The following is a 115,343-nucleotide window of genomic DNA, read 5'->3' as shown; positions in this document are numbered from 1 at the left end:
GCACCTTGCTGTTTCGATTGGCTGAGCACGCCGAGGCGCCGGCGCTGTACCGAAAGCTTGGGCAGGCAGGAATTCTGGTGCGGCGGTTCCCCGAACGCCCGTCATGGCTGCGCTTCGGCCTGCCGGGGCATGCCATGGCTTGGACGCGCTTGGCGGAAGCGCTAGGGATGACGGCCCGCAGGGCAGGGGTCTAGGGTGGCGGCGACAGGCATGGTGGGTGGCGGCAAGGAACTGGATCGGATGGTGGGCTTGGGCATGCCGGCCCACCTTTCGGGAGCCCGCTGAATGGCGTGGAAGGACATGCTGCCATCCGCGGCCGGGCTGGAATGGCCGGAATTTCTGCCCGGCTGGGTCTGGCTGGCCGGCGCCGGGCCGGGCGATCCGGGCCTGGTGACGCTGCACACGCTGTCCGCGCTGCAGCAGGCCGATGTCGTCGTGCATGACGCCCTGGTCGACCCGCGCATTCTGAACTGGGCGCGCGGCGATGCCGCGATCGAGTTCGCCGGCAAGCGGGCGGGCCAGCCGTCGCTCAAGCAGGCGGAGGTCTCAGCGCTGCTGGTCGAGCGGGCCCGGCATGGCCGTCGCGTGTTGCGCCTCAAGGGCGGCGATCCTTTCGTGTTCGGCCGCGGCGGCGAGGAAGCGCAGGATCTGCTCGCCGCCGGCATTCCGTTCCGCATCATTCCGGGCATCACCGCGGGTATCGGCGGGCTCGCCTATGCTGGCATTCCGGTCACGCATCGCGATACCAACCACGCCGTCACGTTCCTGACCGGCCATGACCGGTCCGGCGGCATCCCGTCGGGCATCGACTGGCCGGCGATTGCGCGCAGCTCGCCGGTCATCGTGCTCTACATGGCGAGCAAGCACCTGCGGGAGATCGCCGGGCATCTGCTGGCGGCCGGGCGGAGCAGCGACGAACCCGTCGCCATCGTCTGCCGAGCCACCTTGCCCGATCAGCAGATCGTCGAAACGACTTTGAGCCGCATTGCCGCCGGCGACGCCTTGGAGGCCGCCGCCATGGCGCCGGCCATCATCTGCATCGGCAATGTCGTGCGGTTGCCGGCCATGGCCGGCTGGATTGCGCAAGGCGCTGCCATTTGTGAGATCGATGGGAAGAGGCGAACCGGCTGATGATGAAGATCACCAAGGCGGCGGAGCTGCGCGACCTGCTCGCGGATCTGCCGGCGAAGCACGCGGCGATCGAGGCGGCGGCGCGGCAGCGCCAGGGCAGGCTGGTCAAGCCGCCGGGCTCGCTCGGGCGGCTGGAAGACATCGCCGTCCATCTGGCGGCATGGCAGGGCAATGTCACCCCGCGCGCCGACGCGGTGCGCATCATCGTGTTCGCCGGCAGCCACGGCGTGACCCGGTACGGCGTCTCGCCCTATCCCGATGCGGTCAACGCGCAGATGCTGGCAGGCTTTCGCGCCGGCATCGCGGCGATCAATCAGCTTGCGCGCGCCTTCGACGCCAGCCTCACGGCGATCGACTGCGGCGTCGATCGCCCGACCGGCGACATGACGGCGACGGCGGCGCTCGACGAGGAAGAATTCGTCGCGGCCGTCAATACCGGGCTAGGCGCCGTCAGCGGCGCGGAAGAGCTGCTGATCCTGGGCGATATGGGGATCGGCAACACCACGGCGGCAGCGGCGCTGGCCGCCGCCCTGTTCGGGGGCGGCGGCGTCGACTGGGCCGGGCCGGGGGCCGGGCTTGACTCACAGGGGGTGCGCAACAAGGCGGCGATCGTCGACCGCGCGCTCCGGCACCACGGCGCGGCGCTGAAGGACCCGATCGAGGCCGCGCGCCGCGTCGGCGGGCGCGAACTGGCGGCGATCATGGGCGCCGCGCTGGCGGCGAGGCTGCACCGGGTGCCGCTGCTGCTCGACGGCTTCATCGTGACATCGGCGGTGGCGCCGCTGCTGCGTCTTGCCCCCGGCGCGCTGGACCATGCCATCGCCGCGCATGAATCGGGCGAGCCCGCGCATCGCCGCTGCCTGCACGCGATGGGCCTCGTCCCGCTGCTCTCGCTCGGCATGCGGCTTGGCGAGGCGAGCGGCGCGGCGGCGGCGATCGGCCTCGTGCGCGCCGCGGTCGCCTGTCACAACGGCATGGCCACCTTCGAAGAGGCGCAGGTTTCAGGGCCTTCGGCGTGACGGCCTGGGCTCAACTGCTCGGCCACGGTGCCATACCGCCGCGCCTTACCCTCCTGCTCGGCGGCGCCCGTTCCGGCAAGAGCCGCTTCGGCGAGGAGCTGGTCCTCGAGGCCGCGCGAGGCTCCGGCGCCACCTACCTTGCGACGGCGGAAGCGCTGGACGAAGAGATGCGCCTACGCATCGCGATGCACGCGGCGCGGCGTGGCAGTGCCTGGCGCACCATCGAGGCGCCGCGCGAGCTGGCGAGCATTCTGAGCGCCTGCGGCGGACAGCCGGTCCTGGTCGATTGCCTGACGCTCTGGCTCAGCAACCTGATGCTCGCGGATCAGGACATCGACGGCAGCATCGCGGCGCTTCTCGCGGTGCTGCAGGCGCGCGCCGCGCCGACCGTCCTGGTCAGCAACGAGGTCGGCGCCGGCATCGTGCCGGAAACCACCCTCGGCCGACGCTTTCGTGACGAACAGGGCCGCCTCAATCAGCGCATCGCCGCGGCGGCGGATTGCGTCGTTTTGATGGTCGCCGGGCTGCCGCTGCGCCTGAAGCCGCAAGGCTGAAGCATGGACCGGCTGCGGCGTGCCTACGACGAATGGATCGTGGCGATCCATTGGCTGACCCGCATCCCTTGGCCCTATACCGCGCAGCAGCCGGCGCCGAAGCTGGCCGAGACCTTGTGGGCCTTCCCGCTGGTCGGCGCGCTGGTCGGCACTGCCGGTGGGCTTGCCTGGGCGCTGCTGCAGGCGCTGGGCGCGACGCCGCTTCTCGCCGCCGTGGCCGCCGTGATCGTCCCTGTCCTGCTGACCGGCCTGCTGCACGAGGACGGCTTCGCCGATTTCTGCGACGGCATGGGTTGCCGGGGCACCGCCGCCGACCGTCTGGCCGCCATGCGCGACAGCCGTCTCGGCGTATTCGGCGCGGCGGGCCTTGCGCTGCTGCTGCTGGTGCGGGTGGCGGCGCTGGCGAGCTTCGCGTCTGCCTCGGCGGCGGCCGTGTCGCTGGCGCTGTCGCATGCCGCCGGCCGGTTTGCGATCGCGCCGGTGATGCTCCTGTTGCCTTTGGCACGCACGGATGGCGCCGCGGTCGCCGCCGACCGGCCGCAGGCAGTGCAAGTGATCGCGGCAGCGCTCGCGCTCGCGCTCGTATGGCTTGTCGGCTCGATCCTGCTTGGAGATTGGTCCGGGCCCTTCTTGGCGGTACTCGTGGCCCTGGCCCTCGCGATTCCGATTGCCGCCAAGGCCAATCGGCGGCTGGATGGCTATACGGGCGACGTGCTCGGCGCCATCGTTGCCGTCGCCGAGGCTGGGGCAATCACGGCGCTTGCTCTGGCGGGTTAGTCGGTTTTGCGTCGCCGCATCAGATAGCAATCCATGATCCAGCCGTTCGCACGGCGTGCCGCCGCTCGCTTCCGTTCGATTTCGGGCGCCACATCGCGGATCTTCCCGGCGACCAGAATCTCGTCCGGCGTGCCGAGATAGGCGCCCCACACGATGTCGACATCCTGCTCCGCGAAGCGCTTGTAGCTGTCGCCGGCATCCAGCATCACCACGACGCTGTCGGAATCGGCCGGCCAGCCCTCGGCAAGTCGGCGGCCGGTCGTCACCGCGACCGATTGGCCGATGCGGTTGAGCGTCGTCCGGTGCCGGGCCGCCAGCATCTGGATGCTGCTGATGCCGGGAATCACTTCGTATTCGAATCGGTGACCCTTCCGCGCCACCGCTTCGACATTGCGGATCGTGCTGTCGTAGAGCGACGGATCGCCCCAGGTCAGGAAGGCGCCGCAGCCGCCCTCGGGGATCTCCTCGACGATCAGCCGTTCGAACACGTCCTGCTTGCGCCGGTTCAGATCACCGACCGCGGCATCGTAATCCGTCGCGGCAACGTCGCGCTCCGGGCTCTCCGCCTCGACGACACGAAAGCGGTCGTGCCGGATATAGCGCCGGCAGATTTCCTTCCGGTAGGCGGCGAGCTTCGCCTTGGCAGGACCCTTGTCCATCACGAACAACACATCGGCGCGGTTCAGCGCATTCACTGCCTGGACGGTGATCTGCTCGGGATCGCCCGCACCGATGCCGATGATCAGAACCTGCTTCATGTCTCGCCCGATGACCGCCGATCAATTCAAATCTAGTATACGCGCAAAGCGGCACAGGACCGGGGATGGATGGCGATAGACCCCGGTCGCAGCACCAAGGGGGGCGCATGCTCGAACAATTTTTCAGGATCCGCGAGCGCGGGTCCACCGTGCCGACCGAACTGCTGGCCGGGCTGACCACGTTCCTCACCATGGCCTATATCGCCGCGGTCAATCCGTCGATCATGGAGATCGCGGGCATGGACCGGAACGCCGCCTTCGTCGCAACCTGCCTGGCCGCGGCCTATGGCAGCATCGCCATGGGCCTGCTCAGCAATTATCCGATCGCGCTCGCCCCGGGCATGGGCCTCAACGCCTACTTCACCTTCTTCGTGGTGAAGACCATGGGCTATACGTGGCAGGTCGCGCTCGGCGCGGTCTTCCTCTCCGGCCTGATCTTCATCCTGCTCAGCGTGCTGCCGGTGCGCGAGAAGATCATCAATGCCATCCCGCGCTCGCTCAAGATGGCGATCGGCGCCGGCATCGGCATGTTCCTCGGCATCATTGCGCTGAAGGGCGCCGGGGTCGTCGTGGCGCACCCGGCGACCTTCGTGACCATCGGCGATCTGACCAAGTGGGCACCGATCCTCTGCGGCATCGGCTTCGTCGTGATCGTTGCGCTCGACCGGCTGGAGGTCACGGGATCGATCATCATCGGCATCCTGGCCGTCACCGTGCTCGCCATGCTGGTCGGCCAAGCGCAGTACGGCGGCATCGTCTCGCTGCCGCCGAGCCCGGCACCGGTGCTGTTCCAGCTCGATATCGGCGGTGCGCTGAAGATCGGCCTGATCAGCATCGTCTTCGCCTTTCTGTTCGTCGACCTGTTCGATACGGCGGGCACGCTGGTCGGCGTGCTGCATCGTGCCGGCCTGCTCGACCCGGACGGCAAGATGCCGGCGGCGGGGTTGCGCAACGCGCTGCTGGCCGATTCCACGGCGACGGTGGTGGGCGCTATGGTCGGCACCTCCACCACGACCAGCTACATCGAGAGCGCCGCCGGCATCAAGGCGGGCGGCCGCACCGGGCTCACCGCTGTCGTGGTCGGCCTGCTGTTCCTGTTGACGCTGTTCTTCGCGCCGCTCGCCGCCTCGATCCCGGCGCATGCCACCGCGCCGGCGCTGCTCTTCGTCGCCTGCATGATGGCGCGCAGCATGGTCGAGATCGACTGGGAGGATGTGACGGAGTACGCGCCCGCGGTCGTCACCGCGCTGGCCATGCCCTTCACCTTCTCGATCGCCCACGGCATCGCGCTTGGCTTCATCACCTATGCGGCGATCAAGGTCGCCTCCGGCCGCGCCCGCGAGGTGCATCCGGTGGTGGGCATCCTCGCGGTGCTGTTCGTGATCAAGTTCGCCTGGATCTGAGCGGCGGCCGCAGGTTTGCACAGTCGGAGGGGAGGGCCCAGTGAACGAGAAGGTTGACGTGCTGATCATCGGTTCGGGCGCCTCCGGCGCCGCCGTGGCGTGGAGCCTGGCCGAAACCAAAATGCGCATCCTCTGCCTGGAGCAGGGCGATTGGGTGAAGCCGACCGATTACCCGAGCAATGGCCGCGACTGGGAGGCGCGCCTCTTCTCCGATTTCGCCGTCAACCCGAACCGGCGGGCGCGGCCGACCGACTATCCGATCAACGACGCGAACTCGCCGATCAAGGTGGTGAATTTCAACGGCGTCGGCGGCAGCACCATCATGTACACGGCGCATTATCCGCGCCTGCATCCCTCCGATTTCAAGGTCCGGACTCTCGACGGCGTCGCCGATGACTGGCCGGTCGACTACGCGACCTTGGAGCCGTTCTTTGCCGAGAACGATCGCATGATGGGCGTCTCCGGCCTGGCCGGCGATCCCGCCTATCCGCCGAAGCAGCCGCCGATGCCGCCGCTGCCGCTCGGCAAATCGGGCCAGCGCTTCGGCCGTGCGATGAACAAGCTCGGCTGGCACTGGTGGCCTTCCGACACCACCATCGCGACGGTCGATTACGACGGTCGCGGGCGCTGTCTCAACCTCGGCCATTGCACGCCGGGCTGTGCGCAGGGCGCCAAGGCGAGCACCGACATCACCTACTGGCCGCATGCGATCCGCGCCGGCGTGGAGCTGAGGACCCGCGCCCGGGTGCGCGAGATTGCGCTCGACGAGCGTGGCATGGCCTCCGGCGTCGTCTATTACGATGCCGAGGGCCGCGAGCAGTTCCAGCCGGCCGAGATGGTGATCGTCGCCTGCAACGGCGTCGGCACCCCGCGGCTGATGCTGAATTCGGTTTCCGGCCGCTTTCCCGACGGCATCGCGAATTCGAGCGGCCTGGTGGGTAAGAACCTGATGTTCCACCCCTATGCGCTGACCTACGGTTATGTCGACGAGCCGCTCGACGGTAATCACGGCCCGCCGCTCTGCCTGTGGAGCCACGAGTTCTATGAGACCGACCACCGGCGCGATTTCGTGCGCGGCTATGCCTTTCAGTTCGGCCGCGGCTTCGGCTCGATCGTCGAGGCAATCGTCAGCACGGCCGCGGGTCGTTTGCCCTGGGGCGAGGAGCATCACCGCATCTATCGGGAGCAATTGCTCAACCGCCGCATCGGGCTATCGGCGATCTGCGAGGACCTGCCCGAGGAGCACAACCGCGTCACGCTGGATCCGGTCCTCAAGGATTCGCACGGCATCCCGGCGCCGCGCATCGACTACACGATCAGCGAGAACAGTCACCGCATGATGGATCACGGCATCGCGCGGGCGACGGAAATCCTGGAGGCCGCCGGCGCCCGCAACATCGCGGTGGAGCGGCCGATCCTGAACGGCGGCTGGCACCTGCTCGGCACGGCGCGGATGGGCACCGATCCGGCGCGCTCGGTGGTCAACGAATGGGGCCGCTGCCACGACGTGAAGAACATGTTCATCGTCGACGGCAGCATCTGGGTCACGGCCGGCGGCGTGAACCCGACCTCGACCATCCAGGCGCTGGCGCTCTATATCGCCGACAGCATCAAGCGGCGCCTCGCCGACGCCACGCTGTTCGATTGAGGCCATGCAATGGACCGCGACAATCCCCTGACCGAAGCCGAGACGCGCGACTTGCGCGCGCTGGCGGCGCTGATGATTCCGGCGAGCGACGTCTACGGTGTGCCCGGTGCTGACGACGACCTGATCTTCGCCGACATCCTGCGCAGTCTGGAGCGAGACACGGCAGATGCGCGGGCCGCGCTGGCATTGCTGGCACGCATGGCCGGCGGCAGCTTCGCCGATCTTCCGGCGGGACGCCGTGCCGAAATCGCCGCGGCCTTCAAGCGGGAAGGCGGTGCGCCGCTCTTCGCGCTAAATCGCGTGGTGCTGCTCTGCTACTATCGCGACGATCGGGTGATGCGCTCGCTCGGGCAGGAGCCGCGCCCGCCTTTCCCCCGCGGGCACGAGGTCGAGCAGGGTGACTGGTCGCTGCTCGACCCGGTGCGCGGGCGCGCCCCGTTCTATCGCCGGGCACCCTGATCATGGCGGCAGCAAAGAGGCGCTGGATGTGACGACGTCCTTCGACGCGATCGTGATCGGCGCCGGTGTCGCCGGCCTGACCGCCGCAGCAATCGTGGCACGCGGCGGCCTGCGCTGCCTCTGCATCGACCGGATGGGCCCCGGCGGCCTCCTGATCAATCTGGGGGCTTTGGTCGATTGCCCGGACTTGCCCGCGGGCACCAGCGGCCCGGACCATGTGGCCAGCCTGACCGATGACGCGATGGGTGCCGGTGCCGAACTCGCCATCGGCGAAGTTCAGTCACTGCGGCCGGGCGATGTCTGGACGGTACAGACGGAGTCGGAAAGCTTCACCGCCCGCGCCGTCATCGTCGCGACGGGGCTTGGCAACGGCCGGCTCGGCATCGACGACGAAGCCCGCTTCGAAGGTCAGGGCCTGTCGCATTGTGCCGCCTGCGACGGGCCGCTCTATGCCGGCGCCGATGTCATGGTGGCCGGCGCCGATCGCTGGGCCCTTCAGGAAGCGATCGAACTGGCGGAAACGGCGGGCCGAACCACTGTTGTCACCGGCACGGCCACCTTGGACACTGCCGACCCGCGCATCCGGCACCTTACGTCTTTGCCAAATGTCGCGGTCCTGCCGGGCCGCATTCTTGGCTTGCAGGGAGAGGACGGACTGCAATCGGTCGTGCTGGACCAGGGCGGCCGCCAAGCGGCCGTGCCGGTGCGCGGCCTGTTCGTCTACACGGACCGTCGGCCCGCAACCGATTTCGCCGGCGATCTGGTCACGCGCGACGAAGGCCTGCGAATTCGGGTGGACGAGAACCAGCGGGCCGGCGCATCATTGCTCTATGCTGCTGGCGACGTGCGTGCCGGTGCCGTCCAGTCCGTAGCCGAAGCGGCGGCGGACGGGCGTCGAGCCGGTCAGGCCGTATTGGGCGCGCTGGCAGGTTGAGGGGCGGAAACGTCCCGGCGAAGGGAGGAAAGCATTATGCGGATCATCAATCCGTCCTTCGGTGTCATGCCGGCCGGTTCCGAAGTGCTGGCCAGCGGCGCCGTCGACTGGCTGAAGGACCCGATCGTCCTGTTCTCGAATTCCAAGCCGAATGCGCGCGAGCTGCTGGACGGGCTCAAGGCCAAGCTCGCGACCATCCGCGGGATCGACAATATCGGCTATGCGCAGAAGAACAGCGCGAGCCAGGCGGCCCCGGCCGAGACCTTGGCCGAGGTCGCGCAGAGCTATCGCATCGCGCTGCTTGCGCTCGCCGATTGAGGCTCCTGTTCGTCGTGGAGTTTCCACGACTCGGTAGAGCTGGAGAAGCGGGGCGTGGCCGGCGTGGTGATCGCGACCGAGACGTTCCGACCGCTGGTGCTCGCCCAGGCCAAGGCGCGGAAGATCGAGCCCAAGCTGGTCGTGGTCAAGCACCCGGTGGGCGGCCTCAACGCGACGGAGCTGGCGGAGCGCATCGACCGCGCCTTCGAGGGCATCCGCGAGCTGATCGCGAAATAGCGTTCGGGAAGAGGGGATGAACGACTTCAGCTCGAGCGAGGTCATCGACCTCGACATCCCGGACAGCGAGGCCTGGAACGACTTCGCCCTGGCGCAAGGCTGGAGCGACGGCATGCCGCTGGTCATGCCGACCGAGGCGGCGGTGGCGCGCTTCACCGCCGCCGCCCGCGGCGACAACCAGACCTTCGCGCCGATCTCGCCGCGCCAGGTGGTGCCGACCTTGGCGAGCCTCGCCGCCAACGCGGTGATGGCGGGCTGCAAGCCGGAATATTTCCCGGTCGTGCTGGCGGCGCTGCGCGGCGTGCTGTCGCCGGAATACAACCTGCACGGCACGCTGGCCACGACGCATCCCTGCGCGCCGATGATCATGGTGAGCGGGCCGCTGCGCCAGGCGCTGGACATCAATTGCGGCAGCAACTGCTTCGGCCAGGGCTGGCGCGCCAATGCGACGATCGGCCGGGCATTGGAACTCATCCTGCTGAATGTCGGCGGCGCCAGGCCCGGCGTGATGGACCGCTCGACGCAGGGCTCGCCGGCCAAGTTCTCGTTCTGCTTCGGCGAGAACGAGGAGGTGAGTCCCTGGGCGCCCTATCACGTCCGCCGCGGCTTCGCCGCCACCGACAGCGTGGTCACGGTGATGTCCGGCGAGGCGCCGCACAACATCAACGACCATGGCAGCACCACGGCCGAAGGCGTGCTGACCACGATCTGCGAATCGATCGCTCAGCCGGGCTCCAATCTCATCTACGGCAAGGGGCCTTACGTGCTGGTGCTGGGGCCCGAGCATGCCGAGACGCTGCACCGCGACGGCTGGACCATCGAGGCCCTGCGCGAGGAGGTCTTCCGCCGCGCCCGCGTGCACATCTCCCGCGTCTCCAAGGAGAACCGCGAGAGCTATGCTTCGACCGGCCGCCATCCGGATGGCGATTGGTATCCGATGTCGCCGACGGTCGAGGACATTCACATCGTCGTCGCCGGCGGTCCGGGCAAGCATTCGGCCTATATCCCGTCCTTCGGCGGCACCGCCGTCTGCTCGGTGCGGGTGGCGCTGCCGGCCTGATATGTCCGGCATCGGCAGCGAAGAGCTTCCCCTTTTCGGCGACAATGTCAGCTTCGAGGAAGCGCAGGCCGCGCTCGATGCGCTGCAGCTCGGCGACGGCCTGCCGCTGGTGCCGCCGACGCGGTCGCGCCTCGCTCGCATGCTGCAGGGCGTCGCCGAACCGAGCCGGTCCTTCGGCCAGGTGCCGCCGCTGTTCGGCGAGCTGACGGTATCGGCCGTCGCCTATCAATGCGTGCTGGCTGGCTGCGTTCCGGCCGAGCTGCCGGTGGTGCTGGCCGCGGTGACCGCCTGCCTGGAGCCAGATTTCAACCTGCTCGGCATCCAGACGACGACAGGAACGCCGACTGTCGCCGCAATCGTGCATGGACCGATCGCCGCGCGCCTCGGCATGAACGCCAGCGCCAATTGTCTCGGACCCGGCAACCGCGCCAATGCCTGCATCGGCCGTGCCATCCGACTGGCGCTCACCAATATCGGCGGCGCGCATCCGGGCGTCGGCGACATGGCGACCATGGGCCAGCCCGGCAAGTACACCTTTGCCTTCGCGGAAGTCGACGATCCCTGGGCGCCGCCACTGCATGTTCGCCGCGGCTTCACGCGCGAGGCCGACGCTGTGACCGTGCTCGGCGTCTCGGGCACCATGGAAGTGCTGCCGGTCGATGGCGGCAGCAGCCCGCAGGCGGTGCTGCGCCCCATGCTTGACGCCATGCGCGGGGCGCGGCTGGCGGCCTCGGCGGGACGGGAGCGCCCCGGCGGCGAGCAGTTCTTCCTGTTGCCGCCCGAGATGGCGCGCATGATCGAGCGCGGCGGGTGGGATCTCGCCGCCGCGCAGGATTACCTGTTCAACCAAAGCGAATCTGCCGCGCGTATCGCCGCATCGCCGCGGGACATCCATCCGATCGTCACCGGCGGGGCCGGCCTGAAGATGACCTATCCGCCGCTCTGGATGGGCGGCACGCGATCGGTTACCCGTGCGATCGAATCTCTCGGGAGGAAAGAATGACGCAAGCGCCGCACCATCCGCTCGCCACTGCTTCGGCACCGGCTTGCACGGGCCCGTTGCCGCAGATGCAGCGGCCCTCCTGGCCGGTGCCGCCCGGCGCCTGCGACACGCATGCGCATGTGATCGGCGACGGCGTCGCCTATCCCTTCGTCGCCGACCGCAGCTACACGCCGCCGGCGGCGAGCGAGGCGGAATATTTCCGCATGCTCGACGGGCTCGGCATCGATCGCGGCGTGCTGGTGCAGGTCAGCGTGCACGGCACCGACAACCGCCTGATGCTGGAAGTGATGCGCCGCCATCCCAAGCGGCTGCGCGGTGTCGTGGTGGTGCCGCCGGACGTGCCGGAAGCGGATCTCCGCTCGATGCACGAGATCGGCGTGCGCGGCGTCAGGCTCAATGTCTCGATCGGCGGCGGCATCGGCTTCGACGCGCTGGAGACCTTGGCTCAGCGGATCGCGCCGCTCGGCTGGCATGTGCAGCTGCTCACCACGCCGCAGCGCCTGGTCGATGTCGCGCCGCGCCTGCCCAAGCTATCCGTGCCGGTGGTGATCGATCATATGGCCGGCGTGCACCTGCCGGAGGGCACCGGCCATCCCGCCTTCCGCACCATGCTGGATCTGCTGAAGACCGGCCGCACCTGGGTGAAGATCTCCGGCGCCTACCGCGCCAGCCAGAAGAACCACGACTTCGAGGATGTCGATCCGATGGCGCAGGCACTGATCGCCGCCGCGCCCAACCGGATGGTCTGGGGCAGCGACTGGCCGCATGTGCGCTTCTCGAAGCCGATGATGCCGACGGTGGAGACGCTCGAGTTGCTCGGCCGCTGGTTGCCCGATCCGGCCGCGCGCAAGCGCGTCCTGGTCGACAACCCGGCCGTGCTCTACGGGTTCTGACCGGCTACTGCAGCCGGTAGAGCTTCGCGGCGGTGTCGCAGATCACCTTGCGGCGTGTCGTTGCCGGCAGGTGGCCGAGCTCGCGATCGATGAACTCCCGTGAATCCGGCCAGATGCCGTCGGGATGCGGAAAGTCCGATCCCCACATCACGTTGTCCTCGCCGAGATCCTGCAGCAGCTTGATGCCGATCGGGTCGGTCTGATAGGTCGCATAGCACTGGCGGCGCCAGTACTCGCTCGGGCGCATCTTCAGGTCCAGGTCCTTGAACTGGTCCTCCCATTCCAGGTCCATGTGCTGCAGCACATAGGGGATCCAGCCGAGCCCGGCCTCGCCGATCACCACCTTCAGGTTCGGATAGCGCGCCAGCGCCCCGCTGAAGATCAGCTGGATCAGCATGTAGCTCATATGCATCTGGAAGCCGGTGATGTGGGTCGCGAAGGCGCGCCGCGCCATCACCCGGCTCATCTTGCTGTAATCCGGCGACCGCCCGCCGATGGTATGGAAATGCACCGGGATGCCGGTCTCGTGCGCGATCTGCCAGAGCGGCTCGTAGACCTCGTCATAGAGCGGGATCATGTCCGGCCGGTTGGCGACGTCGATGCCGCGCACGCCGCGCGCCGCCGCGCGCTTCACCTCGGCGACGGCGGCGTCGATATCGTGGCTCGGGATGTTGGCGAGGCCGATCAGCCGGTCGGGATGGCTGCGGCAGAAATCGTGCAGCCAGTCGTTGTAGATGCGCAGCATCTCGACCGCCGCCTCGCCATCGTTCAGGCGGCCGCTCGAGCCCAGCACGCCATAGAGCACCTCCGCCTGCACGCCGTCGCGGTCCTGGTCCTTGAGGCGCAGGTCCGGCTCGGTCAGGCGGCGGATGCCCTTCCTGCCGTCGTCATAGAGGCCGGTCGAGGCCATGCGGTCGGAGCGATGGATCTCGCCAGGCACGTATTTGCGTCCGGCCGAGCCCATGCCGTTGACCAGCCCGAACTGCGCGCCGTTGCGGCTGACCCAGCGCGGTCCGTCCGGGCTCTCCGTCACATAGGGCATGCGATCGCGGAACTTTTCGGAGGCATTGGCGGTGAAGAGATCGGGCGGCAGCCAGATCAGGTCGACATGGCCATCGGCGGAAATGACGTCGTACTGCATCGACCTCTCCTCCCAGCCAGCGGGTGCGCCGCGTCAATCGGTGAATTCGGGCACCACCCAGAGCGGCGGCTCGCCGCGCGCGACGCGCTGCACATTGTCGAAAGCGTTGCGCAGCCGCCCGATATTGCTCTCCTGCGTCGGCCCGGCCATGTGGGCGGTCAGGATGACATTGTCGAGGGTGAACAGCGGATTGTCGGCGGGCGGCGGTTCCTGCTCGAAGACGTCGAGGCCGGCGCCGGCGAGCTTGCCGTCGGCGAGCGCGCGGTGGAGCGCCTTCTCGTCCACCACCGGTCCGCGGCTGGTGTTGATCAGGATCGCGTCCGCCTTCATCAGCGCCAGCTCCGCCTCGCCCAGCATGCCCTTGGTAGAGGCATTGAGCGGCACGTGCAGCGAGACGACGTCGGAGGTGCGGAGCAGCTCGCGATAGAGCCGGAACCGCACGTTCAGCGCATCTTCGGCATCCTCGGGCAGGCGGGCGATGTCGTAGTAATGCACCGGCATGCCGAAGGCCTGGGCGAGCCGCGCCGTCTTCTTGCCGATGGTGCCGAGGCCGACGATGCCGAGCGTGCGGCCGCGCAGCTCGTGCAGCCGCGGGGTCGAGTTGCCGCGCCAGCGGCCGGCGGCGACGCTCGCATGCTGGCGGATCAGCTGGCGCGACACCGCCAGCATCAGCAGGATCGCGTGTTCCGAAACCGCGACCGAATTGGCGCCGCCGTTGTTGGCAAGCGGGACATTGGCGCGCCGGGCCGCGGCGATATCGGCGCGGTCATAGCCGGCGCTCAGGCATTGCACCAGCTTCAGCCTCGGCGCGCCGCGATAGAGCTCTTCCTTGACCAGCATGTCGACGAAGCCGACGAGATATTCGGCGCCGCCGATCGCCGTCTGCCAGTCGCCGCTGCCGGGCTTGGCGATCTGCAGCTCGAAGCCGTCGGGCGCCATCTCGCGCACGACCTCCTCATCGACCATCGCCTGGGTCACCACCACGATACGCGGACGCATACTCGATCCTCCTCAGGCCGCCGGTGCGACAGAGAGCCCCACGACCTTGTGCTTCGCGATCAGTTCGGCGACCAGGCCGGAGGCTTTGGCATCCTCGACGAATCTGCTGAGAAATGCCGCGCCTGCCTTATTGCTCCGCGCGGTGCCGACCGCCTGCTGCACGGCCGTGAACTTGCCCGGCAGGAGGCGTGCGCCGGGCAGCTTCTCCACGTCCGACAGCAGACGCGGCTTCAATCCCGCCAGCGCGTCCAGCTTGTCGTTGACGAACAAATCGAAGGAGGCGTCGAGGCCGGCCGCGCGCAGCAAGGTCGCCTGCTTGATATTCCGCTCCAGCCACAGGTCGTAGGCGCTGCGCGCGCTGACCGCGATGCGCACGCCCGGCTTGTCCACATCGGCGATGCTGGAGAGCTTCGATCCGGCAGGAACGAGATAGGTTGCCTCGATCTCGCAATAGGCCGCGGTGAAGGCGATCTTCTCCGCCCGTGCCGGCTCCGCCCCGATCAGCCCGATATCCCAGGCGCCGGTGCCGCCGGCATCGGCAAGCTCGCCCGGCGTCTTGTAGGGCACGTACTTCACGGGCACGCCAAGCTTGCCAGCGATCGCCGCCGCCATGTCGGGCGCCACGCCGGCCGGATCGCCGCTCGCCGTGCGCCCGGTCACCAGCAGGAAGTTGCCCAGGTTGATGCCGGCGCGCAGAACGCCGGTCGGCGCAAGCTCGGCGACGATGTCGGATGACGGCATTTCTCTCCCCCGCGCTGTCTCAGCTCTTGAGCTGTTCGATGAACCCGGCCCAGCGGTCGAGCGTGGGCAGCAGCTTATCCGCCGGATCGGATGGCAGGCTGACCACCGACCGCTCGACGCCCAGATCGCGGTAGCGCTTCAACCGGTCGATATCATCCGGCACCGCCCAGGCGGTCACCGGCACGCTGGCGGGATCGCGGCCCGCTTCCGCCGCCATCTGCCGGAAGCGCGGCAGGAAGTCGCCGACATCGCCGTATTGCGGCCGGCTCACATGCGGCATCCAGCCATTGCCGAAGGCAAGCGCACGCCGGGCGCCATGCGGGAACACGCCGCCGACGATCACCGGCGGGTGCGGCTTCTGCACCGGTTTCGGCCAGGTCTGCAGGGGCGGAAAGTTCACGAACTCGCCGTGGAATTCGGCCTTCTCCTCGGTCCAGATCTGCTTCATCGCCGCGATGCGCTCCGCCATCAGGCGGAACCGCGTCTTGAACTCGGTGCCGTGATCGGCCATCTCCTCGGCGTTCCAGCCGGCGCCGACGCCGAACATGAAGCGGCCGTTCGACACCTGGTCCAGCGAGGCGACCAGCTTCGCCGTCTGGATCGGGTCGCGCTGCACCACCAGGCAGATGCCGGTCGCGACCTTCAGCTTGCGGGTGACCGTGGCAGCGACGCTGAGCGACACGAAGGGATCCATCACGTCGTAATATTTCTTCGGCAGGTCGCCGCCTTGCGGAAACGGCGTCGCGCGCGAGGCCGGAATATGCGAATGCTCCGGCGCCCAGAGTGATTCGAAGCCGCGCTCTTCCAACGCCCGCGCCAGCGCGTCGGCCCGGATCGAGTAGTCGGTGAAGAACATCGCGGCGCCGATCTGCATGGCCTCAGCCTCCCGCCCGGTCACCCACCGCCGATCGGCGGGATGAACGCCACTTCGGAATCTTCTGCCACCTCTTCCAGAAGCGCGTTCTGGTGCACGACACCGTCGATGACGACGGCGATGTCGCCTTCGAGATGGCCTTCCAGCGCCGGAAAGCGCGCCTCCAGCGCACGGATCAGCTGCCGGACCGTACGGCCCGGCAGCTCGATCTCGGTCTGCCCGTCCGCGAACTGCTTGGCGAACGAGTAGGTCAGAATGACCCGCGCCAAGCTACTCCGCCGCCATCCGGGGCGTCGCCGCGTCGAGGGCCGCCGAAAGCCTCGGCGGCGAGATCGGCAGGTCGACCATGCGCACGCCGGTCGCCCGCGCGATCGCGCTGCCGATCGCCGCCATCGGCGGAATGATCGGCACCTCGCCCACGCCGCGCACGCCGTAGGGATGCGCGGGGTTCGGCACCTCGACCAGCACGGTCTCGATCATCGGCAGGTCGGATGCGACCGGCATGCGGTAATCCAGGAAGCCCGGATTCAGCAGCCGGCCCTTGGCGTCGTAGATGTATTCCTCGTTCAGCGCCCAGCCGATGCCCTGCGCCGCGCCGCCCTGCAGCTGGCCTTCCACATAGGAAGGATGGATGGCGGTGCCGACATCCTGCACCGCGGTATAGCGGTCGATGGTGCAGATGCCGGTATCGGGATCCACCTTCAGGTCGACAATGTGGACGCCGAAGCCCGGGCCGGCGCCTTGCGCATTGAGCTGCGCATGACCGTTGATCGGTCCGCCGGTGCGGCTCGCGCTCGCCGCGAGCTTGGCGAGCGAGAGCGGCTCGAACTTGCCGACATTGGTGCTGGAGGGCCGCGCCTCGCCGTCCTCCCACACCACGGCGTCGACATCGACCTCCCACAGCTTCGCCGCGCGCTGCTTCAGCTGGCCGATCATGTCGCGCGTCGCGTTCACCACGGCGAGGCCGGTCGCAAAGGTGACGCGGCTGCCGCCGGTGACGAAGTTGAAGCCGATCGAAGCGGTGTCGGCCACGATCGGCCGCACCTTCTTGTAGTCGATGCCGAGCTCCTCCGCCGCCATCAGGGCGAGCGAGGCGCGCGAGCCGCCGATATCCGGATTGCCGGAGATGATGGTGACGCTGCCGTCCTCGCCCACATGCGCGGCAGCCGAAGAATCGGCGCCGACATTGAACCAGAAGCCGGCGGCGACGCCGCGGGCATAGCCCGGCTTCACCTTCGACTTGTAGTGCGGCGAGGCCTTGGCGGCTTCCAGGGTCTCGACCATGCCGATCACGCCGAAGGTCGGGCCGTAATGCGTCTTGGTGCCCTGCTTCGCCGCGTTCTTCAGACGCAAATCGATCGGGTCGATATTCAGCTCCTGCGCCACCATGTCGACCACCGACTCGACCGCCCAGGCCGAGATCGGCGCGCCGGGCGCGCGATACGCCGCGACCTTCGGCCGGTTGCTCACCACGTCGTAGCCGACGACATGGATGTTCTCGACGTCATAGCAGGCCATGCTGCACATGCAGCTCGGACCCACCGGCGAGCCGGCGAAGGCGCCGGCCTGCAGCGCGACCGTGATATCGGCCGCGACGATGGTGCCGTCCTTCTTGGCGCCCATCTTCACCTTCACCCAGCCGCCGGACGTCGGCCCCGACGCGCGGAACACCTCTTCCCGCGACATCACCATTTTCACCGGCTTGCCGGCCTTCTGCGACAGGCGGATCGCCACCGGCTCCAGATAGACCACCGTCTTGCCGCCGAAACCGCCGCCGATCTCCGAAGGCGTGACGCGGAGCTGCGAGGTCTCGAGGTTCAGCAGGCGGCAGCAGAAGCCGCGCACCTGGAAATGGCCCTGCGTCGTGGTCCAGAGCTGAACCTGGCCGTCCTCGGCCGCGCTCGCCAATGCCGCATGCGGCTCGATATAGCCCTGGTGCACCGGCTGCGTCGTGAACTCGCGCTCGATGACGATATCGGCCTTGCCGAAGCCGGCGGCCGCATCGCCCTTGTTGAATTCCAGACGCTTGGCGATGTTCGAGGCCTTTTCCGGCGCCGGCTTCACGCCGTCGGTGCGCATATGCGGGTGCAGGATCGGCGCGCCGTCCTTCATCGCTTCCTGCACGTCGATCACATGCGGCAGCACCTCGTAGTCGACCTTGATCAGCGACAGCGCCTCTTGCGCGACCGCTGCCGTGGTGGCGGCGACGGCGGCGATGGCATGGCCCTCGTACAGCGCCTTCTCCTTGGCCATCACGTTGCGCGTCACGTCGCGCAGGTTGACCTGCATCTCGCCCGCGGGCAGCAACTGGTCCGGCTGCTCGGGGAAATCGGCGCCGGTGACGACGGCCTTCACGCCCGGCAGTGCCGCGGCCTTGCTGACGTCGATCGACTTGATCACGGCATGCGCATGCGGGCTGCGCAGCACCTTGCCGACCAGCTCGCCCGGAAGGTTGAAATCGGCGCCGAAGCGGGCGCGGCCGGTCACCTTGTCGGCGCCGTCCGGACGGTTCTGGCGGGTCCCGACCCACTTGTAGCGGCGTTGTTCGCTCATCGCGTGGTCTCCCTCTGTTCGGCGGCCACATCGAGGACCGCGCGGACGATCTTGTCGTAACCGGTGCAACGGCAGAGATTGCCGGCGAGGCCGAAGCGCACTTCGGTCTCGCTCGGGTTCGGATTGCGGTCGAGCAGCGCCTTGGCCGCGATCAACATGCCGGGCGTGCAGACGCCGCATTGCAGCGCCGCCATCTCGATGAACTTCTGCTGCAGCGGGTGCAGCTTGTCGCCGTGGCTCATGCCCTCGATGGTGAGCACGCGGCGGCCCTCGGCCTCGGCGCCGAGCATCAGGCAGGCGCAAACCAGCCGGTCGTCGACGATGATGGAGCAGGCGCCGCAATCGCCGGAGCCGCAGCCCTCCTTGGTGCCGGTCAGGTCGAGCTCGTCGCGCAGCACATCCAGCATGCTCTGCGACGCCTCGCAGAGATATTCCGTCGGCTCGCCGTTGATGGTGGTGGTGACGTGGGTCTTCGACATGTCAGTTGCTCCTCGCGCGCTCGGCGGCGATGGCGACGGCGCGCTTGAGCAGGACGCCGGCAATCTTGGTGCGGTAGACGATGGTGCCCCGCTTGTCGTCGATCGGCTTGCAGGCGGCGCGGCAGGCGGCGGCGGCCGCCTCGATTGCCTTGTCGTCCAGCTTCGATCCGACCAGCGCCTTGGCCGCGCCCTCCACCAGCAGCACGGTCGGCGCGACGGCGCCGAGCGCCACCCGCGCCGCGGTGCAGGTGCCGTCCTTCATGGTCAGGTTGACGCCGCAGCCCACCACGGCGATGTCCATCTCGGTGCGCGGGATCAGGCGCAGATAGGCATCGCCCGAACCGGCCGGCCGGGCCGGCAGGGTGAAGCTGACGACGATCTCGCCCGGCTTGAGGCTGGTCTTGCCGGGACCTGCCGGGATCTGCTCGACCGGCACCTCGCGCCGGCCGTTCGGCCCCTGCACCGTGGCGATGGCGCCGGCGGCGACCAGGGCCGGCACGCTGTCCGCGGCCGGCGAGGCATTGCACAGATTGCCGCCGGCCGAGGCGCGGCCCTGCACCTGCTTCGACCCGATCAGGTTGATCGCTTCCACCACGCCGGGCCAGGCCTTCTTCAGGCCGGCATGGTCGTGGATTTCGGCCCCGGTCACCGCCGCGCCGACGCGCCAGGCGCCGGCAATCTGGCTGATCGCGGTCATCTCGGCGATGCGCTTGACGTCGACGATCAGGCCGGGCGCCACCATGCCGGCCCGCATCTGGACCAGAAGATCGGTGCCGCCGGCCAATACCCGTCCCTTGCCGCCGGCCCCCGCCATCAGCGCCACGGCCTCGTCGACCGAACCAGGCGCCCGATACTGCGCTTCCATCATTCTTTGCCCCTCCCGAACAGAGCAACGGTCGCGCACGCACTTTATTGTTAGGCATCCAACCCGTGCCGCGCGCTCCTCCTCGTGGCCCATTTGACGCGATGCGGCCGCGAAGCACAATCGGCTCGTCGTCGGCAGGCCCGCTTCGATCTGAATTTGTGAGATTCGCAAGCGCCGGCCGGATCGGCCAAGTGGCCGATGCCGCCGGCCTCTGTCACAAGCTAGATTCGTTTTCGCGCGCTTCGGCCGTCCGTTGGGGGGCAAGTCGGGTGGCGAACAGAGATGGGTTAACCGCGCTTTAGCGAAGGTTGATGGATATTCCATTTGCCCGACTCGGGCCGAACCCGGCATTCCAGGCCAGGGATCGGCGGCTGACGGCGCGACGCCGGAGGCGGCCCGCCAGCGATGGCGTGCGGAGGCCGGCATCGGCCTGCCGCAGAAGGAAGGTCTAGGACATGTCGTCGGATTGGTGGCGCGGCGCGGTCATCTATCAGATCTATCCGCTCAGTTTCTGCGACAGCGACGGCGACGGCCTCGGCGACCTGCCCGGCGTTCTCGGCCGGCTGGACTATGTGGCATCGCTCGGCGTCGATGCGATCTGGCTCTCGCCCTTCTTCCCGTCGCCGCTCAAGGATTTCGGCTATGACGTGGCCGATCATTGCGGCGTCCATCCCGCCCTCGGCACGCTCGGCCATTTCGACGCCATCGTCGAGAAGGCCCACCGCCTGGGCCTCAAGGTGATGATCGACCAGGTTTGGAGCCACACTTCCGATCATCATGCGTGGTTCCGCGAAAGTCGTGCCGGGCGCGACGCGGCAAAGGCCGACTGGTACACTTGGGCCGATCCGCGTCCCGATGGCGGTCCGCCCAACAATTGGCTTTCCGTGTTCGGTGGCGGTGCATGGACCTGGAATCCGATCCGCCGCCAGTACTACCTGCATCATTTTCTATCGGACCAGCCGTCGCTGAACCTGCGCAACGAGGCGGTGGTCGAGGCGCTGCTCGGAACCGCGCGGTTCTGGTTGGACCGCGGCGTCGACGGCTTCCGTTTCGATGCCGTCGACTTCATGTTCCACGACCCGGACCTGAAGGACAACCCGCCGCGCCCGCCGGCCGACGGCGAGATTCCGTCGCGGCCCTTCCGTCTGCAATATCACCTGCACGACATGATGGGCGCCGGCACCCACGAATTCCTCGCGCGCATCCGCGCGCTCGCCGACGAATACGGCGCCGTCACGTTGGGCGAGGTGTCGAGCGAGGATGGGGCGCTCGAGCGCTGCCTCGCCTACAGCGCGCCCGGCGAAGGTAAGCTTCACATGGCCTACACGCTCGGCCTGATGAAGCGGGGCTTCACGCCGGAGCTCTTCAACGATGCCTTCGCGCTGCAGGCGCGGGCCAGCGAGGCCGGCTTCTGCTGGGCTTTCAGCAACCACGATGTGGAGCGCGCGGTCAGCCGCTGGGGCGGCGCCAAGGGCGGCGACCGGTTCGGGCGATTGCTGATGAACCTGCTGCTCGCGCTGCCCGGCACGGTCTGCCTCTACCAGGGCGAGGAGCTTGGCCTGCCGCAGGCGAAGGTGCCGCATGACCGCATGCGCGATCCCTACGGCGCCGCGTTCCATCCGGTCTTCTCCGGTCGCGACGGGTCGCGCACGCCGATGCCCTGGACCATGTCGGCGCGACATGCCGGTTTCTCGGCGGCGCGGACGCCGTGGCTGCCGGTGTCACGCGCGCATCGCGGCCGCGCGGTCGACATGCAGGAGGCGGATCCCGGCTCCATCCTGAATTCCTGGCGGTCGGCGCTGCGCTGGCGGCGCGCGCATCCGGAGCTGCGCATGGGGCGGCTTCACGCATTGTCGGTGCCGGGCCAGACGCTAGCATTCGAGCGGTTCAGCGGCGAGGGGCGCGTGTTGGCCGCGTTCAATTTCAGTGCCGAACCGGTGACGCTGGACCTCAGCTTCGGACCGCCGATGACGCCGATCGGCGGTCATGGCTTTGCCGCCGTGTCGCCGTCGACGGTTCAGCTCGATGCCCACGGTGCCGTCTTCGCCCGCGCGCCCGCGGCGCATGGCTGCGCCGACTTCACCTTGGCGGCCGAATAGCCGCCGCCCTCAGGGCCGTTCGCGCACCAGAACGGCGACCGGAAGTTCCGCCAGAAGATCGCCGATCAGCGGCATGACAGCGGCTTCCTGCGAACGCAGCGCCCAGATCCGGCCGGTGAATATCTCTCGCCATCTGCCGCTGTGATCGGCGGGCAGAACCAGCCGGGTATCGTTCCACGCGCTTCGATAACTCCTCGCCTCGGCGCCGAGCAGCGAGACGAAGAGCCGGCCCGCCACCACGATCGCGCGCTCGTCGCGATACCGTCGCTGGAGCGCGACGACATGGTCTGCCTCGCTACCGACGGCAACCAGCGGCTCATATGCCCCCTGCCGGAACAGATCGGGATATTCTTGTCGCGCGCGCGCGAGCCGGTGCAGCAGCCGGAGCTTGATCTGACCGTCGGTCCAGCGCGCCAGGTCCTGGCGCAGCGCGTCCAGGCGGGCTTCCGCCGCCGCGTGGTCCGTGTGCGCGATCTCTTCCTGCCGTCTGTGCCGCGCCACGAAATCGACTTCGCCACGGTTGTCCGGATCGACCAGGCTCAGGTCCCACAGCTCGGTCCCCTGATACGCGTCGGGAATGCCGGGAATCGTCATCCGCAATGCCAGCTGCGACAGGCTGTTCAGCATGCCGAAGAAGGCGATGCCCTCGGCAAAGGCGGCGAAATCCGCCAGAAACGGATTGGTCCGGGTGTTGTCGAGCGCGCCGCGGATGAACGCCGTGCAGGCCGCTTCATAGGCGTCGTTCGGGCTGTCCCAGCTCGAGATCAGCTTCGCCTCGCGCACGGCCTTGACCACGTAGCGTTCGATCCGCGCCGTCAGGGCAGCGAGCGTCTTCGCTTCCAAGGCGCCGCCGGCGAACGCGGCGGGCCAGGCGCCCAGCAGGGCCTGATACAGCATGTACTCGTCGCCGGGCGTCGGCGCGGGAAGGCCGTCAAGATCCTGGCGCAGCAGGCGGTTCAGCATCGCCCAGCGATCGGCGCGCTCGCGCCACGCCGCCGGCAGCTCCGTCAGCACGTCGATGCGCGCCCGCGCGTCCTCGCCGCGTTTGGTGTCGTGGGTCGACGTTGCCAGCATCGAATGGGGCCATTGTCGCGCGCGCTGTCGGTTCGCATGGTGGAAGGCGGCGGGCGACGCGCCGAACTGTCCGGGATCGCCACCCACTTCGTTGAGAGAGATCAGGCGGCGATAGCGGTAGAACGCCGTATCCTCGACCGACTTCGCCATCACCGGGCCGGTGTATTGCTGGAATCGCATGGCGAAGCGGGCCAGCTCGGCGCGGCCGAAGGCGAAGCTCTGCGAGGCGAGGTCGCCGGTCAACGCGTCGTGCAGCAGGTCGAAGATCTGCACGTCGGCGCCGCGCCATTCGCGCCTGGCCCGCTTCACCGCCCAATCGATGTCGCGCCTGTCCTCCGCCGTGATCGTGCGAGCGGTCACGTAGGTTCGATACACCGGAAAGTGCCTGACAATTGCCTTCAACGCATCGCGCAGACGCTGCCGCGTGAAGTCGCGCGTGGCCCAATGTCGTTCGACGATGCGGTCGATCTCATTGGCGAGGCTGCTGAGCTCGCTCGACAGCAGGTTCTCGATCACCAGGTCCTTGGCGGCTGGGGCGATCTCCTCGAAGCTCGATGCGTCGTGGGTGAAGCTGCGATAGGCCTCGTCGCATTCGGCTTCCCCGGCAGGGTCGACGAACAGGCCATTGATCAGGACGCCGGTTTCATAGCCGGTGGTGCCGGCGATCGCCCAACTTGGCCGCAAGGCCTCGTGCCGCGCCAGGATCTTCTCGGCGACGACATAGAAGCGAAGGGTTGCGTCACCCTGCGCCGGCTGCCGCGCACGTGCCAGCGCCTGCAGGCGGCGAAAATAAGCCTCCGGGTCGAACATGCCGTCGACATGGTCCAGTCTCAGGCCCTGCAATCGGCCTTCGGCGATCATTCGCCCGATCAGGCCATGCGCGATGTCGAACAGCCGCCGATTCTCCATCCGGATGCCGGCCAGCTCGTTGATGTTGAAGAAGCGGCGGTAGTTCACCTCGTCGGCGGCGACGCGCCAGAAAGCCAGCCGGTAATGCTGGCGCTCCAGCAAGCCGTGCAGCGGCCGGAAGCTCTCGCTGTCGCCGGGCCGGCCTGCGAAGGATGCCGTGGCATCCTCCATGAACTGCGCGGCGGCCGGATCCTCGCGGCAGAGCTGCGCCAGCCTGGCCTTGAGGCCGGCGGCGATGCTGCGCGCCATATCGCGGCGTTGCCGGCCGACACGTCGCACCCGATCGAATTCTTCCGCCAGGCGCGTCAACTCTTCGCGCAGCGGTGCCGCAATCGATGTCCCGTCGCCGTTCCGGGCCAGTTGGCGGCGGATGACGACGGCATAGGATCGCGGCCGCAAGGGCAGCCGGTGCTCGTAGTACCAGACGCTCAGCGCGCCCTCTTCGGGCGCGAACCGCAGAACCAGCTCGCCGCGTTCGAGCACGATGCCGTAGTGCTCGCCGAGCAGCGGCAGCAGCAGCTTGCCGAACAGCTCCGGCTTGGCCGGCATCCAGTCGATATCGAAGAACTCGGCAAAGCCGGACCCCTGGCCCCATTCGAGAACGTCGAGCCACCAGGCATTGTCGGCCTTGCCGATGCCCATGTGGTTGGGAACGAAGTCGAGCACCAGGCCCATGCCGTGCGCCCGCAGCGCATCGGTGAAGTGCACGAAATCGTCCCAGCTGCCGATCTCGGAGTTCAGGTTGTTGTGGTCGGTGATGTCGTAGCCGTGCTCGCTCCCGGGCCGCGCTTTCAGCAGCGGCGAGGCGTAGACGTGGCTGATGCCGAGTGCGGCGAGATACGGCACCACGTCGAGCGCTTGCCTGAGGGTGAAGCGGGCGTTGAATTGCAGGCGATAGGTGGAAAGCGGCACGGCCAGCCGCGCCATCAGCACAGCCGTCGGGGCCGGGCGCTCGGCGTTCAATATGCGGCAAAGCGCTGTGACGCGCGGGTCGGCGAACACCGCTTCCAGTTCATGGGGCAGGCGAAGCTGCCAGTTCGGGTGTTCCTCGTTGGTGCTGGGCACATTGATCTGCTCGATCACGCCAAGCGGATCTTCCAGATGCATCATCAGGATCTGCCCGCGCGACCGGGCGAGGAAGCGATAGGCCGCTTCCACAGGCGTCCGTTGATGCTCTTCATCGCCGACCAGGCGCTCGTCGCGAAACGCTGCAAGCAGAGCGTCGCGATCGACGGCGCGATTGCGTTGTTCCGCCTCGACCTGCCCTTGATCCGGCAGGAAGCCCAGCCGCGCGCGCAACTTGATATCGTCGCCGCGCCAGAAACTCGGGAAGGTCGGCAGGTCATGAGTGCTCACCGCGACCAGGGCGGCGCTCGGATAGTCGGCCGGACGGCGCGGCCGTCCGTCCACCTCCCGCTCGAAGAGCAGCAGCCGGTAGGAGAGAATGCCCGCCCGTTCCAGCTCCTCGCGCAGGCCCTCCGGCACGGTGCCGAGATCCTCGCCGACGATCAGGCAGCGCTGCCGATGGCTTTCCAGGATCAGGATTCCGACAAGATCGGCGAACGGGTATCGCACATAGGCGCCGCGCGCCGCCGGCTCCCCATGCCGAATCCAGAAAGCACGCCACAGGCCAAGGATATGATCGATGCGCATGGCGCCGGCATGCCGCATGTTGGCGCGGATCAGCTCGATGAAGGGCCGATAGCGCTCGCGCTTGAGGGCGATCGGGCTGAGCGGGGACAGACCCCAATCCTGGCCCTTGCTGCTCAGGCTGTCGGGCGGCGCCCCCATGCTCCAGCCCGGCACGATCACGTCCTGTTCCGACCATGCATCGGCGGCGCCGCCGTCGACGCCCACTGCGAGATCCTTGTAGAGGCCGATCGGCATGCCGGCCTCGCGCGCGGCGGCGGCGCAGGCGGCGGCCTGCTCCTCCGCGATCCACTGCAGATAGGCGAGGTATTCGATGCGCTGGCGATTCGCCGCGGCAAAGCGCGCGACGGCGGGCGAGCCCGGGTCCTGAAGCTCGATCGGCCAGTTGCGCCAATAGCGGAGCGAGGGATTTTCCCGCCCGTGGGTCTCGCGCAAGGCCTGGAAGACGCAGAACCGCTGCAGCGCCGCGCCATGCTCGCGCTGAAAGGCGCGGAACCGCCTCGCCCTGGCGGTCTGGCGCGCAATATGGTGATCGCGGAACGATCGGAACAGCAGTTCCAGGATTCTCCACTTGCACCGCGCCGCCGCGGGATAGTCGACCAGCGGCCGCCGACGCAGCTCTGCGAGTTCAGCCTCAAACTCGGCGCTGCCGACCAGGGCCTGCGCCTCGGCACATTCCGCGAAGTCCGGCACGGCCTCGACGTCGATGTAGAGGGGATTGAGGAACCGCCGGCTGTTCGGCGAATAAGGGCTCGATCGCGCCGGTTCGTCCAGATAGAGCGCATGCACCGGATTGATGCCGACCAGACTGGCGCCCGCCCGCGCGGCGCGGCGCAGCATGTCGGCAAGGTCGCCGAAATCGCCTATGCCCCAGTCGAATCCGGACCGCAGAGAATAGAGCTGGACCGAGATGCCCCAGACCCGGGCACCCTCGTCGAGAGGGCTCGGCGCATATGCCCGCGACGGCGCGGCGATCAGCAGGGCTTCCGCCGGGCCCGCCGGTGCGTCGGCAATGCGCAGCTCGAAGCGGTGATAGCCCGGCGCCGGCGACAGCGGCAGCACCAGGCGCCGCTTCTCCCAGTGCCGGCCGCCCCGGATCACCGTCTCGACCAGCTCCAGCGCCGTCGCATGCGTCAACCCGGCATGCGGCGTGCCGTCCTCCTCGGTCAGGCTCCACTCGATACCGGGATCGGCCGCCGCGGCAAGCGTCAGAATGATCTCCGGCGGGCCGGTGCCCGCGCGCCACACGGTGACGGGATCGATGGCGGCGGGCTCATCCGCGGTATCGTCGCCGGTCACGCCCAGGGCCTCAGCGAGGGCGCGGATGGTTTCCGCATCCGCCTCGCGCCGCATGCCGGCGTGGTCGAAATAGACACGCTCGATGCCGGCCCGGCGGCAGAGCGCATCCAGCTCGTCGTCCATCAGCCGGCGTCTCCCGGCGCGGCCAGGAACCAGCCGGCGAACCAGGGCGGCAGATCATCGAATTGCGCGCGCGTGGACGCGTCAGGCTCGGTGACAAACAGCGGGCGGCCGCGCCGCGGTATCTTCACGCCCGCGCTGCTCTGGGCCGACAGCGCCAGAACGGCTTGCAGGGTCGAGCCGTCACCGAGGCGCCAGCAAATCTCGACGGCCGAATCGCCATGCATCGTGCAACTGCCGCTCCCGGCGCCGATATCCGCCAGCCGCGGTACGATCTCGCGGTGCCGTATCGCCAGCAGAGAGCGGACGAATTCAAGCCAGGTCCGGTGCGGCTCGCGGCCGAGCACGCTCCAATCCAGCTTCGCCGCGGCGAAGGTCGCTTCCAGAAGTGGATCGGGGATCCGCGCCTGCGCCACCGGATCGGCGAATTCCGGGAAGCGCGCGAATTCCCGCCGCCGCCCCTCGCGCACGGCGTCGGCAAGCTCGGATCCGAAATCGCAGAAGAAGGGGAAGGGCTGCGGCGCGTGCCATTCTTCGCCCATGAACAGCATCGGTATCTGCGGCGACAGCAGGACCACGGACATGGCCGCCCGCAGCGCCGGCGCGTCCGCCAGCGCCGAGATCCGCTCGCCCATGGCGCGATTGCCCACCTGGTCGTGGTTCTGCAGAAAGGCGACGAAGGCGGTGGGCGGAAGGCCGGCGCTGGGCTCGCCGCGCGCCGCGCCGCCGCGATGCGGCGAAGGCTCGCCTTGATAGACGAAGCCTTCGGCCAGGGCGCGCCCCAGGCGCCGGTGCGGCTCCGAACCGTAGTCGCCGTAATAGCCCGTCGTCTCGCCGGTCGCGAGCACATGTAGGACGTGGTGGATGTCGTCGTTCCACTGCGCCGCATAGCGGGTCGGGCGCCCCGCCGCGTCGCGCGCCAGGTAGCGCGCGGCGTTGTCGTCGTTCTCCAGGACGAGATGGACCTGCCGGCCCGGCAGGTCCGTCGCGACCCGCGCGGCGAGCTCCTCCAGGATGTCGGGCCTGCTGTCGTCGCGGATCGCATGCACCGCGTCGAGGCGCAGTCCGTCGATGTGGAACTCCTCCAGCCAATAGAGCGCGTTGTGCACGAAGAAGTCGCGCACCGTCGGGCTGCCGGGGGCGTCGAAATTGATCGCGGCGCCCCAGGGCGTCTGGTGCCGGTCGGTGAAGAAGTCCGGCGCGTAGCGGTGCAGGTAGTTCCCTTCCGGGCCGAAGTGATTGTACACCACGTCCAGGAACACCATCAGGCCGCGTTGATGCGCGGCCTGCACCAATTGCTTCAGATCCTCCGGGCGGCCATAGGCCCGCGTCGGCGCGAACGGCAGCGTGCCGTCATAGCCCCAGTTACGCGCGCCAGGAAACTCGGCGAGCGGCATCAGCTCGATGGCGGTGACGCCGAGGTCGCGCAGATGATCCAGCCGCTCGATCGCCGCCTTGCAGGTGCCTTCGGGCGTGAAGCTGCCGAGATGCAGCTCATACAGCACCGTCTCATGCCATGGCCGGCCGTTCCATTCGTGATCTGCCCAGTCGAACGCGCCGGGATCGATGACCTCGCTCGGGCCATGCACCCCATCCGGCTGGAAGCGCGACGCCGGGTCGGGAATCTCCATCTCGCCGTCGATCCGGAAGCTGTAGCGCGCACCGGCCGCCGCGGCGGCGCTCTCCGCGCTGTACCACCCGTCGGCCGCGCGCGGCATGGGCGCGGGCGGCAAGGCGGCACCGTCGGCCGTGCGCAGGCAGAGCTCGACTTGCCGCGCCGCCGGCGCCCACAGGCGAAAGCTGGTCCCGCGACCGGCGTCGAGGATCGCGCCGAACGGCATCGCATGCGCGCGCCGCACGGCTATCCGCCCGCGCCGGTGCCATGGTGGCCGCACAGCACGACCACGCTCCGCGCCGCCACTTCCACCTGGGCCCGCGGCTCGACCGGCGCCTGGCGGCCCTTTCCGTCGGCGGTAGAGGTATCGATCAGATACAGCCAAGCCGAGATCCCGGGCAGGTCCGGCAAGGTATAGGCCATGTCGTCGTGATGCGCGTTCAGCACGATGAAGAGCGGCGCGTCCGCCGATTGCGACTTGTCCGTCGCATGCGGGTCCGCAAGCAGGAAGCAGAGAATGCGGGCGTCGGGATAGTTCCAGTCCTCCTGCGTCTTCGCCTCCCCGCTCGGCGCCAGCCAGACGACATCGCGCAGCAGGCCGTTGTCACCGAACCGGCTGCCGGTGAGGAAGTTGCGCCGCCGCAGGGGGCGATGCTCGCGCCGTATCCGAATCAGATGGCAGGCGAAATCGAACAGATCGTTGTCGTGGCGGTCGGGGCCATCGATCCATCCGATCGGATTGTCCTGGCAATAGGCGTTGTTGTTGCCGTCCTGGCTGTTCCCCAGCTCGTCGCCGGCGAGCAGCATCGGCACGCCCTGGGCCAGCAGCAAGGTGGCGAGCAGGTTGCGCTGCTGGCGGGCACGAAGCGCGAGCACGGCCGCATCATCGGTCGCGCCCTCCACCCCGCAATTCCAGCTGTTGTTGTTGTCGCTGCCGTCCCGGTTGCCTTCCTGGTTCGCCTCGTTGTGCTTGTGCTCGTAGCTGACCAGGTCGCGCAGCGTGAAGCCGTCATGTGCGGTGACGAAGTTGATGCTGGACCAGGGCCTGCGTCCGGCGTGGCCGAACAGGTCCTGCGAACCCGACATGCGGCCTGCCAATTCGCCGATCAGGCCGCCTTCGCCCTTCCAGAAGCGGCGCACGATGTCGCGGAACTTGTCGTTCCACTCGGCCCAGTCGGGTGGAAACTGGCCTACCTGATAGCCGCCCACGCCGACATCCCAGGGCTCCGCGATGAGCTTGATGCGCCCCAGCACCGGGTCCTGGCGCAGCACGTCCAGGAAGCCGGAATGCGGGTCGAACGCGCCATCGGCCTCGCGGGCCAGCGTGGTGGCGAGGTCGAAGCGGAATCCGTCGACATGCATCTCCTCGACCCAGTAGCGCAGCGAGTCCATGACCATCTGCAGGACGCGCGGGTGGTGCAGGCGCAGCGCGTTGCCGCAGCCGGTGAAATCCTCGTAATGGCGCTCGTCGCCCGGCATGAGGCGGTAGTAGGACCGGTTGTCGATGCCGCGGAAGGATAAGGTCGGGCCGAGGTGATTGCCCTCGGCCGTGTGGTTGTACACCACGTCGAGGATCACCTCGATGCCGGCCTCGTGCAGGTGGCGCACCATGGCCTTGAACTCGCCGACATGACCGGTGGCGAGATAGCGCGGCATCGGCGCGAAGAAGCCGATCGAGTTATAGCCCCAGTAGTTGGAAAGCTGGCGCTCGATCAGATAGCGATCGTCGAGAAAGGCCTGCACCGGCAGCAGCTCGATGGCGGTGACGCCGAGCTTCTGCAGGTGCTCGATCGCGGCGGGATGCGCCAGGCCGGCGAAGCTGCCGCGCAGTGCCGCCGGCACGGCATCGCGCTGCATCGTGAAGCCGCGCACATGCGCCTCGTAGATGATGCTGTTGCTCCAGGGCGTGCGCGGATGCCGGTCGCCGTCCCAGGTATAGGCGGGATCGATGACCATGCATTTCGGCATGCCGCGGGCATTGTCGCGGCGATCGAAGGAAAGGTCTCCCTGTCGCGCGCCGACCCGATAGCCGAAATGGGCGTCGCTCCACGCAATACGGCCGTGCAGGGCCTTGGCACAGGGATCGATCAGCAGCTTGTGGGGATTGAACCGGTGCCCGGCGCGCGGCTCGTACGGTCCGAAGACGCGATAGCCGTAGAGCAGGCCCGGCCGCGCATCGGGCAGGTATCCGTGCCACACTTCGTGCGTGTATTCCGGCAGATCGACGCGGGCGATCTCGCGCTGTCCCCGGTGGTCGAACACGCAAAGCTGCACGCGTTCGGCGTGCGCGGAAAACAGCGCAAAATTGACTCCCTTGCCGTCCCAGGTCGCGCCGAGCGGGTAGGGCAGGCCGGGCTCGACGCGGAGCGATTGGCTAGCCATCGGCTCAGCCGTGTTCCGCGACGAGAACGACGCCGCCCAGCGGCGGCAGCGTGAGGGTGACCGAATGCGGGCGCCCGTGCCAGGGCACCGGTTCCGAATGTACGCCGCCGCCATTGCCGATATTGCCGCCGCCATAGATCTCGGCGTCCGAGTTCAGCGCTTCGCGGTAGAAGCCTTCCGCCGGAACGCCCAGCCGGTAGCCATGCCGCGGCACCGGCGTGAAGTTGCAGACCACGATGGCCGGCGCGCCGCCCTCGCCGGGCTTGCGGATGAAGGACAGCACGCTGTTGACGCTGTCATTGGCGTCGATCCACTCGAACCCCTCCGGCTCGCAATCGCGCGCGTGCAATGCCGGCACGGCGCGGTAGAGGGCGTTCAGGTCGCGCAGCAGGCGCTGAATGCCGGCATGCGCCGGATCTTCCAGCAGGTGCCAGTCAAGGCTCTTGTCGTGGTTCCACTCGCGCTCCTGCGCCAGCTCGGCCCCCATGAACAGCAGCTTCTTGCCGGGATGGCCGAACATGAAGGTGTAGTAGGCGCGCAGGTTGGCGAAGCGCTGCCAGCGATCCCCGGGCATCTTGCCGAGCAGCGAGCCTTTGCCATGCACCACCTCGTCATGGCTCAGCGGCAGCACGAAGTTCTCGCTGAAGGCGTAGATCAGGCCGAAGGTCAGCTGGTTGTGATGGTGCGACCGATGCACGGGATCACGGCTGATGTAGTCCAGCGTGTCGTGCATCCACCCCATGTTCCACTTGTAGCCGAAGCCGAGCCCGCCGAGATAGGTCGGCCGCGACACCATCGGCCAGGCGGTCGATTCTTCTGCCACAGTCGCAATCCCGGGATGCCGGCCATAGGCGGTCTCGTTCAGGCGGCGGAAGAATTCGACCGCCTCCAGGTTCTCGCGCCCGCCGAACTTGTTCGGCACCCACTCGCCGGCGGCGCGGCTGTAGTCGAGATAGAGCATGGATGCGACCGCATCCACGCGCAGGCCGTCGATGTGATAGCGGTCCAGCCAGAACAGCGCGTTGGCGAGCAGGAAGTTCGCCACTTCGCGCCGGCCGTAATTGTAGATCAGCGTGTCCCAGTCCTTGTGCAGGCCCTGCCGCGGGTCGGCATGTTCGTAGAGATGCGTGCCGTCGAAATTGCCGAGCCCGTGCGGATCGGTGGGAAAGTGGCCCGGTACCCAGTCGAGAATCACGCCGAGGCCTGCCGCATGCGCCGCCTCGATCAGCAGGCGGAACTCTTCCGGCGTGCCGAACCGGCTGGTCGGCGCAAACAGGCCGGTCGGCTGATAGCCCCAGGACCCGTCGAAGGGATATTCGGAGATCGGCAGCAGCTCGATATGGGTGAAACCCATGTCCTTGACATAGGGCACCAGCTGCTCGGCCAGCTCGCGATAGGTGAGGTATCGGTTGCCCTCCTCGGGCTTCCGCCGCCACGAACCGAGATGCACCTCGTAGATCGAGACCGGCGCGCTGCGGTCGACATGCCTCTCCCGCTCGGCGAGCCAGCCGGCATCCCGCCATTCGGGCGACCCGAGATCGGCGACGACCGACGCCGTCTGTGGCGGATGCTCGGCCGCGAAGGCGCAGGGATCGGCTTTCATCAGGATGGCGCCGTCCGGCGCCTTGATCTCGTATTTGTAGCGGTCGCCCGGCTTGAGATCGGGAATGAAGATCTCCCACAGGCCGGCGCCGGGATGGTGGCGCATCGGGTGCCGGCGGCCGTCCCAGTTGTTGAAATCGCCGATCACGCTGACGCGGTGGGCATTGGGCGCCCAGACGACGAAGGCGACACCTTGGGTTCCGTCCAGATTCGTCGGATGCGCACCGAGCTTGTCATAGGCCGAGAGATGGGTTCCCTCGCCGAACAGATGCAGGTCGACCTCCCCCAGCCACGGCGGGAAGCGATAGGGATCGCCGACATCGGCTTCGCGGCCGCCCCAGTTCACCCGCAGACGATAGGGCAGGCGGCGCTTGCGTTCGATCCGGCCGGCGAACAGGCCGGCATCGTGCACGCGCTCGAGCGCGCCGACGGGGCGCGACGTTTTGGCGTCCAGCACGGTGACGCCGGCGGCTTCCGGCAGGAAGGTACGCACCACCAGCCCGTCCTCTGTCTCGTGCAGGCCGAGGAAGGCGAAGGGATCGGGATGGTCGCCGTTCACGATGGCCTGAACGTCGTGGGAGGATGCGTCGCTTGCAGGATGCATGATGATCCCCGGCCTGGAATCAGGCGCTGCGGAAGAGAATGTCGTTGACGCCGGCGAGCGGAATCCAGAGCCAGTTGGGACGGTTCGCCAGCTCGTAGCCGATTTCGTAGAAAGCCTTCTCCAGCGTTGCGAGCTTCAACAGGCCGTCGGTGGCCTTCTCGTCGCTGGGATAGGAAGCGCAATCGCCGATCGCCTCGCGATAGCCGGCGAGGAAGGCCTTGCCCGCCTCGTCGCGCCAGGCCAGCAGATGCGGCCGCAGAAGCTCGCGCCGCTCCGGCTGCTTCTGGGTCTCGTGATCCAGGGTGGACCATGCCGCGTAGTCGAACGACCGCAGCATGCCGGCAACATCCTTCAGCGGCGTGTGCTTGGCGCGTCGATGCGCCAGCGGGCGCCGCGGCTCGCCCTCGAAATCCAGAATGTAGAAGTCGTTCTGAGCCACGATCACCTGGCCCAGGTGATAGTCGCCGTGATAGCGCGTCTTCATCACGCCCGGCGGCACGGCGATCGGCGCCATGATGGCATCCAGGATCTGGCGGCGCTTGGCGAGCAGCGGTTCGGTCTGCTCCGCGGCCTCCTTGCTCAGCGACCGGCGCGCCTTCCCCAAGGCCTCCAGTGCCTCGCGGGCCTCCTGTCGTACTTCGCGCTGATATTTCTGCACATCCGCCGCCGTCAAAGGCTGCGGCGCGAAAGCCGAAGCGGCCTTGGCTGGACAGAGCGCTCGATGCAGCTCGGCCGTGCGTTCGCCCAGCTTGCGCAACTGCACGATGTTGATGGCATGGGGATCCGCGCGCGCGGCCACTTCGTCGGCCGGCAGAACGGCGACGTCGTCCATGTGCCGCTGCAGATAGCTGAGCGTATGGCTCCACCCGTCGCCCTGGTTGCGGATGAAGGCGTGCATGGCCGCGATGGCGGCGCTGCCTTCGGCATCCTTCAGCTCGACCGTGCCCAGCAATGCCGGCGTATTGGCGAAGCCTGCCGTTTCGGTGAGGAAGCGGCCGACCTCCAGATCGGGATGAATGCCGGTCGCCAGCCGGCGATAGAACTTCAGCACGGCATAGTCGTCGATCAGGATCGAGCTGTTGCTCTGTTCCACGGCCAGCGGCCGCACCGACAGGGTCTCCGGCATCGTCTGGCTCGCGAAGGCCTTGGTGGCCCGGAACTCGATCTGGCCGGCCGGTCCATCGATCGTCAGGTCGCGTCGCACGGCGTCGATCACGGCCGGCGCAAAGCGCTCGTCCTGCACCGCCTCGTAGAGTGCGCCCTCCCTCGGGCCCTTGCGCACCTTTGCGATGGTGACCGCGACACGGTCCGGCGGCAGCGCATGCACCTCGCGCCAGTCCGTCGCGAGCGGCAGGAAGTAGCGTTGCGCGGCCGACCGGCCTTCGAACCGCACGTCGATGAAGGAGAGCATCCAGCGGTCGCTGCCCTGCGCGAAGGGAATGGCGGCTGCCACGGTGGCCTCGCGCAGCACCTCGTCCTTGGCGCCGTACCAGCGGCGCAGCGGCAGATAGCGCTTCAGCGCGTCGCGCTCGAACATCCGCTTGTTGTGCGCTGTCAGCAGCGCCTGCCAGTTATCGCCCATGACCAGCGTGACGAATTCGGGCAGCGATTCCCCGATCGCGGGTCCGCCATCGGTCAGCGCCGTCGGCTGACACAGCAGGAACCAGAAGAACGAATGACCCGACAGGGTGATGCGGTAGTAGCCGTCGCCGATCTGGGGAAACAGCGTACGGCTCAGAAGCTCCACCGGCACCCGGCCGCGATACGCCGCGAGGTCGAGGTCGACCGCCTCGGCAGAGCGCGCCAGGTTGGCGACGCAGAGCACCGTCTCGTCCTCGTACTCGCGGATATAGGCGAAGATGCGGCGGTTCGACGGATAGAGAAAGCTCAGCGTGCCGCGGCCGAACACCTTGCGCGCCTGGCGCGCCGCGATCAGCCGCTTCATCCAGTTCAGGAACGAGGACGGCGCGCGGCTCTGCGCCTCCACGTTCACCGCCTGGAAGCCGTAGACCGGGTCCATCAGGGGCGGCAGGTAGAGGCGCGCCGGATCGGCACGCGAGAAGCCGCCATTGCGGTCCGGCGTCCATTGCATGGGCGTGCGCACGCCGTCGCGATCGCCGAGGAAGATGTTGTCCCCCATCCCGATCTCGTCGCCGTAGTAGAGAATCGGGCTGCCGGGCATCGACATCAGCAGGCTGTTCATCAGCTCGATCTTGCGCCGGTCGTTGTCCATCAGCGGCGCCAGGCGCCGGCGGATGCCGAGATTGAGGCGGGCGCGCCGATCGGCCGCGTAGGCGTTCCAGAGATAGTCGCGCTCCGCATCGGTCACCATTTCGAGCGTGAGCTCGTCATGGTTGCGCAGAAAGATCGCCCATTGGCAGGATTCGGGGATGTCCGGCGTCTGCCGCATGATGTCGGTGATCGGGTGCCGGTCCTCCTGCGCGATCGCCATGTACATGCGCGGCATCAGCGGGAAGTGATAGGCCATGTGGCATTCGTCGCCGTTGCCGAAATAGGCCTGGCTGTCCTCCGGCCATTGGTTGGCTTCGGCCAGGAACATCCGGTTGCGGTACTTCTTGTCGAGCTCGGCGCGCAGGTGCTTCAGCACCGCATGCGTCTCGGCCAGGTTCTCGTTGTTGGTGCCGTCCCGCTCGACCAGATAAGGAATGGCGTCGAGCCGCATGCCGTCGACGCCGCTGTCGAACCAGAACCGCATGGTGTTGACCACCGCCTTCATCACTTGCGGATTGTCGAAGTTGAGATCCGGCTGGTGGCTGAAGAACCGGTGCCAGTAATAGGCGTTCGCCGCCGGGTCCCAGGTCCAGTTCGACTTCTCGGTGTCGCTGAAGATGATCCGGGTCTCGGTGTACCGCTTGTCCGTGTCGCTCCAGACGTACCAGTTGCGGAACGGCGAGCCGGACTTGGCCAGACGGGCGCGCTGGAACCACGGATGCTGATCGGAGGTGTGATTGATGACCAGCTCGGTGATGACGCGCAGCCCCCGCTTATGCGCCTCGCGCACGAACAGGCGGAAATCCTTCATCGTTCCGTAGGACGGATGGACCTCACGGTAATCGGCGATGTCATAGCCGTCATCGCGGAGCGGCGAGGGATAGAAGGGCAGGATCCAGATGGCGTTGACGCCGAGATCCTGCAGATAGTCCAGCTTGGCGATCAGGCCCTGGAAGTCGCCGACCCCATCGTCATTGCCGTCGAAGAAGGCTTTGACATGCGCCTCGTAGACGATGACATCCTTGAACCAGAGAGGCTCGTCCGTCAGCATGCCGGGGCTCAGCGCGCTTCGCGGAATTCGACATGCCGGAACGGCATGACGCGATAGATCGCGGCCGGGTTCGATTGCGGGTCGAGACGTACCCGCTGCTGCGCCCCGCGCCACAGATGGCGCTCGCCGGTCAGCAGGTCCTCCACTTCGAAGGCATCGTCGTCGCCGACGCCCATGTCGTGCAGCGGGAAGACCACGGTCGCCTCGTGCGCCTCGTAGGGATCGAGGTTCACCGCGACGAAGACCATATTGCTGCGGTCGGCCGTCATCTTGCCGTAGAACAGCACGGAATCTGAATCGGCGGGGTGAAAGCGCAAATTGGTGAGTTCATGCAGGGCAGGGTTCTCGCGCCGCGCCTTGTTGACCAGGCCTATGTAATCCTTGATGTGGCCTTCCCGGTTCCAGTCCCAGACCTTGAATTCGTACTTTTCCGAATCGGCATACTCCTCGCTGTTCGGCAGTGCGCGTCCCTCGCACAGTTCGAAGCCGTTGTAGATGCCGTAGACGCTGGACAGCGTGGCGGCGAGGACCAGGCGCATCTGGAAGGCGGGCCGGCCGCCGCGCTGCAGGATCGGCGGCAGGATGTCCGGAGTGTTGGCGAAGAAGTTCGGGCGCAGGTACTCGCGGCATTCCGTCTGCGTCAGCTCGGTCATGTAGTCGACCAGCTCCTGCTTGAAGTTCCGCCACGTGAAGTAGGTGTAGGACTGGCTGAACCCCGCTTTCGCCAGCGCCTTCAGCATCTTTGGTCGGGTGAAGGCTTCCGACAGGAAGATCGCGTCCGGGTGCCTTGTCTGCACCTCGCGGATCACCCATTCCCAGAACGGCACCGGCTTGGTGTGGGGGTTGTCGACGCGGAAGATCTTCACGCCCTGCTGCGCCCAGAACAGCAGCACGTCGCGCAGCTCGTTCCACAGCGCCTCGCGATGCGGGCCGTAGAAGTTCACGTTGACGATGTCCTGGTATTTCTTCGGCGGGTTCTCGGCGTATTTCACCGTGCCGTCGGGCCGGAAGACGAACCATTCCGGATGCTGCTTCACCCAGGGATGGTCCGGCGCGCATTGGATGGCGAAGTCGAGCGCGAGCTCCATGCCGTGCTTGCCGGCCTCGGCCACCAGCCGGCGGAAATCGTCGAGCGTGCCGAGCTCGGAATGCACCGCGATATGTCCGCCCTCGTCCGAGCCGATGGCATAGGGGCTGCCCGGCTCGCCGGGCTTCGCCGTGACGGCGTTGTTGCGCCCCTTCCGGTTGATTTTGCCGATCGGATGGATCGGCACGAAGTAGAGCACGTCGAAGCCCATCGCCTGCACTTCCGGCAGGCGGCGGATGCAATCGTCGAAAGTGGCGCTCTTGCCGGGCTGCGTTCCTTGCGAGCGCGGGAACATCTCGTACCAGGCGGCGCAGCGCGCCGCCGGGCGGTCGACATAGACCTGCAGCTCGCGCGGATAGCGCGACAGGTCGCCGCGCAGGCCCGAGCGCGCGATCAACGCGGCGGTGGCGTCCTGCAGCAGCAGCGAAGCTTTCGCCTCGATCGATTTCTGCCGCTCCAGTTCCGCCAGCAGATCGCGCAGCAGGCCCGCCACCTTGGCATCCGCCACACCGACCGCTTCCGACACCAGCCCGCCGCCTTCGATCAGCTCGAGCGAGACGTTCTGGCCGGCATCGCGCTTCTTCTGCACGTCGTGCCGCCAGGATGCATAGCGGTCGGTCCAGGCTTCGATCGTGTAGTAGCAGGGGCCGATCCGATCGAGCGCGAAGCTGCCGCGCCAGCGATCGTTGTCGAAAAAGGTCATCGGCGCTTCGCGCCACCCGGCGGCCTTGTCGCGATATCTCACCGCTGCGCCCAGCACGTCGTGGCCGTCGCGAAAGATGTCGGCCCAGACCTCGAAGGCCTCGCCGACGACACGCTTGACCGGATAGCGCCCGCCGTCGATCTCCGGATAGACGCTTTCAATGACGATGCGGCTGGTCGGCGACCATTCGGGATGCATCGCAGGCGTTGCCTTGGAGGGGGCGTTCATGGACAGATCCTCCACTGCGCGGATGCCTGACCCGCGCATGCATGAACCGATGGGACTGCGCTTCCGCCGGACGACGGTCGCTGGAGCGGGTCGCTAAAACGGGCACCTACAGCCGCAACTGCGCACGGCACAACGTGATGGGGGTTGGCCGGATGTCGCGAAGCCCCTCGCCAAGGCACATCGCGTTCTGTCCATCTGTCGCCTCCCCGTTGGGACCGGCCCGAACGGGCCATTGCGAACTTTCTCTGCCACACCGGCCCAAGGGCCGGCCCAGGCTGCAGACGGGCTGACCACAGAATTATTGCCCAGGCGGGCGATTGGTTCCACCTTCAATGTCGAAATTTGCGCCGGCCAACGCCCCGCATCGGGGGAAAGAGAAGAATTCTTCGGCGATAATTCCAGGTCTACGGGAAACGGCGATTCATCGGCGAGGGCGAAGCATCAGCCGGCGGCGCCCTTGGTTCGCAGATCGGCGATCTCCGCCTCGCTGAAGCCGAAACCGCGCAGCACGCCTTCGCTCTGCTCGCCGAGGCTCTGGCAGAACGGGCGCACGCGCGTCTCGGCTTCCGACATGCGGAAGGGCGGTGCCATCACCTTCACCGTGCCGCCGGCATCGGTCACCGGCTGCAGTGCCTCGCGATGGGCGAGCTGCGGGTCGCTCATCAGCTCGGCCACGGTGCGATAGCGCGAGGCGGGCACGCCATGCGCCTCGAACTGCGCCATCACCTGCTCGGAACTGAGCTGGCCCGACCACTGCTCCAGCTCGTCGACATAGGCGCCCCAATGATTGCGCCGGTCGGCATAGCGGGCGAAGCGCGGATCCTCGATCCACTCCGGATGACCGGCCGCCCGGCAGAGCCCTTGGAAGGTCTTCTCGCTCGCCACCGCCGGCATGACATAGCCGTCCCGCGTGCGCACCGGACCGAACATCGGCCGGCTCGGCAGGTCGTACGGCACCTGGGCGCGCATCACCTCGCCCATCAAGGTGCCCAGCATGGTCTCGCACATCGACACGTCGATCATCTGCCCGATGCCCGACGCCTGGCGCTGATACAGCGCGGTCATGATGGCGCCGAAGGCATAGGCGCCGCTGTTGAAATCGGCGAAGAACACGCCGCAATTGTCCGGCCGCTCGCGGCCCGGCTGATAGGCGAGATGCGCCATCTCGTAGCCGGAAGCGGCGTGGATCATCGGCGCATAGGCCGGCAGCTCGGCCGAGGGCCCGGTCTGGCCATAGCCCGAGATGGCGCAATAGATCAGGTCCGGCTTCAGTCGCCTCAGGCTCGGGTAGTCGAGGCCGAGCCGCTTCATCACGCCGGGGCGGAAATTCTCCACCACGATGTCGGCGCGCGCCGCCATGCGCTTTACGGCGGCAATGGCGGAAGGCCGCTTCAGGTCCAGCACCAGGCTGTGCTTGCCGGCATTGAGATAGCCGAACATGTGGCTCGCGCCGTTCCGGATCGGCGGGCGCGTGCGCATCATGTCGCCTTCCGGCGATTCGATCTTCACCACCTCGGCGCCGAGATCGGCCAGCAGCCGGGTGCAATGCGGGCCGGCGATGGTGGTGGTGAAATCGATCACGCGGATGCCCGCGAGCGCGTCCCTCTTCATCGGGTGCGGCTCCTCCCTGCCCCAAGCTTGGGCGCCAGCATGGCGGGGCGGTGGGCAAAAATGAAGGGCAGCGCCGGCTTGACAGCCATGCGGCCCGGCCACGAGGCTTGCCGGAGATCGCACCGGAGTACCAATCCCATGCCCCGCCGCATTGCGTTGCTCGGCTTCGCGCTCGAGACGAACGGCTTCGCCCCGCCGGCCGAGGAGGCCGAGTTCCGCGAGAAATGCTACCTCGAAGGCGAGGCGCTGGCGGAAGACCTGCGGAAGCCCGCGCCGCGCGCCTCGGCGGGCCTGTCGGGTTTCATATCCGTGATGGATGCGGCGGGCCCCTGGGAGAAGGTGCCTGTGCTCTACACCTCCGCCGGCGCCAGCGGCCCGGCCGAGCAGGGCTTCTTCGAGCGTTGCTGCGCGAAGATCGAGGCGGCGCTGAGGGCCGCCGCACCGCTCGACGGCGTCTATTGCTGCCAGCACGGCGCCGCCGGCGCGACCGGCGATCAGGATGCCGACGGCACCATGCTGAAGCGCATCCGCGCCGTGGTCGGACCGAACGTGCCGGTGATCGCGACGCTCGACCTGCACGCCAATCTTTCAGCCCCTATGGTCCAATCGACCGACCTGCTCTGCGCCTATCTCACCAACCCGCATGTCGACCAGTACGAGCGCGGCGAGGAGGCGGCCCGCGCCATGCTGGAAATGTTCGCCGGGATGAAGACGGCGAAGGCCTATATCCACCTGCCGATCCTGCCGCCTTCGGTCGCGCTCTTGACCAAGCAGGGGCCCTACGCGGATGGCATCAACTACGGGCAGACACTGGTCGGCGGACCGATCCTCAACGTCTCCGTGCTCGGCAACTTCTCGCTCGCCGACAGCCCGCGCAACGGCATCTCGGTGGTGGTGACGAGCCGCGGCGACCAGGCGGCGGCCGATAAGGCGGCGCGCGATATCGCGGGCCGCATCTGGGCCGACCGCCACCGCTTCGTCGCCAGGCTTACCTCGATCGACGATTGCACGAGGATGGCGCTGGCGGCAGGCCGCGATCCGGCGCGACCCTCGCTTTGCTTCGCCGATGTCGCCGACAATCCAGGCGGCGGTGCGCGCGGCAACACCACCTGGCTGCTCAAGGCCTTCCACAAGGCCGGCGTCGAGGGCGCCTGTTTCGGCATCCATTACGACGTGCCGCTCGCCGCCGAGGCGCACCGGCTGGGCGAAGGCGCCCGCTTCACCGCCCGCTTCAATCGCGCGGAGACGAACGAGTACTCCGAGCCGTTCGAGGCGGAGGCGGTGGTCGAGAAGCTCTCCGACGGCAGCTTCGTCGGCCGCCGCGGCACCATGGCGACCCGCGCTGGCAGCCTGGGGCCGACGGCGCTGCTCAAGATCGGCGGCCTCCGCGTCGTCGTGGTCAGCGTGCGCAACCAGGCGCACGAGCCGATGATGTTCGAGCATCTCGGCATCGATCTCGCCAAGGTCCGCTCGCTGGTCCTGAAGAGCCGCGGCCATTTCCGCGCCGGCTTCGACGAGTTCTTCACCGACGACCGCATCGTCGAGGCGGATTGCCCTGGCCTGGTCACGCCGATCCTGACCCGCGTGCCGTACCGCCACATCCGGCGGCCGATGTGGCCATTCGATCCGGACCTGCAATGGTCGCCGGCATAGTTGCTCTATGCTGCGACCGAGTCTTAGGGAGTTCCAAGGAGGAAACATGATTAAGCGCAAGCAGCGCGTGCCGATGCGCGACCTCGCCACGCTTGAGCCGTCCGACCGCGAAATGGTCGAGAAGAACGCGATGGGCGGCCGGGTCTTCAACATCTTCAAGGTGCTGGCGCACCACCCGGGCCTGGTAAAGCGTTGGACGCCGTTCGCCGGCCACATCCTGTCGAAGCAATCGCTCGCCTTCCGCGACCGCGAGCTCCTGATCCTGCGCATCGGCTGGCTCAACCAGGCGGAATACGAGTTCGCCCAGCACGAGCTGATCGCCCGCCGCGGCGGCTTCACCGATGCCGATATCGAGAGCGTAAAGAAAGGCCCGGCCGGCGCCGTCAACGCGCATGAGAAGGCGCTGATGCAGGCAGTCGACGATCTCTACGAGAACTCGGTGATCTCCGATGCCACCTGGGACGCGCTCGCCAAGGCCTACTCGACCGAGCAGATGATCGACGTCGTCTTCACCATCGGCCAGTACAACATGGTCTCCTGGGCGCTCAACAGCCTGGGCGTCCCGCTCGACGACTTCCTGCCGCAGGCGAAGAAGTAGCGCGACAGAGTAACCTCTCCGCTCCCTTCAGGGAGGGGAGAGGTCGCCGCGAAGCGGCGGGTGAGGTGAGGGCGCCGCCGCTCGCACGGCGCTCGTTGCGGAGAGCGCATCCTCCCCACCTCTCCTTCCCTGTCCCCCCGCTTCGCGGGCGGAGAGGCGATAAGTTTTCGGCAAGGTCAGCTCGGTCCCGGCGTCAGGATCGGGAACATCGCCGGGAAGTCGTCGAGCATGTCGAACAGGTCGTGCAGCGGCTGCGCGTCGCCCTCGACCTTGAGCGCGCCGCTCTGCGTCGCCTCCGCCACCGTCGACTGCTTCACCATCAGCGCGTCCAGCACCGGGCGCGTGGTGGTGACGGTCGCGGCGGGGCGGGTGCTCGGCTGGCCCAGCAGATGCGTGAGGGTCGAGTTCTCCAGGTTCAGTGCGACGATCTCGCCCGTGTCGGTGAAGCGCCAGTCGATCGCGAAGCGTTTGCCGGCGGCACGGTCGGCGTTCAGCCGCACCGCCATGAAATCGAAGAAGGTGTCGGTCGTCACCGCGCGGATCAGGTCCGGGCTCAGGATCGGCCTGGGCGGCAGCTGCATAACCCCGCCGCGCAGCTCCCGCGCGCCGTAGAGATAGGCGTTGCGCCAGGTCGCCGATTCCGCCTGGTAGCCGAGCTGCTCCAGCGCATCGGCGCCAAGCTCGCGCGCCTCGGCGTTGTCCGGCTCGGCGAACACGACCTGATACATCGCCTGCGCCACCCAGCGGTATTCGCCCTTGGCAAAGTCGGCGCGGGCGCGCGCGATCACCGCCGCGGCGCCGCCCATATATTCCACCGTCTTGCGCGCGGTCTCGACCGGCGGCAGCGGGTTCAGGTTGGCGGGATTGCCGTCGTACCAGCTCAGATAGCGCTGGAACACGGCCTTCGCGTTGTGGCTGACCGTGCCGTAATAGCCGCGCACCGACCAGTCGCGCCGCAATTCCGCCGGCAGCTGTACCTTCTCGGCGATCTCCGCCGGCCTGAGGCCCAGATTGGCGAGGCGCAGCGCCTGGTCGTGGATGTGCTTGTAGAGGTCGCGCTGCTTGGCGAGGAAGGCCAGCACGCGCGCGCGGCCCCATGTCGGCCAATGATGCTGCGCGATGACGATCTCGACACGGTCGCCGTACATCCGCATCGCCTCGGCGATATAGCGCGACCACAGCCGTGTGTCGCGCGCCACCGCGCCGCGCAGCGGAATGAAGTTGTGCAGGTGGTGCGTCGCGTTCTCCGCCATGTTCAGCACGCCGAACTGCGGATAGAACATGTGCATCTCGGCCGGCGCCTCGCTCTCCGGCGCCAGCTGGAACTCGATCTCGACGCCGTCGATCACGCGCGTCTCGGTCTTCTGGACGATCAGGTCGGTCGGCGGGATCAGGGTCACGCTGCCGCGCGACGTCACCTTGCCCAGGCCCGCATCCACCTGGCCGCGCTCGCCCGGCGGCAGCAATCCGCCGAACTGGAACTGCGCGCGCCGCGTCATGGCGACGCCGGCCAGCACGTTCTCGCCGCCCACCGCCTCCATGAAGCCGTCCGGCGCCAGCACCGCCACGCGGCCGGCGCGCACCTCCTCCTCGGTGATCACGCCCTTCACGCCGCCATAATGGTCGACATGGCTGTGGGTATAGATCACCGCCTTCACCGGCACGCGCGGCCGGTGCCCGAAATAGAGCTCCAGGCTCGCCCGCGCCACTTCCGCCGTGGTCAGCGGGTCGACCAGGATCAGCCCGGTCTCGCCCTCGATGATCGTCATGTTGGCGAGGTCCAGGCCGCGCACCTGCCAGACGCGATCGACCACCTTGTAGAGGCCGTTGTTCATGTTGAGCTGCGCGATGCGCCACAGGCTCGGATTCACCGTCGGCGGCGCGTTCGGGCCGGATAGGAACTCATAGGCCTTCAGGCTCCACACCACGGTGCCGGATGGCGTGCGGATCACGCCGTCCGGCAAAGTGGCGACGAAGCCGCGCTGCGCGTCCTCGAAATCCTCCCGGTCGTCGAAGGGCAGTGCGTCCAGCCATTGCGCATTGGCCTCGCGCGTCGCGGGCTCGGCGTCCTTCGGTGGCGTCGGCTTGCGGTCGGACATCGCGCTCACGCCGCCGGCGGCTTGCGGTCGGGATAGCTCACGCCCATGCCGGCGCGGACATCCTGCTGGATGCCGTATTGCGGGAAGGGATAGCGGAAGCCGTTCTTGGCCAGCGCCTCCATGCCCGTGATGGCGTGCTGCAACTGATCCGGCGGCAGCGCCATCAGCATCTCGTCGTCCAGGACTCCGCCGTACCGCCGCTCGGCGAAGCAGGGGATGGAGAGGCTGGCCTGCCGCGTCTTCAGCGCCCGGCCCCAGGAATCGGCGCAGGCCGATTCACCGACCACGCCCCAGTCGAATTTCTTGTAGCCCGACCATTGCATGCCGTTGATGAAGTACATCATCGCGCCCGGCGTCGCGTAGAACAGGGCGATGTCCGGCGGGTCCAGCCGCCCCGCCGCCAGCGGCGACACCACCATCGCCTGGAACTGGCCGTCGCCGACGCAGTTCATCGCCGCCTGATGCGCCGTCGCGTCGTCCAGCGTCGAGTACCAGACGCCCACCATGTGCTGGCCCGACTTCCACTTCTCGTCCTTGGCGTTGCCCAGGCCGATCACCGCCCGGCATTGCGCGCCCACCAGGTCGTCCGCGGTCACGCCGACGGTCCAGCCGAGCCTTGCCGCCTGCGCCACCACCTGGTCGAAGGCATGCACCGCCTTCGGCCGGCGGATGCGCGGGATCACCTCCATGTCTTCCTTGCGCTCGAACAGCTTCATGCCGAAAGGCGGCGTGCGCAGCCTCAGCAGCCGCTCCAGGTCCGCGGTCAGTTTCGCCCAATCCATCTTGGCTTCCTCCTCGACCCTCTGGCGTGTTCGCCTTGTCGGAGGATACTAACTCAGAGCGCGGTCGAGCTGCATTGCAAGATGCCGCAGACCCCGTTCGTCGTGGCCGGGCTTGACCCGGCCGCCCACGCCTTTGGACAGCGCCGCGGAAAGTCGTGGATGCCCGGGTCAAGCCCGGGCAAGACGAATTGAGCAGGTGTTCTACGTCGCGAACGCCACCTTCGGCAGGCGCTGCGATTGCGACAGCACATAGGCGGGGATCATGGCGGCCAGCGCGACGCCGGCCACGATGATGTAGGTGTCCTGGAAGGCCAGCATCTGGCTCTGGCCATGCACGATGGTCGCCAGGTATTCCAGCGCGCCGGCGCGCTGCACCGCCTCCGGCAGGCCTGCCTGGCCCATCAGCTCCTTGACCTGGTCGATCAGGCGCAGCGTTGTCTCGTTGCCCCAGTCCTGCGTCGCGGTCAGCGCCTCGGCGTGGAAGCCGGTGCGCAACTCCAGGAACACGACGCTGAGATTGATGCCAAAGGCGCCGCCCAGCTGGCGCATGAAGTTGGTCGCGCCGGCGCCCTGCCGCACCAGCTCCTGCGGCAGCGCCTTCAGCGCCGCGGCATTGAGGCTCGGATTGATGAAGCCGAGCCCGAGGCGCGACACCATGGTCACCCCCGCCAGCCACCAGAAGGTGCTGTTCGCATCCGCGCCGGCCATCAGCACGAAGCCGGCGCAGAACAGCAGCAGGCCGCCCATGATCATCAGCCCGGGCGACAGCGTGTCGGACAGCCGTCCTGCGGTCGGGAAGATCACCGCCAGCATCAACCCGGCCGGCATCATCATCATGCCGGCATCGAGCGCCGTGAAGCCCTGCACCGTCTGCACGAAGACGGGAACGAGATAGGTCGATCCCATCATGCCGGCGCCGAAGATGAAGGCGACCACGCCGGCGGAGGCGAAGGCCGGGCTCATGAACATGCGCAGGTCCAGCAGAGGCTCGTCGCGGTTCAGCTCCCAGGCGATGAAACCGACCGCGCCGCCGATCCCGGCGGCGAGCCGCAGCATGATGCTGTCGCTGTCCCAGCCCTCGCGCTGGCCGTTCGCCGCCGCGGTCATCAACCCGAACAGCCCGATGCAGAGCAGCGCGAAGCCGATCCAGTCGAAGCTTGGAATCCGGCGCGGCCAGGGCCGGGTCGGCATGAACAGCGCGGCCATGATGGCCGCGATCAGGCAGAACGGCAGCGAGATGAAGAAGACATAGCGCCAGGAGAAGAACTCGATCATCAGGCCGCCGAGCGTCGGCCCGATCGCCGGGGCGAAGACGACGCCCAGACCGAAGATGCCCATGGCGGAGCCGCGCCGCTCCGGCGGGAAGGCGCTGAAGATCGTCGCCATGACCAGCGGCTGCGCCACGCCGGCACTGAAGCCCTGCAACACGCGGGCGAAGATCAGCATGTCCTCGTTCGGCGCCGTGCCGCCCAGCACCGCGCCGCACGAGAACACGGCGAGTGCGGTGATGAACACCCGCCGTTCGCCGGCGATATTGGCGAGCCAGTTGTTCAGCAGCATGCCCGCGGTCATCGTCGCCATATAGGCCGACGACATCCACTGCGCCTTGTCCTGGCCGATGCCGAAGGCGCCCATCACGTCCGGCACCGCGACATTGACCGTGGTCATCGCCAGCACCATGGCCAGGATGCCGACCATGCCCGAGATGGTGACCAGCCAGCGATAGGCCGGGCCGTAGCGCGCCGCCAGTTCCTCGGCGCTATCGTATGTCAATATCGACCTCGACCATCATGCCCGGCGACAGCTGGCGCGGCATCTCGGTGAACTGGACCTTCACCGGCACGCGCTGGGTAATCTTGGTGAAGTTGCCGGAGGGGTTGGGCGTCGGCAGCAGGGCGAAGCGCGAGGTGGCGGCGCTGCCGATCCGCGTCACCTTGCCCATGAACCTGTCGTCGGGGAAGGCATCGACGGTGATGTGCACTTCCTGACCCAGCTTCAGCTTGCGCAGCTGCGTTTCCTTGATATTGGCCTCGACCCAGAGCTCCTTCGGATTGTGCAGGATCAGGATGCGCTGGCCGGCCTGCACGAACTCGCCGGGCTCGACGAAGGTGCGGTCGATGATGGCCGGCACCGGGCTGCGGATCGTGTAGTCGGCGGCGGCCAGCTCGAGCTGGGCGAGCTGCGCCCTCAGGCTGGCCTCGGCCGGGTCCTGCGCGGAGATCTGGCGGTCGATGACGTCGAGCTGGTCGCGCTCGGCCAGCGCCTCGTTCAGGCTCGCTTCCGCCTGCAGGCGCTCGGCGTCGAGCCGTTTCCGGTTGCTCTCCAGCCGCAGCATGTTGGCATGCGCCGTCTCCAGCTGCTTGTCGGTGACGACGCCGCGCTGCGACAGCACGCGGGCGCGCTCCAGTTCCTGGCGCGCCAGCTGGATATCGGCATCCAGCGCGGTGCGCGCCGCCTCGCTCATCTGCACGCCGGAGGCCTTGGTCTTCGCCTTCGCCGCGATCATGTTGTCGACCCGCTGGCGCTCCGCCTGCAGGCGCCGGCGCTCGGCCTGCACCGCGGCGATCTCCGCCTTCAACGCCTCCACGCGCAGGCGCGCGATCCGGTCGTCGATGCGCGCCACCACCTGGCCCGCCTCGACCGTCATGCCCTCCAGCGCCGCCATCTCGACCACCCAGCCGTCGACCCGGCTCGACATGGTGACGACGTCGCCGGTGACGCGGGCGTCGTATTCCGACACATGGGTGAAGCGCAAATAGACCTGATACCCGCCATACGCGGCTGCGGCGAGCAGGAGAGCCGCGATGATGCCGATGCGGATCGGCCGGAACTCACGGCGGCGGCGCACTGGTGCGGGCGGCGCCTCGGTCCTGGTCTCGACGCGAAGCTCGGTCGGCTGCTCGGGGCTCGGCTTGGCGCGGATGATCTGGGCCATCGTCACACCGTCTCGATCTCGGGCAGGGCCTGCGCCTCTTCGCGGCGCTCCAGCGCGTGCAGGCGCAGTTTCATCCGGTCGAGCAGCGCGACCGCCGCGCGGATCTCGCGCTCGTCGACGCCTTCCATCAGCTCCGCACGCAAACGGCGGCCGATCGCCGCGATGGTCTCGATCACCGGCTCGCCCTTCGGCGTCAGAAAGACCCGTTTCACCCGGCGATCCGCCGGGCTGTCGCGGCGCTCGACCCAGCCATCCGCCTCCAGCAGGTCCAGCTGTCGCACCAGGCTCGGTCCCTTGATGCCGACGCGGATCGCCAGCGCGTTCTGCGTCATGCCCTCGGGATGGGCGGAGAGATTGACCAGGGTGACCCAGCGCGCGGTGGAAAGCCCGAGCGGCTTCAGCCGCGCATCGAGCTCATGGCGCCACAGCCGCGACACCTCGGCGAGCCGGAGGCCGAAGCGATAAGAAGGATCCTCGCCTTGGGGCATATGACCGGGCCGCGACATTTCGTTAGCAGGCGAACGGTTAGCAGGCGAATGATTATCCCCGGCTTAAGCGCTGGCAACACGCATCCTACGCAAGCCTGGCTTGCATGTGACCCCCTAGATATTGCACAGTATACATAAATATGCTATTATGACGATTAGAATTGATCTGTATGCCGAATATGTCCCTCCGACCACCCGCCGTCGCTGCCGCCGCGCGCCATAGGCACCTTGGGGCAGGAGTGGCGCCGCGGAACAGACACGCCGCTTCCCCTCCGTCGTCACCGGGCTTGTCCCGGTGACCTACGCAGTTGCCGCGGCTCAGCGGAGAGCCGTGGGTCCCCGGGACAAGCCCGGGGACGACGACAAGGAGGAACAGAAGCGCCGCGGAACAGATGCGCCGCAATGTCCTCGATGTTGCCGAACGCGGCGGGATCTGCCGGCTCAAGGCCAGAAGCGATTGTGGAAGGGAACAGACGCGCCGCTTTCTCTTTCGTCGTCACCGGGCTTGTCCCGTTGACCCACGCGGTTGCCGCGGCTCACCGGAGAGCCGTGGGTCCCCGGGACAAGCCCGGGGACGACGACAGAGAGGAACAGACGCGCCGCGGATCGGATATGCCGCAGCGGGGCGCCTCCCGCCTTTGCCGCGCCCGCACCGCCTGCCCTAGATTGCAGCGAGCGTCGGGGATGAAGGAGCCGCGGATGACCGATGGGGGATGGCGCCAGCGCGCCGGGACCAGCTTCGTGTGCGAGAAGCGCCCGGCTTTCGGTTCGCGCGGCATGGTGACGACCAACCATCCGCTCGCCTCGGCCGCCGGCGCGGAGATGCTGGCGGCGGGCGGCAATGCGATCGACGCGGCCGTCGCCGCGCTCTTCACCCTCACCGTGGTGGAGCCGATGATGGTCGGCATCTTCGGCGGCGGCATGGCGCATATCCGCCTGGCCGACGGGCGGCACACGGTGCTCGACGGGCTCAGCACCGCGCCGCTCGCCGCCACGCCCGACCTGTACCGCCCGGTCTCCGACACCATGCCCTATTACATGGAGGTCGAGGATCGCGAGAACACCGTCGGCCCGAAAGCGGTGGCGGCGCCCGGCACGCTGAAGGGCTGGTGCCAGGCGCTGGAGCGTCACGGCACCATGTCGCTTGCCGATGTGATGGAGCCGGCGATCCGCCATGCGTCGCGCGGCTTCGCTGTCACCGCCTATCTCGCCGAATGCGCGGCCGACACGGCGCCGGATCTCGCGCGCGACCCGGTGATCGCCGCGCGCTACCTGCCGGACGGCGCGCCGATCAAGCCGGGCTCGCGGCTGGTCATGGGCGATTATGCCGACACGCTCCGCGCCATCGCCAAGGAAGGGCCGGGTGTCCTTTATGGCGGCGCGCTCGGCGGGGTGATCGCCGATCACTTCGCCAAGGTGGGGGGCCTGATCTCGCGCGCCGACCTGAGCGAATACCGCACGGTGGAACGCGACGTCGTGCGCGGCCTCTATCGCGGGGTCGAGATCATTGGCCCGCCGCCGCCCTCCTCCGGCGGCGTGCACGTGATCCAGATGCTGAACATCCTGGAACGCTACGACATCCGCGAGATGGGCTTCGGTACGCCGGATACGCTGCACCTGCTCGCCGAGGTGCTGAAGATCGCCTTCGCCGACCGCAAGGCGGCAACGGCGGATCCCGCCTTCGTGAAGGTCCCGGTGGCGAAGCTGATCTCGCGCGACTATGCCGCCGAGTGTTCGCGCAGGATCAATCCGCGCTGGGCGCAGGATTGGCAGGCCGGCGTACAGCCCGGCGAATCGGCGAACACCACGCATGTCACCGTCGCCGACGATCGCGGCAATGTGGTGGCCAGCACCCAGACCATCAACAACCTGTTCGGCGCCCGCTTCATCGTGCCGGGCACCGGCATCGTGCCGAACAACTACATGAACCTGTTCGACCCGCATCCGGGCCACGCGCTCTCCATCGCGCCCGGCAAGCGTATCACCACCTCGCAGGCGCCGCTGATCACGCTGAAGGACGGACGGCTCGACTTCGCGCTCGGCCTGCCCGGCGGCCTGCGCATCTTCCCATCGGCGATGCAGGCGGTGGTCAATCTGGTCGATCACGGCATGTCGCTGCAGGAGGCAGTGGAGGCGCCGCGCCTCTGGACCCAGGGCCAGGTGGTGGAGGTCGAACACGCCGTGCCGGAAGCGGTGCGCACCGCGCTGCAGGATCGCGGCCATGACGTGATCGCGCTGCCGCATGTCGCCGGCGGCATGAACGCCATCCGCTTCCACGCCGATGGCATGATGGAAGGGGCCTCCTGCTGGCGCGCCGACGGCACGCCGGTCGGCGTCAGCGGCGGCTATGCAAGGGCCGGCGTCCGCTTCTGGCCCGACGCGGCGCGGCGCGGGTGAGGCCGATGAATCCAACCGACTTGGTCCGCGCGGTGCAGGCGAACCGCGCCGGCGCCGACGAGATGTTCGCCGGCCTCAAGGCCTGTTCCTTCGACGGCATCGGCATCACGCGGGCCTCCTACAGCGAGGAGGAGAGCCGGGCGCACAAGGTGATGGCGGATTATGCCGGCCGCCTCGGCCTCGAAGTCACCACCGATCCCGCCGCCAATACCTGCATGACCCTGCCCGGCCGCGACCGGCGCGCGCCACGTATCGTCATCGGCTCGCATCTCGATTCGGTGAAGCAGGGCGGCAATTTCGACGGCGCGGCCGGCGTTGTGGCCGGGCTCTTGGCGGTCGAGGCGCTGCAGCGGGCCGGCATCACGCCTCCCTGCGACATCGCCGTGCTCGGCATCCGGGCCGAGGAAAGCGCCTGGTTCAACGTCTCCTATATCGGCTCCCGCGCCGCGCTCGGCGTGCTGAGCGTGGAGGCGATGGCGACCCAGCGGGTGGATACCGGCCGGTCGCTGTCGCGCCATATCGCGGCGGCTGGCGGCGACCCGGCCCGCATCGCCGCCGGCGATGCCTGGATGACGACCGAGAACGTGCGCGCCTTCCTGGAGCTGCATATCGAGCAGGGCCCGATCCTCGACCGCGAAGGCTTGGCCGTAGGCATCGTCACCGGCATCCCCGGAAATTTCCGCCACCCGGAGGCGCGGGTCATCGGCGAGTACGGCCATGTCGGCCTGCTGCGCGGCTACCGCCACGACGCCATGCTGGCGGCGGCCGAGCTCGCCGTCGCGCTGGACGCGACCTGGCAGGAATGGGAGCGCCAGGGGCGATCGATGGCGGTCACCATCGGCCAGTTCTTCACCGATCCCGAGCTGCACGCGCTGACCAAGGTGCCGGGCGAGCTCCGCTTCAGCCTCGACATCCGCAGCTGCGATCCGGCGGCGCTTAAGGAGCTGGAGGCGCTGTTGCACGCCAAGGCGCAGGAGATTGCCGCCCGGCGCGGCGTGCGCTTCGAATTCGGCCGCCGCACCTCGGCGGCGCCCGGCGTGATCGATCCCGGCATCCGCGGCGATTTCGAACGCATCGCTAATGCCGCCGGCATCGTGCATCGCCGTCTCGAATCGCCGGCTTCGCACGATGCGGCGGCCTTCGCGGCGGCCGGCATCCCGACCGGCATGCTGTTCGTGCGCAACGCCAATGGCAGCCACAACCCGGCGGAGGCGATGGAGATCGATGATTTCCTGATGGCGACCGGCATCCTCGCCGCCTGGCTCGCGGAGATGCAGCCGTGAACGTGTTCGAACAGCTCGGCATCCCCACCATCATCAACGCCAAGGGCACCTCGACCCGCGTCTCCGGCGGCATCCTGCCGGCGGAAGTGGCGGAGGCGATGCGCCAGGCGACGCAGGCCTGCGTCGACATGCCGACCCTGCAGGGCCGCGCCAGCGAGATCATCGCCGAGGTGACGGGGGCAGAGGCCGGCATCGTCACCGCCGGCGCGGCCGCCGGGCTGATGCTCGGCACCGCCGCCTGCATCGCCGGCCTCGATCCCTCGCTGATGAACCGCCTGCCCGACACGACGGGCCTCAAGGACGAGGTCGTCGTGGTGCGGAGCCAGCGCAATCTCTACGACCATGCGGTGCGCCAGGCCGGCGCGCGCCTGGTCGAGGTCGGCCTGGCCGACCGCTATGCCGGCGCCGGCCTGCGCGATGCCGAGGCCTGGGAGGTCGCCGATGCGATCACCGAGCGCACCGCCTGCGTGCTCCATGTGGCGAACCCGCAATCCGAGCCCTCACTCGCCGAGATGGTGGCGGTGGCGCATGCGCGCGGCGTGCCGGTGATTGTCGATGCCGCCGGGCAGCTGCCGCCGGCCGGTAACCTGCGCCGCTTCATCGCCGAGGGCGCCGATCTGGTCGCCTTCTCCGGCGGCAAGGCGATCCTGGGACCGCAGGCGAGCGGCATTCTCTGCGGCCGGCGTGATCTGGTGCAGTCGGCGGCGCTGCAGATGCTCGACCAGGACATCCTGTTCCGGCAGTGGAACCCGCCGCCCGCGCTGTTCGACAAGCGCCGCCTGAAAGGCCTGCCGCAGCACGGCATCGGCCGGCCCTGCAAGGTGGGCAAGGAGCAGGTCGTCGGCCTGCTGGTGGCGCTGCGCCGCTTCGTCGCCGAGGATCCGGCGGCGCGCCATGCCGCCTGGCTCGCCCGCCTCGCCGAGGTGCAGGACGCGCTGCGCAGCGCCAACCAGGTCCAGCTGACCCTGGTCGATGCCGGCGGCGATACCGTGCCGGTGCTCGACGCCCGGCTCGATCCGGGCGCCGGCCATGACGTGCTCGACCTGGTGATCGCGCTGCAGAACAGCATGCCGTCGGTGCATGTCGACCCGACCGCTTTACGCGCCGGCATCATCCGCTTCAACCCGATGGCGCTGCAGCCGGGCGAGGGCCGCGTCGCCGGCGCGCGTCTCGCGGCGCTGCTGGGGCGGTCAGGCTAGGGTGACGTTGGCCGACATGGCGATGGTGCCTTCCGGCGTCACCGCCCAGAGCTCGCAGGCCGTGTCGTCGGCGGGACGGCCGACCAGCGTGAACGGCGCCGTATCGAACAAGGGCGCGCGGGCGCGCATCTCGAAGCGCGCGATGCGCCGGCCCGGATTGTGATCGCGGGCGAAGTCGAGCAGGCATTGCTGCACGAACGGCCCGTGCACGATCAGGCCGGGATAGCCCTCCACCCCGGTCGCATAGGGCCGGTCGTAATGGATGCGGTGCGGGTTGAAGGTGACGGCGGAATAGCGGAACAAGGTCACCACGTCGACTTCGACAGTGCGTTGCCAGGGCGTCCCGGCGGGCGGCGCCTCGCGCTTCGGCGGCACGGTCTTGGCGCCGGCCGGCACTTCCTCGCGGAACACGCCGTGCCGCTCGTCCACCATGGCGAGGCCGTCGGGGCCGAAGATGCGCATCGTGGTGGTGGCGAAGATCAGGTTGCCGGAACTGCCAGTCCGGAGCGAGAGATCGGTCAGCTCGGTCTCGCGCCGGATCTTCTCGCCGATCCGGATCGGGGCATGGAAGGTAAGCGTCGAGCCGGCAAACATCCGGCGGGGGAAAGGCATCTTCGGCATCACGGCGTCCTCGACCGGCAGCCCGTCGAGGCCGAGTTCGCTGCGCGGCGACATCGCCCAGAAATACGCCCAGTGCCAGCCCGGCTGCATCACATCGCTGCGCTCCGGCGCATCCTGCGGCCGGCCGAAGATCAGGGCGAGCGCCGCGGCCTGGGCCGGCGCGCAGATATCGTGGTCGACCTTCTTCCGGCCGATATGGCGGCGCAGCGCATCGATATCGACGGTCACGTTCCTCTCCCATCCGGTTTATAAGCACAACGAGAATACGGATATCGCGACACATCACGCCGCGCAAACCGGTGCCACAAGCTTTCCGCAGGGCATATCTACTGGTATTTTCCGTCCTCTCAGGGGATTTGATTTCGGCATGTCATTGGACGAGACGGAGGCGCTGCTCGACAGCTTCGTCGAGACCATCCGCGCGCTGGCAAAAGATCGGTTGGACGTGCAAGTGCCCGGCCTTGGCCGCGCTGACAAACTGGGCCTGCTTGCCGAGGCGCTGGAGGCGCTGCGCCAGAACGTCGAGCGGCATCGGCAATCGGAGGCGCTGCTGGCCGAAACCGCGGCGCGGCTCCGCGTCGTGCTGGAAACCGACCCCGATGCGATCATCGTCATCGACGAACAGGGGCTGATGGAATCGTTCAGCCCCGCGGCGAAACGGTTGTTCGGCTATTCCGAGGCCGAGGTCATCGGCAAGAACGTCAAGATGCTGATGCCCTCGCCCTATCGCGATAACCACGACCGGTATCTGGAGCGCTACCGGACGACCGGCGAGCGACGCATCATCGGCATCGGCCGGGTCGTGGTCGGGCAGCGCAAGGACGGATCGACCTTCCCGATGGAGTTGTCCGTCGGCGAGGTCGCGGGAGGCCAGAGGCGGCTGTTCACCGGCTTCGTGCGCGACCTGACGGAGCGGCAGGAAGCCGAGCGCCGCCTGCACGAGATGCAGCAGGAGCTGCTGCATGTCTCGCGCCTCAGCACCATGGGCCAGATGGCCTCGACCCTGGCGCATGAGCTGAACCAGCCGCTCGCCGCCGTGAGCAATTACGTGAACGCGAGCCGGCATCTGCTGGGTACGGGCCGGCCTGAGGATCGCGACAAGATCGTCCAGCACATGGGCAAGGCGACCGAACAGATCGAGCGCGCCGGCCAGATCATCCGGCGGCTGCGCGGCTTCATCGGCGGTACCGGCGCCCAGCGCAAGCCCGAGGATCTGAATCAGACGGTGGAGGAGGCGAGCGCGCTCGCTTTGGTGGGCGCCAAGCAGCGGCAGATCAAGTTCAACCTGGACCCGGCGCCGGACCTTCCTCCTGCGCTGATCGATCGGGTTCAGATCCAGCAGGTGGTGCTGAACCTGGTCCGCAACGCGATGGAGGCGATGGAGGAGGTGACGCATCGCGAGCTGACGGTCAGCACCGCCTTGGGCACACCCGGCTGGGCGCGTGTCATCGTGCGCGATACCGGCCTTGGCCTGTCTGACGGCATACGGGAGAAGCTGTTTCAGCCCTTCGCGACCACCAAGGCGACCGGCATGGGGCTCGGGCTTTCAATCTGTCGCTCGATCATCGAGGCGCATGGCGGCGTGCTCGAGGCGGGCGGCGAGCCGGGTCCGGGCGCCACGTTTTTCTTTACCGTGCCGCTGATGGACGAGGAGGGGGAGAAGGAGGACGACGATGCCGCCTGATGCGGTCGTCTACATCGTCGATGACGACGACGCGGTACGCGATTCGCTGCACGCGCTGCTCGAATCGCGCGCCTTCCGGGTCGAGAGTTTTGCCTCCGGCGACGCCTTTCTCGCCTTGGTCCGGCTCGCGCCGGTCGGCTGCGTCGTCAGCGATATCCGCATGCCGGGCCTCGACGGCCTGCAGCTGCAATCGGCGCTGAAAGCGCGCGAGCTGCAGCTGCCGCTGATGTTCATCACCGGCCATGCCGACGTCCCGGTCGCGGTGACCGCCATGAAGGCCGGCGCCGTGGACTTCATTGAAAAGCCGTTCGAGGAGGAGACATTGCTCGCCGCGATCGACCGGGCGATCCGGCTGAGCCGCGAAGCGCAGAGCCGCGATGCCGAGACGGCCGAGATGCGGCAGCGCGTCGACGACCTGACCGCCCGCGAGCGCGAGGTGCTGGTCTGCCTGGCGCAGGGCAAGCAGAACAAGGTGATTGCGCTCGAGCTCGGCATCAGCCCGCGCACGGTGGAGATCCATCGCGCCCGGGTGCTGGAGAAGATGGCGGCGCGCAGCCTGTCCGACTTGGTGCGGGCGGCTCTCGCGGTCGGGCTCGCCTGATCCAAGCCTGAGCCGATACGGGTTCTTACGGATACCAAATCGTTACGAGTCCGCGTAAGTCCGGCGCGGGGCCAGCGTGCGCCCTTTGCCGGACGGCGGAACAGCTTGAGCGCCAGCATCTACATAGTCGATGACGACGAGGCGGTTCGCGATTCGGCGCAGATCCTGCTGGAAGCGCACGGCTATGACGTGCAGATCTTCGCGGCCGGGCCGGATTTCCTCTCCCGTTTCGACGGCCGACGGGGGGCCTGCCTGATTCTCGACATCAACATGCCCGGCATGGACGGCCTGCAGGTGCTGGACGCCGTCCGGGCGCGCTGGCCGGATCTTCCGGTCATCATGATCACCGGCCGCGGCGACAAGGCGGCCAGGGCGCAGGCGCTCGACAATGGCGCCGTTGCCTTGCTGGAGAAGCCGTTCGGCGATGTCGTGCTGATCGGCTCGATCGAGCAGGCGCTGGCACAGCAGGTGCGGTAAGGGCAACTACTTATACGTACAAGCCCGAATATTTCGCGCTATCCGCCGCTGCTATCACTGGCCATCGGCTTACCCAGGGAGATGCAGATGGCGACCTTGCAGCAGCACATTCCGGCGGTCCGCTCCGTCATCCCGATGGCCTTCCAGCCGTCGATGCTGGAGGCTCGCCGCGCCGTCGCCAAGGACACGGCGCTGGACCGGATCGCAACCACGATCCATGCCGCGCGCGGCGAGACGATCTGCCACGACGGTGACGAGGCCGAGGCCTGCTTCCGCATCGAATCCGGCTGCGTCCGGGTGTCGAAGACCTTGTCCGACGGCCGTCGCCACGTCGTCGACTTTCTCTATCCGGGGGATTTCTTCGGCTTCACGGCGACCGACGAATACGACGGCACCGCGGAAGCCATCACGCCGACGGTGCTGAAGCGCCATCCGCGCCTGCAGCTGGAAGCGGTGGCGGAGCGCGACCTCGGCGCCTGCAACCTGCTGCGCCGGGCGATCGGCGCCGGCTTCGCCAAGGCGCGGGCGCGCGGCATGCTGCTGGCGCGCCTGTCGGCCGAGGAGCGCCTGGCCGCCTTCCTGATCGGCTTCGCCGGCCGCAGCGAGAATGGCCGGCTGCTGCCGCTGCCCATGACGCGCGCGGATATCGGCGACTATCTCGGCCTGACCATCGAGACCGTCAGCCGCACCTTCACCAAGTTCCGGGCGCGCGGTTGGATCAAGCTGGTCGGTGCGCACGATGTCCAGCTGGTCGACCTCGACCGTCTGGCCGGGCTCTCCGAAGGCGCCGTGCCTCTCGCCGCCTGAGCGCCGGCGTCCGCCGCCGCCCGCCACCGATGCATTTCGTCCAGATGCACCGGCCGTCTCGCAAGCGGCCGGTGTGATGCTGTTCGGCCCGATGTGAACCAACTCACAGCGGCGCCGTCCGCCGCAGCCTAGAAGCATCGTCACGCCGATCACGTTCGGCGAAGGGTGGGACGATGGGCGACGATACCGACATATCAAGGCGAACGTGCCGCGCGATGAGCCGGGCTCATCGCCGATGCCGATCTCTCCGCCACGCCGGTCGGCGACGACCTTCCCTCTAGAGCATCGATCCCAGCAACCAGCGGCAGGCATCGGCGGCGGCGCCGTGCCTCGGCGCGCGCCAACAGGAGAACTGCGTCATGGCTATAGCGGCATTCTTCATTCCCACCAGCGGACAGCTTTCCGTGCTGGGCGATGCCCTGGACAATACAACCACGATCAGCCGCAACGCCGCGGGCCAGATCCTGGTCAATGGTGGCGCGGTCGTCGTCGCGGGCGGCACGCCGACGGTCGCCAACACCGCCAAGATCAACATTTTCGGCCAGGGCGGCGACGACAATCTGGTGGTCGACGAATCGAACGGCGCTCTGCCCGCTGTGCAGATATTCGGCGGCACCGGCAACGACACCGCAATCGGCGGCTCGGGAAACGACTTTCTGTTCGGCCAGTCCGGTAACGACCGCCTCGAAGGCAAGGGCGGCAATGATTTCCTGTTCGGCGGCGCCGATGACGACGTGCTGATCGGCGGCGACGGTAGCGATCAGATGTTCGGCGAAAGCGGCAACGACCGCTTCATCTGGAACCCCGGCGACGATACCGACCTGATGGAAGGCGGCGCGGGCATCGACACGGTGGAGGTGAATGGCGGCGGCGGCGCCGAGCAGTTCACCATCACCGCCAACGGCACGCGCGTGCGCTTCGATCGGCTGAATCCGGCGCCCTTCGCCCTCGACATCGGCACGATGGAGAACATCGTCGTCAATATGGGCGGCGGCGACGACAGCTTCAGCGCCACCGGCAATCTCGCGGCGCTGATCAAGATCACCGTCGATGGCGGCGCCGGCAACGACACCATCCTCGGCAGCAACGGCGTCGACCTGCTGATCGGCGGCGAGGGCAACGACTTCATCGACGGCCAGCAGGGCAACGACGTGGCCCTGCTCGGCGCCGGCAACGACACCTTCCAATGGGACCCGGGCGACGGCAGCGACGTGGTCGAGGGCCAGGGCGGCACCGACACCATGCTGTTCAACGGCAGCGCCGGCGCGGAAATCTTCCAGGCCTCGGCAAATGGCGGGCGGGTGTCGTTCACCCGCAATCTCGGCAACATCGTCATGGACCTGGACGATGTCGAGAAGATCGATCTCAACGCGCTCGGCAATACCGACACCATCATCGTCAACGACCTGTCCGGCACCGACGTCACGCAGGTGAATGTCAACCTGGCGGGGACGATCGGCGGCAATACGGGCGATGCGGCGGCCGATGTGGTGATCGCCAATGCAACCAATGGCAACGACATCATCGACGTGTTCGGCGCCGGCACCTCTGTCTCGGTTGTCGGACTGGCGGCGCAGATCAACGTCACCAACAGCGAAGGGGCGAACGACTCTCTGGTGATCAACGGGCTCGATGGCGACGACGGGATCACCGCGACCACCATGCCGGCAGGCGTCATCAAGCTGACGCTCGACGGCGGCGCCGGCAACGACACCATCCTCGGCAGCCAGGGCGCCGATGTGATCCTCGGCGGCAGCGGCAACGACTTCGTGTTCGGCGATAACGGCAACGACGTGGCCCTGCTGGGATCCGGCAACGACGTGTTCCAGTGGGACCCGGGCGACGGCAGCGATGTCATCGAAGGCCAGGCCGGCACCGACACCATGCTGTTCTTCGGCAGCAATGCCAGCGAGGCCATCAACCTCGTGGCCAATGGCGGGCGCGCGCTGTTCCTCCGCGACGTCGCCAACGTCACCATGGACCTGAATGACGTCGAGAACATCGAGTTCCGGGCCCTTGGCGGTGCCGACAACATCGTCATCGGCGATCTCTCCGGCACCGACGTCACCCAGATCGGCATCGATCTCCGCGGGCCCAATGGCGGCGGCGACGGCGCGGCCGACACCATCACGGCCAACGGTACCAACGGCGACGACGTGTTCGGCGTTGCCGGCGATGCCGGCGGCATCACTGTCTTCGGGCTGCAGGCCACGGTGAATGCCTTCTTCGCCGAAGTGGCGAACGACCGGCTGACCCTCAACGGGCTCGGCGGCGACGACGTGATCGACGCGACCAGCCTGGAGGCCGACGGCATCCAGCTCACCATGAACGGCGGCCTCGGTGACGACGTTCTCATCGGCGGCGAGGGCGGCGACCTGTTCACCGGCGGCGACGGCAACGACCTTGCCCTGATGGGCGCCGGCGACGACCGCTTCACCTGGAACCCCGGCGACGACAACGACACGCTCGAAGGCCAGGACGGCTTCGACACGATGGACTTCAACGGCGCCAACGTGGCGGAGAACATCACCATCTCGGCCAATGGCGGTCGGGCAATCTTCTTCCGCAACGTCGCCACTGTCACCATGGACCTGAACGACGTCGAGAGCATCGACTTCGATGCCCTCGGCGGCGCCGACAACATCGTCATGAACGACCTCACCGGCACCGATGTTACCGAGGTCAACGTCAACCTGGCGGCGTCGAACGGCCTCGGGGACGCGCAGCCGGATACGGTGACCGCGAACGCGACGAATGCCGACGACGTGATCCTGGTGGTCGGCGATGCGGGCGGGGTCAGCGTGCTGGGTCTCGCCGCGCAGCTGAACATCACCGGCGCCGAGGCGGCCAACGACCGCCTCGTCATCAACGCCGGCGACGGCGACGATGTGATCGAAGCCTCCGGGGTCGCGGTCGGCGCGATCGGCCTTACCCTCAATGGCGGCGATGGCGACGACGTGCTGATCGGCAGCGACGGCAACGATATCCTGATCGGCGGTGCCGGCCACGATGTGCTGCTCGGCGGGCTCGGCATCGACATCATCGATGGCGGCGAAGGCGATGACATCGAGATCCAGGGCTTCACCGTCGGCGAGGACCTGATCGACCTGCGCGGCAAGGATATCGGCGACTATGCCGCCCTGCTGGCTCTGGCGAAGGAGATCGGCAGCGACATCGTCATCGATTTCGACGACGGCACCAAGATGACGATCGCCGACCACTCCCTCGCCTCGCTGCAGGCCGACAGCTTCCTGATCTAGCGAACGCCGCGGCCGGCACCGGCGAGCCGGTGCCGGCCGCAGGCCAGGGGGAGAACCGGAAATGCCATCGTCTTCCGATCGGCTGCTCGGCGGCGCGCGGCGCACGGCGCGCGCCGTGCTGCTCTCGGCCTTCGCGGTCAGCGCAGGAATCAACCTGCTGATGCTGACCGGCCCGCTCTACATGCTGCAGGTCTATGACCGGGTCATCGCGGCGCGCCATCTCGACACGCTGCTCTATCTGACGCTGATGGCGGCGGCGGCGCTCGCCGTCTATGGCGTGCTGGAAGGCGTGCGCTCCGTGGTGGGCATTCGCCTCGGCGCCTGGCTGGAGCGCCGCCTGGCGGCGCCGGTCGTCGCCGCGACGGCCGGGATCGCGCAAGCATCGGGCGGCGGCCGCGGCGTGCCGGCCTTGCGCGATCTTGCCAATGTCCGCGGCATGCTCGCCGGCGGTGCGCTCTGGCCCGTGCTCGACGCGCCGTGGAGCCTGCTGTTCTACGGCGTCGTCTTCCTGATCCATCCCTGGCTCGGCTGGTGCGCCGTTGCCGGCGGTCTTCTGCTGCTCGCCGTCGCCGGCGCCAACGAGCTGGCGAGCCGGCGGCAATTGAAGGCGGCCGGCCAGAAGAGCGCCGGCGCCCTCGGCGAGGCCGATGCGGCGATCCGCAATGCCGATGCCATGCTGGCCATGGGCCTGCTGCCGAGCTTCCTCCGCCGCTGGTCGGCGGCAAGCGACGGGGCGCTGGCGCACCTCCTCTGCGCCGGCCACCGGTCGGCGCTGCTCGGCGCGGTGGCCAAGGCCGTGCGGCTCGGCCTGCAGGTGGCGACGCTGGGTCTCGGCGCCTATCTCGCCGTCCGGGCCGAGCTCAGCCCGGGCGCCATGGTGGCGGCCTCGATCATCGTCGCCCGCGCCGTCGCCCCGCTGGAGCAATCGATCGTCGCCTGGCGCTCGATCGTCACCGGGCAGGCGGCCTGGTCGCGGGTCTGCCAGCTGCTGAATGCCGCCGGCAACGGCCCGGAGCGCATGCGGCTGCCGCGTCCGGCCGGCAGGCTGACGGTCGAGCGCGCGAGTTTCGGCGCGGGCCCCGGCACGGCGCCGATCGTCCGCCAGGCTTCCTTTGCGCTGGAGCCCGGGCAGGCCCTCGCCATCCTCGGCCCCTCCGGCGCCGGCAAGACCACCTTGCTGCGACTGCTGGTCGGCAGCCTGGTGCCGCTGGCGGGGCAGGTGCGCCTCGACGGTGGCGCGGTGGCGGAGTGGGCCGAAGCCGACAAGCAGCGCCATATCGGCTACCTGCCGCAGGACGTGGAGCTGTTCAACGCCAGCGTGCGCGACAATATCGCCCGCTTTACCGACGCCTCGGACGAGGAGGTGGTGCAGGCAGCCCAGCTCGCCGGCGCGCATGAGATGATCCTTCGCCTGCCTCAGGGCTACGCCACCATCGTCGGGCCCGGCGGGGTCGCGCTCTCCGGCGGCCAGCGCCAGCGCATCGGCTTGGCGCGGGCGCTGTTCGGCGATCCGCGCCTGGTGGTGCTCGACGAACCGAACGCGCATCTCGACGCCGAAGGCGAGCAGGCGCTGCAAGCGGCGATGCGCGCCCTCAAGGAGCGCGCGGTCACCGTCGTGCTGGTGGCGCAGCGGCTCTCGGTGCTCGCCCTGGTCGATCTCGTGCTCAAGCTGCGTGACGGCCGTGTCGAGGCCTTCGGTCCGCGCGACGCCGTGCTGGCCGCGGCGGACGAACGCGGCCGCGTGCTGCGCGTGCCGGCCAATCGGATGGTTGCCGCCGGCGCCCGTGCCGCGGCAGGAGGTGAGTGATGTCCGACGAATCGAATCGGATGGAGATGCGGCGCGCGGTCGGTGTGGCACGGCCCCTGCTGCTGGCTTCGGCGACAGCGGCGGCTTTCTTCGGCGGCATGTGCGCCTGGTCGGCGCTGGCGCCACTCGAAAGCGCGGCCATCGCCCCCGGCACCGTGGTGGTCGATACCAACCGCAAGGCCGTCCAGCACCTGGAAGGGGGCGTCGTCGGCCGCCTGCTGGTGCGGGAGGGCGACGAGGTGCAGAGCGGCCAGCTTCTGGTGGCGCTCGACCAGACCATCGTGCAGTCGGCCGTCGACCGGCTGCGCGGCCAGCTCAACGCCGCGCTCGCCCTGCAGGCCCGCCTGCGGGCCGAGCGCGACGGGGCGGCGGCGATCGCCTTTCCCGTCGAGCTGACGCGAGCGGCGGGCGATCCGGCGGTGGCCGACCTGATGCATGCGGAGCAGCGCATCTTCGAGGCGCGCCGCGAGCAGATCGACGGGCAGATCCGCATTCTCGGCCAGCGCACGGCCCAGGTGCACGAGGAGTTGCGCGGTCTCGCCGACGAGATCAGGGCGCAGGACCGCCAGATCAGGCTGATCCGCGAGGAGACCGAGGACGTGGAGACCTTGATGGCCAAGGGCCTGGAGCGGCGGCCGCGCCTGCTGGCGCTGCAACGCACGGCGGCCGATATCGAAGGCCGGCGGGCGCAGAACGTCGCCCGCATCGCCCGCGGCCGGCAGCTGATCGGCGAGAACGAGATGCGCGCCCTGGACCTGAAGGCGCAGCTCTTGTCGGAGGCGACACAGAAATTGCGCGACGAGGAGGCGCGCATTCTCGACACGCGGGAGAAGATCTATGCCGCCGAGGACGTGCTCCGGCGCACCGAGATCCGCGCACCGGTCTCCGGCCGCATCCAGGGGCTGAAGGTGCATACGGTCGGCGGCGTCGTACCGCCGCGCGAGGCGATCATGGAGATCGTGCCGGCGGAGGAGCAGCTGATCGTCGAGGCGCAGATGTCGACCGGCGATATCGACCTGGTGCAGCCGGGCCTGCCAGTCGAGCTGCACTTCACCGCGTTCAACCAGCGCAGCACCCGCCCCGTCGAAGGACGCGTGCTCAAGGTGTCACCCGACCGGGTGAGCGATCCGCGCACCGGCGCGTCGTTTTATCTGCTGCGCATCGTCGTGGTAGAGCGCGCGGCGCTGCCCGCGGGGCAGGACCTCTATCCCGGCATGCCCGTGGAGGCCATGGTCCGCACCGGATCGCAGACCCTGTTCGCCTATCTGTTCCGCCCGATCAGCGACTCGATGAACCGCGCGCTGCGCGAGAACTGAATCTAGACCGGCAGGTCGAAGATCGCCGCATAGACCAGCCGCTCCTCGATGACGCGGCGGCGGCGAACGGCGCCTGCGCGGTTCTCCGGCACCGTGCGATCGGTGTAGTAGCGTTCGAATTCGCGCAGCACCAGGCGGCCCGGCTTGCCGCCGGTGCCCGGCACCGTCACCGTCGCGGTCCAGATCGGCGGGTCGAGCGTGACGATCGGCCCGGTGACGATCGGTCCGGCGACGACGGGGCCGCCGGCGACGCGGTCGCGGATGCCGACCGCCGCCTGCAGCTCCACTTCCGAAGCAAGCCGGACGGCGCTGCCGGCGCGGGGCTGCACCACGCGGGTCGCCGCGGCGGCAACGAACGGTTCGGCGAAGATGCCGCCGGGATTGGTGCCGCTGTCGCCCTCGCCGACGATGGCATTGCCGAGCGTCGCCGTGTCGCTCCAGGCGAGGTCGCTGTCGATTGCCGGGTCGCGGGTCTGCAGCACCAGCTCGACCCGGTTGCGCCCGGTCTCGTGCGCGCCCTGGATGAAGGAGATGTCCTGATATTCGGAATCGACCGGGAACTTCATCGGCCCGAAATGCGGCACGGCGCCGTGCAGGGTGATGCCGGTCGCGGCGCCCTGGCGCTTCAGCACGGCGCGCCGGCGCGGCAGCACCTGGGCGAACTCCGCCAGCACCACCTTGGAGACCTTGGCGTTCGGCAGCGCGTTCGGCTGATAGCGCACCAGGGCCAGCCTCACGAACGGCATGTACGTGGTGCCCGGATCGAGCTCGATATCGCAATACCAGAGCTTGCGGCCAGCATCCCAGTGCACGCGATGCCCGACCACCTGGACCAAGGGATCGTTCGGCCGCTCCTGCAGCGGAACCGCCTCGGCCCGCACGCGCGCCGCGAAATCGGCGATGCTGGTCTTCGATTTCGGCAGCGCGGTGTCCCACAGCGGGTCCAGGCCCCATTGCGTGACCAGCGCCTGCATATGTGGCGGCACGTCGGTAAAGCGCGCGCCGTCGCCGAACAGGACGACGCCGAGCAGCTCGCCATCCCCGGAGCTGAACCACGGCCGATCGAGCCAGACGCGCAGGCCGTTGCCGAAGCGTGTGACCTGGCGCGTATCGGCGCTGTCGCTCCGCTGCCAGCGGAAGGTCGGCACGATGTAGAGCACGCGCGGATCGTCCGGCGGCGCGGTCGCCCGCACCAGGGTCTGTTCCTCGCCGCCGGTCGGATCGGTCAGCACCGGCGCGCCGGGATCGTCCTCGGCGCCGAATTTCACCCGCTCGCCGAGCGCGACGGGGCCGAGCCGGGTGACCAGGTCCCGTTGCGCATAGAGGGCGCGCGACAGGTACTCGCGGAACCGCGTCGTCGCCCGCACGCGGTAATGCACCAGGCGGAAGCGGGTATCGCCGAAATCGTGCCGGTCGCCGCGGGCGCGCTGGCGCTCCTGGTTGAAGCCCTGCGGATTGTCGTCGTCGGCGATGCGCGAGGCCTCGACGGCAGCGCCCAGGTTGAACTCGTTGACATGGTTCTCGGCGAGCTGGATCTCGCCGAGCTGGCCCTTATGCGGGATGCGCTCGGGCGCGTCCTTGTCCAGGTCGTCGGTCCACTCGTGCCAGTCGGCCTCGATCTCGAACTTGCCGGTCGATGGCCCGTGCAGGCGCACGATGCGGCAGAACAGGTCGGTGTGATGTGCCCCGATCTCGCGCGGCGCCGACAGGAACAGCAGTTCCGGCAGGCAGATAGGCTGCTGCGTCGTATGCACCAGGGTGAGGTGGCGGAACGGCGTCAGCATCCAGCTCGCGCCCATCACCGCCATGCCCATGACGAATTCGCGCTCGGCATCGTTCTGGGTCCAGTGCGGCACGCCGAAGGTCTTGATCAGCGCCGGATGGGCGAAGCTCGAATAGACCAGGCGCACGATGCGCCCCTTGGCGACGAACAGCGTCAGTGTGCGTGCGTCCTCGTCCCAGACCGGTGCGCCGGCGTCAGTGAAGGTCTCGGCGCAGGGCAGATCAACCAGCGCCGCCTGGCGCTCGGCCAGGATCAGGCGGAAGCCTTGCGATTTCGGCCAGTCGTTCCGGTGCGAGACCAGCAGCACCAGTTCCTGGTTCGGCGCGAAGCGGATCACGCAGCTCGGCCCCAGCACCATCTCGCCGGCGACACCGGGGATGGCATGGCCCGGCGCGGCGCGTAGCGCGATGCCACCGGCGGCGGCATCCGGCAGATAGGGCGTCTCGATCAGCTCCTCGCGGTGGATGACGTATTGCCCGCCGCGCAGCCGGTCGCCGACCGGGTTGTCCGGCGCCGGCAGGGCCGGCGGCACCGCCGCCGTGGTCGCGACCTCGGTGAGGGAGGCCGGCGTCACCAGCTCGACCTGCGCGCCCGGCGTCGGATCGTAAAGCGTCCCCGCCTCGCGCGCCGCGATGGCATAGCCGTCCTTGATGGTCAGCGGATCGGCGAAGAAGGGATCGAACATGCCGTGGCCCTCGCATTGCTGCTGCGAGGATTTCGGCGGCACCAGGTGGCGTTCGTTCTCCGGCGGATATTCGAAATCCTGCGAAGCCGGCAGGGCGATGGCGGCGGCGAAATCCGCCGTCGCCGGATAGTTCGCGGTGTCGGCGTCGTAATTGCTGCGGATCACCAGGCGCTCGAGCGATTCGCCCTCGCTCAGCCGTCCGCGCTGCACCATGGCCGGCGGGTCGACCGGCTCGAATCGCCAATAGCCGACCGCATCGCTCGCCTGCTCCAGATCGCCCAAGGTTGGGTCGTCCTTCGACAGGCTGTTGCCGGCGAGATCGACCACGCGCGCCCGGAACCGATAGAGCTGGCCGAAGCGCAGCCGCGGCAAGGTTCCCTTCAGCGCCTTGAACTCGACGGCGAGGCCATTGCCGTTCGCCGCCTCGTCCTTCACCTGGGTCGGTTCCTCGGCTTGCAGCTGGGTGTCGTCGACCGGCTTCGCGCGCAGCACCAGGCCGGGCCTCGGCGTGCACAGGCTCCAGCCGGTCCAGCGGAACAGCGATTCGTGCAGGTAGTGGTCGTCGGGGTCGACATTGGCGCTCGCCGTGCTGGAGGTCGAGGCGCCGGAGACATAGCCCTCGTCCGGCGGCAGGCTCAGGATCTCGTTCGCCTCGATCAGGCGGTAATTGCCGGCCCGGGCGCAGAGCGTCAGCCACTTGCCGGGCGCGGCGGGGTCCGGCACCGGCGCGACGTCGATGCGATAGCCGCGCAGCACGTCCTCGGCGAAGAACACGACGTTGCCGCCATTGCCCTGATCCACCACGTGGTTCTTCAGCGCGGCGGCGGCGGCATCCTGCGCCACCTGGGTCGCCCGGCCGTGCTTCGACACGCCGAGCCCGCCGGAGCGCAAGGCGGCCACCGGCTGCTTGTCGCCGGTCGTATAGGTCACCTCGCCGTCGATCTGGCGCAGGCTCAGGCTCTTGGCGACCAGGTTCTGCGCCGACAAGGTGAAGCCGACGGTCTTCAGCGAGGCGCCGTCCGGATCGACCTGATAGATGTCGAACAGGCCGGGCTTGTCCTTGCCCTTCACGCCCCAGCCGTCGTCGGATTGTTCCAGCCGCAGCAGGCCACGGTCGAACTCGTTGCGGCGCGGGCGGGTGAAGAATCGCTCCTTGTCGGCGGTCCAGGCGGTGCGCGGCGTGGTGTCGTCGGCCGGGTTGTGGTTGCTGGCCCAGCCGATCTGCAGCGAGATCAGGCCTTTGCCGGTGCCGCCGCCGGCCGCGACCTTGGCGTCGATCGGTCCGTCATCCTCCAGCGCGCAATCGACGATCAGGCCGAGCGCGCGCAGCAGCAGCGGATAGTCCGCATAGGATGCGACGGTGCGGTGGAAGTCGTAGTCCGGCACTTTCGGCGGCGCCGGGATGTCCTGATACGATGGGCGCCGCATCTTGCGCTGCGCGTCGCTCGGCGGCTCGCGGCGGTAGAACCGGTCGGCCTGGTAGAAGGCGTATTCGTCGGCGCCGGCGAACTGGCTCATCAGGCCGGCATCGGGCCCGCCGCCCGCCGGGTCGTGCCAATCCGCCGGCAATACGCGCAGCACGGCATCGCCGGCCTGGGGCGGCGAGCCCGCTTCCGGCGCATCGATCGCGGGAACCGGCACGCGATAAAGTCCCTCGGCGGCGAAGACCTGGCGCTTGAGCCGGCCTTCGATCGAGTCCCGCGCATCGTCGTTGAAGAAGCGCGAGAAGCCGGGCAGCGCCACCTCCACGCTGCGGTCGCCGAAATTGAACTTCTGCGTGCGCGTGCCCAGCGCGCCCAGCATGCCCTTCAGGTCGGGATGTGCGTTGCGCCAGGGCAGCAAGGTCGGGTGGTTCGCGGTCGATTGCACCGCCAGCCGGCCGTAATGCCGACGCAGGAAGCCGAGCACGTTGCGCACCTGGAAGCTGCGCAGGTTGACCTTGCTCATATCCTTGAACTGGAAGCCGGCGACCGGCGTGTCGGCATCGAACAGCTTGCCCCACAATGTGGAATCGCCGCCGTTGAGTGGAATCAGGCCGACAGTGACGGGACCCAGCACCAGGCGGAACTTCGCCGCGGCGAGCGTCGCCGGCCAGTCGAGGAATTCCGGAAAGGCCTTCAGCACCTGCTCGTCGGCGGCCTGCGGCGTCAGCCGCGGCGACACCACCACGCTGACCCGGCGCCGGCCCTTCATCGGGCCTTCCTCGACCCGTCCGTGCGGCAGCACCGTCCAGAGGATTGTCTGCTTGGCCATGGTCTGCGCCCCCCTTAGGCGAATGCCTCGCAGTGTTCGCGCCACGCGTAGTCGGTGTTCGCGTCGATCAATGCCAGCTCGTCATCCAGCGGCAGCTCCGGCTGGAAGCCCAGCATCTGCCGCAGGCTCGGATCGCCGTTGGCGCCGGCGAACTTGCGCTCGCAGGTGACGGTGACGCTGCCGGAGAAGATGAAGACCGAAATCTCGATGGTCAGGCTCGCCTTGCCGACGCACTTGCCGCTCTCGAACTCGAAGCGCAGCTCCAGATAGAGCTCGAGCGAGGCGGTGATGATGCCGAGCACGTCGACATGGCCGCCCAGCCGGAAATAGCCGGTCAGCGAGGCGGCATCCTGCTCCATACGGAAATAGAGGCCGGCCATCACATAGACGCCGCCGGATGCCACGCCCAGGTCGATCGAGATCGAGGCGCCGAACTCGAACGAGGCTTCCAGGATCTGCACGCCGTGCGGATCGATGGTGACGCCGAAGAAGCCGCCGCCGCCGAACATGTAGACGGTGAGGCAGAACGGCTGCTCGCGGGTGCAGAAGTTGAAGCGGACGCTGAGCGGCTGGCCGATGAAGGGAATGGTGAAGCCGGCGCCGAGGCTGAGATTGGTCAGGCTCATCACGCCGACGGTGATGCCCGGCAGCGCAATGTTGAAGCCGGCATCGATGCCCTGCGGCGAGATGTCGAGGAAGGGCGGGTCGCTGAACCCGTCGAGCGGGATCAGGTCGCGCAAGGTCTCGACGAAGGAAAGCGGGCCGACGAACTTGATGTCGCTCAGCAGCACGTCGACATCCATCTTCGCCGCGCTGTCGACGGTGAATTCGATCTTCTCGAAGTTCAGCTCCATGAAGCTCGCCGGCGCGATCAGGATCAGGTCGAAATGCTTCAGCCCGCAGGTGACGTTGATCTTCGGCGTCGAGCCGCCGGTCTTCTTCACCTTGGCCTCGACCGCGACCAGGAAGCCGCGCTTGTCGTTGGCGCGGAAGATCGGGTCTTCCGAGTGGCTGACGCCGGGCAGCCACCAATTGTCGATCTGCGGATTCCAGTCGAAGCGGATGGTCAGCTCCTCGCCGGTCAGCATCTCGACCAGCTGCAGCAGGTCGGCGACGCCGCCCAGCACCTGCTCCACCGCGCTCATCGCCTCGACGATCGCCTTGCGCGGCGCGCCGTCGAGCAGCTTGATCCCGCCGACCGTCGTCTTCAGCGGGCCGATGGCGTTGGCGACGGCCTCGACACGCGTCTGCAAGGCGCCGGGATCGGAGAACAGGGTGCCGATCTGGTCCGGCTGGCCGACGATGGCGTCCAGCGCGTCGAACAGCGCCTTGCCTTGCGTGACCAGGGTCGGGAAGGCCTGCAGGTCGGCCAGGAAGCCATCCAGGCCTTGCGCGAAGCTCAGGATCGATTGGCGCAGGCCCGAAGGCAGTGTCGCGCCGCCGACATTGGCGTTGGCAGCGTTCTTCAGGTCCGCCACGCGGGCGCGCGCCTGGGTGATCGAGGCCGGCAGCTGGCCGAGCGCGGGCAACGCCGGCGCGCCGTCGATCGCCGCGTCGATCAGCGGCTGCACCTTGGCGATGACGTCGTTCAGCGCTGCGGTCAGCTGGTTCGCCGCCGCTTGCACCGGCGCCATCTGCGCCGCCGCATAGGCCTGCCCCTGCTGCAGCAGATCGGTCAGCGTCGCCTTGAACGCCGCCATGGCGGCATCGGCGATGCTGCCGGGCTTGGCGGCGAGATCGATGACGAAGCCGTAGAGCCGCGCCAGGCCATTGATGAAGCTCTCGACCTGGTTCGCCGCCTCGCTGCCGAATTTCGGGATCTTGTCCGGTGCGTCCACCAGGTCGACGACCGCCTTGATCAGCTCGCCGAGCGGGATGCAGCCGAACAGCAGCGGCAGCGGCAAATCGCTGATCGAGGTGGGGAAGCCGCCGCCATCCGGCACCGTGCCGGCGATGAACTGGCCGACATCGCCCATGACCGGGCCGGCGAAGCGCGACAGCGCGTTCGGCTTCATATTCGGCTGCACATAGCCGCCGGAGCGGTCGCCCTGGGCGGAGAAGTCGAGCGTCGCCATGCCCGATTCGTTCGCCACGTCGACGAAGACCTGGCCCTTGTTCGTGTCGAAGCCGTGCTTCAGGTAATGCGCGTTCCAGAGCAGCTTGTTCGATTTCGCGCTGCCGGTCAGATGCGCCAGCGCGCCGATGCGGGCGCGTGTCTCGCGAATCTTGGGGAAGAAGACCGGCCGCGACAGGTCGTCGCTGATGTTCCGCAGGAATGTATTGTTCTGCTCCGCCTCGCCGCCGAAGATGATGTTCTCCACCTGCACCGAGGTGTCGCCGGGCTTCAGGCTGGTCGCCAGGGCGACGCGCTGCTGCTTGATGCCGGCGATGTTCTTGCCGCCGCCGGCGTCGAATGCGTTGCGAGCCGCGATCGCGTTGGTCTCGGCGGCGGCGAATTGCGGCTCCAGCTTCTTGGTCGTGGGATTGAAGCTGCGCGGGCAGGCCAGCGTGTTGTCCATGAAGATCATGGGCAGGTCGAAGGCGATGCGGTGCCCGTCGAGATCGGTGGCGACGCACTGGAACTTGAACGGCTGGCCGCCGACATGCGGCCAGAACATCAGCTGGCCGAAATTGTCAATCTTGGACGGCCCGACATTCGGCTGGTCCAGGTTGGGCGTCACCTGGGTGAGGATGCGCACGCTCGAGAACGGGAACTGGCGGATGTAGAAGACGTTGCCCGCCATGTCGCGAATGTTCTGGTAGCGCGGGTCGTCGAACATCCGCTCGCGCTCGCGCACGATTATGAACAGGCGCTGGCGCAGATAGGCGGGGTTGCCGGGCTTCTGCTCGGTCGTCGCCTTGCCGTTGTGGAACTTGCGCTCGCTCACCTTGACCAACGAGACGCGGTGGCCGAACGGGTACAGGAAGCCGCGATAGACGATACGCACGTAGTGGTCGCGCGCCATGCTGGCGCGGTGCACCCATTCCTCGACCGACAGGCCCGGCGGGTCCCAGACGCCGCGCGAATCGAGCCAGGCGCCGAGCGAGGACAGCATCATCAGGTCGGTGTTGACCGCATTCGGCGAATAGCCCGAGACCGAGAAGTTCGAGGACAGATGGGCGATCTGGAAGCGGTCGAAATCGTCCATCGGCATGCGGAACGGGCTGGTGCTCGGCGGCGGCAGATCCGCCGACGGGTCCGGCCAGGCGCTCTGCATGTTCCTGGTCGAGCTCTCGCCGGTCAGCGCCCAGATTGCCCGCACCGTGCGCTGCGGGTCGGGATAGGGCGGCTCGATCACCTCACCCTTGCTGTTCGGCGCGACCAGCCGGGAATGCCAGAGCTCGGTCCGTCCCGTCGCCGGCGAGGTGGCGGGCGCTGATGCATGATGCCAGCGCTCGTCGGCATGCGGCGACAGGATCAGCCGCCAGGGGAACTCGATCGATGTCGCGGTCGAAGCGGGCAAGGCCGGCCGCGGCGGATTCGGCCTTATGCTCAGATCCGGAATGCGCCCCACCTGAACGGCGAATGCCCTGGTCGCCGGCCCCGCCGTGAACTGCCGCATGCGCAGGGTCGCGCTGTCGCCCTGGATCGCGCCGATCTGCACGCTGCGCGCGGCGAAGCTCGAAAGCGCCGCGCGTTGCTGCGGCTTCAGCGCCTTCACCGCGCTGACATTGAACAGATCGCTGACCTGCACGACCGAGATGGTCGGCCCTGGTAGACGTGCATTGGCCGCGACGCTGAGCGCCAACGTGCGGCAGGCCTCCAGCACGCCTTCCAAGGTGTAGGGAATGTCGAACCCGTCCGGCACCTGGAAGGCGACGCGCGATTCGCCGGCGATGCGGGCGCGGATCGGCGGCACCCGCGGGTCCTCGGTGCCGCCCGGCGGATCGGGCTTGGCCGGCTCGTCGGGGCGCTGCGGCGGCGGGTTGCTCACCGCCGGCGGCGCCGCCTCGAAGAAGGTCTCCTCGGTGATCGCCTGCGGCGGGAAATGCAGGATCAGGAAGGCGCTGCCGCTGCCGGCCTTGACCAGGCGCGGCGGCGTGCCCGGCACGATGTTCAGGTTGCGCCGCTCCACCCGGAGCGCCAGCAGATCGTCCGGCCGCACCACGGCTGTGCCCGGCCGCCCGGCCTCGAACAGGTTGCCGGTGAAGTCCAGCACCGGGATGGCGATGATCGGGCCGTCGGTAATCGGGCCCGCGACGATGGGCCCGGTGACGGTCGGGCCAGTGACGATCGGGCCAGTGACGATCGTGCCTCGGTCGAGCGGCCCGGCGGTGACGCCGCCGACCGCAGCGACGGCGCTGACCCGATCGGTGGCGGCGACCACGGTTGCCGCGGCCGTGCGGGTTGTCGCCGCCGCCGGCTTCGCCGTCGCCGCTTTGGCCGCCGCCGCACGCGCGGCCGGGGCTTTCGCCGCCGTCTTGGCGTTCCGCGATGCGGTCTTGCCGGATTTCCCCGCGGCCGACTCGCCGCCCTTCTTCCCCTTGGTGGCCATGGCATTCCCCCTTGGCATGTCGCCAAGCAAGAGGGCCGGGGGAGGCGGCCAAGATTTCCGCTACAATTTCATGGCGAAATTACTTCGGAGTCGAAAAACATCTTCGTCGCTTCGGCGAAAATAATAAAATCCTGGCGCCAATCTTGCGATGCTGCCTGATGGTCGAGATCGGGAATACCCTATATGGGGTAGATGCCGGATTGTAATTACCTGTACCGTCCCCACGGCCCAGCTGCGATTACATTCTCTCTTGAAGGGAGAGTCCATGTATCGACTGTAATATTAGAGTGACATTTGTGGGGCACGTTCCGCTTATGGTGCGCCGATCGGGGCCGCCGGCCAGATATGGACATCGACCGGTTCCCCCCGGCCGCGCACGGCGACCGGTCCGAAATGGCGAAAGGCGGGCAATGTGCCGCCGGCGGCGTGGGCCGCGGCAAGGCAGGCCTCGGACGCCGCGATGCGGCAACGCGCTTCCCGCGTAAATCCTTCCAGACGGCTGGCGATGTTGACCGTGTCGCCGATGACGGTGAATTCCAGCCGCTCCTCGGTGCCGGTATTGCCGACCACCGCCGGCCCGAAATGGAGACCGATCGACAGCGGTATGCCGGCGGCGCCGCGGGCGGCGCGCTTGCCGTTCCAGCGGTCGATCTCCTGCTGCAGCTCGACGGCACAGCGCAGCGCGCGTGCCGCGGCATCCGGCATGTCGCCGATGGCGCCGAAGGTGGCGAGAAAGCCGTCGCCGATATATTTGTCGAGCGATCCGCCATGGCGGAACACCACGCGGCAGCAGCGCTCGTGAAAGCTCTTCAGCAGAGCCACGATGCGTTCCGGCGGCGTGCGCTCCGACAGGCCGGTGAAGCCGACGATATCGGCGAACAGCACCGCCACCTCGCGGGTCGCCGGCGTGTCGAAGCGCCGCTCCGACCGCAGGATGGCATCGGCAAGATCGGCCGAGACGTAGCGGGCGAGGGCGGAGCGGGCGATCTCGGCCCGCGTATGGCGCAGCAGCATCAGGCGCGAGCGATGCACGGCGGCGGCCAGCACGCCGGTCGCGATCGCGGTCAGGATCACCTGGTTCAGCAGGGTGCCGCCGCTGACGAAATGGGGGTCGAGGAACACTTTCATCGCGGCGTCCACCGGCATGCTCTCCAGCCCGCCGTCATAGTGCAGCGTGTCGGCGCGCCAGTAGACCGCGGCCACGCCGGCGCTCCAGGTCGCGATGATGCTGATGCCGGTCCAGATCACCTGCCAGGGCGAATAGGAGAGGGCGGCGCCGACCAGCAGCACGATGAGATAGAGGAACTCCGAGGAGCGCAGCCGCGTCTGTACCGGCCAGCCGATATCGAGGCCACCGGGTGGCGGCATGATGATGACGGTGGTGATGAGCGCCGCATCCAGCACGACGAACACCGCCTGGATCGCCGCGGCATATCGATGCCGGCGCAGCAGATGCGGCACCAGGCCGAGCAGGAAGAACAGGGCCGCGGCGGCGAGGTAGTACCATAGGCGCGGCGGCACGGTCAGCAGCGGCAGGCACAGCATGACGGCGGCGACGGCGAAGCCGCGCGCCCGGAACGCCACCGCGCGGCCGGCCTGCTCCTCGGCAATGACGGCCTGGCGCTGCCGGTCCCCTGTCGGCCGGTAAAAACGCCACCTGTCGAGAAATCCGCCGTGACCTGCCTGCCTCATCGGAGCGCGCACCATGTTGAATTCCGCGGCATGATAGCGATGCGCCCGCGCCTCATGCATCGGCCGGCAGCGACAAAAAAGGGTCAGGAAACATGAGCAGTCCGGAGCAGAGCGAGCTCGACGCCGAGGCGGAAGAGCTGATCGACGCGCTGACCATCCCGAAGCGCCGGGTCCGCCCGCGCCTTGCAGAGCCGTTGCGCGCCGCCTCGGAGCATGACGTGGACACGCCGTCCGGCCCGGTGCGCGCCTGGCGCCTGGGCAAGGGGCCTGCCGTGCTGCTGATCCACGGCTGGGATGACGACAACTGCCTCTGGGGCCCGCTGATCGACAAGTTCGGCGAGGTTGGCCGGCCGGTCGTCGCGCTCGACCTGCCGGGCCACGGCTTCTCGCGGGCGGAAGATCCGTCGGCGGGATCGGCGGTCGCTGGCGTGCGCGCCGTGGCGGCGGCGCTCGGGCCGATCGACGCGGTGGTCGGCCATTCCTTCGGCTGCGCCGTCGCCATGCAGGCAATGGCGGGGGGGCTCGACATCCGGCGGGCGGCCTTCATCGCGAGCCCGGTGCCGAAGCCGGGAAACCGCTGGAACCGCGCCCGCCGCGCCGGCGTGCCGGAGGAGGTGATCGCGCGCGCGGCCGAACTCTATGCGCAGCGGCCGGACGCGGCGGCGCCGCCCTTCGATCTGCAGGCCGCCGCGGCGAAGATGACGGCCGCCGCCTTGTTCCTGCACGCGGTGGACGACGAGCAATGCCCGGTCGAGGATGCCGAGGCGCTGCGCGGCCTGTGGCCGGGCGCGAAGCTCGCGCTGGCCGACGGGCTCGGCCATCGCCTGATCGCGCAGGACGTCGCCATGCTCGACCGCGTTGTCGGCTTCATCGAGGCCGGCCGCTGAGCGCGCCTTCGGCGGCGGTGATCGGCGGCGGCCCCGCCGGCCTGATGGCCGCGGAGATGCTGGCGGAGCACGGGATCAGCGTCGATCTCTATGACGCCATGCCCTCGGCCGGCCGCAAGTTCCTGATGGCCGGCCGCGGAGGCCTCAACATCACGCATACCGATCCGCCGGAGAAGTTCCTCGCCCGCTATGGCGCGCGCGCGCCGCGGATCGCGCCGTTGCTGGCGGGCTTCGGCCCCGACGAACTGCGCGCCTGGGTTCACCGTCTCGGCATCAAGACCTTCGTCGGCACGTCGGGGCGGGTGTTCCCAGCGGAGATGAAAGCGGCGCCGTTGCTGCGTGCCTGGCTGCACCGGCTGCGCGGCGCAGGCGTTCGCTTTCACATGCGGCATCGCTGGCAAGGGCTGGAGCAGGCCGATCACGGCATTCGGCTCAGCTTCGCGACGCCGGAGGGAGATAAAGAGGCGCGCGCCGATGTGGTGGTGCTCGCGCTCGGCGGCGGCAGCTGGCCCAAGCTCGGCGCCGACGCCGCCTGGCTGCCGGTGCTGCAATCGCTCGGCATCGCCATCGCGCCGCTGCGGCCGGCCAATTGCGGCTTCGATACCGATTGGAGCGAGCATTTCCGCACTCGCTTCGCCGGCCAGCCGGTCAAGCGCGTCGCCATCGACGGCCGGCAGGGCGAGTTCGTGGTCACCGCGGCCGGTGTCGAGGGCAGCCTCGTCTATGCTCTTTCGGCCGGATTACGCGACGCCATCGAGGCGGAGGGCAGCGTGACCGTTGCGCTCGACCTCGTGCCGGAGCGCGAGCCGGCGCGTCTCGCCGAGGCTCTGTCGCGCCCGCGCGGCAACGCCTCCCTCGCCAACCATCTGCGCAAGACCATCGGCCTCACCGGCGCCAAAGCGGGCCTGTTGCGCGAGCTGGCGAAGCCCGAGGACTTGGCGTCGCCGGCGCGCATCGCCAAAGCGATCAAGTCGCTGCCGCTCCGCCTGCTGCGCCCGCGCCCGCTCGCCGAGGCGATCAGCACCGCCGGCGGCGTCGCCTTCGAGGCACTCGACGAGCGGCTGATGCTCCGCGCGCTTCCCGGCGTGTTTTGCGCTGGCGAGATGCTGGACTGGGAGGCGCCGACCGGCGGCTACCTGCTCACCGCCTGCTTCGCCGGCGGCCGCGCCGCGGGCCTCGGCGCGGCGGCATGGCTCGGCCGTCAGGCGAGGCCGTCCTCGCGCTCGTCGATGAACTCGTCGGCGCGGCTGTAGCCGCGCAGCTGCGCGACATCGGCGATGCGGACCTCGTTGCCCCGTCCCGTCACGCCCTGGCTTTTCAGCGTGGCGAAGGCGCGCGACAGGCTCTCGGGCGTGATGCCGAGCCGGCCGGCGATCAGCCGGCGCTCTTCGACCAGGGTCACGGTCGCCGCGCCTTCGGATCTTCGCGTCAGGGCCAGCAGATAGGCGGCGAGCCGTTCCGGCGCCGAGCGCAGCTTCAGCTCCATGATCTGGCGCACGAGGCGCCGCCAATAGCGTGCCAGCATCATTGCCGTGGCATGCGCCAGCTTCACATCGCCGGCCAGCTGATTGCGGAAGCTCTCGGCCGGCAGCATCAGGATCCGCGCATCGGTGACGATGCGGGCCGACATCAGGTAGGGCGCTTCCAGCATCACCGCCGGCGCGATGATGGTGTCGCCGGCGCTGAAGAAATCGACCACGACCTCCGTGGAACCGGTGAGATTGCCGGTCAGGGCCACGCGGCCGGTTAGGATCACATGCAGGAAATCCGGCGCATCGCCCCGGTGAAAAAGCTCGGCCCCCTTCGGCAGGGTCTGGACGAAGGCGCCCCGCGTGATGCGGGTGATGTCCTCCGTCATCAGGCCCGCGAACAGTTTCGCGTGACGCAGCTGTTCGAGATCTTCTGACCGCACCGCCCCTCCCCGATGCCGAAGCCCGGCATGGCACCCTTCATAGCCGATGAATGCGCGTCGGATAAAATTGACAAATATCAATTGTGGACAGGTCAAATGTCAGAATAGGAAATGGAATTCGACAATCCCGTCGCATTTTACTCGCGCGACCGCCGGGAACTTGACCTGAGTCAACGAGGGCGGCGCTCGCTTCCTTGAAATCCTTGCGTGATCGCCGGCCACAGATCCGCCGGCAGAGCCGCGAGGACAGGTTCCATGCCCACTTCCGCCGCCCCGACCGGCAGCGACCAGACCCAGGCACTGACGCTTTCCACCGTCGCCTTCACCGTCTGCTTCGCAGTATGGACGATCTTCTCCATCATCGGCATTCAGATAAAGCAGGATCTCGGCCTCAACGAGTTCCAGTTCGGCCTTCTGGTCGGGACGCCGATCCTGACCGGCTCGCTGGTGCGCCTCGCGCTCGGCATCTGGACCGATCAGTATGGCGGCCGCATCGTCTACACGGTGGTCATGGTGGCGGCGGCGATCGCGACCTGGCTGCTGACCTTCGCCTACGACTATCCGACCTTCCTGCTCGCCGCGCTCGGCGTCGGCCTTGCCGGCGGCTCCTTTGCGGTCGGCGTCGCCTATGTCTCGAAGTGGTATCCGAGGGAGCGCCAGGGCACCGCGCTCGGCATCTTCGGCATGGGCAATGTCGGCGCCGCGGTGACCAAGTTCGTCGCCCCCTTCGTGATGGTCGCCTATGGCTGGACCGCCGTGGCGCAGGTCTGGGCGCTGGCGCTGCTGGTCATGGCGGCGGTGTTCTTCTTCACCACCAAGGACGATCCCTCGCTGGCCGAGCGCCGGCGGACGAAGGCCAAGCCCGAGCCCTTCTTCGCCCAGCTCGCCCCGTTGAAGAACGTCCAGGTCTGGCGCTTCTCGCTCTACTACTTCTTCGTGTTCGGCGCCTTCGTGGCGCTGGCGCTGTGGCTGCCGCGCTACCTGATCGGCGTCTACGGCCTCGACATCAAGACCGCCGGCATGATCGGCGCCGCCTATTCGATCCCGGCCAGCATCTTCCGCGCCTATGGCGGTAAGCTGTCCGACCAGTTCGGCGCCCGGCGGGTGATGTACTGGACGTTCTTCGTCTCGGTCATCTGCACGTTCCTGCTTTCCTATCCGCCGACCGATTACGTGGTGAAGGGCATCAAGGGCCCGATGACCTTCACGCTCGAAATGGGCGTGGTCGGCTTCACCGTCGTCGTCTTCGTGCTCGGCTTCTTCATGTCGCTCGGCAAGGCGGCGGTCTACAAGCACATCCCGGTCTACTACCCGGGCCATGTCGGCGCCGTCGGCGGTCTGGTCGGCCTGATCGGCGGGCTCGGCGGCTTCGTGCTGCCGATCGCCTTCGGCCTGCTCAACGACCTGACCGGCGTCTGGCAGAGCTGCTTCATGCTGCTGTTCTTCCTGGTCGCCGGCGCGCTGGTGTGGATGCACGTTGCGATCCGGCAGATGGAGCGCGAGGCGGCGGGCGAGGTGTTGCGCAAGCTGCCCGAGCTGCCGGAAATGGCGCCGATCCACGAGCCGAAGCATGTCGGTGCCCTCGGCGCCCATGTGCTCGCTGACTGGCGGCCCGAGGATGCGACCTTCTGGCAGACCACGGGCCGTGCCATCGCCCGGCGCAATCTCTGGATTTCCATCCCCTGCCTCCTGCTCGCCTTCGCGGTCTGGATGGTGTGGTCGGTCGTGGTCGCCAAGCTGCCTTCGGTCGGCTTCAAGTTCACGACGGACCAGCTCTTCTGGCTTGCGGCGTTGCCTGGCCTCTCGGGCGCGACACTCCGCATCTTCTACTCCTTCATCGTGCCGATTTTCGGGGGGCGGCTGTGGACGACGCTGTCGACCGCCTCGCTGTTGATTCCGGCGGTCGGCATCGGCTTCGCGGTGCAGGATCCGACGACGCCTTACTGGATGTTCCTCGCTCTCGCGCTGCTCTGCGGCTTCGGCGGCGGCAACTTCGCCTCCTCGATGTCGAACATCTCCTTCTTCTTCCCCAAGGCGGAGAAGGGCAACGCGCTCGCGCTCAATGCCGGCCTCGGCAATCTCGGTGTCAGCGTGGTGCAGTTCGTGGTTCCGCTCGTGATCACCTTGGGGGTGTTCGGCGCGATCGGCGGTGCGCCGCAGGCGGCGGGCCAGGCATCGCTCTACCTGCAGAACGCGGGCTTCATCTGGGTGCCGTTCATCCTGGTGTCCAGCATCGCCGCATGGTTCGGCATGAACGATATCGCCTCGATGAAGGCGTCCTTCGCCGAGCAATCGGTGATCTTCACCCGTCGGCACAATTGGTACATGTGCTGGCTCTATGTCGGCACCTTCGGGTCGTTCATCGGCTACTCGGCGGGCTTTCCGCTGCTGACCAAGACCCAGTTCCCCAGTGTCGATCCGCTGCATTACGCGTTCCTCGGCCCCCTGGTCGGCGCCTTCTCGCGGGCGGCGACGGGGTGGCTGTCCGACAAGTATGGCGGCGGGCGCGTCACCTTCTGGGTGTTCGTCACCATGATGCTGGGCGTCCTGGGCGTGCTGTACTTCCTCGGCATCAAGGACCAGGCGTATGCCTTCTGGGGCTTCCTCGTCATGTTCCTGCTGCTCTTCGCGGCGACCGGCGTCGGCAACGCCTCCACCTTCCAGATGATCCCCGCGATCATGCGGAAGGAGATCCCCCGGCTCGAACCCGGCATGTCGCCGGTCGATCAGGTCCGCCAGGCCGAGAAGGAATCGGCGGCCATCATCGGCTTCACTTCGGCGATCGCCGCCTACGGCGCCTTCTTCATCCCGCGCAGCTACGGCACCTCGATCTCGATGACCGGCGGGCCGGAGGCGGCGCTGTGGGGCTTCCTCGTCTTCTATGCGAGCTGCGTCGCGCTGACCTGGTGGGCCTATACGCGCCGCGGCGGCCTGCTCTACGACGTCGAGCGCGGCAAGGCGCCGCCCGCGCCGCATCCGGCCCCTGCCCAGTAAGCGAAGAATAGGAGCGCATCATGAGCCACTTTCTCGACCGGCTGCTGTTCTTCCGCAAGAACGTCGACAGCTTCTCCAACGGCCATGGCGTGGTCACCAACGAGGACCGCTCCTGGGAAGACGCCTACCGGAACCGCTGGGCGCATGACCGTATCGTGCGCTCGACCCACGGCGCCAACTGCACCGGTTCCTGCTCGTGGAAGATTTACGTCAAGGGCGGCATCGTCACCTGGGAGACGCAGCAGACCGACTATCCGCGCACCCGGCCCGACCTGCCGAACCACGAGCCGCGTGGCTGCTCGCGCGGCGCGAGTTACTCCTGGTACCTGTACAGCGCCAACCGACTGAAGTACCCGATGGTGCGCGGCCGGCTGATCCGCATGTGGCGGTCGGCCAAGGTGCAGCACAAGGATCCGGTTCTGGCCTGGGCCTCGATCGTCGAGGATCCGGCGAAGACGCAATCCTACAAGGCGATCCGCGGCCGCGGCGGCTTCGTCCGCTCCACCTGGGACGAGGTCAACGAGATTATCGGCGCGGCCAATGTCTACACCGCGAAGTCCTATGGCCCCGACCGCATCATCGGCTTCTCGCCGATCCCGGCCATGTCGATGGTCTCCTATGCCGCCGGCTCGCGCTATCTGTCGCTGATCGGCGGCGTCTGCATGTCGTTCTACGACTGGTATTGCGACCTACCGCCGTCGAGTCCGCAGACCTGGGGCGAGCAGACCGACGTGCCGGAATCGGCCGACTGGTACAACTCGAACTTCCTGATGCTCTGGGGCTCCAACGTGCCGCAGACGCGGACGCCCGACGCGCATTTCATGACCGAGGTCCGCTACAAGGGCGCCAAGGTCGTAGTGGTGACGCCGGATTACAGCGAGGCGTCGAAATTCGCCGATGTCTGGCTGGCGCCGAAGCAGGGCACGGATGCGGCCATGGCTATGGCCATGGGCCACGTCATCCTGAAGGAGTTCCACGCCGACAAGACGGTGCCATACTTCGCCGATTATTGCCGGCAATACACCGACATGCCGCACCTGGTGCGCTTGGTGCAGCGCGACGGCCGCTATGTCGCTGACCGCCTGGTGCGCGCCTCCGACTTTGCGGACAAGCTCGATCAGGCGAACAATCCGGACTGGAAGACGGTCTGCATCGACGAGAATACCGGCAAGATCGTGCCGCCGCAGGGCTCGATCGGCTTCCGCTGGGGCGAGCAGGGCAAGTGGAACCTGGAGGAGAAGGCGGCCGATGGCGCTGCCATCAAGCCGCGCCTCTCGCTGATCGACGCGCGCGACGACGTCGTGCCGGTCGGTTTCCCCTATTTCGGCGGCCAGACGCACGAGCACTTCCCGCATTCGCCGCATCCCGACGTGCTGATGCGCAACGTGCCGGTGAAGAAGCTGCAGCTGGCCGACGGCGAGACCCTGGTCGCCACCGTCTACGACCTGTTCATGGCCAATTACGGCGTCGACCGCGGCCTGGGCGGCGAGAACATCGCCAGGTCCTACGACGATGACGCGCCTTATACGCCGGCCTGGCAGGAGAAAATCACCGGCGTGCCGCGCGAGCGCGTCATCGCCACCGCCCGCGCCTTCGCTGACAACGCCGCGCAGACCAACGGCAAGTCGATGGTGATCCTCGGCGCCGCGGTGAACCACTGGTACCACGGCGACATGATCTACCGCGGCATCATCAACCTCCTGGTGATGTGCGGCTGCGTCGGCCAGTCGGGCGGCGGCTGGTCGCATTATGTCGGCCAGGAGAAGCTGCGCCCGCAGACCGGCTGGACCCCGCTCGCCTTCGCGCTCGACTGGGTGCGGCCACCGCGGCAGCAGAACTCCACCTCGTTCTTCTACGCCCATACCAGCCAGTGGCGGCACGAGACGCTCGGCGTCGAGGAGATCCTGTCGCCGACCGCTGACAAGACATCCATGCAGGGCAGCCTGATCGATTTCAACGTGCGGGCCGAGCGGATGGGCTGGCTGCCTTCCGCGCCGCAACTCGAGGTCAACCCGCTGCAGGTGACCAGGGACGCCGCCAAGGCGGGCGAGGAACCCGGCCCCTATCTGGTCAAGCAGCTGAAGTCCGGCGGCATCAAGCTTTCCTGCACCGATCCGGACAACCCGAAGAACTTCCCGCGCAATATGTTCGTCTGGCGCTCCAACCTGCTCGGCTCGTCGGGCAAGGGGCACGAGTACTTCCTGAAATACATGCTGGGCGCCCAGCACGGCGTGCAGGGCAAGGATCTCGGCGTCGAAGGCCGTGCCAAGCCGCAGGAGGTGGTCTGGCACGAGCACGGCGCCGAAGGGAAGCTCGACCTGCTGGTGACCATCGACTTCCGCATGTCGACCACCTGCATGTATTCCGACATCGTGCTGCCCACCGCCACCTGGTACGAGAAGCACGACCTCAACACCTCGGACATGCATCCCTTCATCCACCCGCTCTCGGCGGCGGTGGACCCGGCCTGGCAGGCGCGCAGCGACTGGGAGATCTTCAAGGGCATCGCCAAGGCCTTCTCGGCGGCGGCACCGGGCCATCTCGGCGTCGAGAAGGACCTCGTGCTCAACCCGTCGATGCATGACAGCCCCGGCGAGCTTGGCCAGCCCTTCGCGGTGAAGGACTGGACCAAGGGCGAGTGCGACCCGATCCCCGGCAAGACCATGCCGTCGCTCACCGTGGTCGAGCGCGACTACCCGAACACCTACAAGCGTTTCACCGCCCTCGGGCCGCTGATGACCAGGATCGGCAATGGCGGCAAGGGCATCAGCTGGAAGACCGAGGACGAGGTCAGGTTCCTCGGCGAGCTGAACGGCACCGTGGCCGAGGAAGGCCCGACCAAGGGCCTGCCGCGGATCGACAGCGATATCGACGCGGCCGAGGTGATCCTGACGCTCGCGCCGGAGACCAACGGCCATGTCGCGGTCAAGGCCTGGCAGGCGCTGGGCAAAGCGACCGGCATCGACCACACGCATCTCGCGCTGCCCCGCGAGGACGACAAGATCCGTTTCCGTGACGTGCAGGCGCAGCCGAGGAAGATCATCTCCTCGCCGACCTGGTCGGGCCTGGAATCGGAGAAGGTGAGCTACACCGCCTCCTACACCAACGTGCATGAGCTGATCCCCTGGCGCACGCTCACCGGCCGGCAGCAGCTCTACCAGGACCATCCCTGGATGCTGGCCTTCGGCGAAGGCCTCTGCGTCTACCGGCCGCCGATCGACACCAAGGCGACCACGCCGATGCTGGGCAAGCGCAGCAACGGCAACAAGGAGATCGCGCTCAACTTCATCACGCCGCATCAGAAGTGGGGCATCCACTCCACCTATACCGACAACCTGATGATGCTGACCTTGTCGCGCGGCGGGCCGATCGTCTGGCTCAGCGAGATCGATGCCCAGTCGATCGGCATCGAGGACAACGATTGGATCGAGGCCTTCAACCTGAACGGCGCGCTGGTCGCCCGCGCCGTGGTCAGCCAGCGCGTGCCTAAGGGCATGGTGCTGATGTACCACGCGCAGGAGAAGATCGTGAACGTGCCGGGCAGCGAGATCACCCATGCCCGCGGCGGCATCCACAACTCGGTCACCCGCGCCTGCCTGAAGCCGACCCACATGATCGGCGGCTACGCGCAGCAATCCTACGGCTTCAACTATCACGGCACGATCGGCACCAACCGCGACGAGTTCGTCATCGTCCGCAAGATGGCGAAGGTCGATTGGCTGGACGGGCCGGCGCGGGATATCCCCGCGGCCGCCGAGTGAGGAGGGTCATCCCATGAAGATCCGTGCCCAGATCGCGATGGTGCTGAACCTCGACAAGTGCATCGGGTGTCACACCTGCTCGGTCACCTGCAAGAACGTCTGGACCAACCGCGACGGCGTCGAATACGCCTGGTTCAACAACGTCGAGACCAAGCCCGGCATCGGCTATCCCAAGGAATGGGAGAACCAGGCGAAGTGGAAGGGCGGCTGGGAGCGCAAGCGCAACGGCCGCATCCAGCCGCGCATCGGCGGCAAGTGGCGCGTGCTCGCCAACATCTTCGCCAACCCGCAGATGCCGGAGATCGACGACTACTACGAGCCCTTCACCTTCGATTACGAGCACCTGCAGACGGCGCCCGAGAGCCAGGCCATGCCGGTGGCGCGTCCGATCTCGCTGATCACCGGCCAGCGCATGGAAAAGATCGAATGGGGGCCGAACTGGGAAGAGATCCTCGGCACCGAATTCGCCAAGCGCTCGAAGGACAAGAACTTCGACAACATCCAGAAGGAGATCTACGGGCAGTTCGAGAACACCTTCATGTTCTACCTGCCCCGGCTCTGCGAGCACTGCCTCAACCCGGCCTGCGTCGCCGCCTGCCCGTCCGGCTCGATCTACAAGCGCGAAGAGGACGGCATCGTCCTGATCGACCAGGACAAGTGCCGCGGCTGGCGCATGTGCGTCTCGGCCTGCCCGTACAAGAAAATCTATTACAACTGGCAATCGGGTAAGGCGGAGAAGTGCATCTTCTGCTACCCGCGCATCGAGGTGGGCGAGCCGACCGTGTGCTCGGAGACCTGCGTCGGCCGTATCCGCTATCTTGGCGTGCTGCTGTACGACGCCGACCGCATCGAGGAAGTCGCTTCCGTCGCCGATGAGAAGGACCTCTACCCGGCTCAGCTCTCGCTGTTCCTCGACCCGCATGATCCGAAGGTGATCGAGCAGGCGCGCAAGGACGGCGTGCCGGAGAACTGGCTCGAGGCCGCGCGCAACTCGCCGACCTACAAGATGGCGATCGACTGGAAGGTGGCGCTGCCGCTGCACCCGGAATACCGCACCCTGCCGATGGTCTGGTACGTGCCGCCGCTCTCGCCGATCCAGTCGGCTGCGGAGGCGGGTACGATCGGCTTCGACGGCGAGTTGCCGGACATCAAGAAGCTGCGCATCCCCGTCCGCTATCTCGCCAACCTGCTCACCGCCGGCGACGAGCCTTCGGTCGAGCGGGCGCTGAACCGCATGATGGCGATGCGCGTCTTCATGCGCGACCGCCATGTCGAAGGCCGCGTGAACAGCAAGGTTCTCGATCAGGTCGGCCTCACGGCTGCCCATATCGAGGACATGTACAAGACGATGGCGATCGCCAATTACGAGGATCGCTTCGTCATCCCGACCACGCATCGCGAATACGCCGAGAACGCCTTCGATCTGCGCTCGTCCTGCGGCTTCAGCTTCGGCAACGGCTGCTCCGACGGCGCCAGCAAGCCGAGCCTGTTCGGCTCGAAGAAGCCCGCCGGCACCAAATCGCTGGAGAAAGTGTGATGCGAACCCTCAAGGCGCTGGCCGCGCTGATGGCCTATCCGGAGGCGGCGACCATCGAAGCGCTGCCGGAGATCCGCTACGTGCTCGAGACCGAACGGGTCCTGGACCCGACCCGCTGCGCGGCCGTCGGCCGGCTGATCCGCGAGCTCGAGGTCGACGACCTGCTCGACGTGCAGGAGCGCTATGTCGGTCTGTTCGACCGCACCCGCACGCTCTCGCTGCACCTGTTCGAGCATGTGCACGGCGACGGCCGCGAGCGCGGGCCGGCCATGGTCGAGCTCGCCAAGACCTATCTCGACCACGGGCTGATGATCGCCGGCAACGAGCTGCCGGACTATCTGCCGCTCTTCCTCGAATACCTTTCGGTCGTCGACCGGGCGGAGGCGAAGCAGCTGCTCGGCGAGGTCGCCCATATCACGCAGGCGCTGCGCGACCGCCTGCTGAAGCGGGGCAGCGCCTATGCCGCGCTGTTCGACGCGCTGCTCGCGCTGGCCGATCACCTCCCGGCGCCGGCGCCGGTCACCGAGGATGTCGATCCGGACGACTTCGCGGCGATTGACCGCGCCTGGGAGGATGCCGAGGTGCTGTTCGGTCCCGCCGCGGCGCCGCAAGGCGCGGGCGCTGCCGATGGCTGCGGCAAGGCGGCGGAGATCCTCCGCCGCATGCACACGACCTGAGCGAGGGAGGCACCGATGGCCGGCTATCTCCACCAGTTCTTCTTCGGCATCTATCCCTATATCTGCCTGTCGGCCTTCCTGATCGGCAGCCTGGTCCGGTTCGACCGCGAGCAGTACACGTGGCGCTCCGGATCGAGCCAGCTGCTGCGCGCGCGCCAGCTGCGCTGGGGCTCGAACCTGTTCCATATCGGCATCCTGTTCCTGTTCGCCGGGCATTTCGTCGGCCTGCTGACGCCGCATGTCGTCTACGAGCTTGTCATCACCGCGCAGGCAAAGCAGCTGATGGCCGTGGTCTCCGGCGGCATCGCCGGCACGGTGTGCTTCATCGGGCTCACCATGCTGCTGCATCGGCGGCTGTTCGATGCCCGCATCCGCGCCACCAGCTCGCCCATGGATATCGCGATCCTGTTCCTGCTCTGGATCCAGCTGGTGCTCGGCATGGTGACCCTGCCGTTCTCGCTGTCGCATTCCGACGGCTCGGTCATGCTGGCGCTGTCGGAATGGGCGCAGCGGATCGTCACCTTCCGTGGCGGCGCGGCCGATCTGATCCTCGGCGTCGACTGGCCGTTCAAGCTGCATCTCTTCTTCGGCCTCACCATCTTCCTGGTCTTCCCGTTCAGCCGGCTGGTGCATATCTGGAGCGCGCCGGTCTGGTACGTGCTGCGGAAGCCGCAGGTGGTGCGCCGGCGCGGTTCCGGCCGCACATTGCCGATCGGGGGTGAGTGATGCTGGCCCAGGTCAACGGCGTCGAGATCGCCGAAGCGGCGGTGCTGGCCGAGATGCAGCACCACCCCGCGCCGAGCCGCGAGGGCGCGTTCCGGCAGGCGCTGGAAGCGCTGGTCGTGCGCGAGCTGCTGCTGCAGGAGGCCCGCCGGCTCGCGATCGAAGACGCGCCGGAAGCCGACGAGCTGCCGGAGGAGGCGGCGATCCGCCGTCTGCTGGCCGAAGCGGTGGCGGTGCCGAGCGCCGACGAGGCGGTTTGCCGCCGCTACTACGATAACAACCGCAAGCGCTTCCGCGCCCCCGAATTGTTCGAGGCCGAGCACATCCTGTTCGCCGCGGCGCCCGACGACCGGGAAGGCCGCGACGCGGCCAAGGCCGCCTGCGCCGCCGCCATCGCGGCGCTTGATGCGGCACCGGAGCGCTTCGCCGAGCTCGCCCGCGACCACTCGGCCTGCCCCTCGCGCGACGAGGGCGGCCGGCTCGGGCGCATCGGCCGCGGCAGCACGGTGCCGGAATTCGAGACCTTCCTGATGAGCCTCGATCCCGGCGAGATCTGCCCGCGCCCGGTGGAGACGCGCTACGGCTTCCATGTGGTGCGGCTGACCGGCCGGTCGGGCGGCGAAGAGCTGCCGTTCGCGGCGGTGCATCAGCGCATCGCCGCCTATCTGGCGGAAACCGCCTGGCGGCGCGGCGTGGCGCAGTACGTGCAGATCCTGGCCGGCCAGGCCCGCGTCGAAGGCATCGATCTGGGCGGCGCCGAGACGCCGCTGGTGCAGTAGCCCGGCATGTGCGGCGGCACGGGAACGCAGGACACGGTGCCGGCCATCGGCCGGATCGATCCCGCGCTGCTGGCGAGCCCGCTCGACTATATCGAGGCCGAGAACAACCGCCGTCGTGTCGTCCTGGCCCAGCTCGAATCGTTCATCCGGGGCCTGCCGGCGCAGGCGCGGGCCCGGCTTGCGCCCGCGCTCCGGCAATACCTTGCCATCGATCTGCGCGATCACGTCGACGATCTGGACAAGGATCTGCTGCCGCTGCTCGGCCGGCGCTGTATGCCTGAGGACGGCATTGCGCCCGTCTGTGCCGCGCTGCGTGAGGCGCATGCCACCGGCCTGGGAATGGCGAGCGGCATCGCCGGCGAGCTATCGGAGCTTGCTGTCGCGCGGAAGTCGCTCGGCGACCGCTTCGCGGCCGCGGTGGCATCGTTCATCGCCGTGCAGCGCCGCGACCTGTTGGCGGAGACCGACATGGTGCTGCCGCTCGCCCGTGCCAGGCTCGGTCGCGGCGATCTGCGCCGCCTGTCGCGCGCCATGGCGCGGCGCCGCGGCGTCGCCGCGAAGGAGGACTGAGGCATGGCCACCATCCGCATTGAAGAGCCGCTGCCGCAGGGCCGGCGCCTCGCGCCCACGTCCGGCTTCATGCTGTTCGCCTATGGCTTCCGGCCGTTTTTCCTCGCGGCCGGGATCTACCCGCCGGTCGCGCTCATGGCCTGGATCGGCAGCTTCGCCGGATGGTGGTCGGTCGGCGGCGACCAGCCGATGCTCTGGCACGGCCACGAGATGATGTTCGGCTTTCTGGCCGCGGCGTTCGCCGGCTTCCTGCTGACCGCGGTGCCGAACTGGACCGGCACCACGCGGCTGCACGGCGCGCCGCTCGCCGGCCTGTTCGCGCTCTGGCTCGCCGGCCGCGTCGTCATGTGGCTGCCGGACCTGGTGCCGCCGGTGGCACAGGCGGCAGTGGACCTCGCCTTCCTGCCGGCGCTGGCGCTCGCCATCGGGCTGCCGGTCTTCACCCGCTCGCGCGCCCGCAACGGCGCCTTCATCGTGCTGCCGCTCGCCTTCGCCGCCGCCAACGCCGCCTATCATGCCGCCGCGCTCGGCTTCGACATCGACGGCCTGGCCGCCCTGCATGTGGCGATCGACCTGATGCTCGTGGCGCTGACGGTGATCGGCGGCCGCATCGTGCCGGGCTTCACCCAATCGGGCCTGCGCATGGCCGGCAACATGGTCACCATCGCGGCGGCGCCCTGGCTCGATCGCGCCGCCATCCTGTCGATCATGGCGGTGGTCGCGGTCGATCTGATCGGGCTCGATGGCCAATTCGCGGCCGCCATTCTCTGCGTCGCCGTCGCGATTCACGCCGCCCGGCTGTTGCGCTGGCAAGGCTGGCTTGCCTGGCGGCTGCCGCTGGTCTGGGTGCTGCACGTCGCCTATCTCTGGCTGGTGGCCGGCCTGGCGCTGCGCGCGGCCGGCGCGTTGGGCCTGGTGCCGGCGGCGGCCGGCCTGCATGCCATCACCGCCGGCGCCATGGCCACCATGATCGTGGCAGTGATGACGCGCGCCTCGCTCGGGCATACCGGAAGGCTGCTGCAATCCTCGCCCGCCATCGTCGCGATCTATCTGCTGGTGATCGCCGGCGCGCTGGGCCGGGTGCTGAGCGCGCTGGCGCCCGGCGAAAGCTATCTCGTGGCGACCGTGGCGGCCGCCGCGCTCTGGGCGCTCGGCTTTCTGCTCTTCGCCATCGTCTATTTCCCCGTCCTGGTCGGCCCGCGCGCCGACGGCCGCGAGGGCTGACCCGGGAACCACCCCCGCCGCCTCGCGTTGACTCTGGCTCAGCCGCGGGAGAGCCAGCCATGCAGACCAAGCTGCTGCACCAGGATGAAGGCCAGCGCACCTTCGCCGTGATCATGCAGACCGGCGACGAGGTGATGAGCACCCTGAGGGATTTCGCCGCGCGCGAGCGCCTGTCGGCGGCGCAGATCACCGCCATCGGCGCGCTCAGCGATGTCGTGCTCGCCTATTTCGACTGGCAGGCCAAGCAGTACCAGCACATCCCCGTGCGTGAGCAGGTCGAGGTCGCGTCCCTGATCGGCGACGTGGCGCTGGGCCCGGACGGCAAGCCGGCCGTGCATATCCACCTCGTGGTCGGCCGGCGCGACGGCACGGCCATGGCCGGCCACCTGGCCGAGGCACATGTGCGCCCCACGCTGGAAGTGATCCTCACCGAATCGCCCGTGCATCTCCGCAAGAAGCACGATCCGGAAAGCGGCCTCGCCCTCATCGCGCCGGCGGCCTGAACCTCCGCCGTGAGAGCGGTGTGACCACGTCGTGGCCCTGGCACGGCCGTAGGAACGAAGCATTGCAGCGTTCATTGAGCGGTCGCGGCGGCGGGCGGCTGTGGCCGTCGTGCATCGCCCGATCGTTCAATTCAGTGGAGTAGTCTCATGATGAAGCGATTTGCAGCACTTTCCGTGGTTGCCTTGATGTTGGGCGCGGCGCCGGCCGCCTTCGCGGCAGGTGCCGGCAGCAGCGGCGGCGCCGGCGGGGGCAGCGGTTCCGGCGCGCCATCCGGCCCCGGCACCAATCCCGGCATGGGAACGCAGCCGGCGCCGGGCGGCGCGCTGCAGAACAGCCCGCGCGGCACCGATGGCGCTTCGCCGGGCACCACGTCACCGGGCACGACCTCGCCCGGCACCACCCAGCCACGCGCCAGCGGGCCGGTCAACACGCCTTCGGAAGCCAGCACCGCCTTGCAATCGCGCGGCTACAGCAATGTCCTAGGTCTGGTCCGTACCGGCGATACCTATCGCGGCCGTGCCACGCGCGACGGCAGGATGGTCGTGGTGGAGATCGATGCCCGCACCGGCGCCGTGCGCGAAGTGAGCGGCTGAGCGCGGTCCAACCCAGCAGCAGGCCGGCCGTCCGCAAGGGCGGCCGGCCTTTCGTTTGTGACCATCACACGACCGCTCTGTCCCATCCGCCATAGTGATCGCCGCCGAGGTCGCCCCGCGGCAGGCTCAGCGCGATGAGCAGAAGACCGGCCACGATGTCGAACGCCATGGCCGATGTGCTGCCCCCGCTCAGCAGGAAGGGCGAGGCGATCAGCCAGGCGCCAAGCGGCAGGTTCGCGAACCGCACTGCCCGCGCCATGCCGGCCAGCGCGACCACCGTCAGGGTGATGACGAAGCAGCCGACCAGATGGTCGCTATCGGCCAGCGCGCCCTCGGCCCCGGTCAGCATGCGGGTCAGCATCAGCAGGACGCCGATCGCGATGCAGGCCACCAGGTTCGGCGGAAACATGACGCCGCCGACCAGAAAATCGCGCACCACCTGGCCCGCCGGCGCATCGATATCGGGCGAAGGGTCGCTCGGCTCGCCGGGCAGGACGCCGCCGCGCCAGAAGGTGCGCCAGAACGGCAGCCCGGCGCGGCGGGCGCGCAGCAGGAACTGCGCCGTGGCCAGCAGCTCGTCCAGCGAATAGGGGATCATGATCACGCTGATTGCCGCGGTGGCGAGGCAGATCGTGCACCAGTCGCCGAGCAGCACCGGCTGGATCATGATGAAGAAGATGCTGACACCGCCGAGCGGCACGATCATCAGGCCGAAGGCCAGCACCAGCCACGGCATGGTGCGCCAGCGCCGGCGGTCGCCGATCAGGCCGGTCATCGCCTCGATCAGGTAGGTCACCGCGCCGACGCCGGCATCCGGGATGGGCCAGGCCTCCGAGACATAGGAGGTGATGATGCGCTCTGTCCCCTGGCCGAAGAACGGATCCCACACGGCGTCGATATGGCCGAGCTGGAACGCCGCCAGATAGCGCGAGACGAGGAAGCCGATCAGGGCCAGCGCCACGATCGGCAGGCGCTGCGAATAGAGCGAGGGCGAATAGGTCCATCCCGCCGGCATGTCGCTCGCCGCGGCGAGCGCTTCCGGCGCGATGCCGGGCGGCCGGCGCAGCACCACGGCGAACAGCACCGCCAGGGCGCCGGCGGCGCTGTCATTCGCATAGGCGGCCGCACTGGTGGTCCAGAACACCAGCGGTGCCGTCATCAGCCAGGTGCCGAGCAGAGCGATCGCCCAATCGAGCCAGCGCCGCCGCTCGTCGAGCGCGAGTACGGCCAGCGCCGCCAGCAGAGCGCCGCAGGCGAGCTCGTTCCATCCTGTCAGGCGGTCGCCCGGGGCCGCGGCGCCGAACAGGCCGAACACGAAGGGGCTGCCGATTAGCCACAGGCCCAGCCCGGCATTGGCGAGTGCGGCCCAGCGCGACCGCGCATCCGCCTCGCGCATCTTTCGCTCGGCGCGGCGCTGCTGCGCCTCGTCCGACCTTCCGCTTTCGCGCCGGTCGATCCGCGCCGCCGCGACGGCCGCCGGGTTCAACTTGTTGCGCCGGTACCAGCCAGCGGGATCTTCCTTCAGCCGCGCGATCATCGTCGGCAGCGTCTCGCGCAGCGAATGCTTCGGCGTCCAGCCGAGCAGCTTCCTGGCGCGCGCGATGTCGAGCTCCAGGTGATAGCTCGCCTGGTCGATCATCCAGGGCTGCACGAAGGGATCCAGGTCCAGCACGTCTTCCTGCAGCCACTGCCCCAACTCGGCGAATTCCGGCGGGATCTCGCGCGTGTCCCAGGGCTGCCCGTGGATCAGCTCGCCGATCCGCGCCTGCAGCTCGCCATAGGACAGCGTCTCCGGCTCGCCGATCAGCAAGGTGGTCGCGGGCGGCAGCTCGGCACGCCGCTCCACTGCCTGGGCGATGGCCGTCACCAGGTCGTCGATATGCAGGTAGGGCTGGCCGCTTTCCAGCTTGCCCGGATAGAGCCGGCTTATCATCCGTTGCTCGAAGATGTTGGCGATCTGCTGCGCCAGGAAGGCGGCGCCGCCGTCGTCGCTGTAGACACCGGCACAGCGCATGATGACGACCGGCATGTCGCCGCGCTCCTCGCGCAGCACGTCTTCCGCCTCGGCTTTCGATTGCGGGTAGGGCGTGGCGGGATCGATTGGCCAGTCCTCGTCGATCGGCCGGCCGGGCTCGGTCGGCGCATGCACCAGGATGGTGCTGGCGTAGACGAACTGCTCCACCTGCATCCCGCGCAGCGCGCGCACCAGATTGCGCGTGCCCTCGACCGTCACCTTGCCGTACATCGGATTCGGGTCGCCGGAGAGGTCGTAATAGGCGGCGAGATGGATGACGGCGACGATCCGCGGCCCGCGCGAGACGCGGATCCGGTCGACCGCAGCGTTGACGCTGCCCGGATCGGAAAGATCGGTGCGGATCGTCTCGAGCTCCGGCGCGGCGCGGGGCGGCACTTTGAAGTCCAGGCCCACGACGTCGAAGCGGCCGGCCAGCCGCTCGATGATGGCATTGCCGAGGAAGCCCCCGCTGCCGGTGACGATGATGGTGCCGAGCTTGCCGGGTCGCGACCGGGCGGGCCGCTCCCGCACCTGCTCGGCCGCTGCGCGGGCCTTTGTCATGCCTCACCTGCCCCGTGCTTGCCGTGCATGCGGGGCTAACGGTGGGCGGCTGATGCCGTTCCCGCCGCGCTGAGGTGAGGTCAGAAATTCCCGCCGCGTACGAAGCGCAGGATGCCGGCGGCCAGGGCGGCTTCCTGCTCGACGAAGCCGTGCGGCTCACGGCCCTCGCAGGCACCGAGATCGGGCGTGGCGAAGCGCGAGCCGGGGCCGCCGGTCACCACCGCCACCTGCTTGCGCGGGCTCGACGCGGCGGCGGCGATGCGGGCCAGGTTCGAGGACGGGGAGCGCAGGCATTTGTCGCCCTCGTGGCCCACCACCAGCAAGGGCAGGCGAATGCGCTCCAGCGGCAGGTCGAACACCGACTGCGAGGTCCAGGGCAGCGCCCCGCGCGATCCCACCGTCACCGGCGAGGTCAGCACCACGCCGTCCGCCGCCGCATCGCCGGCAAGGCGGCTTGCCGCATTGGCCGCCGAGATGGCGCCCCGGCTGGTGCCGACGATCCAGACCGGCGCGTCGATCCGTCGGCGCAGCTCGCGCACCAGGGCGGCGATCGCCGCTGCATGGCGCGGCTCGATGCGGTGGCCGCCCAGCCCGTCGCGGCCTTGAAACTCGGCGGGCGCGTCGGCCAGCGCGGTGGCGGCGCCGGCGGCGCGGAACAGCGGTATCGAACGGACGAGCGAGTTGCCGGCCAGGCTGCGCGGGCAGCCTTCGTCGTCCAGCCGCACCGCACCGGCCCCGCCCGGCAGCAAAATCAGCGCCGCTACCGGGGCAGCATTTTCAGGTACTGCAAGTGCGGCGCGGAAGCTGTCGCCGCCATCCCCGCTGATCTGCAGCACCTCGCCGCAGCGCGCGTCCGCCGCGCCCGGCAACGACAGCGCGAGCAGCGCCGCCAGCGCCAGCAAAAGAGTCCAGCCTTTGGTTTTGTGCATGACGCCAATATGCCCCACCCGGCCCGCCGCGGGAAGCCGTCAGGCTGGCATCCGCGCGCATCAGCCTTCAATCTCTGCCCCGACTCTTGCCGGGAGAGCGAGTGCCATGCATCCGATTGCCGTGACCGAGCATGTGGCGAAGTCGTCGCGCCACACCACCTTTTATCTGGCGGCCGGGCTCGAGGACGGGCCGCTCATCATTTTCGTGCATGGCTGGCCCGAGCTTTCGCTCAGCTGGCGGCACCAGTTGCCGGCCTTCGCCGCCCTCGGCTTCCGCGCCATCGCGCCGGACATGCGGGGCTATGGCCGCTCCAGCGTCTACGCCCGGCACGAAGACTATGCGCTGGAGCCGATCGTCGAGGATATGCGCGAGCTGCTGGCCCATCTCGGGCGCGAGCGCGCCGTCTGGGTCGGGCACGATTGGGGCAGCCCGGTGGTGTGGAGCCTGGCGAGCCACCATCCGGAGCTCTGCACCGCGGTCGCCTCGCTCTGCGTGCCGTACTGGACTCTCGAGCGCGGCCTCGACGCCGTGCTGCCGCTGATCGATCGCGCGATCTATCCGGAAGCGGAGTTTCCGGCCGGCCAGTGGGAATACATGCGCTTCTACGAGGAGAGCTTCGAGAAGGCGACCAAGGGTTTCGAGGCCAATCCCTACAACACCGTCAAGGCGATCTTCCGCAAGGGCAATTGGGAAGGCCAGTTGCGCCCCGCGCTGACCGCCTATGTGCGCAAGAACAGCGGCTGGTTCGGCGGCAAGGGCGCGGCGCCGGACGTGCCGCGCGACGCCGATGTGGTGACCGAGCAGGATCTTCGCACCTATGCCGCGGCGCTGGAGCGCAACGGCTTCTTCGGGCCGGATTCCTGGTACATGAACCACGAGGCCAATGCCGCCTATACCGCCAAGGCGCTGAACGACGGCCGGCTGGACATTCCGGTCCTGTTCCTCGCCGCGCGCTACGATTACGTCTGCGAGGCGGTCGCCTCCCGCCTGGCCGAGCCGATGGGCGAGAAATGCAGCGACCTGACAAGGGTCGTGATCAATTCCGGCCATTGGATGGCACAGGAAAAGCCGCTCGAAGTGAACCGGGCGCTGGTGCACTGGCTCGCCACCTGGGCGCCCACCGGCTGGCCGGTCGGCTGAGGGCGGCGGATGCATCTGGACAGGAGCGTCGCCGCGCTCCCTAATCTGGGCCAAGGCCGGTAAGGGCCAAGGAGGAATGCCCGTGAAGCGTCTCAAGTTCGGGGCCTTTCTGGCCCCGCACCATCCGGTCGGCGAGCATCCGGCCCTGCAGTTCCAGCGCGACCTGGACTTCGTCGCGCATCTCGACCGGCTCGGCTTCGACGAGTTCTGGTGCGGCGAGCACCATTCCTCCGGCTGGGAGATGATCGCCTCGCCGGAGATGTTCCTCGCGGCGGCGGCGCAGCGCACGCAGCGCATCCGCCTCGGCACCGGCGTGGTCTCGTTGCCCTATCACCACCCGTTCAACGTGGCGCAGCGCATCGTCCAGCTCGATTACATGACCGGCGGTCGCGTGCTGTTCGGCTCCGGCCCGGGCGCCCTGCCTTCGGATGCGCGTACATTCGGCATCGACCAGACCCTGTTGCGCGACCGCCAGGACGAGGCGCTCGGCATCATCGTGCGCCTCTTCTCCGGCGAGCGGCTCAGCTACAAGTGCGACTGGTTCCAGATCAACGACGCCCAGCTTCAGCTTCTCCCGCTGCAGGAGGAGATCCCGATGGCGGCCGCCTCGTCGATCAGCCCCTCCGGCATGCAGCTCGCCGGCAAATACGGCATGGGCGTGCTCTCCATCGCCTCGACCTCGACCGAGGGCTTGCAGGCCTTGCCGGTGCAGTGGGGCTTTGCCGAGGAAGCGGCGAAGAAGCACGGCAAGACGGTCGACCGGCGCAACTGGCGCGTCCTGATGTCCTGGCACCTCGCGGAATCGCGCGAGCAGGCGGAGCGCGAGGCGATCGACGGGCTGCAATGGTGGCACAACGAGTACAATGTCCGCGTGCTCGGCCGGCCCGGCGCGACCGCGGTGGACGACAAGCACGAGCTGCTGGCCCAGGTGAACGGCGCCCGCGGCAGCGGCGTCGGCGCCTCGGTGATCGGCACGCCGGATGACCTGGTGAAGGCGATCCGCGATCTGCAGAAAGTCACGGGCGGCTTTGGCGTCGTCATGGGCTTCGCGCATGACTGGGCCAACCGCGAGGCGACCCTGCGCTCCTGGGAGCTGTTCGCCCGCTATGTCGTGCCGGAGCTGAACGGCTATACGCAGAACCAGAAGGCCTCGGCCGAATACCTCGCCGCCAACAAGCAGGAGCTGATGACCGGCCGCGTCGCCTCCATCGTCGCCGCGGTCAAGGGCAACGCGACGGCGGAAGCCGCGATGGCCGTCACCATGCAGCAGATGCAGAATCAGGCGCAGGGCGGCGGGTGGCGTCCCGGCGTCGTTCCCTCGGCGGAGGACGCGAAGAAGGCCGGCTGAGTTCGTACAAGCAAGAAAGTGACGGAGGAAATATGCAGGCGTCAGACAACAAGGAAGCCGTGAACGGCGCGACGCAGACGGTCGACGTGGTGGTGGTCGGCGCCGGCTTCGCCGGCATGTACATGCTGCATCGCCTGCGCGGCATGGGCTTTACAGTGCGCGTGTTCGAGACCGGCAGCGGCGTCGGCGGCACCTGGTACTGGAACCGCTATCCCGGCGCGCGCTGCGACGTCGAGAGCATGCAGTACTCCTTCCAGTTCTCGCCCGAGCTGCAGCAGGACTGGGAATGGACCGAGCGCTACGCGCCGCAGCCCGAGATCCTCGCCTATGCCAATCACGTCGCCGATCGCTTCGACCTGAAGCGCGACATCCGTTTCAACACCCGCGTGACCGCGGCGCATTACGACGAAGGCACGGCGCGTTGGACCGTCACGACCGACCAGGGCGATCGCGTCTCGGCCGGCTTCGTGGTCATGGCGACCGGCTGCCTCTCGGCCTCCAACAAGCCCGGCATCAAGGGCATCGACAGCTTCAAAGGCGCGACCTACCACACCGGCCATTGGCCGCATGAAGGCGTCGACTTTTCCGACCAGCGCGTCGCGGTGATCGGCACCGGCTCTTCCGCCATCCAGTCGATCCCGATCGTCGCCGAGCAGGCGAAGCACCTCTACGTGTTCCAGCGCACGCCGAACTACACCGTGCCGGCGCGTAACCGCCCGCTTGATCCCGAATACAAGCGCGCCGTGAAGGCGGACTATCCCGCCATGCGCGCACGCGCCAAGACCTTGCCCGCCGGCATCGATCTCCGCATCAACATGCGCTCGGCGCTGGGAGTGTCGGAGGAGGAGCGCCAGCAAGAGTTCGAGCGGCGCTGGGCGGAAGGCGGCATCCCCTTCATGGGTTCCTATATCGACCTGCTGCTGAAGGCGGAGGCGAACGAGCTGGCGGCAAACTTCGTGCGCGACAAGATCCGCGCGATCGTCAAGGACCCGAAGGTGGCCGAGTTGCTGTCGCCCAAGAACGTGATCGGCTGCAAGCGGCTCTGCGTCGATACCGACTATTACGCCACCTTCAACCGGCCGAACGTCACCCTCGTCGATGTTAGCGAGACGCCGATCGAGGAGATCACGCCGACCGGACTCCGCGTTGCGGGGCGCGACTACGAGGTCGATGCCATCGTCTTCGCCACCGGCTTCGACGCCATGACCGGCGCGCTGCTCCGCATCGATATCCGCGGCCGCGGCGGGCGCCCGCTGAAGGACAAGTGGGCGGAAGGGCCGCGCAGCTATCTCGGCCTCACCATCGCGGGCTTTCCCAACCTCTTCACCATCACCGGCCCGGGCAGCCCGTCGGTGCTGACCAACATGCTGCCCTCGATCGAGCAGCATGTGGAATGGATCGCCGACTGTCTGGCCCATCTTCGCGCCCAGGGCCGCCGCGAGCTTGAGGCGACGGTCGATGCGGAGGAGGCCTGGGTCGGCCATGTTCGCGAGGTCGCCGGTGTGACGCTGCGCTCGACCTGCAGTTCCTGGTATGTCGGCGCCAACATCCCCGGCAAGCCGCGCATCTTCATGCCCTATATCGGCGGCTTCCCGGCCTATGTGCAGAAATGCCAGGACGTGGTGGCGAACGGCTACGAGGGCTTCGCCGTCGCCTGACCAGAATAAACGGAGGGAACATGACAACCATGACCAGGCCGGCGATGCAGCTGGCGCATGCGACCGCCGCCTCGGCGCCTTCCGTGCCGGGCCGGCGGCGCTTCTTCACCTATCGCGATCTCGGCGTCGGCGCCGCGAGCCAGGGCAAACTGCGCGCCCAGACCATGACGGCGATCGAGGGCATGACCGAGCCGACCGGCTGGCACTATCACACCTGCGAGGGCCAGTTCGTCTACGCGCTGAAGGGCTGGGTCGACCTGGAGTTCGAGACCGGGGAGACGATCCGCCTCGCTGAGGGCGAGTCGCTGTTCATTCCCGGCGGGCTCCGGCACAACGAGATCGCGACCTCCGACGATCTCGAAATCCTGGAGCTCTCGGTACCGGCCGATATGGGCACCGTCGCCTGCGCCAAGCCGGACACGCTGGCCTAACAAGACAGAATACCCAGCAGCATGCTGACGCCCACGCTGCGGCGCCAGGCGATCGTCATCGTCGCGACGCTCGCCACGGCTTACGTTGCCAGCCACTTCTTCCGCGCCGCCAACGCGACCATCGGCCTCGACCTGATGCGCGATATCGGCATCGGCCCGGAAGCCTTGGGCGCCCTGACGGGCGCCTTCTTCTTCGGCTTCTCGGCGATGCAGATTCCCTGCGGCATCCTGTTCGACCGCTACGGCCCGCGCCGCACGGTGTTCGCCATGCTGCTGATCGCCATCGCCGGCGGCACCGTGTTCACCCTCGCGCGCGATCCGACGACGCTGCTGGTCGGCCGGGCGCTGATGGGGGCCGGCTTCGGCGTCATGCTGATCGGCAGCATGGTGGTGATCTCGCGCTGGTTCCCGTCCGACCGCTTCGCCACGCTGTCCTCGATGGTGCTGTCGATCGGCCTGGTCGGCAACCTGATCGCCACCACGCCGCTGGCGCTGGCGAGCGAGACGGTGGGCTGGCGCACCGCCTTCGCCGGCATGGTGGTGTTCACCGCCATCGCCGCCATCGCGGTCTGGCTGATCGTGCGCGACGCGCCGCCCGGCCATCCCTTCCTCGCCCGCGAGCGGGAGTCGATCGCGAGCGTCGCGCGCGGCCTCACCGAGGTGTTCCGCAACCCGCAGCTCCCCTTCATCATGGCGCTCAACTTCTGCAACTACGCCTGCACCTTCACCATCCAGGGGCTGTGGGGCGGGCCGTATCTGCAGGAGGTGCACGGCCTTACCAAGACGGCGTTCGGCAACGTGCTGCTCGCCGCCGTGGTGGCCTACATGATCGGCCAGCTGGTGATCGGGCCGCTTGACCGGGTGTTCGACACCCGCAAGCGCATCGCCATCATCGGCACCCTGGTCATCGCCGGCATGAACGCGGTGATGGCGCTCACCCCGGCGCCGCCGCTCTGGCTCGCCGTGGGCGTGATCGTCGGCATCGGGCTGATCAGTCCGTCCAGCACCATGGTGCTGGCGCATGGCCGCGCCACCTTCGCCGACCGGCTGGTCGGCCGCGGCATCGCCACCCTCAACACATCGGTCATGCTCGGCGTGGCCTGCATGCAGTCGGTCTCCGGCTTCATCATCGGCGCCTTCGAGCGGCTGCCCGGCGGCGCCCGGCCGGAGATCGCGTACCGCACCCTGTTTGGCGTGTTGGCCGTGGTGCTGGTGGTCGCGGTCGCGGTGTACAGCCGCTCCAAGGACATCAGGCCGAGCGACGAGCTCAAGGCGCGCGCGGCGGCCTGAGCAGCAGGCCGGTCGCGATCGTCGCCGGCAGCGCTGCCAGGAAGAAGCCCCAGGAATAGGTGCCGGTCGCGCCCAGGATGGCGCCGAAGCCGAGCGGGAACAGCGCCATACCGGCGCTGCCGAAAGACAAGACGCCGCCGGTCGTGTTGCTGATCCGCTCGCGCGGCGCGAGGCGCGCCACCTCCGACAGCAGCACGCCGTGCCAGCTGACCGCGGTCGCGGTATAGGCGCAGCCGACAAGGATCACGGCGGTGAGCGACCAGGCGGCGCCGGTCAGGCCGAGCACGATCGAGGACAGGATCATGCCGATGCCGAGCCCCGCGAGGACGAAGCGCGGTGCGATGCGGCTGCCGATCCAGCCCCAGAAAATGCGGGCCGGGATGGCGATGCCCTGCGCCACCGAGAAGGCGAGGCCGGCGGTGGCGAGGTCATGGCCGAGCGGGCCGGTCAGGTAGATCACGAAGAACGAGGCGAACACCGACTGCAGCCCGACGAAGGCGAAGGCGGTGATGGCGAGCACCCGCAGCTCGCTCGTGCGCAGCACCTCGCGCAGCGTCTCCAGCACGGCATGGCCGGAGAACCGCGCCGTCGGGTCGCGCTCCTTGTCGAAGCCGGCGCGCAGCGGCTGCAGCGCCGCGGCAAGCGCGAGGCAGATCGCGGCGCCGACGATGAAGCCGCCGCGCCAGCCGAGCCATGCCACCGCCAGCGGCACGATCGCACCGGCGAGCATGGCGCCGACCGGCACGCCGGTCTGCTTGATCGAGAACAGCAGCGGCGCCAGATGCGGCGGGCTGAGCCGCGCCAGGATCTGCGAGCTGGCCGGGGTGGCCGGCGCGGCGCTGAGGCCGATCATGATTGCCGCCACGGCGATCAGGCCGAGCGCGCCGCTGGTGATCAGCAGCAATCCGGCGGCCATCGTCGCGAGGCAGACCTGGCTGATGCGGAGCGGGCCGTGCCGTTGGATGAACGGTCCGCAGGCGAGCTGCGAGCAGGCGCCGGCGGCAAAGGTGATGCCGGTGAAGGCGCCGACCAGTGCGGGATTCAGGCCGAGCTCGCGCGCCACCACCGGCGCCGAGACCGGCATGATCAGGCCCGCCATATAGGAGAAGGCCTGCTGCACCAGCATGGCGATGACGGCGATGGCGAGCGGGTTCACGACGGGGCGACGATGCAGAGCATGCCGAAAGGTAAGGCCGTGGGAGGGCGCTGCAAGCACTATGCCGCACAGCCGACCTCCTGCATGAATTCGTCGAGGAAACGGCGGAGCCGGGCGTGCCGCTCGGCGGCGAGCCTGGCGCCCGAACGGGTTTGAAATCCGGCGGCGAGGCCGAGGAGCTTGGTCTGGAAGTGGTCGATGGCGAAGCGCGTGTCGTCATAGGAGCGATGGCGCGCCTCAGGATCGGCGGCATCGTAGAGCGCGCTGCCCATCCGGCCCGCGATGTAGAAGCAGCGTGCGACGCCGACCATGCCGATCGCGTCCAGACGGTCGGCATCCTGCAGGATGCGGGCCTCCGGCGTCGTCGGCGCGATGCCGGCCGAGAAGCTATGCGCCTCGATCGCATGCGCGACCGCCGCCACGCGATCTTCCGGCCATTCGCGCGCACGCAACAGATCGGCCGCGCGCGCAGCGGCGAGCCGCGAGGCCTGAGCGCGCAGCGGCGAATCCTTCTCGACGCCGACACAGTCGTGCAGCAACTTTGCCGCCGCCAGGATCTCGCCGTCGCCGCCTTCTTCGGCGCTGATGGCGCGGACGTTCCCCCATACGCGCTGCAGATGGGCGAGATCGTGCGCGCCGTCGGTCGCCGCCTGCACCTGCGGCAGGAGCGCGCTGGCGAGCGCGGCGTAGGGCGCGAAGCTCATGCCGCACGCACCAGGTCGGCGGCCTTCTCGCCGATCATGATGCAGGCGGCGTTGGTGTTGCCGGAAGCCATGGTCGGCATGATCGAGCCGTCGGCGACGCGCAGGCCCTCGATGCCGTGCACCTTGAGACGCTCGTCTACCACGGCGTTCGGGCCCGGTCCCATGCGGCAGGTGCCGATCGGGTGATAGGCGGTCTCCGACTTCGCGCGCATCCAGGCGATGATCTCCTCGTCGGTCGAGACCTCCTTGCCGGGCGAGAATTCCTCGGCGCGGTAGGGGTCCATCGGCGGCGATTCCACGATGCGGCGCATGATGCGGAAGCCGTCGGCCATGGTGCGGCGGTCGATCGGATCCGACAGGAAGTTGAAGCGGATCGCCGGCTGCGCCTTGGGGTCGGATGAGCGGATGTGGATCGAGCCCAGGCTCTCCGGGCGGAGCTGATAGCAGGCGACGGTCATCGACGGGAAGGTCTGCAGCTTGCGCCGCTTCGGGTCCTTCACCGAATAGGGCACGAGATGCAGCTGGATGTCGGGCGAGGCGAGCTCCGACCGCGTCTTCAGGAAGGCGACCAGCGGCGCCGAAGGCAGGCTGAGGAAGCCGCCGCCGGAAGCGAGGTAATGCGCCACCTCGCGTAGCAGCCTGAGGCCGCGGGCACGATGGTTGTAGGACACCTCCGGCACCTTCACCTTCCAGATGATGCGGGCGGCGATGTGATCGCGGAAGTTCTCGCCGACCGCCGGCAGCGCGTGGCGCACCGCGATGCCGTGGCGGGCCAGCAGCTCCGGATTGCCGATGCCGGAAAGCTCCAGGATCTGCGGCGAGGAGACGCCGCCGGCGCAGAGCAGCACCTCGCGGCGGGCGCGCACTTCCGTCACCTGCCCGCCCTGCTCGTAGCGGATGCCGGTGCAGCGCCGGCCGTCGAGCGTGACGCCGAGGGTCAGCGCCTCGGTCACCACCTTGAGATTGGGACGCTGCATCGCCGGCTTGAGATAGGTGAAGGCAGTGCTCATGCGGCGGCCGCGCGAGATGGTCGCCTGGGTCTTGGCGATGCCTTCCTGGTCGCGGCCGTTATAGTCGTCGTTGCGGCGGAAGCCGGCATGGCCGGCCGCGGCGAAGAGGGCGTCGTAGAGCGGGTTCTGGTCCGGCACCACGCTCACCCGCAAGGGCCCGCCGGTCCCGCGATGCTCGCCCGATCCGCTCTCATAGGTCTCCATGCGGCGGAACAGCGGCAGCACGTCGTCATAGCTCCAGCCGCGATTGCCCATCTGCGCCCAGGTGTCGTAGTCGAGCGGCTGGCCGCGCACGAAGACCAGGCCGTTGATCGCGCTCGACCCGCCGAGCAGCTTGCCGCGCGGCACCGGGATCTGCCGGTTGCCGGTGCCCGGCTCCGGGTCGGAGAGGAAGCGCCAGTTGGCGCCGGGATGGTCGATCAAGAGGCCGAAGCTCGCCGGCAGCCGTGAATAGGGATGGCTTGCCTTGCCGGCTTCGACCAGCAGCACCTTGGCCTTGCCGTCCTCGGTCAGACGGTGGGCCAGCACCGCGCCCGCCGAGCCGGCGCCGACGATCACATAGTCGAACTCCTCCATCGCGCGTTTCCCCCCACTTCTTTTCGTTGAGCCCTCTCCTTCGTTGAGAGAGAGGGGAGCTGCTTACGCCGGCGCGGGAATGGCGCGCTGGTTGTACATGCGCTTGCGGATGCGGGCCTGTTCCTCGGGCGGCAGCTTGGTCACGTCGACCGAGAGGTCGCTGCCGACCGCCATGCCCTTCTGCACCGCGGGCCGCGCGCCGAGCTCCTCGAACCAGCGCTTGAAGTGCTTGAACTCCTCGATGTTCTGGCCCTGGAATTTCCAGTTCACCGTCCAGGGGTAACAGATCATGTCGGCGATGGTGTACTCGTCGCCGGCGAGATAGCGGCGGTCGGCGAGGCGGTAGTTCAGCACGCCGTAGAGGCGGTTCGCCTCGTCGCCGAAGCGCCGGTTGGCATAGGTCTGATCGCCCTCGCGATCGCCGAGGCGTAGGAAGTGGCCGACCTCGCCGAGCTTCGGGCCCTGGTTGGCCATCTGCCACATCACCCATTGCGTGACTTCGTACTTGCCGCGCGGATCCTGCGGCCAGAACTTCCCGGCCTTCTCGGCCAGGTACATCATGATGGCGCCCGACTCGAACACGCTGATCGGCGCGCCGCCGCCCTTCGGCTCCGTATCCACCATCACCGGCATGCGGTGGTTCGGGTTCATCTTGAGGAACGGCGTCTCGAACTGGGCGCCCTGCTGGATGTTCACCGGCACGATCTTGTAGGGCATGCCCAGCTCTTCCAGCAGGATGGTCACCTTCTTGCCGTTCGGCGTCGGCCAGTAGTGCAGCTCGATCATGTGCTCTCCCCTCGGTTAGAAATGCCTCGCGAGCTATCTGGTTCGGCTTGCGTCCTTGGTCAATCGCGCGTCCACCGCACTCAAGATCTCGTCATTGTGCTCGCCGAGCTTCGGTGAATCCATCCGCGGCACCGGCCGCTGGCGATCGAAGGAGATCGGCAGGCCCACCACCTTGGCGCCGCTCTTCGGCAGGGTGCGCATCACGTCCATCGCCTTCAGCTGCTCCGACTGTGCGAGCTCGCCGACGTCGTTGACCGGCGCGCAGGGCACGCCGGCCTTCTCGATCAGGGCCATCCATTCGGCGCGCGTGCGTTGCTTCAGCACCGGCTGCATGGTGGCGACCATGGCGGCGCGGTTCTCGGTGCGCTTGCGCCCGTCGGCGAAGCGCGGGTCCTGGCACCATTCCGGATGGCCCAGCACCTGGGCCAATTTGACGAACAGACGGTCGTTGCCGGCGGCGATGCAGATCGGCCGGTCGGCGGTGTCGAAGGTCTGATAGGGCGTCAGCACCGCGCTCGCCACGCCGTGCCGCTTCGGCACCGTGCCGTTGAGGAAATAGCTGTGCAGCCCGCCGGAGACCCAGCTCGCCGCCGTCTCGAACAGGGAGGTGTCGATGACGCAGCCCCGGCCGGTGGAGTTGCGCTGTTGCAGGCCGGCGAGCGCGCCGATCACGCACCACATGCCGGTGGCGGCGTCGTTGATCGCCGGCGCGGCGAAGGTGGGCGGATCGCCCTCGCGCCCGTTCATCAGCAGCAGGCCGGAATAGGCCTGCAGCAGGGGATCGAAGCCGGGCGCCATACGCAAGGGCCCCTGATAGCCGAAGGCCCAGATCGAGCAGTAGATCAGCCGCGGGTTCGCTGCCAGCAGCGCCTCCGGCCCGATGCCGCATTCCTCGACGATGCCGGGGCGCAGGTTCTGGATCAGAATGTCGCTCTCGGCCGCCAGCGCCTTGATGCGCGCGATATCGGCCTTGGACTTGATGTCGAGCGTGACCGACTTCTTGTTCCGGTTGTTGGCGCGGAACATCAGGCTGTCGCCGTCGATGAAGGGCGGGCCCCAGAGGCGGGCGTCGTCGCCGCCATCCGGCTTTTCCACCTTCACCACCTCGGCGCCCATATCGCCGAGGATGGCCCCGGCCAGCGGGCCGGCATAGGCCTGGCCGATCTCCAGAACCTTGATGCCCTTAAGCGGTTGGGTCATGCGCTTCCTCAGGTGAAAAGTTGTTCATATTGGCCCCGGGGCGCTGTCTTGGGACTTGTGGGGCGGATTCCGAGTTGCCTATAGTGTGACGTCGTCTTCAACAAGGAAAGGAGGTGATCCAGTGTCTCATTGTCATCTGCGGCCATCGCTTGCCGGGACCTGGATTGTCGCCGCGGAGTTCCACTCCGCCTGAGCGACGCTCCGGTCCTGTTCGAGGGCCGCGAGGTCTGACAATGGAAGGGCCGCCCGCAGGGGCGGCCCTTCTTCGTTTGGGCTAGGATTTGCGTGGGTGTGTAGGGGAGTGAAGCGATGCCAGGACGGGATGCGATCCGCGGCAGGATCATGACGGTGCGCGGGCCGATCGAGCCCGCGAAGCTCGGCGCGACCCTGATGCACGAGCACGTGCTGTGGGACATCACCCGCCCGAAGATGCGGGGCAGCAACGACCAGGGGCCGGAGATCAGCCTCGACAACGTCTGGCAGTACAATTACGGCGAGATCAGCCATCCGCGGAACTATCACTTGGAAGACGTGGCCGTCGCCATCGACGAGGTTGCGCGCATGCGCGATGTCGGCGGCGGCGCCATCGTGGAGCTGACCTGCGGGGGCTTGCGCCCCGATCCGCTCGGCCTGATGGCCGTCTCCGAAGGCACCGGCGTCAACATCGTCATGGGCTGCGGCCATTATGTCGAGCCGTACCAGGACCCGCGCAATCACGACCGCTCGGTCGACGACTTCGCGAGCGAGATGATCGGCCAGGTGATGACCGGCGCCTGGGGCACCCCGGTCCGCGCCGGCATGATCGGCGAGATCGGCTGCAGCGCGCCGTGGACGGCGCTGGAGCGCCGGGTGATGCAGGGCGCGCTGATCGCGCAGGCCGAGACCGGCGCCGCCATCAACGTGCATCCCGGCCGCGATCCCGACCAGCCGCAGGAAGTGGCGGATTTCATCCGCGGCCAGGGCCGCGATCTCGACCGCGTGGTGATCAGCCATATCGACCGCACCATCTTCGACACCGATCGTTTGCTGAAGCTCGCCGATACCGGCGTGACCATCGAGTTCGACCTGTTCGGGCAGGAGAACTCGTTCTACGCGCTCTCCGACATCGACATGCCGAACGACGCGCATCGGCTGCGGCATATCCGTTCCCTCATCGACCACGGCCACCTGGATCGCGTCGTCATCTCGCACGACATCTGCTACCTCACGCGGCTCACCCGGTTCGGCGGCCATGGCTACGGCCACATCTTCCGCAACGTGGTGCCGATGATGCGCCGCCGCGGCTTCACCGACGACGAGGTGGACGCCATCCTGGTGCGCAATCCGCGCCGGCTGCTGACCTTCGTGTAGGCAGTCTCGTTTCACCACGGAGGACACGGAGAGCACGGAGGCACGCGGAGACAGCTCCTCCCCCAACTTGTTGGGGGAGGCTGGGAGGGGGTTTTTGTGTTTTGCTCATCCGTGGCGCGAGGGCTGAGGAAAAACACAAAAACCCCCACCCAAACCCTCCCCCGGCTTCGCCGAGGGAGGGCTTCACTCGGCGGCCTGTGCCATTGCAGGTTCGGGCTGCGGCAGGTTGCGGATCTCGGCCATGACGTCGGCGATCGCCGGGCCCATTGCGGGATCGATGTCGAGCAGGTGGCGGACGAAGCCGAGCACATCGATGCGCGGTGGCGCCGGCTGTGGTGCGGGCTTGGGGGCCGGCTCTGCGATCGGCGCCGCCGCTTGCTGCGCCGTTTCCGTCATCGCCTCGGAGAGGTCGAGCGCGCGGCCGATGGCGCGCTGGGCGACGAGGGCGGTGGAGACGAGGCCCTGCTCCAGCGCGAGGTCGCGCAGGCGCTCCAGCCGGTAGCGATGCGCGCGCAGCGGGTCGAGGCCTTCGCAGAGCGGCATCCGCGACGGCGCATCGGTTCCGCGGCGCATCCGTTCCTCGAGCCGGCTCTCATAGACGCAGACATCGCCGTTGGCCTGGGCGATCAGGCGGAGATCCTCGAGCTCGGCCAGCGCCTTGCGGGCGCCCCGCACCGTGATGCCGTGGCGGCGGGATATGCGGTAGGACCAGCTCTTGTCGCGGTCGTCCTCGGGGAAATCGACCGGGTCGTCGGCGCGGTCGAGCATCACCTCGATCAGGGCATGCCGCGCGGCGGGGCCGAGCGCGCGGTCGGCATTGACCTTGGCGACCAGGATCAGGGTGGCCGTCTCGGGCATGCCGAGCGAGGCCTCGTCCTCATCGGCGGCGGATGGCGTGCGGCGCATCTGTTCCTCGGTCGTCAGCGCCTCGCCGCGGCGCATCTGTTCCGCCAACACCCGCCCCAGCGCCCGCTCGGCCGAGACGGCGGTGGCGATCCGCTTGGCCGCCACCGCCCGGTCGCGCAGGCTCGCCAGCATGGCGACATGCTCCGCCCGGCTCGGGTCGGCGCGGGCCTCGGCGAGGAAGGCCCATTCGCGGGCGAGCTCGGGCTGCTCGGCGGGATCTGTTGGCGGCCCCTCGCCGGGGCGGAAGAAATGCCCGTTCGGCCGCAAGGTCAGGCAGAGCTGCTCGACCAGTTCGGCGATCGCCTGCCGCACCGTCCGCTCGGCCAAGGCCAGGTGCCGCGCCAGCGCCCGGACCGGCGGCCGCTCCGGCAGGATGAACGGATCGTCCGCCGCGACGCTGAGCGCGACCAGCACCTGCTTGGCCGCCGGGGTGAGGGCGGGATGGCGCACGGCGCGGAGCACATGCTCCCGGCGGTAGAGGTAGGACCACTCGGCCAGCGAGCGCTTCCGGGGAATATGGGCATCGGACATGGCGGCTTCCATTATGAAATGACGTATGATACAATAAATATGCACCAGAAGCAATATTAGCCGTCAGAGACTAAAGCCCCCTCTGCCCTTAGGGCGGAGGGGATTTAGGGGAGGTGGGCCATCCGCCGGCAGAACGGCTGACTTCCGACGACCGCCGCGGAGACGAGATATCATCCTCCAATGCCGCAACCTCGAGGCCGAACACGCCGCGCACAGAAACTCCGGCGCGATGCGACGGAAGCCGAAACGCTGCTATGGAATCTGCTGCGGCGGAAGATGCTCAACGGTCACAAGTTTCGCCGGCAACACCCGATCGGCCCCTATGTCGCCGATCTTGCCTGTCCTGGCGCACGGCTCGTCATCGAGATCGATGGCGGACAGCACGCCGAAGAAAAACGTGCCGCCGACGAGCGGCGCACGCAGGATCTGATGTCGCGAGGCTGGCTGGTCATTCGATTCTGGAACTACGACATCCTGACGAACCTGGACGGCGTGGTGCAGGAGATCGAGCGCGTGGTCGGCTGATCGGGCGATTGGGAGCCGAGATCGTCGAGAAGCGGCACGCCCCACCTCTCCCAAACCCTCTCCGCCCCTGAGGGGCAGAGAGGGCTTTCACTGCCTCACCGCCGCTCGAAATCGATCCGCTCGTCGACCGGCAGGCCGGCGAGATGGCGCCTGAGCGCGTCGAGGGCGAGTTCGGCGGCGCCGATGCGGACCCAGTCGCGGCCGCCGAGCAGGCGGGCCGGGCGGGCGAGGGCGGTGGCGGCGTCGGCGATGCCGATGCAGATATTGCCGCCGAATTCGAGCCGGTCGGCGCCCTGGTCGAGATCGATCAGCACGGCGAGGGCGTGGCTCGCGTCGCTCGACGCCCGCAGCGCGCGGGCGACGGCGATGGCAGCCTCCGGCGTCGCCGCCGAATGCGAAGGCGCGCCGGTGCTGCGGCAGAGCTCGTCCAGGTCGCGCGCCACCACGCCGCGGCGGAACACGCGCTCGGCGCCGTCGAGCGGCGCGATGCGCGCGGCGACGGTGCCGCCGGTGAACATCTCCGCCACGGCGAGCGAGCCCTGCAGCTTCGCCAGGCTCGCGAGCAGGTTGCCTTCGAGGGTCTGCTCGTCCTCGGCGATGATGAAATTGCCGAGGCGCTGGCGCACCGCCGCCTCCACCGGCGCGAGATCGCGGTCGAGGCCGGCCTGGTCGGCGCCGCGGGCGGCGAGCTTGGTCTCGAGCTGCGGGTAATGCGCCTGGAAGCCGAGCTTGACGCCGCCGCCTGGTGCCAATGCCTCGACGCCCGACAGCATCTCGTCGGCGCGGCTCTCGCCGATGCCGAAAGTGTGGAAGCGCTTGAGGCGCGTCACGCTCTTGCGGCCGCTCTGCGCGAGCAGGCGCGGGATCACCTGCTCGTCCAGCATGCGGCGCAGCTCGCGCGGCACGCCGGGGGTGAAGAAGAACCGCGTCTTGCCGATCGTCACCGCGAAGCCGCAAGCGGTGCCGATCGGGTTGTCGATCATCTCCGCGCCCTCGGGCAGCATGGCCTGCTTCCGGTTGTTGGGCGGCATGACGCGGCCGCGGCGCTGGTAGAATTCCAGCATGCGGGCATGCCAGCCTTCGTGCAGCACGAGCTCGACGCCGGCGGCCTGGGCGGCGATCTCCTGCGACAGGTCGTCGACCGTCGGCCCGAGGCCGCCATTGACGATCACCGCATCGGCGCGCGTGGCGGCCTGGCGGAACGCGGCCAGAAGCGTCTCGCGGTCGTCGCCCACCGTGGTGCCCCAGCGCACTTCGAGGTCGAGATCGCCGAGCCGGCGCGCCGTGTGGCTGTAATTGGTGTTGATGGTCTTGCCGGTGAGGATCTCGTCGCCGGTGCAGATGACCTCGATCAGCATGCGTTCCGCCCTGTTCTCCGATGTTCCTGTGTAGCAGGCGCGACCCGCGCCGTCAGCGCAGGCTATAATCACCTGGCATTGAACAACTGGATCTCTCGGGCATGGCAAAGCTTCCCCGCGTCGCGGTGATCGGCACCGGCGGCACCATCTCCTCCATCGGGCATGACAGTCTGGATGTGCTGAACTATTCGGACACCGGCAAGAAGATGGAGTCCGACGCGCTGGTGGCGCGCTTCCCGGAGTGCGCATCGGTCGCCGACGTTCTGCCGATCCGCTATTCGGCGGTGCCGAGCCCGGCGATCGGGCCGAAGCAATGGCTGGAACTGCTCAAGCTGATCCACGACACGGCGGCGCGCGAGCCGGACCTTGCCGGCTTCGTCGTCACCCACGGCACCGCGACATTGGAGGAGACCGCCTATTTCCTGCACCTCGCGCTGAAGATCGATTTGCCCGTCGTGCTGGTCGGCGCGCAGCGGCCGGCCTCGGCGCTCGGCACCGATGCCGGCATGAATCTGGTCGGCGCGCTGCGCGTCGCCGGCAGTGCGGCGGCGCGGGGCAAGGGCGTGCTGGTCTGCCTGAACGACGAGATCCAGTCCGCGCGGGACGTCGCGAAAACGTCAACCCTGCGCCTGCAAACCTTCCGTAGCCCGGATTTCGGCGCGCTCGGCCATGTCGACGGCGATGGCGTGTTCTTCTACCGCGCGCCGACACGCCGGCATGCGCCGGACACCGAGTTCGACCTCGCCGGGATCGCGGAGCTGCCGCGGGTCGATATCGTGCTCTCCTATGCCGGGGCGGATGCGACGATGGTCAATGCGGCGATCGCCGTCGGCGCCAAGGGCATCGTCTCCGCCGGCTTCGCGCCGGGCATGCCGACGGTGCTGGAGCGCGCGGCGCTGGAAGCGGCGGCGAAGGACATCGTGGTGGTGCAGTCGAGCCGGGTCGGCAGCGGCCGCGTCACCCCGCGCAACTACCTGCGCTCGAAGGGCATGCTCGGCGCCGACAGCCTGACGCCGCAGAAGGCGCGCATCCTGCTGATGCTGGGCCTGACGTGCACGCAGGACAAGGCGGAGCTCGCGCGCATGTTTCAAGAGTATTAGCCGGGCATTGCAGCGATGGGCATTATCGATAACACCCTTGACCGGAGGCCGCGCCATCCACGAGGATGATGCCCCGTCGATCAAGCGACCGCGGCCACCGGTGTGGCCGAAGCATAAAAGGCGATGGCGCCGTCTGTCGGCAGCTGTCGAGTGCGTCAGCAGCAGCCGAAGCACAGGGGGGAGATGGTCATGACCACGATCCATTCGTTGCGCCCGCTCGCCATCGGGCTCGCCATGTCGCTCGCCACGGCCTTCACGGCCCAGTTCACCGCCCAGGCCGCCGACATGACGATGGGCAATGTCAATCCGCCGAAGCACGGCACCTCGCTCGCCGCGCAGGAATTCATCGACAAGCTCGGCCAGGCCTCGGGCGGCAAGATCAAGGTGACGCACCACCATTCCGGCGCGCTCGGCGGCGAGCGCGAGGTGGCGCAGCAGATCCAGCTCGGCGCGGTCGATTTCGGCCCGATCACCACGGCGCCGCTCTCGACCCTGGTGCCGGAGCTGTCGGTGTTCCAGCTGCCCTATATCTTCCGCGACTACGACCACGTGTTCAAAGCGCTGGACGGTTCCGACACGCTGACCGGCTATTACGCCGGCGTGCTGGACAAGAAGGGCTTCAAGCTGGTCGGCTTCATCGCCGCCGGCTATCGCGGCATCTACGGCCATCACCCGATCAACAGCATCGCCGACGTGAAGGGCAAGAAGGTGCGGGTGCAGGAGGACAAGATCCTGGTCGCCACCTTCAAGGCGCTCGGCATGATCTCGACGCCGATCGCCTTCCCCGAGGTCGCGACGGCGCTGCAGACCAAGGTGATCGAGTTCGCCGAGGGCGGCGTCAACACCTTCTACCACAACAAGTTCTACGACATCGTGAAGTACGTCGCCGATGTGCGGCACACGCATCAGGCGGTGGCGCTGGTCATGTCGAAGGCGTCGTGGGCGAAGCAGGACGCGGCCGGGCAGAAGGCGATCAACGACGCCTGGATGCAGGCACGCACGTTCAATCGCAAGTTCATCCTGGACGAGGACAAGTCGATCCAGGATCAGGTGAAGGCCAAGGGCGTCACCATCACCAAGCCGGATGCGGGCCCGTTCCGCGACGCGACCAAGAGCGTCTACGAGGAGTTCTACGCCACGCCCGCCGGCAAGGACGCCAAGAAGATGGTCGACTTCATCCTGGCGGTGAAATAGCGCCGCATGGCGGCCGATCCGGAGGGCCCGGCCGAACCTGAACGGGGCGGCATCTGGGGCCGCGCCTATGACGGCCTCGGCCATGTCGGCGGGATCATTCTCGCCGTCATGACCGCGGCGGTCTTCATCCAGGTGGTGCTGCGCTTCCTCGGCCGGACCGGCATCGACGGGCTGGAGGAGGTGCCGCGTTATCTGTTCGTCTGGCTGATCATGATCGGCGCCGCGGCGGCGATGCAGCGCGGCGAGCACACGGTGCTCGACTTCTTCATCAACCTGCTCGGGCCGCGCTCGCGGGCGCTGGTGATCGCCTTCACCACCGTGGTCGGCATCGCCCTCTTCGTCTATCTGATCAAGCTCAGCTTCGTCCTGGTGCCGAACGCGCAGCTGCAGACCAGCGCCGGTCTGGAACTGCCGCTCGGCTATGTGTTCGCCGCCATTCCGGTCGGCGCCGTGCTGATCATCCTGCCCATGCTCCGCCAGCTGGTCGCCGCCGTGAGGAGCCTGTGGCAGAAACGCTCCTGATCGTCTTCGTCGTCTTCATCCTGCTCGGCATGCCGATCAGCATCGCGCTGGGCGTCGGCGCGCTGGCTTCCGCCATGCTCTATCCGGCGCTGAACCCGATCATCATCCCGACCCGCTTCGTCGGCCTGATCTCGGATTCCTACCTGCTGCTGGCGGCGCCGCTGTTCATCCTGGCCGGCAATATCGCGGCGCGCGGCGGCGTGGCGCGGGTGATCATCGATCTGGCGACCGCCCTGGTCGGCCGGTTCCGCGGCGGCCTGGCCTATGTGAACGTTGCCGACAGCATGTTCTTCGGCGGCATCTCCGGCTCCGCGGTGGCCGACGTCTCGGCGCTCGGCACCTTCCTGATCCCGCAGATGGAGCGCAAGGGCTATGACCGCGACTTCGCCACCGCCCTGACCATCGCCACCGCTGTCGTGGCGCCGATCATCCCGCCCTCGATCATCGCGGTGATCTATGCCTGGATGGCCGACCAGTCGGTGGCGGCGATGTTCGCCGCGGGCGTCATCCCGGGGTTCCTGATCGGCATCGGCATGGCGGTGCCGGTCTTCGTCATCGCCCGCAAGCGCAACTACCCGAAGGAGCCGCCGCCGAGCCTGCCGGAATTCATGCGCGTGCTGTGGGCGGCCGCGCCGGCGCTGATGATCCCGGTGATCATCATGGGCGGCATCATCTTCGGCCTGTTCACGCCGACCGAGGCCGCAGCGGTGGCGGTCGTCTATGCGCTGATCGTGCCGCCGATCTTCTACCGCCAGCCGGCCTTGCGCGAGCTGCCGCAGATCTTCGCCGATTCCGCCCGGCTCTCCGGCGTGATCGGGCTGATCATCGGCTTCGTCGGCGCCTTCGGCTGGGTGCTGACCTACTCCAAATTCCCGCATCAGGTGGCCGAGGCGATCGCCGCCATCGCGCCGCACTGGACCCTGTTCATCTTCATGGTGATCGCGCTCTACATCCTGCTCGGCACCTTCCTGACGCCGTCGGAGATCATCCTGGTCAGCGTTCCGGTGCTGCTGCCGGTCGCCCAGGCCTCCGGCGTCGATCCGATCCATTTCGGCCTGGTCTGCGTCATCGCCTCGGCGATCGGCCATATCACCCCGCCGGTCGGGCTCTGCCTGTTCGTCGGCATGGCGATCTCAGGCCTGCCGATGGAGAAGCTGGTCAAGCCGCTGCTGCCGTTCCTCGCCGCCATCGTCGTCGTGCTGCTGCTGATCGCGGTGCTGCCCGAGCTCACGCTGTTCCTGCCGCGCCTGCTCGGCTTCGCGCAGTGAGCCATCGAATCATATGACCGCCGCTGCCGTCCTGGCGTAGCCTGGGACGGCCATGACGATCTCCGCGCAACAGCTTTTCGCCGTCGCCGCCGACCTGCTGGCGGGACGTCCCGCCGATGCCGCGGCGGAGCCGGAAGCGCGGCGGCTGCTGGTGCGGCTCGACTATCTCGGCGACGATGCCGCGACGACGGCGCCGGCAGCGGAGATCGACCGCCAGGCCGCGCTGCTCCGCGCCGCTGCGCGGCTCAAGCGCGTCTTCGCGCTGCATCCGCGCGCCGCGCCGGGCCTGGTGTTCCTGGGCGGCGAGGCCGATCCCGCGGCGCTCGGCCCGGCCTATGCCGGTGCGCCGGTCGGCAGCCTCGCCGGCTCCGGCACCAGCCTGCGCGCGGCCTTCGAATCCTGCATCGGCGAGGGCGTCGAATATCTGTCGCAGTTCGAGGCGCCGGGCGAGGTGCTCGCCGAGGCGCCGCCGGACCTGCCGCGCATCGACCCGTTTCCCGGCTGCGAGCCGGGCGCCTGGCCGGCCGCCTCGCGCGGTTGGGTGCGCGCCCGCCGCCTCGGCGACGACCAGCCGGTGCTGCTGCCGGCGGAGCGCT

84 protein-coding genes and 1 pseudogene (1 of these 85 running past the window's edge) are annotated in these 115,343 nt (G+C 68.2%); 50 read left to right on the top strand and 35 right to left on the bottom strand.

Annotated elements, in window-relative coordinates; translation table 11 throughout:
- The 5 genes from cobD to DT074_RS07360 form a co-directional block, all read left to right on the top strand.
- A protein-coding gene (gene cobD, locus DT074_RS07380) for a threonine-phosphate decarboxylase CobD (RefSeq protein ID WP_368744515.1) crosses the window boundary here: on the top strand, positions 1–194 show its 3' portion. The gene continues 829 nt to the left of window position 1, outside the view; 194 of the gene's 1,023 nt are visible here — the last part of the coding sequence; the start codon falls outside the window, past its left edge; it ends in the stop codon at positions 192–194.
- A 106-nt stretch (positions 195–300) separates the two neighbouring features.
- Positions 301–1,131, top strand: coding sequence for a uroporphyrinogen-III C-methyltransferase (gene cobA / locus DT074_RS07375; protein ID WP_119419195.1), 831 nt, complete (start codon positions 301–303; stop codon positions 1,129–1,131).
- Positions 1,131–2,150 carry a nicotinate-nucleotide--dimethylbenzimidazole phosphoribosyltransferase gene (cobT, locus tag DT074_RS07370; RefSeq protein ID WP_119419182.1) on the top strand — a complete coding sequence of 340 codons (1,020 nt, stop codon included), beginning with the start codon at positions 1,131–1,133 and terminating at the stop codon, positions 2,148–2,150. The genes cobA and cobT overlap by 1 nt, the downstream gene beginning before the upstream one ends.
- Positions 2,147–2,704, top strand: a complete 558-nt coding sequence (gene cobU / locus DT074_RS07365) for a bifunctional adenosylcobinamide kinase/adenosylcobinamide-phosphate guanylyltransferase (protein WP_368744513.1) — start codon at positions 2,147–2,149, stop codon at positions 2,702–2,704. Before cobT ends, cobU begins: the two co-directional genes overlap by 4 nt.
- 3 nt (positions 2,705–2,707) lie before the next feature.
- On the top strand, positions 2,708–3,481 hold the full coding sequence (locus DT074_RS07360; RefSeq protein WP_119419181.1) for an adenosylcobinamide-GDP ribazoletransferase: 774 nt from the start codon (positions 2,708–2,710) through the stop codon (positions 3,479–3,481).
- On the opposite strand, the gene cobF is transcribed toward DT074_RS07360, so the two are convergent.
- Positions 3,478–4,239, bottom strand: coding sequence for a precorrin-6A synthase (deacetylating) (cobF, locus tag DT074_RS07355; protein WP_119419180.1), 762 nt, complete (start codon positions 4,237–4,239; stop codon positions 3,478–3,480). The two genes, DT074_RS07360 and cobF, sit on opposite strands and share 4 nt — an antisense overlap.
- Positions 4,240–4,346: 107 nt before the next feature.
- Here cobF and DT074_RS07350 point away from each other — a divergent pair, with 107 nt between their 5' ends.
- The 8 genes from DT074_RS07350 to DT074_RS07310 are packed head-to-tail and all read left to right on the top strand — an operon-like array spanning position 4,347 to position 12,194.
- Positions 4,347–5,642 (top strand): NCS2 family permease, encoded by a 1,296-nt coding sequence (locus tag DT074_RS07350; RefSeq protein ID WP_119419179.1) that lies wholly within the window; start codon positions 4,347–4,349, stop codon positions 5,640–5,642.
- A gap of 40 nt (positions 5,643–5,682) precedes the next feature.
- Positions 5,683–7,290, top strand: a complete 1,608-nt coding sequence (locus tag DT074_RS07345; protein WP_162914699.1) for a GMC family oxidoreductase — start codon at positions 5,683–5,685, stop codon at positions 7,288–7,290.
- A gap of 9 nt (positions 7,291–7,299) precedes the next feature.
- Positions 7,300–7,749, top strand: a complete 450-nt coding sequence (locus DT074_RS07340; protein ID WP_119419178.1) for a hypothetical protein — start codon at positions 7,300–7,302, stop codon at positions 7,747–7,749.
- A 28-nt stretch (positions 7,750–7,777) separates the two neighbouring features.
- A complete protein-coding gene (locus DT074_RS07335) occupies positions 7,778–8,683 on the top strand; it encodes an NAD(P)/FAD-dependent oxidoreductase (RefSeq protein WP_162914698.1) in 906 nt (301 codons plus the stop codon).
- A gap of 36 nt (positions 8,684–8,719) precedes the next feature.
- Positions 8,720–9,238 (top strand): UGSC family (seleno)protein, encoded by a 519-nt coding sequence (locus tag DT074_RS28670; RefSeq protein ID WP_438503669.1) that lies wholly within the window; start codon positions 8,720–8,722, stop codon positions 9,236–9,238.
- A gap of 16 nt (positions 9,239–9,254) precedes the next feature.
- Positions 9,255–10,298, top strand: coding sequence for a hypothetical protein (locus tag DT074_RS07320; RefSeq protein WP_119419174.1), 1,044 nt, complete (start codon positions 9,255–9,257; stop codon positions 10,296–10,298).
- 1 nt (position 10,299) lies between these two features.
- Positions 10,300–11,301, top strand: a complete 1,002-nt coding sequence (locus DT074_RS07315; RefSeq protein ID WP_119419173.1) for a hypothetical protein — start codon at positions 10,300–10,302, stop codon at positions 11,299–11,301.
- On the top strand, positions 11,298–12,194 hold the full coding sequence (locus DT074_RS07310) for an amidohydrolase family protein (RefSeq protein ID WP_119419172.1): 897 nt from the start codon (positions 11,298–11,300) through the stop codon (positions 12,192–12,194). The genes DT074_RS07315 and DT074_RS07310 overlap by 4 nt, the downstream gene beginning before the upstream one ends.
- Positions 12,195–12,198: 4 nt before the next feature.
- Here DT074_RS07310 and DT074_RS07305 read toward each other — a convergent pair whose 3' ends face one another.
- From DT074_RS07305 to DT074_RS07270, 8 genes are read right to left on the bottom strand one after another with little or no spacing between them, the layout of a single operon-like run.
- A complete protein-coding gene (locus DT074_RS07305; RefSeq protein ID WP_119419171.1) occupies positions 12,199–13,335 on the bottom strand; it encodes an amidohydrolase family protein in 1,137 nt (378 codons plus the stop codon).
- Positions 13,336–13,368: 33 nt separating this feature from the next.
- The gene (locus DT074_RS07300) at positions 13,369–14,334 is read right to left on the bottom strand and encodes a 2-hydroxyacid dehydrogenase (RefSeq protein WP_119419170.1); all 966 of its coding nucleotides are present in this window, start codon (positions 14,332–14,334) and stop codon (positions 13,369–13,371) included.
- Positions 14,335–14,346: 12 nt separating this feature from the next.
- Positions 14,347–15,075 carry a transporter substrate-binding domain-containing protein gene (locus DT074_RS07295; RefSeq protein ID WP_119419169.1) on the bottom strand — a complete coding sequence of 243 codons (729 nt, stop codon included), beginning with the start codon at positions 15,073–15,075 and terminating at the stop codon, positions 14,347–14,349.
- Positions 15,076–15,094: 19 nt separating this feature from the next.
- The gene (locus DT074_RS07290) at positions 15,095–15,949 is read right to left on the bottom strand and encodes an LLM class F420-dependent oxidoreductase (RefSeq protein WP_119419168.1); all 855 of its coding nucleotides are present in this window, start codon (positions 15,947–15,949) and stop codon (positions 15,095–15,097) included.
- Positions 15,950–15,969: 20 nt separating this feature from the next.
- Positions 15,970–16,218 (bottom strand): MoaD/ThiS family protein, encoded by a 249-nt coding sequence (locus DT074_RS07285; protein ID WP_119419167.1) that lies wholly within the window; start codon positions 16,216–16,218, stop codon positions 15,970–15,972.
- 1 nt (position 16,219) lies between these two features.
- Positions 16,220–18,502, bottom strand: coding sequence for a xanthine dehydrogenase family protein molybdopterin-binding subunit (locus DT074_RS07280; RefSeq protein WP_119419166.1), 2,283 nt, complete (start codon positions 18,500–18,502; stop codon positions 16,220–16,222).
- Positions 18,499–18,981 carry a (2Fe-2S)-binding protein gene (locus tag DT074_RS07275; protein ID WP_119419165.1) on the bottom strand — a complete coding sequence of 161 codons (483 nt, stop codon included), beginning with the start codon at positions 18,979–18,981 and terminating at the stop codon, positions 18,499–18,501. Before DT074_RS07275 ends, DT074_RS07280 begins: the two co-directional genes overlap by 4 nt.
- A gap of 1 nt (position 18,982) precedes the next feature.
- Entirely contained in the window at positions 18,983–19,849 is an 867-nt protein-coding gene (locus DT074_RS07270) for an FAD binding domain-containing protein (RefSeq protein WP_119419164.1), read from the bottom strand.
- Positions 19,850–20,301: 452 nt separating this feature from the next.
- Between DT074_RS07270 and DT074_RS07265 the strand changes: the two genes are divergently transcribed.
- Positions 20,302–21,945 (top strand): alpha-glucosidase family protein, encoded by a 1,644-nt coding sequence (locus DT074_RS07265; protein WP_119419163.1) that lies wholly within the window; start codon positions 20,302–20,304, stop codon positions 21,943–21,945.
- Between the two features lie 9 nt (positions 21,946–21,954).
- Here DT074_RS07265 and treY read toward each other — a convergent pair whose 3' ends face one another.
- From treY to DT074_RS07230, 7 genes are all read right to left on the bottom strand, one after another.
- A complete protein-coding gene (treY, locus tag DT074_RS07260; protein ID WP_119419162.1) occupies positions 21,955–27,000 on the bottom strand; it encodes a malto-oligosyltrehalose synthase in 5,046 nt (1,681 codons plus the stop codon).
- Positions 27,000–28,856: a malto-oligosyltrehalose trehalohydrolase gene (gene treZ / locus DT074_RS07255; RefSeq protein ID WP_368744511.1), complete on the bottom strand. Its 1,857-nt coding sequence runs from the start codon at positions 28,854–28,856 to the stop codon at positions 27,000–27,002. Before treZ ends, treY begins: the two co-directional genes overlap by 1 nt.
- Before the next feature lie 2 nt (positions 28,857–28,858).
- The gene (gene glgX, locus DT074_RS07250) at positions 28,859–30,994 is read right to left on the bottom strand and encodes a glycogen debranching protein GlgX (RefSeq protein WP_119419161.1); all 2,136 of its coding nucleotides are present in this window, start codon (positions 30,992–30,994) and stop codon (positions 28,859–28,861) included.
- Positions 30,995–30,998: 4 nt separating this feature from the next.
- Complete coding sequence (gene glgB / locus DT074_RS07245; protein ID WP_119419160.1) at positions 30,999–33,200, bottom strand: 1,4-alpha-glucan branching protein GlgB; 2,202 nt, start codon at positions 33,198–33,200, stop codon at positions 30,999–31,001.
- Between the two features lie 19 nt (positions 33,201–33,219).
- Entirely contained in the window at positions 33,220–36,483 is a 3,264-nt protein-coding gene (gene treS, locus DT074_RS07240) for a maltose alpha-D-glucosyltransferase (protein WP_119419159.1), read from the bottom strand.
- An 8-nt stretch (positions 36,484–36,491) separates the two neighbouring features.
- On the bottom strand, positions 36,492–38,501 hold the full coding sequence (locus DT074_RS07235; protein WP_119419191.1) for an alpha-1,4-glucan--maltose-1-phosphate maltosyltransferase: 2,010 nt from the start codon (positions 38,499–38,501) through the stop codon (positions 36,492–36,494).
- Positions 38,502–38,942: 441 nt separating this feature from the next.
- A complete protein-coding gene (locus DT074_RS07230) occupies positions 38,943–40,112 on the bottom strand; it encodes a CaiB/BaiF CoA transferase family protein (RefSeq protein WP_119419158.1) in 1,170 nt (389 codons plus the stop codon).
- A gap of 138 nt (positions 40,113–40,250) precedes the next feature.
- Here DT074_RS07230 and DT074_RS07225 point away from each other — a divergent pair, with 138 nt between their 5' ends.
- Both DT074_RS07225 and DT074_RS07220 read left to right on the top strand, forming a co-directional pair.
- Positions 40,251–41,765 carry a M81 family metallopeptidase gene (locus DT074_RS07225; RefSeq protein ID WP_119419157.1) on the top strand — a complete coding sequence of 505 codons (1,515 nt, stop codon included), beginning with the start codon at positions 40,251–40,253 and terminating at the stop codon, positions 41,763–41,765.
- A 46-nt stretch (positions 41,766–41,811) separates the two neighbouring features.
- Positions 41,812–42,363 (top strand): carboxymuconolactone decarboxylase family protein, encoded by a 552-nt coding sequence (locus DT074_RS07220; protein WP_162914697.1) that lies wholly within the window; start codon positions 41,812–41,814, stop codon positions 42,361–42,363.
- 176 nt (positions 42,364–42,539) lie between these two features.
- Here DT074_RS07220 and DT074_RS07215 read toward each other — a convergent pair whose 3' ends face one another.
- The 5 genes from DT074_RS07215 to DT074_RS07195 form a co-directional block, all read right to left on the bottom strand.
- Entirely contained in the window at positions 42,540–44,462 is a 1,923-nt protein-coding gene (locus DT074_RS07215; protein ID WP_119419155.1) for an alkyl/aryl-sulfatase, read from the bottom strand.
- Between the two features lie 5 nt (positions 44,463–44,467).
- The gene (locus DT074_RS07210) at positions 44,468–45,244 is read right to left on the bottom strand and encodes a DUF169 domain-containing protein (protein ID WP_119419154.1); all 777 of its coding nucleotides are present in this window, start codon (positions 45,242–45,244) and stop codon (positions 44,468–44,470) included.
- A 201-nt stretch (positions 45,245–45,445) separates the two neighbouring features.
- Positions 45,446–47,017, bottom strand: a complete 1,572-nt coding sequence (locus tag DT074_RS07205; protein WP_119419153.1) for a DHA2 family efflux MFS transporter permease subunit — start codon at positions 47,015–47,017, stop codon at positions 45,446–45,448.
- Positions 47,004–48,179, bottom strand: a complete 1,176-nt coding sequence (locus DT074_RS07200) for an HlyD family secretion protein (RefSeq protein WP_119419152.1) — start codon at positions 48,177–48,179, stop codon at positions 47,004–47,006. Before DT074_RS07200 ends, DT074_RS07205 begins: the two co-directional genes overlap by 14 nt.
- A 2-nt stretch (positions 48,180–48,181) precedes the next feature.
- Complete coding sequence (locus tag DT074_RS07195; RefSeq protein ID WP_119419190.1) at positions 48,182–48,667, bottom strand: MarR family transcriptional regulator; 486 nt, start codon at positions 48,665–48,667, stop codon at positions 48,182–48,184.
- 699 nt (positions 48,668–49,366) lie between these two features.
- Between DT074_RS07195 and ggt the strand changes: the two genes are divergently transcribed.
- The 3 genes from ggt to DT074_RS07180 are packed head-to-tail and all read left to right on the top strand — an operon-like array spanning position 49,367 to position 53,546.
- Positions 49,367–51,064, top strand: coding sequence for a gamma-glutamyltransferase (gene ggt / locus DT074_RS07190; protein ID WP_119419189.1), 1,698 nt, complete (start codon positions 49,367–49,369; stop codon positions 51,062–51,064).
- Positions 51,065–51,069: 5 nt separating this feature from the next.
- Positions 51,070–52,347, top strand: a complete 1,278-nt coding sequence (locus tag DT074_RS07185) for a Zn-dependent hydrolase (RefSeq protein WP_119419151.1) — start codon at positions 51,070–51,072, stop codon at positions 52,345–52,347.
- Complete coding sequence (locus DT074_RS07180) at positions 52,344–53,546, top strand: aminotransferase class V-fold PLP-dependent enzyme (RefSeq protein WP_119419150.1); 1,203 nt, start codon at positions 52,344–52,346, stop codon at positions 53,544–53,546. Before DT074_RS07185 ends, DT074_RS07180 begins: the two co-directional genes overlap by 4 nt.
- On the opposite strand, the gene DT074_RS07175 is transcribed toward DT074_RS07180, so the two are convergent.
- Positions 53,538–54,395, bottom strand: coding sequence for an HTD2 family dehydratase (locus DT074_RS07175; protein WP_119419149.1), 858 nt, complete (start codon positions 54,393–54,395; stop codon positions 53,538–53,540). The genes DT074_RS07180 and DT074_RS07175 overlap by 9 nt on opposite strands.
- 139 nt (positions 54,396–54,534) lie before the next feature.
- Here DT074_RS07175 and DT074_RS07170 point away from each other — a divergent pair, with 139 nt between their 5' ends.
- The 7 genes from DT074_RS07170 to DT074_RS07140 all read left to right on the top strand — a co-directional run bounded on the left by DT074_RS07170 (position 54,535) and on the right by DT074_RS07140 (position 64,119).
- Positions 54,535–55,851 carry a sensor histidine kinase gene (locus DT074_RS07170; protein WP_119419148.1) on the top strand — a complete coding sequence of 439 codons (1,317 nt, stop codon included), beginning with the start codon at positions 54,535–54,537 and terminating at the stop codon, positions 55,849–55,851.
- Entirely contained in the window at positions 55,841–56,452 is a 612-nt protein-coding gene (gene fixJ / locus DT074_RS07165; protein ID WP_119419147.1) for a response regulator FixJ, read from the top strand. The genes DT074_RS07170 and fixJ overlap by 11 nt, the downstream gene beginning before the upstream one ends.
- Positions 56,453–56,557: 105 nt before the next feature.
- The gene (locus DT074_RS07160; RefSeq protein ID WP_162914695.1) at positions 56,558–56,929 is read left to right on the top strand and encodes a response regulator transcription factor; all 372 of its coding nucleotides are present in this window, start codon (positions 56,558–56,560) and stop codon (positions 56,927–56,929) included.
- 87 nt (positions 56,930–57,016) lie between these two features.
- Entirely contained in the window at positions 57,017–57,736 is a 720-nt protein-coding gene (locus DT074_RS07155) for a helix-turn-helix domain-containing protein (RefSeq protein WP_162914694.1), read from the top strand.
- Between the two features lie 359 nt (positions 57,737–58,095).
- The gene (locus tag DT074_RS07150) at positions 58,096–60,996 is read left to right on the top strand and encodes a beta strand repeat-containing protein (protein ID WP_119419144.1); all 2,901 of its coding nucleotides are present in this window, start codon (positions 58,096–58,098) and stop codon (positions 60,994–60,996) included.
- Between the two features lie 61 nt (positions 60,997–61,057).
- Entirely contained in the window at positions 61,058–62,803 is a 1,746-nt protein-coding gene (locus DT074_RS07145) for a type I secretion system permease/ATPase (protein WP_119419143.1), read from the top strand.
- Positions 62,803–64,119 carry an HlyD family type I secretion periplasmic adaptor subunit gene (locus DT074_RS07140; protein ID WP_119419142.1) on the top strand — a complete coding sequence of 439 codons (1,317 nt, stop codon included), beginning with the start codon at positions 62,803–62,805 and terminating at the stop codon, positions 64,117–64,119. Before DT074_RS07145 ends, DT074_RS07140 begins: the two co-directional genes overlap by 1 nt.
- Positions 64,120–64,121: 2 nt before the next feature.
- Here DT074_RS07140 and DT074_RS07135 read toward each other — a convergent pair whose 3' ends face one another.
- From DT074_RS07135 to DT074_RS07125, 3 genes are all read right to left on the bottom strand, one after another.
- Positions 64,122–68,840 (bottom strand): hypothetical protein, encoded by a 4,719-nt coding sequence (locus DT074_RS07135; protein WP_119419141.1) that lies wholly within the window; start codon positions 68,838–68,840, stop codon positions 64,122–64,124.
- A gap of 14 nt (positions 68,841–68,854) precedes the next feature.
- On the bottom strand, positions 68,855–73,336 hold the full coding sequence (locus DT074_RS07130) for a hypothetical protein (protein WP_368744510.1): 4,482 nt from the start codon (positions 73,334–73,336) through the stop codon (positions 68,855–68,857).
- A gap of 312 nt (positions 73,337–73,648) precedes the next feature.
- Entirely contained in the window at positions 73,649–75,028 is a 1,380-nt protein-coding gene (locus DT074_RS07125) for an adenylate/guanylate cyclase domain-containing protein (RefSeq protein ID WP_162914693.1), read from the bottom strand.
- A gap of 92 nt (positions 75,029–75,120) precedes the next feature.
- Here DT074_RS07125 and DT074_RS07120 point away from each other — a divergent pair, with 92 nt between their 5' ends.
- Complete coding sequence (locus tag DT074_RS07120; protein WP_119419139.1) at positions 75,121–75,915, top strand: alpha/beta fold hydrolase; 795 nt, start codon at positions 75,121–75,123, stop codon at positions 75,913–75,915.
- Between the two features lie 17 nt (positions 75,916–75,932).
- Positions 75,933–77,168 carry a BaiN/RdsA family NAD(P)/FAD-dependent oxidoreductase gene (locus DT074_RS07115; RefSeq protein WP_368744509.1) on the top strand — a complete coding sequence of 412 codons (1,236 nt, stop codon included), beginning with the start codon at positions 75,933–75,935 and terminating at the stop codon, positions 77,166–77,168.
- On the opposite strand, the gene DT074_RS07110 is transcribed toward DT074_RS07115, so the two are convergent.
- Entirely contained in the window at positions 77,117–77,827 is a 711-nt protein-coding gene (locus DT074_RS07110) for a cyclic nucleotide-binding domain-containing protein (protein ID WP_162914692.1), read from the bottom strand. The two genes, DT074_RS07115 and DT074_RS07110, sit on opposite strands and share 52 nt — an antisense overlap.
- A gap of 255 nt (positions 77,828–78,082) precedes the next feature.
- On the opposite strand from DT074_RS07110, the gene DT074_RS07105 reads away from it, so the two are divergent.
- From DT074_RS07105 to DT074_RS07060, 10 genes are all read left to right on the top strand, one after another.
- Complete coding sequence (locus tag DT074_RS07105; protein ID WP_119419136.1) at positions 78,083–80,821, top strand: nitrate/nitrite transporter; 2,739 nt, start codon at positions 78,083–78,085, stop codon at positions 80,819–80,821.
- A gap of 20 nt (positions 80,822–80,841) precedes the next feature.
- Complete coding sequence (locus tag DT074_RS07100; protein WP_119419135.1) at positions 80,842–84,582, top strand: nitrate reductase subunit alpha; 3,741 nt, start codon at positions 80,842–80,844, stop codon at positions 84,580–84,582.
- Positions 84,583–84,595: 13 nt separating this feature from the next.
- A complete protein-coding gene (gene narH / locus DT074_RS07095; RefSeq protein WP_119419134.1) occupies positions 84,596–86,119 on the top strand; it encodes a nitrate reductase subunit beta in 1,524 nt (507 codons plus the stop codon).
- Positions 86,119–86,796, top strand: coding sequence for a nitrate reductase molybdenum cofactor assembly chaperone (narJ, locus tag DT074_RS07090; protein ID WP_119419133.1), 678 nt, complete (start codon positions 86,119–86,121; stop codon positions 86,794–86,796). Before narH ends, narJ begins: the two co-directional genes overlap by 1 nt.
- A gap of 15 nt (positions 86,797–86,811) precedes the next feature.
- Positions 86,812–87,522 carry a respiratory nitrate reductase subunit gamma gene (gene narI, locus DT074_RS07085; protein ID WP_119419132.1) on the top strand — a complete coding sequence of 237 codons (711 nt, stop codon included), beginning with the start codon at positions 86,812–86,814 and terminating at the stop codon, positions 87,520–87,522.
- Positions 87,522–88,298, top strand: coding sequence for a peptidylprolyl isomerase (locus DT074_RS07080; RefSeq protein WP_119419131.1), 777 nt, complete (start codon positions 87,522–87,524; stop codon positions 88,296–88,298). Before narI ends, DT074_RS07080 begins: the two co-directional genes overlap by 1 nt.
- Positions 88,299–88,304: 6 nt before the next feature.
- A complete protein-coding gene (locus DT074_RS07075) occupies positions 88,305–88,868 on the top strand; it encodes a hemerythrin domain-containing protein (protein WP_119419130.1) in 564 nt (187 codons plus the stop codon).
- Positions 88,869–88,871: 3 nt separating this feature from the next.
- Complete coding sequence (locus DT074_RS07070; protein WP_119419129.1) at positions 88,872–90,092, top strand: NnrS family protein; 1,221 nt, start codon at positions 88,872–88,874, stop codon at positions 90,090–90,092.
- A 59-nt stretch (positions 90,093–90,151) separates the two neighbouring features.
- Complete coding sequence (locus tag DT074_RS07065; RefSeq protein ID WP_119419128.1) at positions 90,152–90,595, top strand: PPC domain-containing DNA-binding protein; 444 nt, start codon at positions 90,152–90,154, stop codon at positions 90,593–90,595.
- 150 nt (positions 90,596–90,745) lie between these two features.
- Positions 90,746–91,189, top strand: coding sequence for a PepSY domain-containing protein (locus DT074_RS07060; protein ID WP_162914691.1), 444 nt, complete (start codon positions 90,746–90,748; stop codon positions 91,187–91,189).
- 64 nt (positions 91,190–91,253) lie between these two features.
- Here DT074_RS07060 and DT074_RS07055 read toward each other — a convergent pair whose 3' ends face one another.
- Both DT074_RS07055 and DT074_RS07050 read right to left on the bottom strand, forming a co-directional pair.
- On the bottom strand, positions 91,254–93,764 hold the full coding sequence (locus tag DT074_RS07055; protein WP_119419126.1) for an NAD-dependent epimerase/dehydratase family protein: 2,511 nt from the start codon (positions 93,762–93,764) through the stop codon (positions 91,254–91,256).
- 80 nt (positions 93,765–93,844) lie between these two features.
- A complete protein-coding gene (locus DT074_RS07050; RefSeq protein ID WP_162914690.1) occupies positions 93,845–94,693 on the bottom strand; it encodes an alpha/beta fold hydrolase in 849 nt (282 codons plus the stop codon).
- A 106-nt stretch (positions 94,694–94,799) separates the two neighbouring features.
- Here DT074_RS07050 and DT074_RS07045 point away from each other — a divergent pair, with 106 nt between their 5' ends.
- The 5 genes from DT074_RS07045 (at position 94,800) to DT074_RS07025 (ending at position 100,561) form a co-directional block, all read left to right on the top strand.
- Positions 94,800–95,834: an alpha/beta fold hydrolase gene (locus DT074_RS07045; protein WP_119419124.1), complete on the top strand. Its 1,035-nt coding sequence runs from the start codon at positions 94,800–94,802 to the stop codon at positions 95,832–95,834.
- 82 nt (positions 95,835–95,916) lie between these two features.
- Entirely contained in the window at positions 95,917–97,182 is a 1,266-nt protein-coding gene (locus DT074_RS07040) for an LLM class flavin-dependent oxidoreductase (protein ID WP_119419187.1), read from the top strand.
- Positions 97,183–97,214: 32 nt separating this feature from the next.
- Complete coding sequence (locus tag DT074_RS07035; RefSeq protein WP_119419123.1) at positions 97,215–98,840, top strand: flavin-containing monooxygenase; 1,626 nt, start codon at positions 97,215–97,217, stop codon at positions 98,838–98,840.
- Between the two features lie 20 nt (positions 98,841–98,860).
- Positions 98,861–99,271, top strand: a complete 411-nt coding sequence (locus DT074_RS07030; RefSeq protein WP_119419122.1) for a cupin domain-containing protein — start codon at positions 98,861–98,863, stop codon at positions 99,269–99,271.
- A 21-nt stretch (positions 99,272–99,292) separates the two neighbouring features.
- Entirely contained in the window at positions 99,293–100,561 is a 1,269-nt protein-coding gene (locus DT074_RS07025) for an MFS transporter (protein ID WP_119419121.1), read from the top strand.
- On the opposite strand, the gene DT074_RS07020 is transcribed toward DT074_RS07025, so the two are convergent.
- The 5 genes from DT074_RS07020 to DT074_RS07000 form a co-directional block, all read right to left on the bottom strand.
- Positions 100,539–101,717 (bottom strand): MFS transporter, encoded by a 1,179-nt coding sequence (locus tag DT074_RS07020; protein ID WP_119419120.1) that lies wholly within the window; start codon positions 101,715–101,717, stop codon positions 100,539–100,541. The two genes, DT074_RS07025 and DT074_RS07020, sit on opposite strands and share 23 nt — an antisense overlap.
- Positions 101,718–101,776: 59 nt before the next feature.
- On the bottom strand, positions 101,777–102,421 hold the full coding sequence (locus tag DT074_RS07015; RefSeq protein WP_119419119.1) for an HD domain-containing protein: 645 nt from the start codon (positions 102,419–102,421) through the stop codon (positions 101,777–101,779).
- Positions 102,418–104,007, bottom strand: a complete 1,590-nt coding sequence (locus tag DT074_RS07010) for a GMC family oxidoreductase (protein ID WP_119419118.1) — start codon at positions 104,005–104,007, stop codon at positions 102,418–102,420. Before DT074_RS07010 ends, DT074_RS07015 begins: the two co-directional genes overlap by 4 nt.
- A gap of 63 nt (positions 104,008–104,070) precedes the next feature.
- Positions 104,071–104,793, bottom strand: coding sequence for a glutathione S-transferase family protein (locus tag DT074_RS07005; protein ID WP_119419117.1), 723 nt, complete (start codon positions 104,791–104,793; stop codon positions 104,071–104,073).
- Between the two features lie 33 nt (positions 104,794–104,826).
- Positions 104,827–105,993 carry a CaiB/BaiF CoA transferase family protein gene (locus DT074_RS07000; RefSeq protein ID WP_119419116.1) on the bottom strand — a complete coding sequence of 389 codons (1,167 nt, stop codon included), beginning with the start codon at positions 105,991–105,993 and terminating at the stop codon, positions 104,827–104,829.
- Positions 105,994–106,302: 309 nt separating this feature from the next.
- Between DT074_RS07000 and DT074_RS06995 the strand changes: the two genes are divergently transcribed.
- Positions 106,303–107,343: a phosphotriesterase family protein gene (locus DT074_RS06995; protein ID WP_119419115.1), complete on the top strand. Its 1,041-nt coding sequence runs from the start codon at positions 106,303–106,305 to the stop codon at positions 107,341–107,343.
- Between the two features lie 183 nt (positions 107,344–107,526).
- Here DT074_RS06995 and DT074_RS06990 read toward each other — a convergent pair whose 3' ends face one another.
- The gene (locus DT074_RS06990; protein ID WP_162914689.1) at positions 107,527–108,780 is read right to left on the bottom strand and encodes a hypothetical protein; all 1,254 of its coding nucleotides are present in this window, start codon (positions 108,778–108,780) and stop codon (positions 107,527–107,529) included.
- A 180-nt stretch (positions 108,781–108,960) separates the two neighbouring features.
- On the opposite strand from DT074_RS06990, the gene DT074_RS06985 reads away from it, so the two are divergent.
- Positions 108,961–109,305 (top strand): endonuclease domain-containing protein, encoded by a 345-nt coding sequence (locus tag DT074_RS06985; RefSeq protein ID WP_119419113.1) that lies wholly within the window; start codon positions 108,961–108,963, stop codon positions 109,303–109,305.
- A gap of 95 nt (positions 109,306–109,400) precedes the next feature.
- Here DT074_RS06985 and DT074_RS06980 read toward each other — a convergent pair whose 3' ends face one another.
- Positions 109,401–110,663, bottom strand: a complete 1,263-nt coding sequence (locus tag DT074_RS06980) for a CinA family nicotinamide mononucleotide deamidase-related protein (RefSeq protein ID WP_119419112.1) — start codon at positions 110,661–110,663, stop codon at positions 109,401–109,403.
- A gap of 101 nt (positions 110,664–110,764) precedes the next feature.
- Here DT074_RS06980 and DT074_RS06975 point away from each other — a divergent pair, with 101 nt between their 5' ends.
- The 5 genes and pseudogenes from DT074_RS06975 to DT074_RS06955 all read left to right on the top strand — a co-directional run.
- Positions 110,765–111,763 carry an asparaginase gene (locus DT074_RS06975; protein WP_119419111.1) on the top strand — a complete coding sequence of 333 codons (999 nt, stop codon included), beginning with the start codon at positions 110,765–110,767 and terminating at the stop codon, positions 111,761–111,763.
- 189 nt (positions 111,764–111,952) lie between these two features.
- Positions 111,953–112,957 carry a TRAP transporter substrate-binding protein gene (locus DT074_RS06970; RefSeq protein WP_162914688.1) on the top strand — a complete coding sequence of 335 codons (1,005 nt, stop codon included), beginning with the start codon at positions 111,953–111,955 and terminating at the stop codon, positions 112,955–112,957.
- 6 nt (positions 112,958–112,963) lie between these two features.
- On the top strand, positions 112,964–113,479 hold the full coding sequence (locus DT074_RS06965) for a TRAP transporter small permease (protein ID WP_119419109.1): 516 nt from the start codon (positions 112,964–112,966) through the stop codon (positions 113,477–113,479).
- On the top strand, positions 113,461–114,747 hold the full coding sequence (locus DT074_RS06960) for a TRAP transporter large permease (protein WP_119419108.1): 1,287 nt from the start codon (positions 113,461–113,463) through the stop codon (positions 114,745–114,747). The genes DT074_RS06965 and DT074_RS06960 overlap by 19 nt, the downstream gene beginning before the upstream one ends.
- A gap of 52 nt (positions 114,748–114,799) precedes the next feature.
- A pseudogene (locus DT074_RS06955) lies at positions 114,800–115,343 on the top strand (hypothetical protein); the annotation flags it as partial.

This window comes from Desertibaculum subflavum (assembly GCA_003576705.1).
Classification (GTDB): Bacteria; Pseudomonadota; Alphaproteobacteria; order Ferrovibrionales; family Ferrovibrionaceae; genus Desertibaculum; species Desertibaculum subflavum.
This window is presented reverse-complemented; position numbering and strand designations above follow the sequence as displayed.

Coding starts and splice junctions, on each gene's coding strand:
- DT074_RS07280 (WP_119419166.1), bottom strand. CDS start 18,502: ATGAGCGAACAACGCCGCTACAAGTGGGTCGGGACCCGCCAGAACCGT.
- DT074_RS07140 (WP_119419142.1), top strand. CDS start 62,803: ATGTCCGACGAATCGAATCGGATGGAGATGCGGCGCGCGGTCGGTGTG.
- DT074_RS06990 (WP_162914689.1), bottom strand. CDS start 108,780: ATGTCCGATGCCCATATTCCCCGGAAGCGCTCGCTGGCCGAGTGGTCC.
- DT074_RS07065 (WP_119419128.1), top strand. CDS start 90,152: ATGCAGACCAAGCTGCTGCACCAGGATGAAGGCCAGCGCACCTTCGCC.
- DT074_RS07100 (WP_119419135.1), top strand. CDS start 80,842: ATGAGCCACTTTCTCGACCGGCTGCTGTTCTTCCGCAAGAACGTCGAC.
- DT074_RS07320 (WP_119419174.1), top strand. CDS start 9,255: ATGAACGACTTCAGCTCGAGCGAGGTCATCGACCTCGACATCCCGGAC.
- cobA (WP_119419195.1), top strand. CDS start 301: ATGCTGCCATCCGCGGCCGGGCTGGAATGGCCGGAATTTCTGCCCGGC.
- ggt (WP_119419189.1), top strand. CDS start 49,367: ATGACCGATGGGGGATGGCGCCAGCGCGCCGGGACCAGCTTCGTGTGC.
- DT074_RS07275 (WP_119419165.1), bottom strand. CDS start 18,981: ATGTCGAAGACCCACGTCACCACCACCATCAACGGCGAGCCGACGGAA.
- DT074_RS07195 (WP_119419190.1), bottom strand. CDS start 48,667: ATGCCCCAAGGCGAGGATCCTTCTTATCGCTTCGGCCTCCGGCTCGCC.
- DT074_RS07120 (WP_119419139.1), top strand. CDS start 75,121: ATGAGCAGTCCGGAGCAGAGCGAGCTCGACGCCGAGGCGGAAGAGCTG.
- DT074_RS07270 (WP_119419164.1), bottom strand. CDS start 19,849: ATGATGGAAGCGCAGTATCGGGCGCCTGGTTCGGTCGACGAGGCCGTG.
- DT074_RS07075 (WP_119419130.1), top strand. CDS start 88,305: ATGTGCGGCGGCACGGGAACGCAGGACACGGTGCCGGCCATCGGCCGG.
- DT074_RS07170 (WP_119419148.1), top strand. CDS start 54,535: ATGTCATTGGACGAGACGGAGGCGCTGCTCGACAGCTTCGTCGAGACC.
- narI (WP_119419132.1), top strand. CDS start 86,812: ATGGCCGGCTATCTCCACCAGTTCTTCTTCGGCATCTATCCCTATATC.
- DT074_RS07070 (WP_119419129.1), top strand. CDS start 88,872: ATGGCCACCATCCGCATTGAAGAGCCGCTGCCGCAGGGCCGGCGCCTC.
- DT074_RS06985 (WP_119419113.1), top strand. CDS start 108,961: ATGCCGCAACCTCGAGGCCGAACACGCCGCGCACAGAAACTCCGGCGC.
- DT074_RS07130 (WP_368744510.1), bottom strand. CDS start 73,336: ATGGCCACCAAGGGGAAGAAGGGCGGCGAGTCGGCCGCGGGGAAATCC.
- DT074_RS07200 (WP_119419152.1), bottom strand. CDS start 48,179: ATGGCCCAGATCATCCGCGCCAAGCCGAGCCCCGAGCAGCCGACCGAG.
- DT074_RS07125 (WP_162914693.1), bottom strand. CDS start 75,028: ATGAGGCAGGCAGGTCACGGCGGATTTCTCGACAGGTGGCGTTTTTAC.
- DT074_RS07060 (WP_162914691.1), top strand. CDS start 90,746: ATGAAGCGATTTGCAGCACTTTCCGTGGTTGCCTTGATGTTGGGCGCG.
- DT074_RS06995 (WP_119419115.1), top strand. CDS start 106,303: ATGCCAGGACGGGATGCGATCCGCGGCAGGATCATGACGGTGCGCGGG.
- DT074_RS07225 (WP_119419157.1), top strand. CDS start 40,251: ATGCCCCGCCGCATTGCGTTGCTCGGCTTCGCGCTCGAGACGAACGGC.
- DT074_RS07360 (WP_119419181.1), top strand. CDS start 2,708: ATGGACCGGCTGCGGCGTGCCTACGACGAATGGATCGTGGCGATCCAT.
- DT074_RS06975 (WP_119419111.1), top strand. CDS start 110,765: ATGGCAAAGCTTCCCCGCGTCGCGGTGATCGGCACCGGCGGCACCATC.
- DT074_RS07005 (WP_119419117.1), bottom strand. CDS start 104,793: ATGATCGAGCTGCACTACTGGCCGACGCCGAACGGCAAGAAGGTGACC.
- DT074_RS06980 (WP_119419112.1), bottom strand. CDS start 110,663: ATGCTGATCGAGGTCATCTGCACCGGCGACGAGATCCTCACCGGCAAG.
- glgX (WP_119419161.1), bottom strand. CDS start 30,994: ATGGCTAGCCAATCGCTCCGCGTCGAGCCCGGCCTGCCCTACCCGCTC.
- DT074_RS07000 (WP_119419116.1), bottom strand. CDS start 105,993: ATGACCCAACCGCTTAAGGGCATCAAGGTTCTGGAGATCGGCCAGGCC.
- DT074_RS07035 (WP_119419123.1), top strand. CDS start 97,215: ATGCAGGCGTCAGACAACAAGGAAGCCGTGAACGGCGCGACGCAGACG.
- DT074_RS07030 (WP_119419122.1), top strand. CDS start 98,861: ATGACAACCATGACCAGGCCGGCGATGCAGCTGGCGCATGCGACCGCC.
- DT074_RS07010 (WP_119419118.1), bottom strand. CDS start 104,007: ATGGAGGAGTTCGACTATGTGATCGTCGGCGCCGGCTCGGCGGGCGCG.
- DT074_RS07340 (WP_119419178.1), top strand. CDS start 7,300: ATGGACCGCGACAATCCCCTGACCGAAGCCGAGACGCGCGACTTGCGC.
- DT074_RS07155 (WP_162914694.1), top strand. CDS start 57,017: ATGGCGACCTTGCAGCAGCACATTCCGGCGGTCCGCTCCGTCATCCCG.
- DT074_RS07315 (WP_119419173.1), top strand. CDS start 10,300: ATGTCCGGCATCGGCAGCGAAGAGCTTCCCCTTTTCGGCGACAATGTC.
- fixJ (WP_119419147.1), top strand. CDS start 55,841: ATGCCGCCTGATGCGGTCGTCTACATCGTCGATGACGACGACGCGGTA.
- glgB (WP_119419160.1), bottom strand. CDS start 33,200: ATGCATCCTGCAAGCGACGCATCCTCCCACGACGTTCAGGCCATCGTG.
- treS (WP_119419159.1), bottom strand. CDS start 36,483: ATGCTGACGGACGAGCCTCTCTGGTTCAAGGATGTCATCGTCTACGAG.
- DT074_RS07350 (WP_119419179.1), top strand. CDS start 4,347: ATGCTCGAACAATTTTTCAGGATCCGCGAGCGCGGGTCCACCGTGCCG.
- DT074_RS07055 (WP_119419126.1), bottom strand. CDS start 93,764: ATGACAAAGGCCCGCGCAGCGGCCGAGCAGGTGCGGGAGCGGCCCGCC.
- DT074_RS07215 (WP_119419155.1), bottom strand. CDS start 44,462: ATGTCCGACCGCAAGCCGACGCCACCGAAGGACGCCGAGCCCGCGACG.
- DT074_RS07220 (WP_162914697.1), top strand. CDS start 41,812: ATGATTAAGCGCAAGCAGCGCGTGCCGATGCGCGACCTCGCCACGCTT.
- DT074_RS07080 (WP_119419131.1), top strand. CDS start 87,522: ATGCTGGCCCAGGTCAACGGCGTCGAGATCGCCGAAGCGGCGGTGCTG.
- DT074_RS07015 (WP_119419119.1), bottom strand. CDS start 102,421: ATGAGCTTCGCGCCCTACGCCGCGCTCGCCAGCGCGCTCCTGCCGCAG.
- DT074_RS07045 (WP_119419124.1), top strand. CDS start 94,800: ATGCATCCGATTGCCGTGACCGAGCATGTGGCGAAGTCGTCGCGCCAC.
- cobT (WP_119419182.1), top strand. CDS start 1,131: ATGATGAAGATCACCAAGGCGGCGGAGCTGCGCGACCTGCTCGCGGAT.
- DT074_RS07265 (WP_119419163.1), top strand. CDS start 20,302: ATGTCGTCGGATTGGTGGCGCGGCGCGGTCATCTATCAGATCTATCCG.
- cobF (WP_119419180.1), bottom strand. CDS start 4,239: ATGAAGCAGGTTCTGATCATCGGCATCGGTGCGGGCGATCCCGAGCAG.
- DT074_RS07290 (WP_119419168.1), bottom strand. CDS start 15,949: ATGCAGATCGGCGCCGCGATGTTCTTCACCGACTACTCGATCCGGGCC.
- treY (WP_119419162.1), bottom strand. CDS start 27,000: ATGGACGACGAGCTGGATGCGCTCTGCCGCCGGGCCGGCATCGAGCGT.
- DT074_RS07050 (WP_162914690.1), bottom strand. CDS start 94,693: ATGCACAAAACCAAAGGCTGGACTCTTTTGCTGGCGCTGGCGGCGCTG.
- DT074_RS07150 (WP_119419144.1), top strand. CDS start 58,096: ATGGCTATAGCGGCATTCTTCATTCCCACCAGCGGACAGCTTTCCGTG.
- DT074_RS07185 (WP_119419151.1), top strand. CDS start 51,070: ATGAATCCAACCGACTTGGTCCGCGCGGTGCAGGCGAACCGCGCCGGC.
- DT074_RS07235 (WP_119419191.1), bottom strand. CDS start 38,501: ATGAACGCCCCCTCCAAGGCAACGCCTGCGATGCATCCCGAATGGTCG.
- DT074_RS07305 (WP_119419171.1), bottom strand. CDS start 13,335: ATGCAGTACGACGTCATTTCCGCCGATGGCCATGTCGACCTGATCTGG.
- DT074_RS07135 (WP_119419141.1), bottom strand. CDS start 68,840: ATGGCCAAGCAGACAATCCTCTGGACGGTGCTGCCGCACGGACGGGTC.
- DT074_RS07230 (WP_119419158.1), bottom strand. CDS start 40,112: ATGAAGAGGGACGCGCTCGCGGGCATCCGCGTGATCGATTTCACCACC.
- DT074_RS07295 (WP_119419169.1), bottom strand. CDS start 15,075: ATGCCGTCATCCGACATCGTCGCCGAGCTTGCGCCGACCGGCGTTCTG.
- DT074_RS07210 (WP_119419154.1), bottom strand. CDS start 45,244: ATGGATTGGGCGAAACTGACCGCGGACCTGGAGCGGCTGCTGAGGCTG.
- DT074_RS06970 (WP_162914688.1), top strand. CDS start 111,953: ATGACCACGATCCATTCGTTGCGCCCGCTCGCCATCGGGCTCGCCATG.
- DT074_RS07300 (WP_119419170.1), bottom strand. CDS start 14,334: ATGCGTCCGCGTATCGTGGTGGTGACCCAGGCGATGGTCGATGAGGAG.
- DT074_RS06965 (WP_119419109.1), top strand. CDS start 112,964: ATGGCGGCCGATCCGGAGGGCCCGGCCGAACCTGAACGGGGCGGCATC.
- narJ (WP_119419133.1), top strand. CDS start 86,119: ATGCGAACCCTCAAGGCGCTGGCCGCGCTGATGGCCTATCCGGAGGCG.
- DT074_RS07025 (WP_119419121.1), top strand. CDS start 99,293: ATGCTGACGCCCACGCTGCGGCGCCAGGCGATCGTCATCGTCGCGACG.
- narH (WP_119419134.1), top strand. CDS start 84,596: ATGAAGATCCGTGCCCAGATCGCGATGGTGCTGAACCTCGACAAGTGC.
- DT074_RS07105 (WP_119419136.1), top strand. CDS start 78,083: ATGCCCACTTCCGCCGCCCCGACCGGCAGCGACCAGACCCAGGCACTG.
- DT074_RS07310 (WP_119419172.1), top strand. CDS start 11,298: ATGACGCAAGCGCCGCACCATCCGCTCGCCACTGCTTCGGCACCGGCT.
- DT074_RS07145 (WP_119419143.1), top strand. CDS start 61,058: ATGCCATCGTCTTCCGATCGGCTGCTCGGCGGCGCGCGGCGCACGGCG.